We start from the raw sequence: 115,343 nt of genomic DNA on the forward strand, positions 1-115,343 counted from the left end.
GGCGGAGTCCAAGCCCAAAAGATGGAATCCCGGCCCCTTCCACAGTTCTCGTGACGGCCGCAGCGGATCCCCGCTCAGCGTGTCGCTCCGGTCGAAGACCCTCGTGCGCCGTCCGTCCGTGCCGTACGCCGGCCAGCCCGGATCCCCGGTCGCGGCGAAGCGCACCCAGGCCGACCGCATCCGGCGGGACAGCTCCGCCGCATCCGGGGCCGGACCGGGGCCCAGCATCTGCCGGGCGAGCGGGGCATCCAGGGTTCCGAAGACCAGCGGCACATCGAGGCCGTGGCAGGCACCGAGCCGGCCGCCGAACGCCGGTGCGGGCCAGCGCAGTTCGTAGGCGAAGGCCCGCCCGCCCGCAGCGGTGTGGGCCTCGAGCAGGGCGAGGGTGGGCATCCGGCACATCCAGTCGGAGCACACCTGCTCGTACAGTTCCTCCGCGCCGAGCCCGGGATAGGCGCCCCGGTAGCCGCGTTCGCCGCCCGCGGCCGCGCCGAACAGCTCCAGCGCCCACGCGGCCCGGCCCGCGTCCACCCTGCCCAGCTCGCCCCGCCTGGCCATGAACAGCCGGTACTCGTCACGATTCCAGCCCAGCATCATCTCGATGCCACGCGCGGCGCCGCTCCCGACGGCGTCCCACGGGGACCGGGCCGGCGCCGCACCGTCGACGACCGGTGCGAACACGGTCTCCGCGTGCGCCACGGCACCCCAGCGGTCCGCGTGCTCGTCCCGGGCGGCGAACACGGCCTCCCCCGCCCGCACCAGTTCGCCGGGATCCACCGCGCGCAGCGCGTCCGCCGTGGCGGCCAGGCCCAGCCTGCCGGCCACGGCGGCGGCCACATCGGCCGCGAGGCCGGGGGTGAAGTACAGGCCGGGCACGCTCTGCACCACGGCCCGGCGCAGCAGTCCGGACGCCGCGTCCGTGGCCAGCAGCGCCGCGATCGACCCGGCCCCGGCCGACTCACCGAACACCGTCACCCGGGCCGGGTCGCCCCCGAACGCCGCGATGTTCTGCTGCACCCAGCGCAGCGCGGCGAGCTGGTCGAGCAGCCCCCGGTTGGCGGGTGCTCCCGCGATGTACCCGAACCCCTCCATTCCGACGCGGTAGTTGAAGGTCACCGCCACCACGCCCGCCGCGGCCAGCCGAGCCGCGTCGTACACCGGGTCGCCCGCATGCCCGAAGACATAGGCGCCGCCCTGGAACCAGACCATCACCGGCAGTCCCGCCGCTCCCGGGTCCGGGGACCACACGTTGACGGTCAGGCAGTCGGGGGCGGGACCAGCGGTGTCCGCGGCCGGGCCCGCCGGGTTCATCCGGTCGTGCTGCGGCACCGGCGGACCGAACCGGGTGGCCGGCCGGGCGCCGTGCCACGCCTCGGGCGGCTCGGGCGCGGCGAACCTCAGGGCGCCGAACGGCGGCTTCGCGAAAGGGATGCCGCGGAAGACCGCGACCTGCGCGTCATGCCCCGCCCACGATCTGTCAATGGGCTCCATCCGGCCGATCACCCGGCCCCGCCCGGTGCTCACCTCGATGTGCGCGTCCCTCGCCACGTGCCTGGCCTCCTGTTCGGGTCGGGTGCCGCGGCGGCCCGGAATCAGCCGCCGCGGCGGGTATCTCCGACGTCCCTTTAGAGGCGGCCCGCGGCCCGCGCACTCCCTGACCGCCCGTACCAGTTCAGGCCAGTTGACGAGGGACGGGGAGTGCGAGAGCGGTGCGGCTCCTCCTTCCCACCGAGGCTCCCGTACCGACGCCGCCCCGGTGCGGCTGGAGCGTCGATGGCCGAAGGAGGAGAACAACAGATGAAAACGGCCCGAGCGGGCGCCGTGCAACGGCTCCCCGCCCCCCGGCAGGCCGTAGGGGAGGATCCGTGGACCGCGGCAGCTCCGCTCGTGCGGGCTGCGCAGTCCGGTGACGCGATGGCTCTCAACGACCTGCTGGGCCTGCTCACCCCCTATGTCACCAGGCTGTGCCGGCCGATCGCCCTCAGCAACAGCGCCGACGCCGTACAGGAGGCACTGATCGCGGTCTTCCAGGGCCTGCCCCGGCTCCGGGACCCGCGCGCCCTGTACGCATGGGTGCGCACGGTCACCGTACGCGAGGCGGTGCGGGTCGCCCGCCGGGCCGAACGCGAGACCCCGGTGTGCGAGTTCGACGACATCGCCTGGCCGCGCAGCCCCGAACTCGCCGTGGACGTGAGAGACGTCCTGCGGCGCATGTCCACCGAGCACCGGGCGGTCCTGGTACTGCGCGAACTCGAGGGTCTGGACGAGCGGTCGGCGAGCGACGTCCTCAACATCTCCTGTGGCACGCTGAAGTCCCGGCTGCACCGTGCCCGTCACAGTTTCCGAAAGGCTTGGCCGCGATGAACCCGAACTGGCCGACGGCCGAACTCGACCCTGTGCGGCGCCTGCGCGTACTGGCCTCGGGACTGCATGCCGTCATGTACGCGGAAGACCACCTGGACCTGCCGATCGCGGACGTCTGGGCGGTCGCCGGCGACCTGGAGGGCGAACTGCCCCATCTGGTGCCGACGTTGCGTGCCTTCCGCTGTTTCCCGGCCTCCGGCGACCGGCAGCTCGCCTGGGCGCACGGGCCCTTCGGGCACACCGCGCGCTTCGACGTCCTGCTGCAGACCGGGTGGTGCCTCATGCAGAGCCGGTACGTGGTCGGCGGCATGGCGGCCGTCCCGGAAGGCTCCGGAACCCGGTTCGCGGTGCTCGGGGGGCTCCGGCAGCCCTGGTCCGCCCCCTTCCAGCGGGCGCTGCGGCCACTCGGCCGCTCCCGGGGCCTGCTCATGGTCGACCGTGCCGCCCGGCGCGCCCTCGCCCGCCGCGAGGTGAGAGGAGTCTGAGACACGCGGCCGCGGCGCCGTGGGCCGGCCCGGGCACGGCCGGCCCCTGGCCTCCCCGGGCGCCGACCGCCGTTGCGCACGGACGATCAGCTCGGTGACCGGCCCGGTGATCCTGCTCCCGGACCTCAAGCAATGTCAACTGAACCTGCATTCCTGGGCAGGTTGGCTCAACACTGTCGACCGGTCGAGGTGATACGGATACCCTCGTCCTGGTCCCGATCCCTGATCAGCAACGCGCCCAGGAGAATGCCCGGTGGCAGCAGACGATGCCTACGCAAGACTGGCCGGCACCCTGGAGCGCATCCGGCATGCCGCGGGCGACGCGGAGTTGACCGAGGTGCTCGAGCCCGACGGCCTGTCCTTCGACACGGGCATTCCCGAGGCTGTCGTGCGGACGCTGCTCGCAGGCGGGCGGGCCGAGGACATCCCGGTGGCGCAACGCGTACGGCAGCGGCTCGACTTCGTCCGCGAGACCCGCCGGCGCGACGACGGCAAGCGGTACACGCTCGAAGAGATCGCCGCAGCCGCGGGCGTGACCCGCCAGACGATGAGCGAGTGGCGCAGGAAGGGACTGCCCGGCCTGGAGTCCGCCGACCGGCTGCGGCGGTTCTTCCGCCTGCCGCCCGGGTTCTTCTTCGCCGACGAACCCGAAGCACTCGACGAAGCGCTCCAACGGCACCTGCGGGACCTGGAGTCGAGGTCGGACCCGCTCGGCCAGCTCCGCACACCCGAGATCCTCCGGCTGGCCGCGCGCGGGCTGCTGTCACCCAGCGGGGTGCGGGCCATGGCCCAGTGGGCCGAAGCCGTCACCCACCCCGCCACGGCCGAGGCCGGCAGCGGCAGCGGCAGCGGCAGCCACAAGTCCCGTCGTCCGGACGGACGATGTCTGCGGTGACCCGGCTTCGCCAGTGGCAGAGGTTACGCAGACGCGACAGCGAAATGCGCCAGTTCGCCGAGACGCTCATCGCTCCCGTCCGCGAGCGGCTGAGCGGTGCCGGCGCGGACGGCGGCACGGCCAAGGCCCCGACCCCTGAAGTCCTGTTCGAGGCCCTGGTCGAGTCCGCCCGGCAGTGGCGCGGTGATCGCCGGCTCGAGGTGCACAAGGTGCACATCCCGCGCGAGTTCAAGGCCACGGGGATGTGGCTGGAGCGAGTGGACCGGGACGACGTCATCATCGAGCAGGACGCGGAGGTCTGGCACCAGGCGCAGATCCTCGGTCACGAGCTGTGGCACATGCGGCAGAAGGACGGCTTCACACCCGAGCAACTCGCGTACGGGGCCTGCGACGCCCTGCGCTCGGGGCACGCGCACGGCGCACAGCCTGCGGCCGCGCGGTCGCGTTTCGACGAAGATCCCGAGAAGGAAGCCGAGTTGTTCGGGATCCGGGTCGGACAGGAGATGCGGGCACTGATGGAGCGGGACGTGATCACCGGAGAGACGGCCCGCCGTATCGCAGACGCCCTCAACTACCGGGGGAGCCGCAGATGAGCGGGGCGATCTACTACATAAGCTGCGGCTTGCTGTGGATCGGACTCCTGGTGAAGCTGCCGGACCTGATCCGGCGCTGGGGCGATCCCTCGCTGCGGGCCATCAACGGGGTACTGGCCTTCGCGTCGCTGTGCTTCCTGTTCGGGGCGCCCAGCTCCGTGCGGGTGATCAACCACGTCAGTGGGGTGCCCAATCTGGCCGCCCCGCTGACCTATGCCTCGATCACCGCGTACAGCGCGGCACTGCTGATCCTGATCGCCTGCTGGCGTGGCGGCCCCTCCGCGCGCCGCACCACACGGAACTGGATCTACGGCTACACAGCCGTTCTCGCCGCGGTCGCGGCGCTGTTCGCTCTGGGGGACGCCGCGCAGGAACGGCGCACCGACTTCGACACGTACTACGCGACGACGCCGTGGATCGCCGAGATGGTCGTCCTGTATCTGGTGGCGCACCTGACGGCCGTGACGGTCAGTGCCGTGTGGTCGCTGCGCTGGGCCTTCGAGGCAGAGGTCAGAAAGCGCCCCTGGCTGCGGGCCAGCCTGCTGACCATCGGTGCGGGCACGGTGATCAGCGCCGGGTACAGCACCTCCAAACTGGTCGCTGTCGTCGCCCGGTGGTCAGGACGGGACTGGGCGGTACTGGGCACTTCCGTGTCGCCCCTGTGCGCCGGTATCGGTGCGCTGCTGACCGTGGTGGGGGTCCTCACCCCCATAGTGGGCCACCAGTTCTCGGCGTGGCGTGACTTCTTCCGGCTGGCGCCCCTGGACGCCGTGCTGGATCCCGTGCTGAAGGACCGCGCCCTGCGGGTCGAGCGGCCACGCTCCCCGCTCCTGTGGGGCACCTGGCGCTGGAGCACCATCCACAACGGTCTCCACGCGATCGAGTCGCTTCTGGACGACAGGCTCTACGCCGAGGTCCACGACGCGGAGTTCGCGAGGACCGGCGACCGGGAGCGGGCCACGTGCGCCGCGTGGGCCGCGACCATCGCCGCGGCCGTGCAGCGCAGCACGCAGCCCGTGCCCGAGCCGGCCGGGGCGGCGGCGGCCGGGGCGGCGGGGGCGGCCCGGGCGGCAAGAGGGCTTTCGCACCCGCGTGACGCGGAGTCCCTGGTCCTCATCGCCCATGCCGTGAAGAGGTACGAGCGTGAGGCGCGGGCCACCACGCCGGACCCCACCAGAGCCCGGTCGGTGTGACCGCGGATCCGGCGGCAGCCCTCCCCCCACAGCCAGAGGACCTGAACGGAGTCCCTGAAACATGAGCCTTGTCGTGTATATGGCGTCATTCCTGCTGGCTCTGGCCGCCATACTGCTCCGGCGGCCACGCAGGACTCCCCGCTCGCCGCTGTCCACCGCCACGCGGGCCACCGCGTTCATCGCCGCCGTCTGCTTCTTCTGGTCCGCTCCGGTGACGCTCGCCGCGGTCAACCACGCCACGGGCATTCCCAACGTGGGCGCCCCGCTGACCTACTGCTCGATCTCCGCCTTCAGCTGCTCCCTGATCATCTTGCTGATCCACTGGAAAGGCGGGCCGAAGGAGCAGATACGGCGGATGACCCGGATGACGGTCGCCGTCTACGGGATGCTCGTCATCGCCATCGTCGTCCTGTTCAGCCTCGCCGACGCGCACACGGAACGGCTCACCGACCTGGACACCTACTACGCGAACACTCCGTACATGAAGGAGATGATCGCGCTGTACCTGATGGGGCATCTGGCGAGCACCATCATCCTCAGTTCCGTCTGCCTGAAGTGGGCACGCGACGAGGTGACGGGCCTGTTGCGCCTCGGCCTCCGGCTGATCCTGGCCGGCCTGCTCCTCGACGCCCTCGGCTTCACCCTCGCCAAGGTCACCGCGGTCGTCGCGCGCTGGCTGGGCTACGACCTGGACGTCCTGTCCACCACCGTCGCCCCGCCGGCCGCCGCGCTCGGCGCCCTGATCTACTCCACCGGATTCGTCCTGCCGCGTCTCGCCTCGGCCGCCGCGGCCGAGCGGCAGAGCCTGGCCACCTACCGTGCGCTCAGGCCCCTGTGGTCGGCGGTGCAGGACGTGGCGACGGCACCGGTCGCGGCACCGACCTGGTGGCAGCTGTGGTGGCAACTGCCCAGCACCCGGCTCTACCTGCTCGAGGCGAACATCCGCGACGCCCTGCTGCAGCTGACCGCCCACTTCGACCAACAGGTCGGCCACGCGACGTACTCGGCCGCCGTGGAGCGCGGCGAGCAGACGGAAAGGGCACGCGTCGCCTCGGAGAAGGCGATGATCATCGACGGCATCCGCCGTGCGTCGGGCAGGGCCGACCGCCCCGCCGATCCACCGGAGAAGTTCCGCGTCACCATCGACCTGGTGGAGCTGGCGAACGCGGTGCGCCGCCTTCTCGAGGCAGCACCGGAGCAGCTGCGCACCCGGTGACGTCATCCCATGAGCCGTACAAGGAGAACCAGTTGTCGCAGAAAGCTGTTGTGGTCGGAGCCGGCACAGCCGGGCTGGTGGCCGCCGCGGCCCTGTCCCTCGCCCAGCCCCGGCTGCACGTCGTCCTTCTGGACCGGGACGAGCTTCCAGAAGGGCCCGAGAACCGTCGCGGTGTTCCCCAGGGCCGGCACGCCCACCTGCTCATGGCGGGCGGACTGTCCGCCATGGAGGCTCTCTTCCCGGTGAGCGTCAGGGACCGTCTCCTGGACGCGGGGGCGCACCAGATCGCCCTCGGCAACGGCATGCTGGCCCTGACCGCGGACAGCGGGTGGCTGCGCCGGTGGAGGCGGAACGGCCCCCACATGATCACCTGCACACGCGCCCTGCTGGACTGGGTCCTGCGGCAGGCCCTGCTCGACTCCTGCCCCAACGTCTGCGTCCGCCGGGCCACCGTGGAAGGACTCCTCGGCGACGCCCGGCGCGTCCGCGGTGTCCGGATCGGCGCAGCGGACCACGGTCCGGGCTCCGAGCTGGAAGCGGACCTCGTCGTCGACGCGAGCGGCCGGGGCTCCGGCAGCCTGCAGTGGCTGGGCGAGCTGGGCATCACGGGTGTCGAGGTGAGGGAGATCGACTCCGGTCTCACCAACGCCACCCGGATCTACCGCAGACCGGCGGGCGCGGAGTCGTTCCCGTTGACGATGGTGCAGGCGAACCCCTACAACGGCCGGCCCGGCCGCAGTGCCATGGTGCTCCCGATCGAGGGAAACCGGTGGATGGTCAGCGCGGGGGGCACCCGGGGCGGTGAACCTCCCCAGGACCCCCGGGGTTTCCTCGAGTACGCCCTCAGCCTGCCGCACCCGATCGTCGGCCACCTCATATCCGGGGCGCAGGCCCTCACCGACGTGGTGGTCAGCCGTGGCCGCAGCACCAGCAACGCCCGCCGGTACTTCGAGAGGTCGACGCGGTGGCCCGAGCGGTTCGTCGTGCTCGGCGACGCATTGGCGACCTTCAACCCGGCCTACGGGCAGGGCATGTCGGTGGCCGCGCTCGGCGCCCAGGTCCTGGCCCGGGAGCTGCAGCAGGGCGGCCTTGCCAGTCCCGGTCTTTCCCGGCGCGTCGTGCGCGGTGCGGCCCGCCACGTGGACTCGGCGTGGGCCGCCGCCGTCGGCATGGACGTCCTGTACCCGGGCGTACTCGGCGCGGAGCCGAGGTTCGCCGACCGGCTCACCGCCCGCTACACACGCCGGCTGACCAAAGCGGCCACCGGCTCCCCCGACGCAGCGGCCGCACTGTGGGACGTCACCAGTCTCACGGCGCGGCCTGCGCGGGTGCTGCGGCCCAAGGCCCTGCTGGCGGCCCTGAACGGCCCCCTCCTGCCCCAGACGTCCGAGCCCCCGCTGCGGCCGTCGGAGCGTGCCGCGCTCGACCGGCTCAGGAAGGCGGCCACCGGGGGCCCCGACACATCCCTGGCCCACAACGCCCGCTAGGAACCCGGCCCGCGGGAGGTGGCCCGTGCCGGGAAGCGCTCCGGCTTGTTCAAGGCTCGGCAATGGCTGGTGCGACCGTTGAACATTTCGCAGGCCCGGCACGTACGGCGGGTGGATCCGTCGTGCCGGGTGATCGGGTTGTCGTCCCGCTGCGAGGGTTCCGCGCCGTCATGACCATCGTGTGCCCCGTGCGACCGCCGGTTCCTGAGGACGGAGGGAAGCACAGTGAGGAGCAGCTCAGTGCCCCGCAAGGACTTGAGACAGCCGTCGCGCACTTCGCGGAGAGAACACGCCCGGCGTTGGAACAGGTCGAAGCTGTCCTTCGCCTTCGTCGGCGGACCGGTGCTCCTGGCCGTCGTCGCGGGTTCGGTGTTCGCGGCGCAAAACCGTGATCAGCACCAGCCGCAGGCGAGCCCGCACGTCTCCGCGCAGCCGGCGGCGGCCGCCAGGCCCGATCCGAACTGCACGCTGCTGGTGCCGGACAACCCGCTCACCGCCACCGGTCTGGCCACCCCGTACAGACTCGTCGCGACCGATCCGGCTCAGGGCCCCTGCCACGAGGCCAACCCCGATCAGTCGGCGTTCGTGGAAGCCGCGATCATCACTGCGAACGGCAGGCTGACCGTCTACAACCCCCTGGTGATCGACAAGGGAACGAGACCGGCCGCGCGCACCGTCCGGCCCTCGGTACCGCGCGGCTCGACCGTGGGCATCTGGTTCGGTTTCAACAACGCCGACCTGACCTTGCGGTCGAGCAGTCGCCGTCCGGACGCCCTCGCCCGGGGCAAGTGCGTGGGCGGCCTGCCGGGATCGGTCTTCGGCCAGTTCGCGTCCTGCAACGCGCCGGCCTTCTTCCGGGCCGCCGGCACCCAGATCGCCAAGGGGCACCTCAGGATTCCGGCGCTCGGCACCGCCAAGGACGGGTTGCCCTGCCCGACCACGCGGGACTTCTCCGTCGTGGACCAGGACCCGAGCGACAACGTGGTGACCCACTATCTCGCCGACGCGCACGGCCGTATCGCCCAGAACAACGCCGCGAGCAGGGCCGCGCTCAGGAAGGCCGCCCGGCTGGCCAACCGCGGCGACCGGCACCACCGGCACAACGGCAAGGCCAGGCCGGCGACCACCAGCGCCCCCAAGGATCTGGCCAACGGCAGCGACAACCTGTTGCTGACCCAGTTCATGGACCCTGCTCTTGGCTGCAAGCCGTTCACCGCGCCCGACCAGTCCGGCGACGGCCGGGCCACGTCCGCCCTCGCGCTGGACGAACTGTCCGCCGCGGCACGCCAGAAGGCGCCGATCGCGCTGGTCCCGCGAAACGACCCGATGACGCTCGTCGACGGCCGTAGCAGCGTCGCGAAGACCAACGCGTACCGCGCCGGAGTCGACATGCCGGCGGTCGGTGCAGGCGCCGACGGTGACGGAGCGGCCTTCTGCACCACCCTCTTCCGCGACCCGGCGGGCATCCAGCGCGTCTTCAAGGACAAGGCGCTCTTCGAGAAGGCGCCCTCGCCGGACCCGGCCATGGCGCCGGACCTCTTCGGTTTCCTCGCCGCACGGGCCAACCAGACGTTCACCAACCTGGGCTGCGATCGGCTCCTGGGCGCCGCCGACCCCGTCGTCCTCACCACGAACGCGGACGGCCTGGTCACCGGCGCGGCACTGACAACGCTCCGCCCCCTGCACCCGGCGCAGTAGTCGGGCCTGCTCCCCCCGCAGGATGACGGCGGGTGTGTCATGGGCGATGCTGTGGCCCGTGACAGCTGATCTTCACCGAGCCGGAGCCGGAGACGGAAACGAAGCCGGAGACGGCAGCGGCGGGGGCGAAGACGGGGGCGCCCGTCCGGCATCCGCTCCGGCGCCGCTCCCCGCCGAGCGCGCCCGCCGGCCACGCCACCCCCGGCTGCGGCGCTGGCTGCGGCGCACCGCGCTGGGCTGTGCCGTCGTGCTGGTGGCCGTCACGGCGGCCTCGTTCGTCTACAACGGCGTCACGGCCGGGCGCGCCGCGCCGCCGCGGGGGCTCAGGTACGTGCAGGCCGCCGACATCCGCACGCGTTACCAGACCTGGGGTACGGCGGGCCCGCCGGTCGTCCTGGTGCACGGCGCCTTCGAATCCGTGGACACCTGGTCGCGCCTTGCCCCGCTGCTCGCCCGCGACCACCGGGTGTACGCGCTCGACCTGACGGGCGACGGATACAGCGAGCGTCGCGGCCCGTACACCGTCGCCCATTTCACCCGGCAGCTCCTGGGCTTCCTGGACGCCGTGCACCTCGGCGGTCCGGGTGAGCGCCCGCTGCTGGTGGGGCACTCCAGCGGAGCCGCCGTGGTCACCGAGGCGGCGCTCAGGGCCCCCGGCCGGCTGGGGGGTGTGATGCTCCTCGACGGCGACGCCCTCGACACGGGTGCCGGGCCGCCGCCGGCCTTCAAGTACGTACTGATCGACCCGTACCGCACCAGCCTGCTGCGGCTCGGGCTCGGCATCGACGCGGTGATCCGCAGCGTGTACGACGCACAGTGCGGGCCTGCCTGTCCGCGCCTGGACGCCGCCGGTCTGGATCAGTGGCGGCGCCCGCTCAGGGTGCCGGGCGCGGAGGGCGCGCTGTGGAGCATGCTGGCCGCGGGGGTGCCGGGGCTGCCCGCGCACCAGGTGGCCCGGCTGGCCGGGGTGCGCCTGCCCAAGTCGGTGGTGTTCGGAGCCCAGGACGACGTGTTCACCCGGCAGACGCCGCAGGAGACCGCCCGGCGCATCGGCGCACCGCCCGCGACGCTCATCCCGGGCGCCCGGCACCTGACGATGATCTCCAGCCCCGAGGCGGTCGCGACGGCCGTGGACAGGCTCACCTCGGCATCGAGCGAGGCGTCCCGGTGACGTGGCCGCCGCCCGGGACGGGCCCCGTGGGCCAGGTGCCCGCACGCCCGGCGGATCAGTTCCCCGAGGTCTGCGGGCGGCTGCCGGCGGGCCGCCGGGCCGGATCTGGGTGTCCGGCCGGGCCGGCGTGCAGGCGGGCGTCCCTGCGGCGGCGCACCAGCGCTGTGGTCTCCCACGCCATGGCGGCCACGGTCATCAGGGACAGCAGCAGGTAGAAGACGAAGAGCTTGTGCAGGTCGTCGAGGACGTACCAGACCGACGCGGTGGCACAGAACCAGAAGGCGACCAGTGGGCCTGCGCCGCCCTCCTTGCTGCGTGCCGCGCCGGCGAGCAGGCAGACGGCCGCCAGCGCCAGCAGTGCGGCGATCCCGACGTACGAGTGGGCCCACCCGTCATTGGCGCGCCGCAGTTCGGAGTTGACCGCCACGGCTTCCGCCACAGGCCCCCAGCCCACCACGCACGACAGGCGTGGCGACCACGGCAGTGCCGCCATCCCCGACAGGCCGGCCGCGGCGGCGACCCAGCCGAAGTGGTCCGTGTCCACCACGTGACCACGTGCGCACAGCAGCGACAGCAGGCACCCCAGCAGGGCCAGGGCGCCGTCGAGCGTGGGGCGCGGCACGTACCTGCGGTGAAGCGCGCTGCGGCTGCCGGATCGCGTCGCCGGGGGGAGGGGCGTCGGGGCCTGGGCCGTCGGCATGGCGGACCGGGTGAGGGCCTCGGCGAGGGCCGAGCCCATCTGCCTCGCGTCCGCGAAGCGTTCCTCCGGGTCCTTGCGCAGGGCGCGCTCGATCACCGTCTCCACCGCCGGCGGCACCTGCGGGCGCAGCCGGGAGACCGGTTCGGGTTCGGCGAACAGGTGCTGATGCATGACGGCGAACGGCGATTCGCCCCGGAACGGCGGCTGCCCGGTCAGCAGTTCGTGCAGCAGGCACCCCATGGCGTACAGGTCGGCCCGGTGGTCGATCTCCGCCCCGCTGATCTGCTCGGGCGAGAGGTAGGCGGGGGTGCCTATGGCGGCCCCGCTGCCGGTGATGCGGGTGGCGGTCTCGGTGAAGGCCTTGGCGATGCCGAAGTCGAGGACCTTCACGGTGCCGGGGCCGGTGCGCATGATGTTCGAGGGCTTGATGTCCCTGTGCACGATTCCGTGTTCGTGGCTGTGCTGCAGCGCGTCGAGCACGGCACATGCCGTGCTGATCGCCTCGGCCACGGGCAGCGGGCCGTCGCGCAGGGCTTCGGCAAGGGTGGTGCCCGGTACGTATTCCATCACCAGATAGGGCCGCGGGCCGTCCGGATCGGGCTCCTCGCCGACATCGTGGATCGTGGCCACGGCGGGGTGGTTCAGCGCGGCCGCCGCATGTGCCTCGCGCCGGAAGCGGGCTCGTGACTGGGGGTCGTGGGCCAGCTCCGAGGAGAGCAGCTTGACCGCGACGGTGCGGCGCAGTTGCCGGTCCACCCCCCGGTGGACCGTTCCCATACCACCCTGCCCGAGCCTCTCTACCAGCTCGTACCGGTCGCTGAGGACCTTGTCCCGCCCCACTCACGCCTCCCCGTGCGTCAGAAACCCGACGAAGCTTACGACGCCGTCCTGCGGGAGCGGGGCACGGCAGGGGCGCGGGCCGTATCCGGGGCCGTTGTCACCGGCAGGGGTACGAGCTGACGATGTGCGCTGTCGTGCGGTGCCGCCGGCGCCACACTCCCCGGCTACTGCCCGGCCGGCCTGCCAGGGTGCCGCTCGGGTGGGGCGGTTCACCCACTGCGATGCGCTCGGCGGGCAACTGGTCGCGACCGTGTGCATGGTGAGTGCATGAACACTACACCTCACCTCAAGAAGACCGTTTCCCGGATTCCGCGAGCATGCGCGGTGAGTGCCGCCGTGGCCATCGCTTGTGCGGCGGGGTTGGCAACTGCCACGTCCGCCGTGGCCGCGACACCCGTCACGCACGTCGCCACCAAGGCGATCCCGGCCTACGGCCACGGCCACGGCGGCCACGGCGGCCACGGCGGGGACGACAACCAGTGCGGCAACGGCATCCTCCCCATCCTCAACCTCTGCAACTGACTTACGCCCGGCGGCAGTTCCTGCAGGCCGGACCCCAACCGCATGGAAGGAAGGACGAGTCGGCCGGGGCTCGGCCGAAAGGTGCGGCGCCGACGGGGGGCAGCGCCGCACCTGGCGTTCAGCTTACGTGGCCGGACGGCGAGTTCATGATTGGCGGGACGAGGGTGTGGCCGTTGCCACCACCCCCGTGGGCGGCAACGACCACACCTCGATCACCGGAAGGTGAAACTATCCCCTTTTAGTGATCTGATCAAGTGGCTAGAGTGGCCTGGACCGCCAATCTGATGGAGTACTTGCATGCCCGAGCGCACCTTCGACGGCCGTGAACTGCGCAACCGCCGCGTGCTCCTGCGCCAGTCCCAGTCCGAGCTGGGTGCGGTCCTGGGGGTGGGGACCAACGCCGTGTCCCGCTGGGAGACCGGTCAGGCCACTCCCCCGCCCGAGCGGCTGCCCGGCATCGCCGCGGCACTCGATGCGGACCTCGACGACCTGTTCCCGCGCCTGGAGCCGCCCAACCTCGCCGACCTGCGATGCGACGCCGGCATGACGCAGGCCGACACCGTGGCGGTCACGAGGACCCGGTCACCGATGTCGGTCCGCGCCGCCGAGCGCGGCAAGCGGCCGCTGCCGGAGTCGTTCCATGAGCCGCTCGCCGATGCGTACGGCGTCACCGTGCCGGAGCTGCTCGCCGCCCAGAAGCGCAGCTTCGGTCACGTCGTGCCGGTGCGGGCCCCCACGGGGGCGCCCGCGACCGCGGTGGCGGACAAGCTCGCGCACCTGCGGGACGACGTGTTCCGGGGCGCGCTGCCGCCGGACGCCGAGATCGCGGCCGAGGGGAACCGCAAAGCCGGCAAGCCCGTGCTCACGCAGGCTCTGGTCGAGGCGCTGCGGCTGGGGACGTGCGCCGGTCCCTCGGACGAGATCCTGAACGCCTTGGCCCTGGCCCTCGATGTGCCGTCAGTGTTCTTCCAGAGCCCGGATCCGCAGATCGAACAGCTGGTGGTGTCGACGCGCGCCGTCCGGAACAGTTTCACGGTGGAGGCGGCGCGCGGTGGCGAGCACGAGATTCCCGCCGCCGCGCGGGCCGAACTTCTGGACTTCATCAGCAGCACGATGGCCGAGATCCTCGGCCCCGAATCCGGCGTGCTCGAATAGGCTTCGCCGCCCGGCCTGCGGGCTGAACGCTAGCCCGCGAACTCGCGGTACGTGGTGCTTCCCGTCGCGAGACATGCCAGCGCCGCCTCCCAGACCGGCCGCACGGCAGGCGGGATCTCGTCCGGCCCGATCTCGTCCGGCGCGCTGAACCGGTAGTCGGTCAGCTCGCTCTCCTGCAGGACGATCGAGGCCCGCTGCTCCTCGCTGAGGACTCCGCCGTCGAAGACGAAGTAGAGGTGGCCGCCGGCCGGCGTCCGTACGAAGGCGCTCACCAGGAGCTGCCCGATCGCCTGGTCGATGCCGAGTTCCTCCAGCAGTTCGCGCCGCGCGGCCTGGGCCGGGCTCTCGCCCTCGTCGACGCCGCCGCCCGGAAGGTTCCAGCCGGGCTTGTAGCCGGGCTTGACGATCAGGAACCGGCCCTCGCTGTCTCGCAGGACCGCCGCGGCGGACATCGTGGGACGGGCGGGGATGGGGCGAGTCATGTGCAAACCTCTGAGTTCTCGGTGCCGGGTGCTCAACTGCGGCCGCTGGGCTGGCAGGTGAGAAGGCCCTGGGCATCGGCGGATGTGGTGAGCCGGTAGGCGGATGCCAGGTTACGCAGGTGGGCGACCTCCTCGCGCGGGGTGGCACCGGCGTCGAAGGGGTACGGCGCGCTCGTGCCCGTCGACTCGTGTCCGGGCTCGTCGGCCCTGGACAGCGCGGCGCGGATCCAGAGCGCTTCGGCCTGCACCTCGGTGGCGTGGTCCGGCCCGAGGCCGCTCTCCGCGCGTGTGAAGGCGCGCTCGGCAAGGTCGTAGGGCGCGTGGCGTCTGAGCAGGAAGACCACGTCGCGGATGTCCATGGCGAATCGGTCGAGGCGGGCCGGCAGCGAGGGGTCCGGGCTGAAGAGCAGGTCGCGGGCGGCATCGAGGCGTGCCGCCTTCGCCGTGAAGCGGGTGAAGAAACTGCTGGGGCGGTGCCGGACGGCGTCCGGGAAGCGCAGTGCGAGCTGCCGCCACAAAGGAGAGAGGTCGACGAGGCTGCGCAGGGCGTGGTACCGCTCGCGGGCGGCGTGCGTCGCAGGAGCGATGGCGCCGAGGCCCCAGAGCAGAAAGCACGTGTACAGCAGGGTGTCGGTCACCGTCTCCTGGGTCTGTTCCGTGCCGTGCGAAACCCGGGAGAAGGTGACCACCAGGAGGAAGGCTATGCGGAGCACCGAGTAGACCGTGGTGATCACCATGGCGGCCGACATCATCCGCAGGCCGGTGCGCAGGGAGCGGAACGGTGCGTCCTTGACGGCACCTCCCCACTGGACCGCGCACACCGCGGCCGCGACGCCGGAGTACAGGTAGAACAGTCCCATGTACACGGCGAGGGCCGCCTGGCCGCGGTAGCGCTCCATGAAGTAGGGGGTGGTGGTGTCGGGCCTGCCCAGCAGGAAGAAGAAGATGACCGCCATCACCAGCAGGGTGACCACCGAGGCCCGGGTGGCGACGCGGTGGACGAGGGCGGACAGCCTGACGGCGCGGGACCGCTCGCCGTCCGGGCCGGCGGTGCGGTAGACCGCTGTGACGTAGCGGAGGATGACGCAGATGCCGATGATGGACAGTACGTGCTTCACGAAGTAGGCCAGGTCGGGCGGACCGAGGCTGTCCAGCACGGCATATCCTGCGGTGGTGCGGCTCAGCCACGCGGCGGCGAAGGCCACGAAGGCCCCCCACAGCGACCGGTCTCGCCTGTGGCCCCTGACGGCCGACTTGGCTCTCAGGCCGGCTTGTACGAGGAGCAGGCCCGCGATGACGTAGGCCAGGAGGTCGGACATGTTCTGGTCTTTCAAGTCTTGGGCCTGCCGTAGGTGAAGTCCTGGGCGAGGCTCCGCGTGGTCGGGTCGTCGATGGCGTGCTGGGTCTGCGCCATGCGGTTGATCAGCGCGGCCGCGTCCTCCGCACGCTGTTCGACCCAGGTCTCGTACCGCCGGCGGGCCGACGCCCGTCCCTCGGCCACCAGTTGCTCGGCCCGCTCGGCCGAGAAGTCGGCCAGCAGCTCGTCGGTGCCGATGACCCCCGTGGAGTCCTCGGCCCACAGGTGGACCAGCTCGTGCAGCTTGACCTGTCTCTCGTGCCACGGGGAGCCGCTGTTGACGTGGAAGATCAGGTCGAGGGGCCGGGTGTCGTGCCGGACGTACAGGCCGCAGATGCCGGTGACGCCGGCAATGTGGTCCGGCAGAGGTTTCATGACGATCCGCCGGCCCCTGACCTGTTCCATGTTCCGGACCAACTGGTCCAGGTCGAAAGGCTCCGGCAGCGGCATCGAAGAGACGATCAGCTGCGTCTCACGACGCAGCGTACGCCGTGATCGCCGGACTCGAGCGGGAGCCTCGCCACGCCGTTCGGTCACAACGCTGCAGCTCCATCCCCAAGGTCCCATACCAATATATCGCCCCCGGCTCACCTGAGATACAGCAAGCAATACCTTCTCGCCCCCCATGGGGACGATTCGGGCATTCAACCCTGGGTGTGGCGAACGGCTGCGCAGAACCACAGGAACGGCCGCCTTCGCAGCCCGGATCTTGCAACGCGTCAGCCGTACATGTCAACGGCCGTACTCACTTCCCCAGCGGATCGCGGCGGCGCCGGCGTAGTCCCCGGCGTGGGCGAATCCGGCCAGCACCACCAGGTCGCCCGCACGGATCTGCCGGGAGCGGACCGCGTCGTCGAGCGTGACGGGCATGGCGGCGCCGAAGAGGTTGCCGCACCGGTCGAAGGTGTCGGGGTGGCGTTCGACGGGCAGGCCCAGCGCGTCACGCCAGTTGCGCAGGAAGGTGCGGTTGGGCTGGTTGGTGATGAGGCAGTCGATGTCGGTGGTCCGCCTTCCCAGGCTGCGAAGCAGGTCCCGCACGGCCTGCGGCACCAGGCGGTTGCCCCGCTCCAGCACGTCGGTGACCGCGGTCTCGGTGAACCCGATGCGGACCTGGGCCTCGCCGGCCTCCCAGTACTTGAGTCCGTCGTCGCGCACCATGGTCATGTCGCCGGCGTGGGCGGCGATGTGGCGGCTCTCGATGCCGAGGACAGGGGCCTCGGCCGAGGTTGTCACATAGCCGACTCCGCACCCGTCGCCCGGGACGGCGGCCTGGGACAGGCCGCGCACCTGGGACTGGGTGAACAGCTGGCCCGCGGCGCTTTGCGCGTTGCAGATCAGGGCCGTACGGGCGTCGCCGTCGAGCAGGATCCGCCGGGCCAGGTCCAGCATGTGCACGAAGGAGGCGCAGCCGGCGTTGGCCACGTCGATCAGCCACCGGGGCGTGAGGCCCAGCCGGCGCGCCACTTCCGTGCCGGCGCCCACGAAGGGCTGGTCCGGCAGCTGGCTGTGCACGAGCAGGACGTCGACGCGGCGGATCGCCGCGCGGCCGTGCCGTTCGATCAACGGCTGGACGGCACGCTCGATCATGTCCGCGTTGGTCTCGTCGGGGGCCACGTGGTGGCGTGCCGGGGGGACCTTGAACATCGGGCTGTCGCGCAGCCCGTCCGCCGCCGCGTGCTCGGTGAAGAAGGCGGCGGGGACGGGTTCGCCGGGGAGGTAGGCGGCGACGTCGGTCAGGCTCACCGGCCTCATCGGGCCGCCCGCCGGGCCGGGGAGCTGCTGACAGGAAGACCGCCTCGGTGCCGGTGCTCGAGGATCGCCTTGAGATTGTGCATCTCGAGGGTGTGCCCGGCAGGGAACAGGTCCCAGTACTCACCCACCCAGCGCCGGCCGGGGTGTGGTGCGAGGTCCGGGTGAGGATTGCGGCGGTAGTACGGGTGGCGGCAGTTGGTCCAGGTGATCACCGACCCTGGGCGGCCGAGGACGAGGGCGGCCGGAACCACCCTCATCAGGTAGACCATCCACAGCTCGTCGCCCTGGTCCCAGGCACAGTGGTAGTCGACGGTCAACGCGCCCGGATGGGCCTCGGTCCGGCAGTAGATGCGCGTGCCCGGCTCCAGCAGGTCGTGGCCCACCCACAGCCCCGGTGTGCCCGCGGGCTCGAACCCCCGCAGGCTGCACGTCCATTCCTCCAGGTGGTGGCCGCGGCTGAGATAGTCGTACGTCGTCTGCGGCGGGCACTCGACGTACTCCTGGATGGTGCAGTACTCGCCGTAGACCTGCTGGTGCGGGTAGGCGGGCGAGGTTATCTCCCCGCAGCGGGCGGCCAGTTCCTCTGGGCTGGTGTTCTCCACCCGCACGAGGCCCGGGATGTCAGCCAACGTGGATCGGTCGGTCATGCGTGTGCTTCTCCTCGTCGTGGTTCGGCCGGTGTCCGGGAGCGGCGGCGCCCGGACCGGTGGCAAGGGCGGTCAGGAAGGGCTGGAACGGCGGCGTCTCGCGGTGGTCGAGGTCCATGGCGACAAGGGCCGGCCCGGCAGCGTCGTTGCTGCGCAGCAACGCGGATCGCAGCTGTGCCGGGGTGCCGGCCGTCTCGACGCGCAGCCGGGGGAACATCGCCGACGCGCCGGCCGCTATGCGGGACGGGTGGAAGACGTTCTCGGGGCGGGCGCCGCCCTGGAAGAGTTCCTCGCGCGTGACGCACATGGCGTGCGCGTTGTTGTTCAGGACGACGAAGGTGACCGGTGCCCCGTACTCGAGGGCGGTGTGCATCTCCATGCCGTGCATGAAGAACGCCCCGTCGCCGGCCACCACGTACGTGCGCCGGCCCGTGGCCAGCGCGGCGCCTATGCCGGCGCCGAATGTGTAGCCCATGCCTCCCATGCCCACCGCCACGACGAAGCGGCCGAAGCGGGGGGCGGGCAGAGCGTGGATCACGGCGGCCCCGACGTTGCCGGCGTCCACGAAGACATGGGCGTCCTGGGGCAGCGCCCCGGCGATCGCACCGGCCACCGCGGTGTACCCGGGGGCCGCACGGGAGGGCGCGGGCGGGCGCTGGAGCGACGGCGGGTGGTGGGCCGGGCAGGCGGAAGGCCGCGGCGACAGCCGGCGCTCCAGCGTCCGCAGTGTGCCGGCCACCGGTCCGAGCAGGGGGATCGCCGCGACGAACGGCGGCTCGGGATCGACGCAGACCACCGGCATCCCGGTGAGCAGCGCCTCCAGCCTCCCCCGCGCCAGGACGGGCAGGCGCGTGCCCACCAGCAGGCAGGCGTCGGCCCGGCGCAGGCAGTCCTCGACCTCGGGGTGGCCCATCACCCCTGCCACGCCGGTGAACCGGGGGCTGCGGTTGTCGTAGACGTCCTTGGCGTCCGGCGACACGGCGACGCAGGCACCCAAGTGCCTTACCAGGCGGGCCAGTTGTTCGCGCGCCTGCATCCCGGCCGCTCCTTCTCCGGCGATCACCACGACGCGGGAGGCTTCCTCCAGCACGCCGACCGCCTCGGCCAGGCGGGCGGGGTCCGGCTGCGGAGCGGCGGGCGCGCGGGGCGCCCCGGCCGGCCGCGCCGCCTCGCCCGCTCCCCTCACCGCGGGGGGTGTGTGTGCCGCCGTGCGCGCGGCCCGCGCGGATGCTCCGGTGTGCGCGGGTGCCGCGGATCCCGGGTGCGCCGGCACCTCGAGGTGTCCCTGCTGGGCGTCCTTGGGCAGGAGCAGCACGGCGGGACCCCGGGGCTCGGTCTGTGCCACGGTGATCGCGCGGGCCAGCAGCCCCGGGATCGCGTCGGGTTCGCTCACCCGGGCGCAGAAGCGTGAGACGGGTGCGAAGACGTCCAGGGCGTCGAAGGAGCCCGCCTTGCCGCTGGAGTCCTGGAAGGCGCCCCGGCCCTCCTGGAAGGTCGGCGGCTGTCCCACCAGGGCCAGGACCGGGATGCGCGAGGCGTGGGCCTCCGCCAGTCCCGGAACCAGGTTCATCGCACCGCCCCCCGACGTGGCCGCGACGACGCCGATGCGCGCGGTGGCCCGGGCACACCCGTCCGCCATGGTGACCGCGGAGAACTCGTGCTTGGCCACGACACCGCGAAGGCGGCCGGGGGCACGGTGGACCGCCTCGTACAGGTCCTCGATGTTGGCTCCGCCCACGCCGAAGACGTACCGGACACCCATCCGCTCCAGTTCGGCGGCGACGTAGTCCACGAGTCGCATCCGGCAGGTCACGCCGGCCTCCGTTCCGCCCCTGCCGGCTCGACGGCCGGGCCGGAGTGCGTCTGCAGCTGGAAGTGGTGCCGGTACTGTGCGGGGGTGAGACCGACGACGGCGGCGAATGCGCGCAGGAACGTCTCGATGGCGGTGAAACCGCAGCGGCTCGCGATCTGACACACTGTCAGGTCGGTCGCCTCCAGGAGCTGACGGGCCCGGGCGATACGTAATCGCCGCACGTACTGGCCCGGCGTCGTGCCCACCGTCCGCCCGAAGACGCGGGCGAAGTGACGTGGACTCATGCTCGCGCGTGCGGCGAGTTCGGACACCGGCAGCGTGCGATGGAGGTTCTCCTGGATCCAGTCCTGAACGGCCCGGATCGGCCTCTGATCGGTCAGCTGCGTGTCGAGGACCATGCTGAACTGGGTCTGGCCACCGGGCCGTTTGAAGTACAGCACCAGGTACTTCGCCACCTCCAGGGCGCGTGCCGCCCCGAGGTCGTCCTCCACCAGGGCCAGGGCCATGTCGATGCCTGTCGACACCCCCGCCGAGGTGACGTACGGGCCGTCCCGGACGTAGATCGGCTCGGGGTCCACCGTCACCTCGGGGTAGCGACGCGCCAGCTGAACACCGAAGGCCCAGTGCGTGGTGGCCCGCCGTCCGTCGAGCAGACCGGCCTCCGCCAGCAGAAAGGCGCCGCCGCACACGGAGGTCACGCGTCGGGACCGGGCCGCGGCGCACCTGATCCACGCGACGAAGGACGTGTCCGCCAGGGCCTCTTTGAGTCCCGGCCCGCCGGGCACGAGGAGGGTGTCGATCGCCCCCTCCGCAGCGTCCAGGGGGTCGGCCTGCACGACGAGACCGGCGGAGGTGGCCACCGACGGGGCCCCGGGCGAGACGCACTGCAGACGGTAGGCGGCCGCGTCGTCCGCCATCAGGCGGTTCACGGTGTCGAAGACCTCGAGCGGTCCGCTGACGTCCAGGGTCTGGGCACCGGGGTAGACCACGATCACAACACGTCGTTGCCTCATGGTGACAGCCTGTTCCCGGCTGCGGGCCGTCCGCAATGACAGGCTGTTGACGATTCCTGCCACGCACCGGGCCACCGCGGCCCTGTCCGGCTTCCGGCGGGGTGAGCCGGAAGAGCCGGAACCGCTGGGCGCGTTGCCGGCTTCCTGGGAGCAGAACGGAAGCAGTCCCGCTTAGTTCACGGCTTATTTTTTGTTGTGTATTGACGGCCCGGCAGACGGCCCCTACCGTCCGATGCGCATCTCCCCCCCACCTCCGTGACCGAGGAGACACGCGTGACCGACGTTCTCACCGTGCTCGTGCGAACCCCCCGGCACCGCAGACGCACCGCCGCCCTGGCCGCCGCCCTCCTGGCACCGGCCGCCGCGGGCCTCGCGCTGGTCTGTGCCCCCGGCGCCCACGCCGCGACCGTCCCCACCACCGCCACCACCGTCGTCAACGCGGGCAGCGGCAAGTGCGTCGACGCCCGCACGGCGGCCACCGCCAACGGCACCGCCGTGCAGCAGTACGCCTGCAACGGCACCGCCGCCCAGTCCTGGCAGTTCACCGCGACCGACAACGGCTACTACCGGATCGGCGCGGCCTCCGCGCCGGATCAGGTCTGGGACGAGACCGGCGTCTCCACCGCCGACGGCGCCCTGGCCCAACTGTGGCTGTACGGCGGCGGATCCAACCAGCAGTGGCTGCCGGTCGCCGAGGCCTCCGGCGCGTACCACTTCGTCAACCGCAACAGCGGCAAGTGCCTCGACGTGCCGTCGGCGTCCACCGCCGACGGCGTCCAGCTGCAGCAGTACACCTGCAACGGCACCGCCGCCCAGTCCTTCACGCTCTCCGCCGGCCTCACCCCGCCGGCCGGCACCCCCGACTTCGGACCCAATGTGACGGTGTTCGACCCGTCGATGCCGAAGTCCGCCATCCAGTCGAAGATCGACTCGGTCTACGGCACCCAGCAGAACAACGAGTTCGGCACCCAGCGCAACGCGCTGCTCTTCGCCCCCGGCACGTACGACGTCGACATACCCGTCGGCTACTACACCCAGGTCGCCGGGCTCGGCCTGTCACCGGACCAGGTGTCGATCACCGGCGGCGGTGTGCACGTCGAGGGGCACACCAGCGACGGCAACGCCACCCAGAACTTCTGGCGCGACGCCGAGAACATGTCGGTCAGCCCCAGCTCCGGCAGCACCATGTGGGCCGTCTCGCAGGCCGACCCGTTCCGGCGCATGGACGTGCACGGCAGCATGAAGCTGTGGGACGACACCCACGGCACCAGCACCAACTGGTCCAGCGGCGGCTACATCGGCGACTCCCGGGTCTTCGGCCAGATCGACTCCGGGACCCAGCAGCAGTTCCTCACCCAGGACACCGCCATGAACGGCGGCTGGACCGGGCACAACTGGAACATGGTCTTCACCGGCGACACCGGCGCCCCGGCGACCAGCTTCCCCAGCCCGCAGTACACCACCGTCGACCAGAGCCCGGTGATGCGCGAGAAGCCGTTCCTCTACGTCGACGGCTCGGGCAGCTGGCAGGTGTTCGTCCCGTCGGCGCGCACCAATGTGCAGGGCCCCGACTGGACCGGCGGCACCGCTCCCGGCACCTCGCTGCCGATCGGCCGGTTCTACATCGTCAAGCCCGGCGACACCGCCACGACCGTCAACGACGCGCTCGCCGCGGGCAAGAACCTGATCGTCACCCCCGGCGTCTACCACCTCTCCGCCCCGCTGAACATCACCCGCCCCGACACGGTCGTCCTCGGCCTGGGCCTGGCCACCCTCGTCCCGGACAACGGCGTCAGCGCGATCACCACCGCGGACGTCGACGGCATCGACATCGCCGGGCTGCTGATCAGCGCGAACACCACCAACTCCGGCACGCTGATGCAGGTCGGCCCGGCCGGCTCGGGCGCGGCTCACGGCGCCGACCCGATCGTGCTGCACGACGTGTTCTTCCGCGTCGGCGGCGACCTCGCCGGCAAGGCCACCCAGACACTCGTGGTCAACAGCAACGACGTCATCGGGGACGACCTGTGGCTGTGGCGGGCGGACCACACCGACGGCGTCGGCTGGACGACCAACCCGGCCGCAGGCGGGCTGATCGTCAACGGGAACAACGTGACCATGTACGGCCTGGCGGTCGAGCACTACCAGAAGTACCAGACCACCTGGAACGGCAACGGCGGCCGCACGTACTTCTACCAGAGCGAGACCCCCTACGACGTGCCCGACCAGTCCGCCTGGACCACCAGCGGGGGCGACCTCGGCTACGCCTCCTACAAGGTCGCCAACTCGGTCACCTCGCACGAGGCGTGGGGCGTGGGCGTCTACGCCTACCTGCGCGACAACCCCTCCGTGGTGCTCGGCCACGCCATCGAGGTGCCCACCACGTCCACGGTGAAGTTCCACAGCATGGTCACCACGGTCCTGGGCGGTGACGGCACCATCAACCACATCGTCGACGGCGCCGGCAACCAGGTGACACCGAGCAGCAACGTGGCCTATCTGGCCGGCTATCCGTAGGCCCGCTCCGGCTGACGGCCCGTCAGGCCGCGGAGGGCGACGACTGCCCATCCGTCAGGCCTGTACGGGCCGTCCCGGGATCGTTCCAGGGATCATGCGGGTGCGCGGGTCAGTCCGTGCGTCCCGTCACGGCGACGGTCACGCCCACGCCGATCATCGCCAGTCCCCCGGCGCCGCCCACGAGTTCGTACCGGCGCGGGGAGCGGGCGAACCACGTCCGTACGCTGCTCGCGGCCACGCCCCACACGCCGTCGGAGGCCAGGCCGATCCCGACGGACACCGCGGCAAGGAGCAGCATCTGCCCGGGCACGTGACCGCTGCTCCGGTCGACGAACTGCGGCAGCACGGCGCCGAAGAGGATCAGCGCCTTCGGGTTGGTGACGCCGACGACGAACCCTTCCCGCAGCGCCCGCCGGGAACTCCCGGGAGCCGCCGCGGCGCCGAGCGCGTCGGTCAGCGCCCGGCGTCTCCTGATCGCCTGGACACCCAGCCAGACCAGGTAGGCGGCGCCGGCCGCCTTGAGGACCAGGAACACCGCCGCCGACCGCTCCAGCAGCGTGCCGAGCCCGAGGGCCACGCATGCCGCGACGACGTAGTTGCCCGCGGCGTGCCCGAGGACCGTCGCCAGCGCCGTGCGGCGGCCGTGGGCCAGGGCCCGCCCCACCACGAAGAGCACGCCCGGCCCCGGGACCACGATGAGCACGGCGGACGCCAGTGCGAAGGCGAGCAGCCGATCAATCGATATCACCAGCGAGACGGTACTGGGGAGCCGCTGCGGACACCAGGCCCCTGCCCGGGGAGCCGGTGCGCGGGCACCGCTCCCGGGCCGGGGCAGGCGACCGGACGTGCCGGGCCGTTCGGAGCAGCGAAGCACAATGCGCCTGTGCCACAAGGCGATTGTCCCTCCCCCGCAACCGGCGGTACACCCGGTTGTCACGCAAGGACATCAGAGTGTCATGTCCATGCGTGTTTTGAACCTGGAGGGTTCCTTGCCGACTCTGCGACGTCCCCAGCTGTCCTTGGCCAAGCGCTTCGCGGTGCTCATCGCCGCCATCGCGTCCGTGCTCAGCGTGTCCGCCGTCAACAGCCCTGCCGCGAACGCGGCGGTCTACAGCTCCTGCAGCATCGACGGATGCTCCGACGCGGCCTCGGCCAACTCGACCTGGTCCAGCCTCGGTTACCCGACCTCGCGGGGCTGGTACGACTGGCCGGACGGCGAGTGCAGCTACGCGGGCGGCGAGTTCTACAACAACGACGGGCAGTTGCCCTCCGGTGACACCTTCTACGAGTACGACGTCTACCCGCGCTCCTGCGGGGCCCACCGGGACGCCTACCGGATCGTCGTCGACTCCGACACCGGCGCGGTGTGGTACTCGCCGGACCACTACACCGACTTCTACCAGCTCTGACACCGCGGTGAGCTGACGTCCCATCAGGGGCGGTCCCTCCGGGGCCGCCCCTCACCCATGCGGTGGCGGCCCCACGGCACCCCTGCCCGGCGCCTCGCCGACAGCAGAGAGTGAGCCGACGCCACACACAGTAGACCTATTGCGCAAATCCACTAGGCCAGATTAAATCGCCTGAATTCGTTCATATTAGGATGGATGCAATCGGATGTAGGCCACTGCGGTCCACATCCGATTGCATCCAGCCAGCGAGTAGCCGAGCGGTGAGCGGAGGCGACAGTCGGCCGTGGTGAATACCAGAGGCAGCAATGCGAACGACATCGGCTCGTCCATGCCCCACGCTCCCCGTCCGCCGCACCAGCCGCAGGCCCTGCGGACCATGCGGACCGTGCGGCCCTCGGAGCGGCACCGCACACGGATGCGGCTGCTCGAAGCCGTGGACGAGGACCGGCGCGATGTCGAAGTGCTGCTGACGGCGCTCCAGCAGGCGGTGGCCGAGGTGCACGGCCTCGGCGGCATGGTGCACCTCCCGGGCGGCGGCATGAGCGGCATCCTCTACCTGGTCGCCGACAGCGGCCTGCCGGAGTCGATGACCCGGCCCTGGCTGATCATCCCGGCACGGGGCACGGCGCCGCCCAGCAGGGCCGCCCGCCACGACACCATCAACTGGCAGCCCGACCTGGCCCCGCCCGACCCGGTGCCCGGCCGGGACCCCGCCGCCCTGTGGCCTTCCAGGCTGCCCGCCGGGATCGGTCACCTGGCCGTCCCCGTTCCGGGCGGTGGCCGGCGACGCGGCGCGCTGTCCGTCCTCTTCGCCCCGGGCGACCAGCCCGGCGCGGCGGAGTGCGCGTTCCTGAACGAGGTGGCGGCCTGGATGTCCGCACGGCTCAGGGCGTCCGGGATCCTCAATCCGTCCGCGGCGCTGCTGCGCGCCCTGGAGAACGGGCCGGGACCGCGGCAGACCGCCCCCGCGTGGGACGTGGAAGGGGCGCCCTCCCTCACGTACACCTGGGACCTGCGCACCGGGGAGCTGACCTCCGACCGGCCCGTCGAGGACGTGCTGGCCGGCATCGATCCGGAGGTGATGGCCGGCGGCATCGAGGCGTGGGCGGCGCTGATCCACCCGGACGACCTGCCGAGGGCGGTGGCCGGCTTCGACACCGGCATCCAGCTGCGCGGCGGCTTCCAGACCGAGTACCGGGTCCGGCGCGACGACGGCACATATCTCTGGATCGAGGCCCGTGCCCGGACGGTCTCGGACGACGAGGGGACGCCGGTCAAGGTGCTCGGCACCCTCCGGGACAGCAGCGAGACGCACGCCGCCGCCGAGTCGGTGGGGCGGGCGCTGCGGCACCTGAGCGACGGCTTCGTCTCCCTGGACGCGGACTGGCGCATCGGATTCCTCAATCAGGCCGCCGAGCGGCTCCTGGGCGCCGCGGGGGACGTGGCCGGAGCCCTGCTCTGGAACATCCCCGCGATACGCGCCGTGCCGGGGCTGGAGCAACGGTGCCGGGCCACGGCGGCCGAGGGCCGGCCGGCCGGATTCGACGTACCGGGGCCGGACGGGACGTCCTGGTACCACCTGCGGCTGGTGCCGGTACCGGAAGGCCTCACGCTCTATATCACCGACACCACCGAACGGCACCTGCGCGAGGCCGAGCGGGCTTCCGCGGAGCGGGCGGCCGAGGAGCGGGCGGCCCTGGTGCAGCGGATCACACGGGAGCTGGCCGAGGCCGTCACGGCCCAGGACGTGATGGCGGCGGTGGCCGACGGCGTGATGACACCCCTGGGCGCCACCGGGCTCATCATGCTCGGCGCGGTCGGCGACCGGCTGACCGTGGTCGGCTCCCGGGGATATCCGGAACGCTTCACCCGGCTGCTGGACGGCAGGTGGACGGTGGGGGACGCCACGAACCCGGCCGGGGACGCCCTGCGCACCCGCACCCCCCTGTGGATCTCCTCCCCGGAGGAGTTCCTGGAGCGTTTCCCGGCGACCGGGATCCTGGTCCGGGAGGGCGGCAAGCAGGCGTGGGCCTTCCTGCCGCTGGCCGTGTCCGGGCGCGAGATCGGCGCCACGGTGATCTCCTTCAGCCGGCCGCGGGTGCTGGACGACGACGAACGAACGCTGCTGACCGCGCTCAGCGGACTGATCGCACAGGCCCTGGAACGGGCCGGGCTCTACGACGAGGCGACGACCCGGGCCCGCACCCTCCAGCAGAGCCTGCTGCCCCAGGCACTGCCCGAACTGCCCCAGGTGACGACCGCGGCGCGCTACCAGCCGGCCAAACAAGGAGCCGACGTCGGCGGCGACTGGTACGACGTGATCCCGCTCTCCGCGGCCCGGGTGGCGCTCGTGATCGGCGACGTCATGGGCCACGGCATGGCCGAGGCCGCCACCATGGGCGGACTCCGCACCGCCGTGCGCACCCTCTCGGAGCTGGAGCTGCCGCCCGACGAGATCCTCGGCCACCTCAACGACATCGTCGGCGAGCTGGGCACCGATGCCTTCGCGACCTGCCTGTACGGCGTCTACGACCCGGTGACCCGGCTCCTGTCGTACGCGAGCGCCGGCCAGCCGCCCCCGGCCATCGCCCACCCCGACGGCACCGTCACCTTCCTGTCCATGGCCCCGGACCCGCCACTTGGGGTAGCCGCTCCGCCCTTCGAGACCCTCGAGACCCTGCTGCCCGCCGACAGCCTGCTCGCCCTCTACAGCGACGGCCTGGTCGAGAGCAAGGACAGGGACGTCACCACCGGCATGAGCCACCTCGCCGAACTCCTCTCGCAGTCCGTGACCGCCGTGCCGGCCTCACCGCGGGACACGTCCGGCCTGGACGCCCTGTGCGCCGCCCTCACCTCCGCCCTCCTGCCCGCGCACGGCGCACTGAGCGACGACGCCGCCCTGCTGCTGGCCCGCGCCCACCCGCTGGACGCGGACGACGTCGCCGAGTGGCCGCTGCCCGAGGACCCGGTGGCCGCGGGCCAGGCCCGCGACCTGGCCCGCGCCCAGCTCAGCGACTGGGGCCTGACCGACGAGGACCTGATCATGACCACCGAACTCCTGGTCAGCGAGCTGGTCGGCAACGTCGTCCGGCACGCCTGCGGCCCCATCCGGCTGCGCATGCTCCGCAGCCGCGCACTGATCTGCGAGGTCTCCGACGCCAGCCTGACCACGCCGCACATCCGCCACACCTCCGCCACCGACGAGGGCGGGCGCGGCCTGCAGCTCATCTCCGCACTCTGCGAGCGCTGGGGCACCCGCCACACCCGCACCGGGAAGTCCATCTGGACCGAGCAGCCCCTCCCCGTGCCCGGCCGGTGACCGGTCCGGTACCGGCGGCCGGCTCCGATCCGTCAGAGCGCTGTGCCGTCCTTGCGTAGATATTCTGTAAATCGTGATCGAGTCCGGACGGCCGCGGCTCCGTCGTCGCCACGGCCGGGGGAGGTTTGTACGGCTGTCGCCGGTCATCCTGACCGTCGTCATCGCCAGTCTGGCCTACGCCACTCCCCCGAACATGGCCTTCAGCCGCCTCCTGCCCTCGGCGCCGGCCCTCGCCGCCGCCATGTGGCCGGTGCTCCCCACCGTCCTGCTGGGGACGGTCTGCCTCTTTCTGATGATCGGCCTCAGCATCGTGTTCCCCGGTCTGGGGACGTGGTGGACGGCTGCGGGGATCGTCGCGGTCACCGTGGCGGCCGCGTACGGCAGTCATGTCCGGCTCCAGCGGGAGCGGACCCTCTTTCAGGTGCGGCTCGTCGCCGACGCGGCGCAGCAGGTGGTGCTCAGTCCCATGCCGCGCCGCTGCGGGAGCGTGGAGATCGAGTCGCTGTACCTGGCGGCCGCGGCGGAGGCCCGTATCGGCGGGGACTTCTACGAGGTGGTCGACACGCGGTACGGGGTCAGGCTGCTCATCGGTGACGTGCGGGGCAAGGGCCTGCCGGCGGTGGGGGCGGCCGCGGCGATCGTCAACGCCTTCCGGGAGGCGGCCTACGGCGAGGCCGACATGGTCGGCGTCGCGCGCCGGCTGGACGCCAGCAGCACCCGTTACAACGCGGCCTTCCCGCCCGAGGGACCGATGGAGCGCTTCGCCACCGCCCTGCTCGTCGAGATCCCGCACGGGGGCGGGCGTATCGGGATCCTCAACTGCGGACACCCCCCGCCGCTGCTCCTGAACCGCGGGGAACTGTGTGCCCTCGAGCCCACCGCCCCCTCGCCGCTGCTCAACCTCGCGGAGCTGATAGGCGATCACTACAATGTCGACACCTTCGACTTCGCCCCGGGCGACGTGCTGCTCCTCTACACCGACGGGGTCGCGGAGGCCCGCGCCGGAGACGGCGAGTTCTTCCCGCTGGCGGCCTGGATGCGCCGGCAGCCCCCGGCACCGCCCCACGAGCTGCTCACGGCTCTGCACCGCGACCTCCTGCGCTACAGCAGAGGACGCCTCGACGACGACATCGCCGCCCTCGCCGTACGCCTGTGCGAACCCTCGGAGTGAGCCCGGACAGGGGACCGCCGGAAAATCAGCCCGGGCCCCGCAGTGTCTGGGCAGGCGAGTACGGCTACGCCGGGTGAAGCTGAAGGTGTGAGCATCAGTAGTGAGCGCCCCGTAAGTGCCGAGCAGATCTATGCGGCGCTGGCCGCTCTGGCGGCCGAGCCGGTGGCAGATCCGCACAAGCGACCCGAAGGGCCGCAGGAAGAGGACCGCCTGCACCTGCTGGGCAGTCTGCTGGCGAAGACGGAACTCGAGATCACCGCCGCGACCCGGCTGACCGAGGAGGAGGAGATCGAGGACGTCCTTGCGACCTTGCTCGGCTGGGACGAACAGACGGGACCGGATCCCGGCCTCGCCGTCAACGTCCTGACGAACCGGCTGCAGCGCACCGCGGTGCAGGTCTCCGAACCCGAGGCGGACGAACTCCCGCCCGGCCGGGAAGCGGCCTTCGCCGCCGTCATGACAGCGGTCTACACCCTCGGCGCTCAGCTGCACGCGGAGCGCGGCGACACAGAGGGAACCCGACACGCGCTGAGCGGGGCCGAGGAAGCCCTCATCGACATCCTGCAAGGCATCCACGACCTGCGCGTCGCCATCGGCGACGCACCCGCGCCGGAGCACGAGGCCGACAGCTGACCCGAGCGCCCCCGGGCCGTCGCCCCGCCGGGTGGACCAGCGCGGCCGAGCGGGATCGCGCACCCCTGCGGGGGGACCCATGGTCCTGCGGGCGAGGTCTGCGGCCCGCCGCAAGGGAGCCGACGGACCGGTGCCGTGATCCTCGCCGCGCACTGGCTGACCCCGGCCCCATCCCCCTCGCACACCCGCGACGGGAACACCCGAGCGAAACCGAAGGACAACAGTTCGATCTCTGTGTGCGCCAGGGGCTGACACCGGGGTCCTGGTGCGCGGTAACGTGCGCGCCCGACCCGATCTTCGCACTGCCCGGGGACTGTTATGCCTGATGCTTCCACGCCGCCGGGCGACCGGCCGGCGTCACCCGCGACCGCCCCTGTGCCGGCCGAGTCGCGGGCCGTGTCCTCGATGCGGCGTCAGGTGCTGTGGTCCGTGCTGCCGCCGGGCGTGGTCACCGTGGCCGGCGCGGTGGCCACCGTGCTGGCCGGCGGTGGCCACCTGGACCGGGCGGACCAGGGCGGGGTGATCGCCGCCATGGTCCTCATCGGCACCCTGGCGGCCGGAATCGCGGGTGTACGGGCTTCGGCGGAGGCACGAGCGGTCACCGGGCACTGGGCACAACTGTCCCGCGCGGCCGACCGCAACAGTGCCGAGCTGGCCGAGCTGACGAGGACCACTGCCAGGGGCAGGGCCGAACTGGAGTCGCTGCGCCGCCGGTTGCGGGCCGGGGAGCCCCCTGTGCGGCGCCGGCCGGAACTGCCGCCGCAGACCGGCCCGGACGAACTCTCCCGCCTCGGATCCGAGATCGCCGCGGCCCGGCACGAGGCGGAGGCAGCCCTGCTGGAGACCGCCGCCGGCGCGCTCGGTGCGGAACACAGTGCCCGGCTCGAGCAGTTCGAGGTGTTCGCCAACCTGGCGCGCCGGCTCGAGTCCCTGGTGCACCGCGAGATCGGACTGCTGGACAGCCTGGAGAACGAGGTCGAGGACCCGGACCTGCTCAAGGGGCTGTTCCGGGTGGACCATCTGTCCACCCGGATCCGCCGCTACGCCGAGAACCTGGCCGTGCTCGGCGGCGCGAACACCCACCGCCAGTGGACCCGGCCCGTCGGCCTGACCGACGTGCTGCGTTCCGCCGTCGCCGAGATCGACCAGTACGCCCGGGTCAAACTGGTTCCGCCCATCGACGCGGCGGTCGGCGGCCACGCCGTGGTCGACGTCGTCCACCTGCTGGCCGAACTGCTGGAGAACGCGACGGTCTTCTCACCGCCCCAGACCACCGTGCACGTACGGGTCGAGCCCGTCGCCGCGGGGGTGGCGATCGAGGTCGAGGACCGGGGCCTTGGCATGTCTCCTGCCGAGCGCAACCAGATGAACACCCTGCTGGGCGCTCCCGACAAGGTCGCCCTCGGCGAGCTGCTGCAGGACGGCCGGATCGGCCTGTACGTGGTCTCCGTCCTCGCCCAACGGCACGACATCGCCGTGCAGTTGCAGAGCAACGTCTACGGCGGCACCCAGGCCGTCATGGTGCTGCCCACGGCACTGCTCGGCCCGCAGCCGGCAGCTCCCGCGCCCGAGCACCGCACCGTCCCGGCCCCCGACGCGGGGCCGCAGGACGACCCGGTGGAACCCGAGGGGGCCGACCCCCGGGCGGCAGAGCCGGCCGTCGCCGCGGATCCGCGCGTGTCCGGTTCCGGACCCGAGCCCGACCCGGTGTCCTGCGACGGCGCGGACGACCGTCCGCAGCTGCCCCGGCGCCGCCGCCAGGACCGCGCCGCCGAACGGCCGCACCCGGTCCCCGGCCCCGGTGCCAGTGGCCCCGAGGACATCGCACACGACCCGGGCCTGATGGCCGCGTTCCAGAGCGGACTGCGCAGGGCCGAGGAAGCGGAGACGCCCTGACAGCCGAGCCGCCCCGAAGGCCCGGGGCCCCGTCCAGCAAGCTGATTCCTTCCGTCGAAGAGGAGAACACGATCGTGGCGAGCGAAGACCTTTCCTGGCTGTTGACGGGTCTGGTGAACCGGGTGCCGCACACCCGGAGCGCCCTGTTGCTGTCCTCGGACGGGCTGGTGAAGGCGGCGGAGGGGCTCGACGAGGACGCCGCCGACCAGTTGGCCGCCCTCGCCAGTGGGCTGTACTCGTTGGCGCGCAGCGCGGGCCGGCACTTCGACGACGGCGGGGACGTACGGCAGATCGTGACGGAACTCAGCAGCTCGCTGCTGTTCGTCTCGTCCGCCGGCCGCGGCGCGGTACTGGCGGTGCTGGCCGGACGCGAGGCGGACGCGGCGGTGCTGGGCTACGAGATGGGCATGCTGGTCAAGAGCGTGCGCCCGCACCTGGCCACGCCGCCCCGGCACCCGGTGGGGTAACCGATGACGCCGGTCCTCCCCGACGGACCGCTGATCGACGAAGCGGTCGGGCGGCTGGTCCGTCCCTACACCGTGAGCGACGGCCGGACCAGGGCCACGTCGCACTTCACGCTCGTGACCACGGTGCGGGCCACGGGCGTCCAGACGCAGGGCACCTTCGGCCTGGAGCATGCGCAGGTGCTGGCGCTGTGCGAGCAGCCCGTGAGCGTCGCCGAGGTCGCGGCCCGGATGCAGGTGCCCGCCGCCGTGGTCAAGGTGCTGCTGTCCGATCTGGCCGAAGGAGGCGCGGTGGTCGCAGGTGATGCGCCCCCGCCGTCCCTGGACCACCCCGCACGACCTGACCGAGACCTCCTGGAAGCGGTACGCGATGGCCTCCTCAAACGACTGTGAGCCGCTGCCCGCCGGTGTCCTGCCGGTGGGGATCAAGGTGCTCATCGCCGGCGGGTTCGGCGTGGGAAAGACGACCCTCGTCAACGCGCTCAGCGAGATCGAGCCGTTGAGCACGGAGGAGATGCTGACCGCCGTCAGCGCGGCCACGGACCGGCTGGACGGCGTGGAGAACAAGGCCGGCACCACGGTGGCCCTGGACTTCGGCCGGATCACGCTCAGTGCGTCCCACGTCCTGTACCTGTTCGGGACGCCCGGGCAGGAGCGCTTCTGGTTCATGTGGGACGAACTGTGTGAGGGAGCCCTCGGGGCGGTGGTCCTCGCCGACACCCGCAGGCTGCAGCACTCCTTCGCGGCGGTGGACTTCTTCGAGCGGCGCGATGTCCCGTTCGTCGTTGCCGTCAACGAGTTCGACGGCGCCCACCGCTACCGCGCCGAGGAGGTGCGGACCGCGCTCGACCTCAGGCAGGAGGTGCCGGTGGTGCTGTGCGACGCCCGCGTCCAGAGTTCGGGCATCCGCGTGCTGCTCGAACTGATCCAGCACCTGATCACGACAAGGAGTGCCCATGGCAGCGACACCGACCAACTCCTCCGGGCCTGAGTCCGGGATCGCCCTGCGCCATCTGCTCCTCCCGCCGGAGGACCCGCAGGTGCGCGCCCGGTCCGAGCGGCTGCGCGAGCTGGGCATCGAGGCCCGTCCGGATGCGGAACTCGACGCCTTCGCACGGGAGCTGGCACACCGCACCGGCGGCTGCTACGCCGGGGTCAACTTCTTCCTCGACGCCGACCGCCAGTACTTCGCGGGCTTGTACAGCGCCGCACAGGACACCGTCGCGCACGTGGGTCCGCCGTTGCTGGAGGACCCCGTGCCAGGCCGCGTCATGCCCCGCGACATCGACATGGGCATCTGCCCGCACGTGGTCAAGCGCCGCCGGGCGCTGGTGCTGGAGGACATCCGGGACTTCCCGCGGTTCGCCGGGAACCCGGTGGTCGACGCGATCGGCGTCCACTCCTACCTGGGCGCACCGCTGATAGACAGCACCGGGGTGGTGCTCGGCACGGTCTGCGTGGTCGACCAGGACCCGCAACCCTGGGGGCGCAAGGGGCTGGAGACCATCAAGGCCATGGCTGCGGAACTGGTCGAACGACTCGAGGAGCCGGCGCGCCGGCGGAGCTGACGGGTGCCGGCGCGCCGGCGGAGCCGACCGGTGCCGGCGCACCGGCACGAACCCGGTGTCAGATCACCGGCCGGCCACGGTCGTCCGGCGTGCTGCCGGGCTCGCCTCGCGGCGTCCGTCGGTGCTCAGCGCGTGCAGGATCTCCTCGACACTCTGCTTCGCGTCGCCGAAGAGCATGCTGGTGTTCTCGCGGAAGAACAGCGGGTTCTGCACGCCGGCGTAGCCCGAGGCCATGGAGCGCTTGAAGACGATGGCGTGCTCCGCTTCCCAGACCCGCAGCACCGGCATGCCGGCGATCGGGCTGCCCGGGTCCTCGGCCGCGGGGTTGACGGTGTCGTTCGCGCCGATGACCAGGACGACCGAGGTGCCGGCGAAGTCGTCGTTGATCTCGTCCATCTCCAGGACGATGTCGTAGGGCACCTTCGCCTCGGCCAGCAGCACGTTCATGTGCCCGGGCAGGCGGCCTGCGACGGGGTGGACGCCGAAGCGGACCTCTACGCCCCGCTCGCGCAGCTGCCGCGTCAGCTCCGCGACCGGGTGCTGGGCCTGGGCGACGGCCATGCCGTAACCGGGGGTGATGATCACCGAGCGGGCCCGGGCGAGCATCTCGGCCGCCTGAGCGGCGCGCACCTCTCGGTGCTCGCCCTGCTCCCCCTCGCCCGCGGACGGTGCCTCGATGCCGAAGCCGCCCGCGATCACGGAGAGGAAGGAACGGTTCATCGCCTTGCACATGATGTAGGACAGGTAGGCGCCGGAGGAGCCGACCAGCGCGCCCGTCACGATCAGCAGGTTGTTGTCGAGGAGGAATCCGGCCGCGGCCGCGGCCCAGCCCGAGTAGCTGTTCAGCATGGAGACGACGACGGGCATGTCGCCGCCGCCGATCGAGGCGACCAGGTGCCAGCCGAGGGCCAGCGCCAGCGCGGTGACCGCGATCAGCAGCGGCAGGCCCGGGCTGAGGGTGAACCAGACGGTCAGCGCGGCGAAGGCGCCGAGCGCGCCCAGGTTCAGCGCGTTCTTGCCCGGCAGCATCAGCGGACGGGACGCGATGCGCGCGGAGAGCTTCAGGAACGCGACGATCGAGCCGGTGAAGGTGACGGCGCCGATGAAGATGCCGATGAACACCTCGGCGTGGTGGATGCCCAGCAGGTCGGCGCCGATCCGGGTCTGCGCCGTACCGTGCGCCTCCACCTCCAGGTAGCTGTTCCAGCCCACGAGGACCGCGGCGAGGCCGACGAAGCTGTGCAGCACCGCGATCAGTTCGGGCATCTGCGTCATCTCCACGCGGCGGGCCCGCCACAGGCCGGCCGCCGCGCCCAGCGCCATGGCCAGCATGATCAGGACCACCGTCTGCGCGTCGATGCTCCGCGCCGCCGTCACGACCGTGGCGACCAGTGCGAGGACCATGCCGGCGATGCCGTAGACGACGCCGGCGCGGGAGGTGCGGTGCTGGGACAGGCCGGCCAGGCTGAGGATGAACAACAGGGCGGCGACCAGGTCGGCAGCGTGCGAGGCTGTCAGGGAGGTCATCTGGGGTCAGCCTTTCGAGAACATGGACAGCATGCGGCGGGTGACGGCGAAACCGCCGAAGATGTTGACGCTCGTCAGCAGGATCGCCACGAAGGACAGCGCGGTGACGATCCGGCTCTCGTGGCCGATCTGCAGCAGGGCGCCGATCACGACAATGCCGGAGATGGCGTTGGTCACCGACATCAGCGGTGTGTGCAGCGCGTGGTGCACCTTGCCGATGACGTAGTAGCCGATCACCACCGCAAGCGCGAACACGGTGAAGTTCTGGGCGAGTTGCGCGGGCGCGAAGGCCACCAGCAGGAACATGGCGAGCATGCCGAGCCCGGTCAGGGCGAAGCGTCTTGCGGGCGCCGGCCTCGGTTGCCTCGCCCCGGGCCCGGCGGGCGCGGCCTTGGACCTCGCCGCGGGCGCGGCCGAGACCGCGACGGGGGGCGGCGGCCAGGTGACCTCGCCGTCCCGCACGACGGTCACGGCCCGCTGCACGACGTCGTCGAAGTCGATCACCAGCTGCCCGTCCTTGCCGGGCGAGAGCAGCCTGATCAGGTTCACCAGGTTGGTGCCGAACAGCTGCGAGGCCTGGGCGGGCAGCCGGGAGGCGAGATCGGTGTAGCCGAGGATGGTGACGCCGTTGTCGGTGACCACCGCCCGGCCCGGCACGGTGCCCTCGACGTTGCCGCCCTGGGCGGCGGCCATGTCGACGACGACACTGCCGGGCTTCATGACGGCCACGTCCTCGGCCGTCAGCAGGCGCGGGGCCGGCCGGCCCGGGATCAGTGCGGTGGTGATCACGATGTCCACGTCCGCGGCCTGCCGGTGGTAGAGGTCGGCCGCGGCACGGTCGTAGTCGGCCGAGGTCGCCCTGGCGTAGCCGTCGGTGCTCGTCTCCTGCGCGACGTTCACCGGGAGGTACTCGCCGCCCAGCGACTTCACCTGGTCCGCGACCTCGGGCCGCGGGTCGGTGGCCCGCACGATCGCGCCGAGGCTGGAGGCGGCGCCGATCGCCGCGAGACCGGCCACACCGGCGCCGGCCACCAGCACCTTCGCGGGCGGCACCTTGCCCGCCGCGGTGACCTGGCCGGTGAAGAACCGGCCGAAGACGTGCGCGGCCTCGATGACCGCCCGGTACCCGGCGATGTTCGCCATCGACGACAGCACGTCCATCGACTGCGCGCGCGAGATGCGCGGCACCGCGTCCAGCGCCACGGCCCTCACCCCGGCATCGGCGAGTGTCTGGAGCAACCCGGGATTCTGGGCCGGCGCCAGCAGGGACACGAGGGTCGCGCCCTGCCCCAGACGGGTGATCTCCGCCTCGGAAGGGGGGTTCACCTTCAGGACCACATCCGCGTTCCAGGCCTGGCCGATCTCGGCGCCGGCCTCGAGGTAGGCCTGGTCGCTGAAGCCGGAGGCCGCGCCGGCCTCGGACTCCACCACGACCTCGTAACCGAGGCCCAGCAGCTGACGCACCGTCGCGGGGGTCGCCGCGACCCGCGTCTCCCCGGAGACGGACTCGGCCACGACTCCGATGCGCTGCGGTGGGCGGTGCTCGGGTTCACGTGAAGACATGTCTCGTGTTCTCTCCTCACAGCGGGCTATGACGGGGTGTCCGCGATCAAGGGGTGTCCATCGGCCTCTTCCCCGTGGTCGCAGGCCGTAGATACCTACCCGTCACACCCGCCCCGACCGATGGGCGTGGCCGGGGTGTCTTTCACTCGGCGGCCGGCCGCCACGCCGCCGTCCGCGGTCCGGCTGATCACGGACGACGCCGTGCACGGACAGTGGCGGCCAGGACACGTCACCGTGGGACGCGCACACCCGGATCACCCGGGCGCACACTGGAAGCAGAAGGCCATGCGCCATGAGCGGCACAAGGCCATGCGCCATGAGCGGCACGTGGAGGTGAGCCATGAGCACGCTTGAGCTGCACGTCGACGTCGACGTTCCGGTCGACGCGGCCTGGGAGACCCTTCATCGGGTGGAGAACTATCCGCGCTTCGTGGAAGGGGTGCAGGACGCGCGTACGGAGGCGGGAGGCCGGGCACATCTGGAGGTGGAGGCCGGTGGCCGGGCCCAGCAGGTCGAGGCCGAGGTCACCGATCGCGGCGAGCGCGTGATGGAGTGGCTCACCACGGCCGGCCCCGACCTGACCGGTTCCTTCTCGGTGCAGGCGATCGACCGGAACCACACCCGGATCCAGGCACGGCTGGAGTACGACCCCGACACCGTCCGCGCCGCCTTCGGCGGGCCGAAGGGCTTCGCCCAGACGAACGCGATCCAACGGCTCGTCCGCAGCGATCTCGAGCATTTCAAGGAGTACGTGGAAGGCGGGTGAGCGGCGGGAGCGCTCCGCGCCGGCGGCGATGCCGGGCAGTGGCGGTCGCGGCACCCCACGCCCGGGCCCGGCCGCGTCCTGCGGCGTATGCGCGGGGTCACTGAAGCCGGCGGTCAGTCGCGGGGGCGGAGGCTGGCGTCTTCGAGGTCGAGTTCGTGCTGGATCCGGCGCCGGGTGGCGTTGCTGATCTTGTTCGCTTCGTACAGGCGCTGGAGTTCGGCCGCCTCGATGGCGATGAGTGTCCGGCGTATCTCGCGGTAGGCGTCGGCGGGGCGTGCGTCCGGGTCGCTGTAGTGGGCGTCCTCGACCTGCTGGATGCGCGCTTCCAGCTGGTGACGGGCCTGTTTCAGGGCGGCCTCGGCGGCGGTACCCAGATCGGCGAGCTGGTCCAGATCGCCCAGCAGCTTGAGTTCGTCGAGAGCGGCGTGGGCGATGTGCCGGCGGGTCCGGGCCTCCTCGCGGGCGGTGTGCTCCGGTTCCAGCGCGATGCCGGAGCGGCGGACGACGGGGGCCAGGGTGAAGCCCTGGAAGACGAGCGTGAGCGCGACGGTCCCGGTGGTGAGCATGAGGATGAGCGCCCGGTGCGGCAGCGGCGCCCCTGTGTGGGTGACCAGGGGGATGGAGAGCGCGGCTGCCAGTGGCATGACGCCTCGGGTGCCCGCCCAGGACAGGACGGCCGGAACGCGCCAGGACAGGCGGTTGTCGCCCTCCTGGTGCCGGTGGTGGATCAGGGCGGACAGCGGGAAGATCCACAGCAGGCGGATCGCCAGCAGGGTGAAGGCGATCACCGGCACCCACAGCGGCCAGCCGTGCTCGTCGCGCGCGAGATGACGGACGGCCGAGGGGAGTTCGAGCCCGATCAGGGCGAAGACGACGCTCTCCAGCAGGAAGGTCACGGTGTCGTAGACGGCGTGGACCTGGAGGCGGACGGGGGCGTTCCCGAGCTTGTGGCCGGTGCTGCCGAGGACGACCCCGGACACGATGACGGCGGTCACGCCGGAGGTGTGCGACTGCTCCGCGATGACGTAGGAGGCGTAGGGAGTGACCAACGCGATGACCGTCTCCAGCATGGGGTCGTCGGTCCGCCTGCGGATCAGGGTCACCACTGCGGCGAGCGCCGCCCCGATGAGGGCTCCTCCGCCCGCGAGGATCAGGAACTGCAGGGCGGTCCCGGACACGCTGATGGCGCTGCCGGACACCGCGGTGGCCACGGCGACCTTGTACAGGACCAGTGAGGTGGCGTCGTTGAACAGGCTTTCCGCCTGCACCATGGCCTGTACGCGCGGTGGGAGTGACAGGCGCCGGCCGAGCGCGGTCACGGCCACGGGGTCGGTGCTGGCCAGGACGGAGCCGAGGATGAACGCGGTCGCGGCGGTGAGCGGGGTGATCGCATGGGCCACGTACCCGACGGCGACGGCCGAGGCGAGGACCAGGCCGAAGACCAGGCCGGTCACGGGCCGCCACACGGTGCGCAGGTCGCGGACGGAGATCTCCCCGGCCGAGGCGTAGAGCAGCGGTGGCAGCACCAGCACGTTGATCACGTGCGGCGGCAGGCGGACCTCGGGAACCCAGGGCATCAGCCCCACGGCCAGACCCGCGACCACGAGGAGTGAGGGGGCGGGCAGGCTCCAGCGCCGGGCACCGGTCGCCACGGCGGTGGCCAGGACCACCAGCAGCAGGACGACGATCAGGCCGGTCATGGAGCGTCCCCGGTGAGTTACAGCTTGTGACCCCCCTGTGACCATCTGCTTTACCAACGTAACCGACCTGTGGCGGCGACGCAGCCGACGGTGGGCAACGGCCGTTCCCCGTCCGGCGCGTCGTCCGGGCCCGGGGTGTCACCGGCAGGCCCGGCCGGCGATCCGGCGCGGGGCCGGTGCGGGGCCGAGGAGGTGGACGCCGCGGGCGGTGTGCGGCCGTGACGCACCCCAGCCATTGATCACTTTTCCGTACGGTCGGGCTATCTTTCCAACGAGACCACATACGGCACGGAACCTACGGGGAGATCAGCGCGGTGAGGCAGCACAACAAAAGGGGCAGGTTCTACGCGGCGGTGACGGGTGCGGTGGCGGCCGCCCTGGCACTGGGCGGCTGCGACGCGGGCGGCGGCGGCACCGGAATCCACTCGTCCGCGGTCCCGGCGCACCATGCCGCCACCGGCGCTGCGACCGCCGCGCCGGGCACGGCCGGCCCCGCGGCCTGGCGCAAGTGGGGGCTGACGCCGCTGCCCGCCGCCCCGCAGCCCCCCGCCGACAAACCCGTGAAGCTCTCCGCCTCCGGCACGGTTCCGGTCTTCACGCACATAGCGACCTCGCAGAAGGTCGTCTTCATCACCATCGACGACGGCCAGGAGAAGGACCCCAGGTTCGTCGAGATGATGCGGGACCTGAAGATCCCGATCACGATGTTCCTGATGAACGACGTCATCAAGTCCGACTACGGGTACTTCAGGCAGCTGCAGGCGCTGGGCAACCACATCCAGAACCACACCCTGCACCACCCGCCGATGAACACGATCCCGCTGGCCCGGCAGAAGGAAGAGGTGTGCGGCGACCAGAGGATCCTCACCAAGGAGTACGGCACCGCGCCGCTGCTGTTCCGCCCGCCCTACGGCCTGTACAACGCCAACACCAAGACCGCGGTGGGCGAGTGCGGGCCCAGGGCGATCGTCTGGTGGCGGGAGTCCATGCAGATCAGCCACCTGCAGTACCAGACGCCGGGCAAGAAGCTGCGCCCCGGCGACATCATCCTGGCTCACTTCCGCGGGCCCGCGGAACTCAAGGGCACCACGATGACGCAGATGTTCGCCAATATGCTCAAGATCATCCAGGAGCAGGGGTTCGCCGTGGCACGTCTGGAGGACTACATCCAGCCCCCGGCCGGGCACTGACCCGCGCCCTGGAACGCCGGGACGCGGCCCGCCCGGGGTCCGCACGGGTGAATCCCGGGGCGGGCTTTCGGACGGCCTCGCGGGACATGGGCGTGCAGGCGCCCGGCGAGGCCGGCCCGGTGGCGCGGACCGGCCGGTTCCGGCCGGCGGGCGGGTTCTCCCGCGGATTCGGGCCTGTGCGGGCCCTGCGTGCCCTACGCTCGGCCTACGACGTGCGTGTCGGAAGCGGTGGAGGATCTCGTGGACCAGATTGCACCTGAACTGCTCATGGCCCTTGCCTCAGGAACCGCGGGTGCGGCCGGGGAGCAGATCTGGACGTCGCTGCGGGACCTGGTCACACGACGGCGGCCGGGCGGGGAGCCGGGCGCCCAGAGCGAGTTGACCGCCCTGGCCGAGGCGCCCGGCGACGCGCAGCGTGCTGCCGAGCTGGCCGGCGTACTGGCTCACCGCGCCCGGCAGGACCCCGCGTTCGCCGAGGCCCTCGCGGCCTGGCGGCAGGCGGCCGAAGCCCTGGAGGGCGCCCGGACCGGCTCGGGCGAGGTGCGCAACGTCGTCTCCGGGGGCACGCAGAACACCGTCATCCAGGCGCGGGACGTTCACGGTTCCATCAACCTCGGTGGCTGACGAGGCCGTGCGTCGTCGGGTGGCGCACGGCAGGACGGGGCGCCGGCCCGGCGACGCGGCTGTTTTGGCCCGGCACAGGGTCGTGGCAGGCTCCGCTGACGCGTCCGGCCCCTGTGGTCTACTGTGAGCCACGTGTCGGAAAGAGTCGAACCGTGCCTGCTCGCAAGCGAGTTCACCGCGGCGCTCGCTCGTCAGCAACAGCTCGCCGAGCGCCGCGAGGAGGTCGTGACCAGGCTGCACGACGAGGTCGAGCGGCTGCGCCGGGGTGAGATGGAAACGGCACTCGATCTCGTGCGCCACTCCCTGATCCGGCTCCACGACCAGATCCTGCGCCAGGCCGAACACGTCACCGTACCGCTGGGCGTCGACGAGCTGCGCGCCCTGCTGACCGCGCTGGCCGACGAAGCGGCGGACACCGTGGCCAGGACCGGCGCGGAGCGGTACGTACCCCGGCCCGGTGAGGCGTTCGACATGGTGCTGCAGCGTCCGGTGGGCCGGGTCGCGGCCGAAGGTCCCGAGGCGGACCGGACGGTGGCGCGCGTCGTGGCGGCGGGATTCGTCCAGGGGGAACGGGTCGTGCGCAAGGCCGACGTCGTGGTTTCCCGGTGGGAACCGGACGTCCCGTGAACGTCCGCTTCTCCGGCGGGCTCCCCGGGCACGACTTACCAGGACATGTGACGGACAACGGACGGGACGGGCGCGGGCGCGGGCGTCCCGGTGGCGGGAGACGGTATGGCCGTGTACGGCATCGACCTTGGGACCACCTACTCGTGCATCGCACGGATCGATGACGTCGGCAGACCGGCCGTGCTGCGCAACATCGAAGGGGCGGACACCACACCGTCCGTCGTCTACTTCGAGAGCGCCGGCAGTGTCGTCGTGGGACAGAGCGCCAAGGACGCCACCGTCCTCGACCCCGACCATGTCGTACAGCTCATCAAGCGGGACATGGGCGACGTGGTGCCGCGCGAGTTCCACGGCCGCACCTACACACCCGAGGAGATCTCCGCCCGCATCCTGCGCAAACTCGTGGAGGACGCGAAGGCCACCGGTGTCGAAGAGGTGCGCGACGTCGTGATCAGCGTGCCCGCCTACTTCGGGCTCGCGGAGCGGGACGCCACCCGCAAGGCCGGCGAGATCGCCGGCCTGCGCGTCCTGGACGTGGTCGCCGAGCCCATCGCGGCCGCACTCGACTACGGGGCCCTGGAAGGGGCCGAGGAGCGCGGGGACCGGGCCGTCCTCGTGTACGACCTGGGCGGCGGCACCTTCGACACCACCGTGCTCACCCTGCGCGGACGCGAGCTGACCGTGCTGTGCACGGACGGTGCGAAGGAGCTGGGCGGCAGCGACTTCGACGACCGTATCGTGGCGTACCTGGTGGAGCGGTTCCGCGAGCGCTTCCCCGATGCCGACGACCCGCTGTCCGACCCCCAGTCCGAGACACAGCTGCGCAAGGACGCCGAGGAGGCGAAGAAGGCGCTGTCCTTCCGCGAGCGCTACACCGTCCGCGTCATGCACCAGGGCAGGGTCGAAGCGGTGGAGCTGACCCGGGGGCTGATCGAGGAGCTGACCGGCGACCTGCTCGACCGCACCGTCGACATCACCCGGCGCACCGTCGAACTGGCGGCGGAGCGCGGGGTGTCGTCCTTCGACGATGTGCTGCTCGTCGGCGGCGCCACCAAGATGCCCGCCGTCGCCGCCGCCCTGCGCACCCAGTTCGGCTTCGAGCCCAGGCTGCACAACCCCGACCTCGCGGTGGCCCGCGGCGCCGCGTTCTACGCCCTCGACCGGGCCGCGTACCTGGTCTCCAGCGGTGAACTCTCGGGCGAACAAGCGCCGGACGTACCGGAGACCGGCCTCGCCCACCGCCCCTACGAGATCGCCACCGTCGCCTCGCGCGGTTACGGCATCAGGGTCACGGACATCGACACCGGCCGGGAGTACGTGACCCACCTCGTGCACGCCAACGACGGCCTGCCGGCGTCGGTGACCGACGACTTCTACACCCTTCGCGACGGGCAACGGCAGGTCCGGATCCAGGTGATGGAACAGGCGGGCGCGGTGGAGTCGCAGGAGCTGGCACACAACACCGCCGTCGCGCAGGGGACGTTGAAGATCCCACCGGGCAAGCCCGCGCGCTGGCCCTTCCAGTGCGTGTTCACACTCGACACCTCCGGGCTCCTCACCGTCGTCGCCACGGAGCGGGAGTCCGGCGAGCAGATCGAGATCTCCATCCAGATCGGAGGCCTGTCCCAGGAGGCGGTCGACGAGGCGCGGGTCGCGATGAGCCGCCAGCGGATCGGCTGACCGCGGGCAGGACGGGGGAACACGCTCGTGGCTTTCGACGAGTCGCGCTACCGGCGCGAGGTGCTCGACGCCGGATTGCCCGTGACCGGGGATCTGCGCACGCGTTACCAGTTGCCGCAGACCCTCGACGCGGCCGCGGTCGCCGAGGCGGTCACCGCGGTCCGCGCCTGCTGGCGCCGGAGCCGGGCCCGGCTCAAGTACCGTGCGGTGATCGAGCAGTTGGAGGCCGGATACCTGTCCCACCGGCCGCTGCTGGACGCGGCCGCCGCCGGGGACCCGGGGCCGCTGCGGGCCGCCCTCGCGGCGCACGGCCGGCACGCGGAGTCCGAGCGGGCCCGGCTGCGCGCGGCCCTGGAGGAGGCCGCGGGCGGGCTCGGCATGCTCGCCGGGAGCACCGTCGCGCGGATCGCCGCCGCCCACCGGGTCCACGAGGACGAGGTACGGGAGCTGCTGACCGCCCTCGGGCTGCGGATCGCCGAACCCGAACCACTGCCCCGGGCCGTGCCGCACCCCGCGTATGCGCGCTGCGCAGGCCACCTGGAGGTCCTGGGGCTGCGGCATCTCGGTGACTTCCTGACGACGGGCACACCCGGCGGACGGACCGAACAGCCCGTGCACGTCTTCGGCGCGCTCCCCGTCGACCGGCCGGTCGTCGAGGCCGCGGCGCGCCGCTGGGGCCGGCTGCCGCACGGCGCCGCGCACACCGCGGCCCAGGCCGTGATCGCCGCCGTCCGCGGTGTGCTGACCGAGCAGGGCCCGCAGGGACTCGCCCGGATCCTCCTGCACGAACTGGCGACACCGCTGCGCACGCGGCGCGCCGCCCGCGCGAGTGCGGCCACGCTCCTCGCGTACGCGGTGGGAGAGCTGTCCGTCGCCGAGGACGACGCGCGGCGGCTGGTGTTCGCGGTGCTGCACGAGGAGGCCGGGGATCCGGTGTCGGAGCGGCTGCGCCGCCTGGTCGCGGACGGCCGGCTCGCCGAGGCGGCCGCCGTGGCGGACCGGCTGCCGCCGACCTCGCTCGCCGAGGACGTACGCGCGCTGGCCGAGCACGTGCGCGAGAAACTCGCCGAGGCGCGCGCCGTGGTGGAGCACGCGCGCCGGCTGCCGCCGGCGGAGGCGGACCGGGCCTGGGACCTGCTGGAACAGGCGGAGGCGGCCGTGCGCGATCTGCCGGGGACCGACGCCGTGCGCCGCGGCCTCGCGGTTCACCCGGTGTCCGCGCTCACCGCGGCCCCGGACGGCGCGGGCGTCACCGTCCGGTGGCGGCCCTCGCCGTCCACGGCCGGCGAGCCCGAGTACGTGCTGCTGCGCACCGAGCGGCGCCCGCCACGCGACGCGGCCGACGGCACGGTGCTGCCGCTGGCCTCGCCCCGCGCCACGTCGTACGGGGACGACGCACCCCCGGCCTGCGTCCCGCTGTACTACGCGGTCGCCGTGCACCGGGCCGCCGAACCCCGCAGCGCGCCCTCGCCGCTCACGGTGAGCGGGCCCGTCGTGCACTGGCCCGAGGTCACCGACATCCGCCTGCGGCCCGCGGACCGCCGGATCACCGCCGAGTGGACGTGCCCGGACCGTGCCCGCAGCGTCGAGGTCGTCCGCACCGCGCCCGACGGCGAGGAGGTGCACGTCGCCGCCCGCCGCGACGGCTTCACGGACGGCGCTGTCGCCAACGGCACGACGTACGGCTACCGCATCCGCGTCGTCTACCGCACCGACCACGGAAGGACCGTGCGTTCGGCCGGCATCCGGCGCACCGCGAGGCCGCTCGCACCGCCCGAACCGGTCACCGGCCTGGACATCAGCCTCGTCGACGGCCACCTCTCGGCGCGACTGGACCCGCTGCCGGACGGCGAGGTGCGCCTGTACGGCCTGGACGACGTACCCCCGTGGCCGGCCGGCACCTGGCTGCGCACGGCCGAGCTTCCCGGGCGTCCGATCGCGGCGCAACCCGCGCCGGAGGGCCTGAGGTTCGCGCCGCCGGACCGGCCCACCCTGGTGGTGGCGGTCACGGTCGTCGGGGAACGGGCCGTCATAGGGGCGCACGCCGCGACCGTCCCGCCGGCGCTCGGCACCCCCACGCTCACCCGGCACGGCGGCACGGGCGTGGCCGTCGTCTTCGACTGGCCGCCGCAGGGCGGCGACGAGGTCGAGGTCAGCTGGCGGACCCCCGGCGAGACGGGCGGCGGGCGGCGCACCGTCACCCGCGCCGCCTACCGGCACGAGGCGGGCGTACACCTGCCGGTCGCGGACGGCGCCGGGGTGGTGGTCGAGGTGCGGCCGGTCGGCGTGGTCGGCGGGCTGCCCGTGTACGGCCCGCCGAGCACGGCGGTACTGCCGCCGCGCGCCGACGCCGGCTATCGCCTGGAGCGGCACGGTCTGCCCGGACGCCGCACGGTCACCGCCGTGTTCACGGCGCACGCCGCCGTACGGGCCGAGCGACTGCTGCTGGTGCGCTCGCGCGGCCCGCTCTGGCCGCTGGAGCCCGCCGACGGGGAGGTCCTCGCACAGGCCGCCGGCGTGACGCTCGGCCCGGGGCAGGACGTGCGGCTGTCGGCGCGCCTTGCCCGGGGCCCGGGCGGCTGGCTGCGCTGCTTCGCCGTCGGCGAGGCACTCGTGCTGCGCGACCCGCCGCAGCACACGCTCAAGGTCGCCTGAAGGGAGTGGACGTGAGAATGCCGTGGCGCCGCACCTGGGTGTGCCCGCACTGCTTCCGGAGCATCTCCCGGGCGCAGATCGCGTACGTCTGCGCGAGCGGCGGCGCCTGCGCCGAGGACCGGGCTCTCGCGTCCGCCGACCCCCGGGCAGGTTCGGCGCTGTGCGGCACCTGTGGCCGCACCACCGCCCGGCTGCGCTGCACCGCCTGCGCGGGGCGGCTGCCGGAGGGCTATCTGCGCAGTCCCGGCAAGCTGGTCGCGCTCGCCGGACCGGTGAGTTCCGGCAAGAGCACCTACATCGGCGTCCTCGTGCACGAACTGCTGAACCGCCTCGGTGGCGAACTCGACGCCGCGCTCCTGCCCTGCGACGACGACACGATGACCGACTATCACGAAGGTTACGAACGGCACCTGTACGAGGACCGGCACACCGTCCCCAAGACCGCCGAGCACGACGCCGGCCGGCCCCTCGTGCACCGCCTCAGCCGCACCCGCCGGGGCCGCTTCGGACGCACCCGCGAGCGGGTGCTGACCCTGGTCTTCCTCGACACCGCCGGAGAGCACTTCGCCTCGCGGGACCGCATGGAGACCCAGCTGCGCTACTTCGGCGCGGCCGACGCCGTCGTCGTCCTCGTCGACCCTCAGGACCTGCCCGGGGCACCGGTGAAGGACGGCGAGGGGGTGCCGGGCCGGTCGGGTGACGTACTGGCCCGGGTGCTGGGCCACCTGGGCGGTGGCGGGAAGGTGGCCGTGCCGGTCGCGGTCGCCCTCACCAAGGCCGACCTGCTGTGGCCGCACCTGCCGGACAACTCCGCGCTGCACCGCACCCGCCGCCCCGGCCCGGTCTTCGACGCCGACGACCGGGCCGCCGTCCACGCCGAGCTGCAGGCTCTGCTGCGGCGCTGGCAGGAACACCAGCTCGACGCGCGGCTCACCCAGTTCTGCACCGACTACCAGTTGTTCGCGCTGTCCATGCTCGGTACCGCGCCCCGGCAGGGCGGCGGCCTCGGGCTCGGCGGCGTCGTGCGCCCGCACCGGGTCGAGGACCCCCTGATGTGGCTGCTGCACCGCTTCGGTGCCCTCGACCGGCGACGGGGATGACACATATGGCAGGACAGGCGCACTACACCTCCGCCCCGCCCTCGGCCGGCGCACCCCACGGGGGCTTCCGCTTCACCGCCGTCTCCCCGGCGGCGCGCCCCGCACTCGACGTCCTGCGCCCGCTGACGGGATACGCGCGGCCTCCTGGCACGGACCGGCACCGCCCCTTCCCCGTGGCCTTCGCCTACGACCGGCCGGGCGCCGCCGCGGCCGTGCTGACCCGCACCGTCTTCACCGGACACGACTACAGCGGCCGCTGGGGCAACCACTTCTGCCACGCCTGGTACGCCGCCCCCGGTGAACTGGCCGGTCTGCGCCCCGTGGAGCTGTGGGACAGCCCTGACTGGGCCCCGGCGCCCGCGTGCGACGAGGACGGCGGCCTGCCCGATCTGACCCGGCTCGTTCCCGGCAGCGCCCTCGGACCCGACCGTGCGGCCCGCTTGCTGGCCGGCCACGGCGTTCCCGGCATCCGCCTCCTGGAGGCCCTGCTCACCGCGGCCCTGCGGGCGCTGGCCGGCGAGGGCCCCGCCGCCACCCTGGTCTGCGCGGACGCGGACCGCGTCGTCGACTGGATAGCCGCCGTCTCCTACACCCTGCCGGCCGGCCTGGCCGCCCGGCTGACGTTCACGACGTACACCGCGCGGCCCGAGGACGACCGTCACCATCTGACCGGGACGGGGCCGGAGGCCGGGGACCGGGTGACGGGTCCGGTGTTCCGCCTCGACCGGTTGACCGCGCAGGGGTGTCCGGAGCCGGGCGCGGCGGCACGGTTCCTCGCGGGGGCGCTGGCGAACGGGCGCCTCGAGGTCCTGGACGCCGTCGCCGAACTGTGGGAAGCGGGCCCCGCGGACGACGCCGGGGCGGGCGTACGGCGGCTGCGGGCCGCGTGTGCCCTGCTCGCGGGGGCCGGCGATGCGGGGGCCCTCGGCGGGGAGGGCTCCGGGCTCGCGGGCTTCGTACGAGGCGTGGCGGAGCTGCGGCCGCAGGAGGCGGGCGTGGCACCCGAGCGCCTCAGGGACGCCGTCGCGCGTCATCTCGCCGGGGGGACGGCACCGCTCGGCGACGTACGGGCCGCGATCGCCGCGCTGCCCGAGCCGTACCGGCACGCCGTCCTCGCCGGGCTGCTCGGCGCCCTCGAAGCCTCCGTCGAACTGCGCGCCGCCGTCCTGGACGCGCAGGCGTGCGCCGCCCTGGCCACGCTCGTGGAGGAAGCCCCGGACCTGCTCGCCGCCGGCCCGGCCACCGCGCTGTACGCACTGCGCCGGGCCCCCGGGGAGCCGCGGCCGGCCGCGCTGCGGATCCTGCGGCTGTTCCGGCAGGGGCTGTGGGAGGAGACGGAGACCTACGAGGCCCTGCGCGACCGGATGGCGGCCGGCGAGCCACAGCCGCAGCGGGCGCCCTGGCTGCCGCGGCGACGCGGGCCGGCCCGCGAGAAGGAGTGAGCCGTGGCCAACCCCGTGGTCCTGTTCCTGGCGATCGCTCTGCTGGTCGTCCTCGTCGTCGGCTACGGCGTCCTCGTCACCCTGCCCAAGCTGGTGTGGACTCAACTGCGCACCGTCTGGCGGACGTTCGGCCGGGCGGCACACACCCCGCCCGATCCGCACGGCGAGCCGGCCGTCCCCGCCTACGTGCGCACCACCGGCCCGCGCGACCTGCGTGCGACCTGGTGGGACGGCCTCGAGCAGCACGAACGGCTGATGGGCGACGCCGAGCGGTTCATGGCCGCCCGGGTGGACGAGGTGTTCCGCAGGCCGCGGCGGGGCGGGAGCGGGGGGCAGGGCTGCCTGATGCTCTTCCTGCGCCCGGCGTTCCTGCTCACGGCCGTCGCCGTCGTGCTGACCGCGACGGCGCTCAGCATCCTTCCTGCGCTGTTCGCGCTGCTGGTGTGGGCGCTGTGCGGTGCGCTGTGGAGCCTGTGGTGGGCTGTGGGGGCGGCTCTCGCGCGGACGGGGCGCGTGCTGGGCCGCGGGCCGGCGCCGTGCCCGTACACGGACTGCGGGCGCACCATCGGCCGCCCGGTCAGGCTGTGCCCGGCCTGCCGGGCCCGGCACCGGCAGCTGGTACCGGGCCGGTACGGCGTCTTCCACCACCGCTGCCGGTGCGGCACCCGCCTGCCCGCCGTCCTCGGCGGGCGCCGCCTCGACGCGTGCTGCCCGCACTGCGCAAGGGCGCTGCCCGCCGGATCCGACCGGGCGCGGGTCGTGGTGCTCGTGGGGGGCCCGGGCACGCAGCGCGCGGGGGTGCACCGGCAGGGCCTGGCCGAGCTGGGCGTCGCGCCCGGGATCGAGCCGCCGCTCGTGCGCACGGCCGAGGCGCCCGTCCTGTGGTACGACCCGTCCGGTGACGTGTACGGCAGTCAGGAGTCGGTGGCCGCGCTGGACGTGCTGCGCCAGGCCCACGGACTGCTGCTGGTGGTGGACGACCCCGCCGCGCACAGCGATGCCGTGCACGCCGTCACCCGGGTCCTGCACGTCCTCGCCGCCCTGCCCCCGCGCCGTCGTCCGCGCCGTCTCGCGCTGCTGTACACCAAAGCCGTGCGGGGCGACGCCACCGATGTGCGCGGGCAGCTGGCCGAGGCCGGCGGCGGCCATCTGCTGCGCGCGCTCGATGCCACGGGCATCGCGCTGCGCTGCGTTCCGGCCGGGGCCCTCGCGGGGACGGTGCGGTGGCTCGCCGGTACGGCCGGCAGCGCGGGCTCCGGTGAGAGGATGGCGCCCGCGCCGGTGGACCCACCGCAGGACACCGCGTTCCGCCTTCCCCGGCACCGCGTCGCCCGCCGCACCCTCCTGCTCGCCCACCTCGCCGGGTACCTGGTCGTACCGCTCGCCCTGGTTCTCCTGCAGGCGGGGGCGCTGCCGCCGTCCGCGTTCTTCGGCCTGCCGGCGGCCTACGACAAGTGGCAGCATCCGCTGACCGGTTCGGTCCGCCAGGTCGACCTCACCGCGGCTGCCACCGAGAACTGGCCGCGGCTCAGCGCCAGTTACTCGGCGCCGGGACATCCGCCGTCCGCCGCCCTGCCGGGTCACGGCGGCTACTGGTCGGTCAAGGGATCCCCGCACAAGGGCAACTGGCTGAGGATGGACTTCGGGATGCCGCTGCCGCTGAGCGAGGTGTCGGTGGACTTCGACCCGGACAGCGTCGCGTCGTGGTCCCCGGATGTCGACGCGGCGGGCCAGCGGGGCGCCCACACGGTCTGGCTGCGCCAGACGCACTCTCACGAGCAGAGGCAGAGTGCCTACCTCACGAAGACGTACGGCTACGACTATCCCGTCCCGGAGACCGTCGACTCCGTCCTGATCGGCCTGCGGCCCGGGCTCGGCGCGGAGACCCGCGACGAACAGCGGCTTCGCCTGCGCACGTTCAGCATCCGCTGGTCCAGTTCCGACGCCCTGCGCCTGCACCCGGCCGACGGCGGGGGGCTCGGCGTGGAGAACGCCACCGCGCGGGAACTCGCCGTCTCCGTACGTCCGCCCCTGCTGCCCGCGGGCTGGCACGCCACCCCTGCCGGACGACCGCCCCGGACCCTGGGGGCGCACGGCACGTACGTGGCGCGCTGGCGGATCACGGCTCCGAAGGGCACCACGGGCCGCGTCCCGGTCGTCTTCGCCGTCGACGTCACCGAGGACGGTCACACCGTGACGGCACGCTGCCTGGCCCTCCTGACGGCCTCCGGGGCGGCCGAGCCGCTGTGCTGACGCCTCAGCGGCCGCCGGTCGGCCATGTCCACCGGGATCCGGCGAAGTCGGCCAGGGCGGCGGCGAGTTGGGGGTCCACGCGCGACGAGAGGCCGAGCGGCAGGACGAAGAACCAGCCCTCGCCCATGCGGGAGCGGCGCGGCGGGCGCGGGGCGCCGGCGAGGAGCCGGACCTGGAGCGCGTAGAAGCGCGCGTCCCGGCCCCGGACGATGGCACGGCGCACGGTGATCTCCTCGACGTGCCGCCACGCGTAGGAGCATCGCCTGCGCCCGATCACGGAGGTGACGCCGTGCCGGGTCAGCTCCAGCTCCATCCGCCGCCGCGGCAGGAGGTACCCGGCCACGGTGATCAGGGCGCCGATGAAGGGCCAGACAAGCAGACCCAGCCATGTGACAGGGTCCTGCCACTGTCCGGACACGCTGAACCGGACGACGAAGACGCCCATGAGCGTGCCCAGCACGGTCCAGTGGGCCAGCGGAAGCCGCCGCGACCGGCCGCGCAGGCGGTAGTGGTCCGCCGTGCGTTCCACCGTGAACCGAGGGGAGTCGGCGAGCGCGGGCAGGGGAGCCGGCTCGGGGCCGGCCGCAGCCGTCGCCCGGTCCTGCGCCCGCTGCCCCGCCAGATGCTCCTGGAGCCTGCGGTTGCGGAACCGGTAGGTGCCGCCCGACACCTGCAGCAGCCCCGCGGTGCGGGCGTCCCTGAGGAACGTCATCAACGGCCAGGGCGCCCGGCCCGTCGCCGCGAGGGAGCACCTGGCCAGCGTCCAGCGGCTCCAGGGGCTGAGCAGCACCAGCGTGGCCGAGGCGCCCGCCCAGGAGCCGACCGCCGTCTCCCAGCCGCCGCTGCCGCCGTTCAGCCAGAAGAACGCCCCCGCGCCCGCCCCGATCAGCGGGGCCACCAGCGTCAGCGTGGTGATGAGCGCGCTCTGTTCGCCGCGCAGGAGTTCGTCGGGGGTGGCGGCGTCCACGGTGTCGGCGGGAGCCGCGTACACGATCATCAGCAGGACGGGCAGGACACCGCCGACGGAGAACCACACCAGGGCGGGGTCCCGCCCCGCGAAGACGTACAGGGCGAGGAGGAGGACGACGAGGACGGGACCGCCCGTGAGCGCCGCGAGACGGACCTGCGGCCCCACTCGCGCGTGCCGGTCCAAAGAGCGCAGGGCCTGGATGAAGAGCAGCGGATTGGCGCTGCGCCGGGGCTCGGACAGCCGCTGGCCGAACCAGGAGGCGGTCACGGACCGCGCGACGGCCGCGAAGACGACCCCGCCCGTCACCGCGTACGTGACGCTGACGTCGCCCAGCGGTGAGGCCTTTGCATAGCCGGACATGCCCGCCTTGATGACGAAGGAGAGCACGATGCCGGTCGCGAGCAGCGCGGGCAGGGCGAGCAGCCGGGGCAACGGTGCCATGTGCAGCCGCCACCAGGCCAGTTCGGACTCCTCGCGACGGCTCAGCAGCTGCGCCAGGTACGAGAGCCAGGCGCCGGCCCGTTCGGCGTCCCAGGTGCGGGGCGGGTGCAGCCGGCCGGGGTTCGCGGGCAGCGGCGGAAACGAGGCGGGCACGATCCGGTCGAGCAGGTGCGCCTCGACGGCATCGCGGGTCGGGAACCGCTCGCGGTCCGCCAGCTCCCCCGGACCGGCCGGATGCCGCTCGTACGACCGGCGTACCAGCCACACCATCAGCGGACTGCTCAGGGCCCGGGCAGCCGGCGCGGCGGGTTCCTTCCGGAGGGTCTCCAGCAGGGGTGCCCAGGCGGCGGCGCGGGCCGGGGGCCGGGCTCTGCGGAGGTAGTGCGCCACCTCGTCGGGGCGCAGCGGCAGCGACTCGATCACCGTGGCGTGCCGCAGGCCCTTGCCGTCCTGGTCGAGGCGGGCGTACTCGTCCGTGCGGGAGACCAGCACCGCGTCCCCGTCGCCGCCGAGGCCCGCGTTGAGCGCGTCGAGGACCTCGGCGCGGCGGTGTTCGGGCAGTTCGTCGAGGCCGTCGAGGACGGGCAGCACCCGCCGCTCGAGGACGAGCCTGCGGGCCGGGTGGACGCCGTCCACGGGCGGCAGACCGGGGTGGTCCTGGCGCAGCCGGTCCACCAGCCACTCGGTGAGCGACTGCCGCCGGGCGTCCCAGGACTCCAGCGACAGCACGAGCGGGACCGGCACGCCGTCCTCGCCCTGGGTGAGCCGGCGGGCGAGGAGTTCGAGGGTGAGCAGGACGGAGAGCACGGTCTTGCCGGACCCGGCGGTGCCCAGCACGACCAGCCGTCGTCGGGGCGGGAGCCCGAGGAAGGTCCCGGCGATGGTGTCGGCCCCGGAGCCCGCGGGCACGTGTTCCCCGGGGGAGCGCACTTGCCGGCTGGGTGTCCAGCGCACCGGCAGCGGCTCGGGGTCGGTCATGTCCCAGGCGTCGGCCTCGGCCCGCCACCGGTACAGGAGACTGCGTGCCAGTCTCCGCTCGGCCGCGGCCAGCGGGGCGTCGTCATCGGGCGACGGGGGCTCCACACACACAGTCAGATTGAGGTCGCCTTGCAGGATCCCGATCTGGATCAGGTACTCGGCTGTGCAGTCGACCGCGATGTTGGTGCCGTGCGGCCGGCCGTCGGAGTCCGTCTGCCTCACCATGTACGTCCGCCCCCGTCGTCGCCCCTGCCACTGTACTTACCGGTGCCCGGCTCAGGTTGTCTTCGGCTTCCCGTGGAGGCGTACCGTGCTGAGGATCTTCATGATCGTCGAGTCGGGCAGCTCGTCCCGCACGCCCGTGGCGCCGAAGAGGGTCCACGCGACCAGGTCCCCCGCGGAGTTCCTGAACCCGAACGTGACGGCCTTGCCGTCGAACGCGCAGGTGCCCTTCTCGGGTGTGTGCCTGGACCGGGCCCGGGCGATGCTGCCCCTGACGCCGGACCTGGTCGTGTACGGCGTCGCCGCCGGGTCGGAGACGATACTCTTCCTGTCGGGCTGGGTGTAACCGGCGTAGACCCACTGCTCGGCCTGGCTCAGGGCGGCATCGCCGGTGCTCCTGGCGCCCTTGGCGCCCTTGGTGCCCGCCGCTGCCAGCCAAGTGCCGGTCCTGAGGCCGTTGTTGTCGTCGACGGACAGGCACCAGTTCTCCTGGAGGATCGCCGGCCCGCTCATGGCGATGACGGCCTTGCCCCAGTTGCGGGGGTCGCTGTAGTCGACCTTGCTGTCGTCGAAGCCGATCAGCATGCTCGGCTCCTTGACGTCCCAGTCCGGCGGCACGTCGAAGGCCGTGCCCCACTCGGGGTTGACGACGACCTTCCAGCCCGGGACGGCCGGCCTGCCGTTGTTCCCCGTCTGCGGGCGTCCGGACGCCGGGGCCGTGCTCGGCGAGGCACTCGCCGGCGCCTTCGTGTTCCCGCCGAGGCCGGCGGCGCCGTCGTCCTTGCCGCCGCCCAGGAGCAGGGAGCCGGTGACGCCGACGGCCACGACCACGGTCGTGGCGGCAGCGACCGCGACGGCCTTCGCCCGGTTCCCGCCGGCCCCGCCGCTCGACGGCTGCGGCCGGCTCGACTGCTGGCGGGGGTCTTGACCATGCGGATTCTGCGCGCCCCCGGGCGGCTGTCCTGACGGCATGGTCAATAACCATAGCTCCTGGCCTACTTGGGGCACCGCCCCGTTCGGCGGCCTGCGGCGATCGGGTCGTGCGGCACGCCGTTTTTTCAGGCCGGGGGGATGTCCTCGATCCGTTCGCGGTTGAGCAGATACGTGGGCAGGTACGGCTGCTGCGTGGCGATCGGGAACCCGTGGTCGTACGCGATGCTCGCCATCGCCAGTGGCCCGAGGGCGACTTGGGCGCGCGGTGCCGTGGACGCGTCCCAGTAACCCGCGTGGTCCGCGAGGGATTCGGAGAGCGTCTTGGCGAAGGCGTCGTGGTCGCGTGCGATCAGGCGGTGGAAGAGGGCGACGGGCTGGTAGTCGATGCGGTTCACGAAGTCCTTCGGCGCGTGGGTCAGGGCTTCGGGCATGGACGTTTCCATCGTGGCGAGCAGCTTGTCCACGACGTCGTCCATCGCGCGCCCGGAGAAGTAGGCCTGCAGGGTCTCGATCCAGTGCAGGACGTACGCGTCGACGGAGTCGTCCTGCCGCAGTGTCGTCAGTGGCACCTGGCACAGCCGGCCGATCCGGTCCTTCTGGCGGCACACGATCGCGAGGTAGAGGGCGTCGAGCCAGGCGCGGGTGTCCGCGGGTGGTTCGGGGGACGTGGCGGGCAGTTGCCCGACGGCGTCCTCGCCCAACCAGCATTCCTGCGGCTGCCCGCCGGTGAACAGGGCGGAGCCGAGTTGTACGGCGGTGGCCCACGCGTTCCACGTGTCGCCGTGCGCGGCGCCGGGATCGGTGGCGCAGTGGGCGTGGGCGAGTGTGACGGCGCGGGCGAAGGCCTCGCCCATTCCCTCGGGGGAATCGGCGAGGCGCGCTATCGACTCGGCCGTGGTGTGCGTGAGTTCGGTGGCCTCCGTGCACATGGCCGCGCCGGCGGTGGCGAGACGGCCGGCGCCGTCGAGGCGGACCAGGCCCTTCATCATGCCGAGCAGGTGTGGCGGCGGCCGCAGGGAGAAGGTTCGTGTGCCGTGGTCGATGACCGTGAGCGACGTCAGGCCGCCGCGGTGCCACCAGTAGACCCGCGGGGACAGCGCGCCCGGACCGTCCTCGTGAGCGCCCAACGCGTACGAGGCAAGGTCGTTGACGGCATCGACCACGGAGCCGTCGGTGATCGGGTGGTACGCCAGCAGGTGCCGGTTCGGTACGACGACGAGGGCACCCGCGTCCGGGAGCGGCTCACCGGTGACCTGCCGGGCCACTTCGGACAGGAACAGCGCCTTGCTCGCGACGAACGGGGAATCCCCGTACAGGGAGTGCATCCTCGCCCGTTGCTCGGCCGGCACTTCGTCGTGCTTGACCGGTACGCGCATGAGGTTCGCGTACGCCGCCCGGCCCAGGTTCTCGAGCCCCGCGCGTTCCACGTCGTCGTCGGTGAGGATCCGCACACTGGTGGGCCCGTCGAGGGCGTAGGCGAAGACGAGCCCGTCGGCCACCACACGCGCATAGCGCATGGCTTCGGCGAGTTGCGGGGTGAGCGAACCGGCGGGCAGCAGCCGGGCATGTACACCCTGCAGCAACTCCTCGGCGCTCTCGCCGCCCCTGCTGGCTTCCCGCAGGCGGGCGAAGTGAGCGGCAACCAGGTCGGGCCAGCGCTCCTGCGGCACGTCGCGGCACGCGTACGCCAGGTTGGCCAGGGGGTGGTCGTGGCCGTCGCGCGCGTAGGCAGCGGCGAGTGCCCGCAGATGTGACGCCTGCGCGGTCGTCAGCATCGGCAGACCGGAATCGGGAGTGTCCTCTGGTTTCACCCCTGCGACTCTACGAGGCGCACACGACGCCGTGACGCCGCGGTCCGTTCTCACCGGCCTGCGTCCGCAGCGTCGGCCGGCGACCCGGCTCAGTCGTGCTCCGGGCATAGGGCCGGTCCGGTTCCCCGCGACGGACCTGCCCTCCGATCCCGTAGAGCAGACGACGGATTCGACCAGGGAGGGGACCGCACAGTGACAGCACGCGCACTCAAGAGGGCAGTGAGGGGTGCCAGGGGCACGGCGATCGCGGCGGCGGCGATGGCCGTGCTGACGGCGTCGCAGGCACCGGGGGCGGTCTCGGCCGCGGAGCCCGCGCGGAAGGCGGCGCCCACCGGGCACGGCGCGAGCGCGTCCGGCGACACCCCGTACCGCACCGGCCTTCCCCCGCTGCGGACACGGAAAGACGGCCCGGCACCGGGAGCGACGGCCGGCGGCGCCCTGCCCGCGACCGTGTTCGCCGCGTACCGGCGTGCCGAGGAGGAGCTGGCGCGCAGCGCGCCCGGCTGCCGGCTGCGCTGGCAACTGCTGGCCGCCATCGGCCAGGTGGAGTCGGAGCAGGCATGGGGCGGCCGGGTGTCCCCGGACGGCACGACCATGACGCCCATCCTCGGCCCGCGGCTGACCGGCGGCGCCTTCGCGCTCGTGTGGGACACCGACGGCGGCGCGTACGACGGGGACGCGGTGTACGACCGCGCGGTCGGTCCGATGCAGTTCATCCCGTCCACCTGGGCCCGCTGGGGCGCGGACGGCAATGGCGACGGGCGAGCGGACCCGGACAACGTCTACGACGCGGCGCTCGCCGCCGGCCGTTACCTGTGCGCGGGCGGCCGGGACCTGTCGAACCCCGCCGGCCTGGACCGGGCGATCCTGGGCTACAACCACTCGGACGCCTATCTGCGCACCGTCAGGGCCTGGTACGCGTACTACCTGACCGGGCACCGCGTGGTGCCGGACGCGTCCGCCGGGTCCCGGTCGGACCGGCCGGGGCCGTCCCGCCCGAAGAGGCCGAAGCCCTCGCCGCCGCAGCCGTCGCACGACCGCAAGCCGGCCCCTGGTCCTTCGCGCACGCCGTCGAGACCTCCCGTCTCCCCCTCCCCCGGCCCGTCCCCTACGGCGGGTGCACCGACGGCGTCCGGGACGCCGCTGGTCCCCGTCCCCGGGCCGGCCCTCCCGCCGCCCGGCGGTGTGCTGCCGGGCGCAGGGCGGCTGACCACGGGCAACAGCTGGAACACGATGAGCGTCTCCCCCTCCACAACCGCGACTACTCGGCGGTAATGTCGCCACCCGCCGGAAGCACCGGACCGGCGGGTGAGTGCGAAGGGGCCCTCATGGCGACGGACATGCCTGCGAACACAGCGGCCGCCGACGAGCGTTGGCAGCGCATGTGGAGCCATCGCGAGCAGCTGCTCAAGGTGGCCCGGCGGCGCTCCATGAGCCAGGAGGACGCCGAGGACGCCGTGCACGAGGCGATGCTGCGGGCCGCGGAGCGCCCGGACCTCGATGACGAGCGGCTCGGCGCCTGGCTGACGACGGTGACGATGCGGCTGTGCGTCGACCGGTACCGGCAGGTCAACCGCGAGGCCGAGGTGGGCAGCCGCCCCACGCTCGTCGCGCCGGGCCCGGTACCCGTCGAGGAGGCGGTGTGCGACCGGGCCGAGGCCAAGTGGCTCGCCCTGCGCAGCGGTGAGCTGCCCGCCCGGCAGGCGGAGGCGCTCCGGCTGAAGTCCGAGGACCTGGACGTGAGCCAGGTCGCGGTGCGGATGGGGCTCAGCTACCGGACCGTCGAGTCGCTGCTCGCCCGGGCCCGGCGGACGCTGCGCGCCTCGCTGGCCGGGACGCTCGCCCTGGTCCTGTTCCTGCTCGGGCGCGGGCGGCTGCGCGGGGGCGGCAAGGCCCAGGCGGTCGCGGTGACCTCGACGGCGGCGACCCTGGCGGTGGCGGGGTTCGTGCTGCCGTACGCGCTCGGCACGGGCGGAGACCGGAACGGTGCGGCGCCACGGCCGGCCGTCTCCAGCGACGTAGGGGTCCGGCGCGGCGAGGCCACGGGCCCGGGGCGCGCCCTCATGACGCGCACCCCCTCGCCTCCGGCGCCCGGGGCCCGGGGCCGGACGCCCTCGCCCACCGGGGGCACGTCCCTGCGATTGCCGGTGCCCGTGCCGTCCCTGCCGGACGTGTCCGCCTCCCCGCTCCCTGAGCTGTCGGCGCCTCAGGTCCCGCGGGTGCCCGGCGTGCCGCGGGTGCCGGGCCTGCCGACGGGGCCGGCCGCCTCGTCGGTCCCGTCGCTCCCTGGGGCCTCGGCCGTACCGGCCGCCCCGCTCTCCGCCCCCGTCCCCGGCCCCGTCCGCGGCCCGAGGACGCCTTCGGGCACGCCGTCGCCGAAGCTGCCGTAACACGCGGTGCACCCGTCCGAAAAAAAATTCCGGGTCGCCGCGACGGACGCCCCGCTCCTCCCCGTAGAGCAGATGTCGCAGCTGCTGAACGGACGAAGGGCGGGACGGGATGGGTGCCGAGATCTGTGTGGAAGGGCTGACCAAGTCCTTCGGCTCCCAGGTCATCTGGCGGGACGTCTCGCTGACGCTGCCCGCCGGGGAGGTCTCGGTGCTGCTCGGCCCCTCGGGGACGGGCAAGTCGGTGTTCCTCAAGACGCTCGTGGGGCTGCTGAAGCCGGAGCGCGGCTCCATCACGATCCAGGGCCGGGACATCACCAGGCTGCGTGAGCACGACCTGTACGAGGTGCGGAAGCTGTTCGGGGTGCTGTTCCAGGACGGCGCGCTGTTCGGCTCGATGGACCTGTACGACAACATCGCCTTCCCGCTGCGCGAGCACACCCGCAGGTCCGAGAGCGAGATCCGGCGCATCGTGCTGGAGAAGATGGAGATGGTCGGGCTGATCGGCGCCGAGGGCAAGCTGCCCGGCGAGATCTCCGGCGGGATGCGCAAGCGGGCCGGGCTGGCCCGCGCCCTGGTCCTCGACCCGGAGATCATCCTGTTCGACGAGCCGGACTCCGGCCTGGACCCGGTGCGCGTGGCCTACCTCAACCAGCTCATCGTCGACCTCAACGCACAGATCGACGCGACCTTCCTGATCGTCACCCACGACATCGCCTCGGCCCGCCAGGTACCGGACAACATCGGGCTGTTGTTCCGGCGCGAGCTGGTGATGTTCGGGCAACGCGAGCAGCTGCTGACCAGCGACGAGCCCGTCGTACGGCAGTTCCTGAACGGCCGGATGCAGGGTCCGATCGGCATGGCGGAGGAGAAGGACGCGGCCCAGGTCGAGCAGGAACTGGCCGGGATCGACGAGGGCGGCGCGGTGCAGGAGATGACTCCCCGTCTGCTGCCGAGCCCGGGTATCCCCCGCCCGCCCCGCTGGGAGGCGATCGCGAGACGGGAGGCCGAACTGCACGGGAAGGCGGTGAACCGCGCATGAGACTCTCCCCGGTGGGTGCGCTCAGGCATTCGGGCGACCTGTTCGCGATGGCGCTAGACGTCGTCCGGACCCTGCCCCGACGGCCTTTCCAGGCACGGGAGTTCATCCAGCAGGCCTGGTTCGTCGCGAGCGTCACGATCCTGCCGACGGCGCTGGTCTCGATCCCCTTCGGGGCGGTCATCGCGCTGCAGATCGGCAGCCTGACCCGTCAGCTGGGCGCGCAGTCCTTCTCCGGTGCCGCGTCCGTGCTCGCCGTGCTGCGCGAGGCCTCGCCGATCGTCACCGCGCTGCTGATCGCGGGCGCGGGCGGCACGGCGATCTGCGCGGACCTCGGGGCCCGCAAGATCCGGGACGAGATCGACGCGATGCAGGTGCTCGGCATCGACCCGGTCCACCGGCTCGTCGTCCCGCGGGTGCTGGCGTCGATGGTCGTGGCCGTCCTCCTCAACGGCCTGGTCTCGGTGGTCGGCGTGGCGGGCGGCTACTTCTTCAACGTCGTCCTCCAGCACGGCACGCCCGGCGCCTACCTGGCGTCCTTCACCACCCTCGCCCAGCTGTCCGACCTGTGGGCGGCGGAGATCAAGGCGCTGGTGTTCGGGGCGATCGCGGCGATCGTCGCCTCGTACAAGGGGCTGACGGCGCGGGGCGGTCCGAAGGGCGTGGGCGATGCCGTCAACCAGTCCGTGGTGATCACCTTCATGTTGCTGTTCGTGACCAACTTCGTGATGACCGCGGTGTACTTCCAGGTCGTCCCGCAGAGGGGTTAGCCGATGAGACCGCACAAAGCCCTCGACCGCCCCTTGCGCTCGCTCGAGGAGCTGGGCACCCAACTGTCCTTCTACGGACGCTCGTTGATGTGGACGGGCCGCACCCTGCGCCGCTACAAGAAGGAGATCCTGCGGCTGCTCGCCGAGGTGAGCTTCGGCCGCGGCGCGCTCGCCGTGGTCGGCGGCACGGTAGGCGTGATCGCGTTCCTGTCCTTCTTCACCGGCACCGAGGTCGGCCTCCAGGGCTACGCGGCCCTCAACCAGCTCGGCACCTCCAACTTCGTGGCGTTCCTGTCGGCGTACTTCAACACCCGGGAGATCGCCCCGCTGGTGGCCGGGCTCGCCCTGTCCGCGACGGTCGGCGCCGGGTTCACCGCGCAGCTCGGCGCGATGCGGATCAGCGAGGAGACCGACGCGCTGGAGGTGATGGGCGTCCCGTCGCTGCCGTTCCTGGTGACGACGCGGATGATCGCCGGCTTCGTCGCGGTGGTCCCGCTGTACGTGATCGGGCTGCTGTCCTCGTACCTGGCCGCCCGCACCATCACCACCGGCTACTACGGGCAGTCGACGGGCACGTACGACCACTACTTCCACCAGTACCTGCCGCCCGTCGACGTGTTCTGGTCCTTCGGCAAGGTGATCGTCTTCGCCGTGCTGATCATCCTGGTGCACTGCTACTACGGCTACCACGCGAGCGGCGGCCCGGCCGGCGTCGGCGTCGCGGTGGGCCGTGCGGTGCGGACCTCGATCGTCGCCGTCAACGTCCTGGACTTCTTCCTGAGCCTCGCGATCTGGGGCGCCACCACGACCGTACGGATAGCGGGGTGACAGCGATGCGCATGCACCGAATGAGGCTCAGGCTGTACGGCGTCGCGTTCCTCGCCGTGCTCGCGCTGCTGCTGTGGCTCGCGGTGGCCGTCTACCAGCAGGCGTTCACGTCCGTCGTGCCCGTCACCCTTGAGGCCGGCACCCTCGGCAACCAGCTCGATCCACGCGCCGACGTCAAGCTGCGCGGGCTGCTGGTCGGCGAGGTGCGCGAGGTGCACGCGGACGGCACGAAGGCCACGCTCGACATCGCGCTCGATCCCCGGTACGTCCCGTACATCCCCTCGGACGTGCACGCCCGCCTGCTGCCCAAGACGCTGTTCGGCGAGAAGTACGTCGACCTGGTCCCGGCCCCGGACTCTGCGCGGTCGTCGGATCGGCCCATCCGCGCCGGAGACGTCATCACCCAGGACCGCACGAAGGCCGGCATCGAGGTGCAGCAGCTGATGAACGACCTGCTGCCCCTGCTGCGAACGGTCCAGCCGGGTGAACTCGACGCCACGCTCTCGGCGTTCGCCACCGCGCTGGAGGGCCGCGGCGACCGGATCGGCGACAACCTCACCCGGGTCGAGGGGTATCTGCGCCGGCTGAACCCGCACCTGCCCTCCCTCGAGGAGGACATCTCGCGGTTCGCGGACGTCGCCGAGGTGTACGGCGACGCCGCGCCCGACCTGATGCGGATCCTGCGCAACACGGTCACCACCAGCCGCACGATCGTCGAGAAGAAGGACCAGCTGGCCGCCGCACTCCGCTCGACCGCCTCCGTGGCGGGCACGGCGAACGGCTTCCTGTCCGAGAACGGCGACCGGCTGATCACCCTGGGCCGGGTCTCCCGCCCCACGCTGGAGCTGTTCGCCCGCTACTCCCCCGAGTACCCGTGCCTGCTGAAGGGCCTCGCCCGGCAGGAGAGGGCGTCGGAGGACGCGTTCCGGGGCGGCGAGATGCGGATCACCCTCGAAGCCGTCCGGCCGCAGGGAGCGTACCGGCCCGGTGAGGAACCGGTGTACGGCGAGCGGTCCGGCCCGAACTGCCGTGGCCTGCCGGATCCGCCGGTGCCCGGCCCGAAACCCCATCTCGACGACGGTACGTCGGCCGGAGGTCCGGGCGGCGCACTCCCCTCAGGTGCCGGCGTGTCCGCCACCAGGGCCGAGCAGCGGGCCGTCGGCTCGCTCGTGGCCCCCGTCATGGGCGTCCCCGCCGACCAGGTGCCGCCCGTCGCGACCCTGCTGTTCGGGCCGCTCGCGCGCGGGACGGCGGTGAGTGCCGCATGAGCGGGTCAGGAGCGCGGCAGATTGCCGCCCCGCTGGTCAAGTTCAGCCTCTTCGCGCTGGTCACGATCGCGGCGACGGCCCTGCTCGCCGCCACCATCGTCAACGTCTCCTTCACCCCGCAGGACAGCTACCACGCGGTGTTCACCGACGTGACCGGGCTGGAGGCCGGCGACGACATCCGAGTGGCCGGCGTGCGGGTCGGGGAGGTCGAGGACATCCGGATCAAGGACCGCACCCTGGCCGAGGTCACCTTCACCGTGACCGCGGACCGGCCGCTGCTCGCGAGCACCCACGCGGTCGTCCGCTACCGCAACCTGGTCGGACAGCGGTACATCGCGCTGACCGAGGGCACCGGCGACGGCACCACCCGGCTGCGGCCGAACGGCACCATCCCGCTGTCCCGGACCCAGCCGGCCCTGGACCTCAACGCACTGCTGAACGGCTTCAAGCCGCTGTTCGCCGCGCTCAGTCCGGGCGACGTCAACCAGCTCGCCACCGAGATCATCCAGACCCTCCAGGGCGAGGGCGGCACGGTGAACAGCCTGCTCGCGCACACGGCCTCGCTCACCAGCACCCTCGCCGACCGCGACAAGCTGATCGGCTCGGTGATCGACAACCTGAACACCGTCCTGGACACGCTCGACAAGCGCGGCTCCCGCTTCTCGGACCTGCTGACGCAGTTGCGGCGGGTGGTCTCGGGCCTGGCCGCCGACCGGGGGCCCATCGGGGAGTCGCTGGTGAGCATCGGCGACCTCACGGACGTCACATCGGGGCTGCTGAGGGACGCGCGTCCACCGCTGAAGGACGACATCGCCGGACTCGGCGATCTCACCGCAACGCTGAACAAGAACGAGAACACCGTGGAGGGCGTCCTGAAGCGGCTGCCGAACAAGCTCGACAAGCTGACCGGGACGGCGTCCTACGGCTCCTGGTTCAACTTCTACCTCTGCGACTTCGACGGCCGGATCGTGCTGCCGAAGACCAAGCAGGTGATCACCCCGGAGCTGCACGTGGCGCGGGCGAGGTGTGGCGGATGAGACTGCGTGTCCTGCGCAAGCGCCGTCCTGAGCCGCTGGTGAAGGTACGGGTCCTGCCGCCGAAGCTGCCGAGACTCCCCCGGCCGCTCCCGAAACGCAAGCCCCGGCCCCAGCCGTTGGTCAAGGTGCGCGTCCTGCCGCCGAAGCTGCCCCGGATCCGGCTCAAGCGCCCGCGCCTGAAGCCCTTCCGCATGGGGGCGCCTCCCAGCGGTAGCTGGGGGAGCAACCCCGTCGTCGTCGGCGCCGTCGGCCTCACCGTCCTCGCGCTGCTCACGTTCGCCGCCTTCAACGCCGACAGCCTGCCGCTGATCGGCGGCGGCACCGCCTACAGCGCGGCCTTCTCCGAGGCCGGCGGACTCAAGCCGGGTGACGAGGTGCGGATCGCCGGGGTCAAGGTCGGCAAGGTCGAGGGCGTCGGCCTGGACGGCGACCACGTCAAGGTCACCTTCAAGGTGAAGGGCCACCCGGGGTTCGGCACCGGCACGGGCGCGGCGATCCGCGTCAAGACGATCCTCGGCGCGAAGTACCTGGCCCTGTACCCGAAGGGGCCCGGCCAGTTGAAGCCGGGCAGCGAGATCCCGCTCGGCCGGACCGTGTCGGCGTACGACGTCGTCCAGGCCTTCAGCGACCTGACGACCACCACCGAGGCGATCGACACGGACCGGCTCGCGAAGGCGCTGGACACCATCTCCCTCACCTTCCAGGACTCCCCCGAGGAGGTGCGGGCGTCGGTCGAGGGACTGTCGCGGATCTCCCGGACCGTCGCCTCCCGCGACCAGGCCCTGCGCGGTCTCCTCGGCCACGCGAACGGGGTCACCAAGGTGCTGGCCGGACATACGAAGGACTTCTCCGCGCTGGTGAAGGACGGTGACGCGCTGTTCAAGGAGATCGACGAGCGGCGCGCGGCGATCCACACGCTGCTCAAGAGTTCCGCGCTGCTGGGCATCGAGCTGTCCGGCCTGGTCGACGACAACGGCAAGGAGATCGGGCCCGCGCTGAAGAACCTCGACACCTTCGTGAAGATGCTCGGACGCAACCAGGCGAGCCTCGACCGCAGCGTCCAGCTGCTCGCCCCCTACGTGCGGCTGTTCACCAACACCCTCGGCAACGGCCGCTGGTTCGACTCCTACGTCCAGAACCTGGTCGCCGCCCCGGTCACCCCACGGACGGGAGGCACCCGATGACCCGCAGACTCCTGGCCCTGTTCACCGCGCTGGCGGTTCTCGCCGGCCTCGCCGTCGTCCTGTGGCCCGGGCCCGGCCCCGTCCGCGTCACGGCGTACTTCCCGCGCACCGTCGGCATCTACCCCGGATCCGACGTCCGCGTCCTCGGCGTCCGCATCGGCGAGGTCACGAAGATCACGCCGGAGGGCGAGCGGGTGCGGGTGGAGCTGGAGTACGACCGGGGCCGCAAGGTCCCCGCGGACGCGCAGGCCGCCATCGTCAACTCCTCGGTGGTCAGCGACCGTTACGTCCAGATGCTGCCGGTGTACCGCAGGGGCGCGGTCATGCGGGACGGCGACGTCATCCCCGAGTCCCGTACGGCCGTCCCCGTCGAGCTGGACCGGATCTTCGACAGCCTGCACACCACCGCCGAGGCGCTCGGCCCGAACGGCGCCAACAAGCAGGGCTCGCTGTCCCGGCTGCTCGGGGTGAGCGCGGACAACCTCCGGGGGCAGGGCCAGAACCTCCACCAGACGGTGGACGGCCTGTCCCAGGCGGTCACCACACTGTCCGACGGTCGCGGTGACCTGTTCGGGACCGTGCGCAACCTTCAGGTGTTCACGGCCGCGCTGGCGGCGGACGACAACAGTGTGCGGTCGTTCGACACCGACCTCGCCGACGTGTCCGGGCAGCTCGCCGGGGAGCGCAAGGATCTCGCGGCCGCGCTGAAGTACCTGGCCGCCGCGCTCGGTGACGTGGCCGGCTTCGTCAGGGGCAACAAGAAGGCGCTGACCTCGAACGTGCGGGGCCTGGCCAAGGTCACCAAGATCCTCGTCACCCAACGGGCCGCGCTGGAGGAGCTGTTGACCGTCGCCCCCACGGGCCTGTCGAACCTGCAGAACGCCTACAACCCCACCGCCGGCACCCTCGACACCCGCGACAACGCGCAGACCCCGCAGGATCCGGCGTCCCTGCTGTGCTCGGTCCTGAAGACGACCGGCGACGACCACGACGGCTGTGCCGGGCTGAAGAAGCTCTTCGGCTCCCTGCCCGAGGTCCCGTCGGCCCCGGCGCCGACGGGCACGGTCGACAAGACCCTCGGCGGAATCCTGGGGGCACCGGCATGAACGTGAAGCGCTCGGGACGGGTGGCCGCCTGGACGGCGGTCGGCTCGCTGCTGCTGACCGGCTGCGAGTTCAACGGCTGGTACGACGTCCCGCTTCCCGGCGGCGCCGCCTCGGACGGCCACGCCTACCACGTCACCGTCGAGTTCCGGGACGTCCTGGACCTGGTGCCACAGTCGGCGGTCAAGGTCGACGACGTCACCGTGGGCACGGTCGAGAAGGTGCAACTGGACGGCTGGCACGCGCGGGTACGGCTGCGCATCGCCGACTCGGTGAAGCTGCCCGGCAACGCGGTCGCCGACCTCAGGCAGACCAGCATGCTCGGCGAGAAGTACGTGGCCCTGTCCGCGCCGGCCGGCACCGCGCCCGTCGGACGGCTCCACGACGGAGACCGCATCCCGCTGTCCCGCAGCGGCCGCAACCCGGAGGTCGAGGAGGTGCTGTCGGCCCTGTCCGCGTTGCTCAACGGCGGCGGGGTGGCCCAGCTGAAGACGATCACCGTCGAGCTGAACAAGGCCCTGAGCGGCCGCGAGGACCGGGTCAGGTCCCTGCTGAAGCAGCTCGACACGTTCCTCGGCGGCCTCGACGGCCAGCGGGCGCAGATCGTGCGCGCGCTCAAGGGCGTCGACCGGCTGGCGCAGCGGCTGAAGAACGAGAAGAAGACGATCGCCCTGGCCGTCGACACCATGCCACCCGCGCTGAAGTCCCTCGCCGACCAGCGCAAGGAGTTGACGAAGATGCTCACCGCCCTGGCCGGCCTCGGCAAGACCGGCACCAGGGTGGTGAACGCCTCCCGCGACGACACCGTCGCCGACCTGAAGCAGCTCCGGCCCATCCTGCAGGAGCTGAACAAGGCGGGCGACGACCTGCCCAACTCCCTCGAGATCCTCACCACTTACCCGTTCCCGCGCAACGCGACCGACGCCGTCAAGGGCGACTACGTCAACCTGAAGATCACCGCCGACCTCGACCTGGCGGACCTGTACGGCAACGTCACCGGCAAGCCGGGCAAGGGCGGGAAGTCCCCGGCCCCCAAGGCACCGCACCTTCCCGGCCTGCCCACTCCCGCCCCTCTCCCGTCCGTCCCGTCCCTGCCGGGCACCCCGTCCGTGCCCCCCGCGCCCACCGCACCCTCCGCACCCCCCGTGCCCTCGACGCCCTCCGACGGCGGCACCCTGCTGTGCCCGCCGGTGTGCACCGCTGCCTACGGCACCGGGGGCGGCGTGCACCGCCTCCCGCCCGGGATCGATCTCGGCCTCGCCGAGCTGATGCTGAAGGGGATACTGCCGTGATCACACGTACGGTCAGGGCCCAGCTGCTCGCCTTCGCGACCGTCACCGCCCTCGGGGTGTCGTACGTCGGCGCCCGGTACACGGGCCTGGTGGACGACGTCCTGCACCGCGGGTACACCGTGCGCGCCGACTTCGCCGAGTCCGGGGGCGTCTTCCCCGGCGCCGAGGTCACCTACCGGGGCGTGCCGGTGGGCCGTGTGGGCGATCTGCGGCTGACCGGGTCCGGGGTCTCGGTGGCGCTGAAGATCGGGGACGGCGCCCCGCGGATCCCGGCCGACACGCTCGCGGTGGTCGCCGACCGATCTGCGGTGGGCGAGCAGTACGTCGACCTCCAGCCGCGCCGTTCGGGCGGGCCGTACCTCATGGACGGCAGCCCGATCCCGCGCAGCCGCACCCGGACCCCGCTGCCGGTCACCGACCTGGTCCTCAGCCTCGACCGGCTGGTCAACTCGGTCGGCAAGGACGATCTGCGGGTCACCGTCGACGAGTTGGGCAAGGCGTTCGCCGGCACCGGACCGGACCTGAGCCGGCTGGTGGACTCCGGCAACGCGCTGGTGGAATCGGCGTCCGAGTCGCTTCCCCGGACGGTCTCGCTGATCGAGGACTCCCGGAAGGTGCTCAAGACACAGGCCGACGAGGGCTCGGCCATCAAGTCGTTCTCCCGTGACCTGGCCGCGCTCACCGGGCAGCTGAAGTCGAGCGACGGCGATCTGCGCAGGCTGATCGGCAACACCACGCCCGCCGCCTGGCAGTTGGACTCCCTGCTGAGGTCCACCCGGCCGCAGGTGCCGGTCCTGCTGGCCAACCTCATCAGCGGCGGCCAGATCACCGTGGCCCGGCTGCCCGGCGTCGAACAGGCCCTGGTCACGCTCCCGCTGACGGTCGCGGGCAGCTACACGGTCGTTCCCGGCGACGGCACCACCCACTTCGGGCTGACCGTGAACGCCGGTGACCCGCCCGCGTGCACCCAGGGCTACGGCACCCGGCGGCGCGACCCCGCCGACACCGGCACGCGCCCGGCGAACACCGGCGCGCGCTGCACGGCTCCGCGCGGCAGCAAGTCGTCGGTGCGCGGCGCGCAGAACGCGCCCGGCGCGACGAACAGCGGGTACAGCGCCGGTCAGGCGGCGTTCGTGGCCCCGTACGACCCGGAGACCGGCACCGTGACCGGCCCGGACGCAGCGCCCGTCGAGCTCGGCTCGACGGGTGGCGAACAGAGCGTGTTCGGAAAGGAGTCGTGGCAATGGCTGCTCGTGGGACCGATGGCGTGACAGGGGGCCGGGCGAGGAGGCTGCTGCCGGCGGGGCTCGTCGCCGCGACCGTGCTGACGGCGGTGCTGTGTGTCTGGCTGGGCCTGAAGCTGTCCGACCAGCACGCGGCGCAGCAGCGCCGTCAGGACATCCTGGCGGCGGCCCGCCAGTCGGCGCTGAACTTCACCTCGCTCGACTACCGGCACTACGACCGGGACAGCCGCACCGTGCTGGAGGGCGCCACCGGCGACTTCAAGAAGCAGTTCGCCGCGCAGACCGCGCAGTTGACCAAGCTCGTCGCCGAGAACAAGTCGGTGTCCGAGGGGCAGGTCCTTGAAGCGGGCATCGTGCGCTGCGACGCGCGCTCGGCCCGGGTCCTGGTCGTGGCCGACAGCAAGGTGACCAACACCGCGGCGCCCGAGGGCCAGGCGCGCACCTACCGGCTCCAGCTCGACCTCGTGCGCGTGACCGGCCGCTGGCTGACCTCCGACGTCGCGTTCGTCGGCTGATCCACCCGTGAGGCCATCAATGAGGAGAGACACCGTGGCCAATCCGACCTCCCGCACCCGCGGAGCCGGCTCCCCGGCCCGCCGCACCATGACCGCGGCCGCCCGCGCGGCGGCCAAGCGCGCCGGGCGGCCGGCGCGCCCCGAGCGGGCTGCCCGCCAGGAAGAGGAGGCCGCCCCTGGACGCACCCTGCTCGCCGAGCCCCTCGCGGACGGCCGGCAGGACCCGCCGGAGCCCGGGCCGTTCGAGGACGAGCCGGAGGAGAGCGCGCCCTCGCGGGGGGCCGGCCGGAACGTGCTCGTCGCGGTGCCGGTTCTCGTCCTCGTGGCGGCCCTGGCCGTGGCCGCCGTCCTCGGGTGGCAGTACCGGCAGGGGCGGCAGGCGGAGCAGGCCCGCGGTGCGGCCCTCGCGGCCGCGCGGCAGGCGGCGCCCATCGTGCTGTCGTACGACTACCGGCACCTGGACCGGGACTTCACCCGGGCCCGCGCCCTGCTGACCGGGCACTTCCGCGACCAGTACGACAGGACCACGAAGACGGTGGTCGCGCCGACCGCGACGACGTACCACGGCGTGGTGAAGGCGACCGTGGCCGCACCCGCCGACGGCGGCGCCCCTGCCGTCTGCGTCGTGTCGGCCACACCGGACAAGGCCGTCGTGCTGCTCTTCGTCAACCAGGTCACCGAGAGCACCCAGGTCGCGGAGCCCCGGCTGGACCTGAACCGGGTGCGCATGACGCTCACCCGCACCTCGGCCGGCTGGAGGGTGAGCGGCGTCGACGCCCTCTGACCGGGCCTTTGTAAGTGCCCTACTTCCGCACCTTGCAGTAATTGCCCTCGTCCGGGTCCCCGACGTGCCTCCAGAGCACGAGCGTTCCCCCTTCCTTGCTCACACCCATGCCGATATAGACCTTGTCGAACACGAACTGCACCCCCATTCCATGGCCCCAGTCACCCGACGACGCCATTGTCCAGGTTCCGTTTGCGGAGCCTGGATCCTCCTCCTGTCCAAATGGGCAGGAATGCTGCGCGGAGAAGGTTCCGTCGCTGTGCAAAACGATTTTCCCGCCCCCTGCGGCTTTCCACAGGCCGGTCAGCTGCGAGGAGTTCACGTTCACGGACGCGGGTTGATCGTCGGGATGGTACAGAAAAGTGGCAACAAGGCCGATCAGGAGGATTGCGGGAACGAGGAATACGAGCCGGACAACCTTCCGCGCCCCTCTTCCGGACCGGGAACCAACCGCGGGGTTTTCCACCGACTCACCCATTCCTTGACTGTCGCTTGCCCGGCGGTGTTCCGCACTCGCCGGCGCATCCTCCGCCCGGCGGAACCCTACCTGCCTCACCTGCCGGACGTCACGTGAACCAGAAGCCCGCTCGCACCGCGTACCGGTGCGAGCGGGCTTCCTTCGTCAGTTGGCGAGTTCGACCATTCCCGGTGGTGCTTCGCCTACTTGAACCGTCTTGGTCCAGAAGAACTTCTCCTCGATGGTCGCTCCCGGTCCACTGGATGTGTTGTGACCGTGCTGGGTCCACGCATGCTCGAATGATTCGAAGCCGCTCTTGTTGTCGACATAGAAGTCGACCACCGCCGTGGATGTGCGCGGGTTGTAGGAACGGACCGTGACCATCTCGGTGTACGAGCCCAGGAATCCGTCGACCGGGGGACGGCCGAACAGGCCGCGGCCGAGGCCGGCCAGCGCGTCGAGGGGAAGGTTCTGGAGGCCGGCATCCGAATAGTCCTCGTGATGTATGGCCCCCGGGGTGGTGCAATAGTTCGCACTCACCATGCAGTTGTCGAGGATGTCCTTGTTGTGCGGGTCGTTCTCGAGTTCCCGGGTCAGCAGGTCGCTCTCGTCGAACCTGATCGTCGGGTACGTGGTGCCCAGCCCCCCGGCCCACAGCAGCGTCATCTGGTACGGGCCCACATCCCGTATGTTCAGTTCCGACAGGTCGTAGTGCTTCTCCATGGCCGCGTAGGCCGCCTTGTCCTCCGCCGCGGTCCGCTTGATGTACTCGCAGTACGAATCGCAGCCGTGGTACGCCGGCCGGCCTCGGCTGTAGTCGTAATTGCCCATGTCGGCGAGGTTGAGGCCGCCGTAGCGCGGATTGCCGTTCTCGTCGACCATGTTGCCCTGGCTGTCGAAGCCGCCCTGGTAGACCCAGTTGTTCTCGGCTGTGAGCCACGAACTGCCGTCATCGCCTTCGGCGCCGGTGGGGTCGCTCAGGGTGATGGGGTCGTTGCCCGCGTAGTCGTACCCGCCGAGCTGGTTGGGGTCGGTGTTCTCCAGGAGCGGGTCCGGGGAGAGGAACCGGCCGCTGGCGGGGTCGTACTCGCGGGCGCCGAGGTTCTCCAGGCTGGTGGTGGTGTCGGGAGTGCCGCCGATGTAGCCCTTGTCGCCCGGCCAGCTGGGGGCGGTGCCGCGGGTGTTGCCGAAGGGGGCGAACTGGCGGCGGGTGACGGTGAGGGTCTGGTAGTCGATGGCGAGCGTGTCGGTGCCCTGGCGTTCGGGGACGAGGTACTGGATGTCGCCGCTGCTGGAGCGTTCGGCGGTGATGGCTCCGCCGATGCTGTAGTAGCGGGTGCCGGACAGGGCCTGGGTTCCGGTGTTCTCGGTGATCTGCTCGCCGGCGGCGCCGAGGAACAGTGTGGCCTGGCCGGGGTCGGTGCGCAGGACGAGGTTGCCGTCCGCGTCGTACAGGTAGCCGGTGGTGCCCGAGCTGGTGGTGTCGGTGGCGAGCTTGCCCTGGTCGTTCCAGGTCAGGGTCTGGTCGCCGGTGGCCCCGCCGGTGATGGTCTTGGTGTTGCCGGAGGCGTCGTAGGTGTAGCTGGCCGTGTTGCCGGACGCGCCGGGTCCGGTGGCGGTGGTGTTGCTGAGGGTGTGCGGCTGGTCCGAGCCGGAGCCGGCCGTGGGGTAGTGGTAGCTGGTGGTGGTGTCGTTGGCGGTGTTGCCGCCGGTGTCGTGATCGGTCTGGGTGTCACGGCTGCCGGCGGCGTCGTACGTCCAGGTCTGCCAGTAGGAGTTGGGGCCGCCGACGGTGCCGCTGTTGCCCGGGGCCGGGGTCGCCGAGCAGTTGTCGGTCGCGGTCCAGGCCGCCGACAGGCGGGTGGCGTAGTCGTAGGTGTAGCACTGGGTGTCGGTGGTCGCGCCGCCGTTCTGCTTGTCGGTGGTCGAGACGACCAGTCCGGCGCCGGCCGAGACGGCCGCGTTGCTGCGGCCGTAGGTCGTGTCGTCGACGACCTGGCTCGATCCGGAGTCGGTGGTCTGGGCCTCGGTCACGGCGTGGGTCTGCGCGTCATAGGTGAGCGCCAGGTCGACCCAGGTTCCGGACGGCCCCATGGTGTACTGCAGCGGCTGTCCGTATTCCGAGTAGCCGACGGCCTGCACGTAGTCCCACGCGGTGGTGCCGCTGCTGGACATGCCGGTGAGCTCGCTGTAGTTGTCGTAGCCGTAGTTGACGGTCTCGGCGGGCAGTCCACCGGAGGCCGGTTCGCCCAGCGAGCTGATGTTGCCGATGAGGCTGTAGCTGTACGACACGGTGTAGCCACCGGACGGAGCGAGCGTGCTCTCGTTGGCCGGCAGGTTGGCCAGTGTCTCCCGCACGGCCTGCGGTTTGGCCATGCTCGTGTAGGCGAGGACGGCGTTGGTGACGGCGGGGCTGCTGGTGCCCATCTGGTAGGACGTGGACGCCGTGGGATAGCTCTTCTTGAGCGTGTCGTAGGTCCAGGCACCCGTCTGGTCACTGGACGACGCGGTGGCGTTGCCGGTGGTGTCGTAGGCGGCTGTCTTACGGCCGTCGTTGTCGTAGGTGTAGGTGGTCTGCTTGCCGCGGGCGTCGGTGACGGTGGTGAGCTGTCCGGCGTTGTCGAAGGTGCTGTGCAGGGTGCCGGTGTCCGGGTCGGTGGCGGAGGTCGCGTTGCCGAGCAGGTCGTACGTCCAGGACCAGCTGTTGCCGCCCGGGTCGGTCTCGGTGGCCCGCTTGCCGCTCGGGAAGTAGGTGTAGCGGGTGTCCGAGTAGTCGGAGGCCGGGTCGCCCACCGGGTCGGCGGGGACGCCGGAGTGGTACTGGTACAGGTCGGTGGTGCGGCCGCGGGCGTCGGTCAGGACACTCTTCGCGGTGCCGCCCTTGGGGGGAACCGTGGTGGTGAAGTTGCCGCCGTAGGTGTACGTGGTCTGCCACGTCTGGCTGCCCAGCGCGTACGCGGTGGCGGCCGTCTTGCGGCCGGCGCCGTCGTAGGTGAAGCCGGTCTCGGAGGGTATCTGGCCGTCCTGGGCCTGGACCAGTGTGGCGTTGGGCGCCGAGCTGTTGTAGTACGCGTCGGTGGTCTTGACGGTCCAGCCGTTGGTGTCGTAGACGGTGTCGGCCACGAGCCGGCCGCCGTCCGGGGTGGCGGTCTGGTTCTCCCTGGGGCGCAGCAGCGCGTCGTAGAGGATCTCGCTGGTGCGGTAGGTCGATCCGTCGTTGTTCAGGCTCTGCGTGGTGACCACGGACGGCGCGCTGTTCGAGAGCGTGTAGCTGTACTTCAGGCTCGCGTTGGAGATGCCGGGCTTGAAGACGGCGGTCCGCCGGCCGAGGGCGTCGTACTGCTCCTTGGTCACGTAGCTCGCGGGGTCGGTCTTCTGCAGGGGCAGCTCGCGCAGTGCGTCATAGGTCGTGGTGGTGGCGTAGGTCATCGGGTCGGTGACCGTGATGGACGTCGGCTCCGCGCCGGTGGCCGGGGTGTACGCGGTGGTGGTCTTGCGGGTGTCGCCGTCCGTCGAGGTCAGTGTCCGGCCGTACTGGTCCACGGTGGTGGACTCGGTGACGTAGGTGGGAGTGGAGCCGCTGTAGGAGACGGCCTTCTGCACCATCGTCGGGTTGCCGGCGCTGGGCGCGGCGCCGAAGGTGGTGGAGTTGTCGTAGTAGGTGAGGGTGTCCGAGACGGCATCGCCCGGCAGCGACGGTGTGGTGGCGCACTTCACCGACACGGTGCTGGCCTCGTCGGGCTTGTCGAGGATCCAGGCGCTGGTGTTGTCGGCGTAGCTGGTCGTGGTGCACAGGTCGTCGGCCGCGGTGGACACGTCCCCTTGGTCGTCGGTCTTGGTGACCCGTCCGTAGGAGTCGTGGGTGTAGTCGGTCTCGGTCTCCTGGGTGCTGCCGGAGGCCAGCGGGGTGTACACCAGCTTCTGGCTGTCGCCGGTGAGGAACGCCTGCTGGCTCGGCAGGCCGGTCACGGCGTGGGTGGCGGTCGCCGCGGAGGTCCAGGGGGTGGTGATGGTGTCGGTGACTTCCTTGCCGCTGCCCCAGCCGTTGTAGGCGATCGTCTCCAGCGTCATGCCGGCGTACTGGCCGAGGTCCTTGACGGCGGCGCCGCCGCGGGAGGCGGTGAGGGACACCGACCGGGTGCCGTTGCCGGGCAGCGTGTCGCCGTCCATGCCACGGAAGTAGGTGTAGTCGGTCTCGGTGACCGGGTCGGGCGCGGTACCGGTGCTGACCTTCATGCCCTGGTAGCCGCGCCACTGGTTCCAGGTGCGCTTGTTCGACGGGGTCAGCGGGTTGTCGTCGTAGTGCCAGGCGGGCGAGCCGACCGGCGTGTAGTGGGTGGCGACGGTGTCGTTGACACCGCCCCCGGTCGGGTCCTGCTGGGTGACGCCGGTGACGACGTACTTGTTGAACCAGTCCTGGACCGGTGCCGTCTGGCCGGTGGGTGTCCAGTACGACGGGTAGCACAGCTGGGTGTTCTGGCTGGCGTCCGCCGGTGTGCCGGATCCGCAGGCGGCCGACGAGTAGGCGACGCTGATGGTCGCGCCCGTCTCGGTGGTGATGGTGTTCAGCCGCTGCCGGGTGATGGGCGGGTAGCCGTCGGTGGTGTTGACCCGGTTGGACAGCGGCGTGCCGCCGAGCGTGACCGGCGGGACGGAGAGGGAGGACGTCGATCCGCCGGCGCTCGTGTCCTGGCCCGTGCGGGTGATCGAGGACAACCACAGCGACGGCGTGGTCGCGTCACCTGTTGCGGGGAAGGAGTGGGCGAAGGTCCAGGAGTCGACGTTGGTCTCGGTGGTGCCGACCAGAGCCTGGGTCTGGATGCCGGTCAGCTCGTACTCCGACCAGAACGTAGGCGAGTTGACCGAGCAGGACGCTCCGCTGGCGCAGTTCAGGTCGTACGGCACGTCCGGCCACTGGGCGGCCGTCGAGGTGGACAGCGTGGAGGTGGCACAGCCGCTGGAGGATGTGTTGCAGCGGCCGTTGACGGTGAACAGCACCTGGGCGGACGGCGAGGTGGAGTACACCTGGCCCGCGCGCTGACCGTACATGATCTTGTTGAGGTAACCGCCGCGGATGTAGCTCGTGTTCGCGGTGGTACCCAGGTCGCGGGCGTAGTAGTTGGTCTCGGTGGTGTAGAAGTACGAGACCGTGTCCTGGTGCGGGTCGACGACGTAGTCGAGGTTCCAGCGGTAGGCCTGCTGGCACCAGGAGCTGGCGAAGGACGAGTTGTAGCAGGGCTGCCCGGAGGCGGTGGCGTAGACCGGTTCGGTCCATACCGAGTTGGTGGCGGTGTTGCCGCCGGCGTATCCGGGCAACTGGTTCTGTCCGAAGTAGTACTGGGTGCCGTCCGGGGTCGTCACGACCCAGTACTCGCCGCTCTGGGCGCCGTTGGAGGCACCGGTCTTGTACTGCACCCGCTCGTTGGCGTCGTTCTGCGCATGCCAGGCGCCGGTGGAGTCGTCCTTGACCAGCGTCGTCGTCCGGCCGCCCAGCGACAGCGTGACGGTGTTCTCCGACGACCAGCAGTTGTCCCACGTCTGGGTCGCGCCGGAGGGATTTTGATGGCACGACTGGTAGGACCGCTCGACGAATCCCGGGCTGTAGTCGAACCCGTCACCGATCCACGACGCCTGGTTGTTGGTGGACGAGGTCAGACCGTCCTGCGACTGCGAGTCGTAGCCGAGCGAGACGCTGGGGTGGAGATCCCCGGGCACCGGGGGCAGGGAAATGGGGTACGACCAGGTGAAGGCGTCCGTGCTGCCGCCTGCCTGCCAGGAGCTGGAGGGCTGCAGGGAGGTGGCCGTGAAGTCGCCTCCGCCACCGCCGGGTGACGAGGTCGCGGCCAGCACCATCACGCTGTTCTGCGTCATCGAGGTCATCGGCGCCGTCGACGCCTGCCGCCGCTTCGCACCCGACGGGGAGCCGGGCGTGAGGCTCGCGGCGTCGTGCCCGGCCCGGGACGGGCCGGCAGGAAGGTCGAGGTCCGCACGCAGCCGCCCGAGCTTTCCGTCGTTCACGAAGGACAGCGGCTTCTGCGTACGGCAGCGCGCCAGGTGCGGTGTGGTCAGTGCGCAGGCGGGCAGTGCGACGAGGTGCAGCCTGGACGCCCAGTCCGCGCCGAAGGCGGCGACGAAACTCCGGTATTCCAGGGACAGTTGGACGCTGCCCTCGGTCGCGGCGGCATCGGTCTGGCCGGCCGTCACGAGCACGCCGGTCACTCCGGCCGCGGTGGCCTTCGCGCGGGGCAGGACCTGCACCCGCACTTGCGAAGGAGTGCGCGGCACGGCGGTGTTGGCGTGGGAGCGGCCCTTCGTGCCGTGCGCGGTCGCAGGACCGATCCACACCGGCAGGGAGCCGGCCCGCACCGGGGCCTTCGGCCGCGCGGTGGCCGTCGCCCGGCGCAGGCCACCGGGCACCAGTGTGACCTGGGCGCTCCCGCTGGGCCAGGAGACCGTCGACGGCCGGTAACGCGGCATCGCCCCGAGCTTGTGGTAGTGGGAGGCGACCGGTGTGACCGGGACCGACTTGTCGTGCCGCACGGACGGTGGATGGCGGTGCGCGGCGGCCGCGACCGGGGTTGCCTGGAGTACTCCGACGCACAGGAACGTGGCCGTGGACAGGGCGGTCAGCGCGCGTGAAGCCGTACGGCCCCGCCACCATCTGCCCGCCCCGCCCGCCCAGCCGCGTCTGCCTGTTCTGTCGCCTCGGTCGTTACCGGAAGCCACATGTCCCCCTCACATTGACGGTGGCTCAACTCAGCCCAGCGGACGCTAACAACAGGGCGTTTGCGCTGAGTAGCCCCGCCAGAGGGCCTTAGTTGATCTATTACTTACGTCAAATCGGCACACAGTGATCACAAGTCGGTCTAACTCTCTCCCTGTGAACAACACATGCTCTGGCTTTGCCCCTGACGGACTCCTAGCGTCTGTCCGAAGCCGGATCATTCGGCTCACTGGAACAGGGAGACGCCACCTGATGCACCCACAACGCGCCGCCGGCAGACGCAGACCCGGCAGACGCCACCGAACAGCGCTGACCGCGGCACTGGCAGTGACCGCGGTCCTGGCGGCGGGCACCTCGGCCTACGGCACGGTCCCTAAACCGCCGGCGGGGACCCAGGCCCACTACTCCACCGGCCGCTCGGCTCCGCTCGCCCACAGCAGCCGCCCCTCCGGCCTGACCCCCATGAGCAACGGCTACGGGGCGTCGGGGCCGGCCGAGCGGGCGATGCAGTCCGCCTCGAAACAGGCGGCCCGGACGGGACGACCGACGGCGGTCGGCTCACTGACCACTCCCGACCAGCAGATCACCGCCCGCCCCAAGGGCGGGTTCCTGCTGACGTCGAACCCGGAGCCGGTGCGCGCCCGCAAGCACGGCACCTGGGTGCCCGTCGACCTGCGTCTGCACCGGTCGGCGGACGGCACCTGGTCCCCGGCCGCCACCGCGTACGGCACCGAGTCGTTCTCCGGCGGCGGCCGCACACCGCTCGTCACCACCGCATCCGGCGGCCAGGACATGGCCGTCACCTGGCCCGGCACGCTGCCGGCCCCGGTCGTCCACGGATCCACGGCCACCTACCGGTCGGTTCTGCCCTCGGTCGACCTGGTGGTCTCCGCCACCGCCTCGGGCGGCTTCACCGACACGCTGGTGGTGAAGTCGGCGGCCGCCGCGAAGAACCCGGCCCTGGCCACCGTCCGCCTGGGCGTCAAGGTGACCGGCGGCCGGCTCGCCCAGCGCGGCAACGGCGCACTGGCGATCCTCGACTCCCGCCGGCGTGAGGTGATGGACGCCGCCACGCCGTTCATGTGGGACTCCAACACCACTGTGCACACCCCCGCCGGGAAGAAGGCGGCCGTGCCGGCGAGCGGCGCCAGGATCGGTCCCGACGCCTCCGACGCGTCCCACGCCGGTCTGGCCGCGCGGGTCGTCCCGGTGCGGACCCGCCTGTCGGCGTCCACGCTCTCCCTGATACCGGACAGGCGGACGCTGACCTCCGCGTCCACCGTCTTCCCGCTCTACATCGACCCCACGTTCAACTGGCACCCCTACGACCCGGCCGCACCGGCCTTCGACGAGGTCAAACAGGGCTGTCCGGGCTCCTCCTTCTACAACCAGACCGGTTCGAACGCGGACGGCGGCAACATGGGCGTCGGCTACAACGGCTGGCCCGACGGCTGCAGCACCGGAAACGAGCACGCGATCTACCAGTGGCGGCTGTCCTCCACCATCTGGGGCGCTCACATCAACAGCGCCACCGTGGAGGCACAGGAGATCTACTCCGCGTCCTGCGGGGCGGGCACCTACACGGTCAACCTGCACTGGTCGGGCGGCATCGGCTCGGGAACGGACTGGAGCAACCGCCCGGGATACCTCAACTACTCGACCTCGACGGGCTTTCCCCGGGCCTACAACCCCACCTACTGCCCGAACAACGGCTCGGTGAGCGAGGGTCTGGACGTCCTGACCCCGATCCGGAACATGGCCTCCGGCCACGGCACCTCGTTCGCCGGCACGCTCAGCGAGGACGGGGCGGAGTCCCGCGGCGACGACCTGGGCTTCTCCCGGTTCACCCACAACCCGGCGCTCCAGATCGAGTACAACGTCATCCCCTCCGCACCCAGCGCCGCCTCCATGTCCGCGGTCTCCGGAGCCGACGACGCGGCCTGCGACACCACCGCGCCGTACCCGTACATGGGCAAGACCATCGCGAGCACCCCGCCGGTGCTCAAGGCGAAGGTGTCGGACGGTGACGGCGACAAGCTGCAGGCCACCTTCCAGTACTGGGTCAACGGATCCTCGACCAAGTACACCGGGCTCAGCGGCGACAACCTCGCCAGCGGCTCCACCGCCAGCTACAGCGTGCCGTCCAGTTTCATCAGCTCGCTGACCAGCGGGCAGGTGGTCGACTGGCAGGCCAAGGTCAGCGACGGTGAGGACTCCACGTCCTACAGCCAGTCCCCGACCTGCCACTTCACCGCCGAGCCGACCGCGCCGGACACGCCGACGGTCACCTCCGAGAACAACCTCTTCCCCAACACCCACAACGGTGGCGGTGCAGGCGCTGCCGCGGGGACCGCGGGGAAGTTCGACCTCGCCACCAGCGGCGGCGCGAGCGCGACGAAGTTCGTCTACAACCTCGACGAGTCGCCCCCCACCAGCAACCCGCCCGCGAACGAGACCGTCACCGCGAGCAACAACACGGCGACCGTGACCGTCACCCCGCCCTCCCCCGGCCCCCACACCCTGTGGGTCTACGCGGTGGACGCGGCCGGGGACTTCTCCGGCGGCTTCGGCTACGCCTTCCTGGCCACCGGGCACGCGGGCAGCAACTGCACCAGCCTGTCCGCGTGCATGAACAACACCGCGATCAGCCCGGACAGCAACATGTCCGAGGGCGGCGCCGACGGAACCGCCAGCTTCTCGGCCACCGACCTGACCAACGCCGGCTGGACCAGCGGCGGGAAGGTCACGGTCGACGGCGCCACCTTCACGCTTCCGGCCTTCGGCTCCGGCCAGAAGGACAACGTACTGGCCGCGAACCAGACCGTCGCCTACAGCGGCTCCGGCAACGCCCTCGTGTTCCTGACGACCTCCACCAACGCCAACCTCGCCGACCCCGGTGCCATCCAGGGAGACACCACCGCGCCGTACGTGCCCGCGGGCACCGGCGTCTCCGGCTCCTACTGCTTCTCCGGCACCGACCCGGACGACGTGTGCCCCGCCAGCGGCACCATCACCTACACCGACGGCACCAGCACGACGTACTACCTGACCACGCCCGACTGGATCAGTGGTCCGGCCACGCTGTCGGCCGTGGCGCTGCCGCACTGGAACAAGCCGTCCGGCCAGGTCTCGAGCAGCGCCTACCAGCCGAAGATCTACCCGTTCGCCGTACCCGTCGACCCGAGCAGGACGATCGCCTCGGTCACCCTGCCCGACGTCAGCGACCACGTCGGCAACAACACGCAGGCGTTGCACGTCTTCGGCATGGCCACCCGCAACACCACCGCCGGAACCCCCGAGGCGAACGGCAGCACCGCGGCGGCGGCATCCGGCCAGTCGTGGACCGGCGCGTGGGCCAACGCGGACGAGGGCCAGTACGCCTACCAGGGCGGCAACTACTCCAACCAGACCATCCGCATCGCCCTCAAGCCCTCGGTGTCCGGCGGCACGGTCCGGGTCAAGCTGGACAACGCCCTGGGCACCAGCAAGCTGTCCATCGGGCACGCCACCATCGCGCTCGACTCCGGATCCGGCTCCCCCTCGGCCGCCCCGAGCGGCACCCCGACGACACTGACCTTCGGCGGCAGCCAGTCGGCCACGATCCCCGAGGGCGCGATGGCGTACAGCGACCCGCTGAACTTCACCGTCACCGCGGGCCAGTACCTGCTGGTCTCCTACCAGCTCTCCAACACCGTTCCCTACCTCGTGCAGCACTCCTACGCCAACAACGCCTACGAGTACCTGACCGCGACCGGCGCCGGGGACAAGACCACCGACACCACCGGCACGCCGTTCTCCGGCACCGGTACCTTCCAGGGCTGGTTCAGCGACCTCGCCACCGACGTGGACGTCTCCACCGCCCACGTTCCCACCCAGGCGGTCCTCGGTGACGGCTTGATCGACCCCTTCCAGCCGAACACCACCCCGACCAACACCAGCGGCTACCGCGTCTCGGACACCCTGGCAGGGGCCGAGCCCAGCACTCCCAGCCCGTACGGCACCATCGCCGAGGGCATCGAGTCCAACCAGCTCATGGGCGACAACCCGGAGACCTACAACGGCAGCACGGTCGGAGGCCCCTCGGCCCTGTCCCGCATCGACCGGGACATCCTCGACCAGCCGGGCATCAGCAACGTCGTCCTCTACGAGGGGCTGGAAGACCTGCTGTTCGGCCGGACCGACGCGGATCTGGAGGCCAACGGCTACACCGCCCTGCTCCAGCAGCTCCAGGGCTGGGGCATCGCCACCACCCTGACCTCGCTGACCCCGTGCGACGGCTACGCGGGCGACGGTGCCACGCCCAACGACCCCTGCAGCAGCACGGTCGACGGGTACCGCACCAACGTCAACGGCTGGCTGAGCGGCGGAAACCTGGGCAGCCCCTGGTCGACCCCCGCCGTCTACTACGCCGACTTCGACGCCGCCGTCTCGGTCCCCGACACCGGCAACGGTGAGGAGAAACTCCACGCCCAGGCCGATCCCGGCGACCACGCGAACATCACCAACGCCGGCTACGCGGCGGAGACGACAGCGATCCTCTCCCCGCACGACACCTGGGCGCTCAACGACGGCACCGCCTACACCACCGCCAACGACACCGCGCGCACCGACACCCCGTACACGGTCAACGACACCACCGGTGTCGGCAGCAACACCCTGACCCTGAACGGCACGACCACCTGGACCAGCGACGGAACCCGCGGAGAGGTGCTCTCCTTCGACGGCAGCACCGGTTACGCCGCCAGCAACGGGCAGGTCCTCAACACCGCGGGAAGTTACTCGGTCTCCGCCTGGGTCGATCCCTCCTCACTGCCCACGCACAACGCCACCGTCGCCGGACAGGACGGCACCCAGGCCAGCCCCTTCTACCTCCAGTACAACTACGCCATCAAGGGCAGCCCCGGCTGGGCCCTCACCTTCACGGGCGCCGACCAGACCAGCCCGGCCTTCACCGACGCCTTCAGCTCCGGAGCGACCGCGAACACCTGGACCCACCTGGTCGGCGTCTACAACGCCGCCACCAGGACGGCCCAGCTGTACGTCAACGGCACACTCGCCGCATCCGCGGCCAACGTGACGTCGTGGAGCGCCACCAACGCGTTCTCCGTCGGCCGCTCGAAGTACAACGGGATCAACACCGACTTCTTCCCCGGCGCCATCAGTGACGTCCAGGCGTGGAACTACGCGCTGACCCCGAACCAGGTCACCGCCCTCTACCAGCAGATCCAGTAGCGGCAAAGGAAACAGCGAACCCATGTCCTTCATCACCGGCTCCGGCCGGCACGCGAGGCCACGCCCGGCGCGCATGCGTGCCGCGATGGCCACCTCGGCGCTCGCCGCCGCCACCGCCGCGGGCAGCGCCCTCGCCGCCGCCCCCGCGCAGGCCGCCACGCCGGCCGCGGTCACCGCGGCGGCCACGACGACGTACACCGTCAAGGCGGGCGACACCCTTTCCGGCATCGCGCAGGCCCAGCACGTGCCCGGCGGCTGGCAGGCGATCGCCCAGGCCAATCACCTCGCCAGCCCGTACACCATCTACCCGGGCGAGCACCTGGTCCTGCCCACCGCGTCCAGCGGTTCGACGACGGCGCTGCCCTTCCCCGTCCCGGTCACGGTCGGCAAGGCGACGCAGGTCATCACCGTCCAGGCCCACGGCTCGTACGCCACCGTCATCGCGTGGCAGAAGAGCGGGAGCACCTGGAAGCAGGTCTACTCCACGACCCACGCCCGGGTCGGGGCGAACGGGGTGACCGACGGCACCACGCGCAAGCAGGGCACGGACACCACGCCGACCGGCACCTACACCATCACGCAGGGCTTCGGCGTCGGCGCCAACCCCGGGACCAGGATGCCGTACCACCACGTGGCCTCGGACGACTGGTGGGTCGAGGACCCCTCATCGCCCTACTACAACCAGATGCGCACCTCGGAGCAGGGCGGCTTCCCCCTCACCGAGGCGGGCGAGCACGGCAGCGAACACCTCATCAACTACCCCACGCAGTACAACAACGCCCTCGTCATCAACTTCAACACCAACCCCGCCGTCCCCGGACGCGGCGCCGGGATCTTCCTCCACGACCTCGGTCCGCAGGCCGGTCCCACAGCGGGGTGCGTCGCCCTGCCCGCCACGGTGATGACCGAGATGATCCGCTGGATCGACCCGGCCCAGCACCCGGTGATCGCCATCCACTAGTGCGTGCCGGTGATGTGTGAAGGCCAGGGGCCGCGGTCGGTACGCCGAACCGCGGCCCCTGTCTCTCGGCCGGTCAGGGGCAAGGCGTGCAGACGGGAGCCGAACGCCGCTGAGGCCGGAGCCACTTGGAGCGGCTCCGGCCTCCGTCATGCGGAGGGTGTGGGCCAGGGGGCCGTCGGCGCACGGCCCCCGATGTCGACCACCGACCCGGTGCGCAACCGGTCGTACAGCCACCTCGCGTCGGCCGGCCGCAGGCCGATCCAGCCGGACGTGTCGTCGACGGCACCCGGCGCCGTGTCGTCGGTGGTCAAGCCGAAGACGGCCGTCGTCGTGCCGTCGTTTGCGCGGAGCCGGATCACCCAGCGCACGGTGTACCGGAGGTCGCGCGGCCGGCCGACCACCGCTCCGGACACCCTGGTGACGTCGGCCTTGGCGATGACGGTCATCCGCCCGGTCGGGGTCGGGGTGCGTGCGAGGCCGGACGAGAGGGGCATGCTCCGGCCGCCGGCCCTGAGGAGCCGCGACGAGAGATCCACCTCGGCGTCGGGCGCCGGCTGCCGCGTGAGCGTCCTCGTGGGGCGTGTGGCCGGCATGTCCTGTCGTCCGGTGCCCGACCCGCCCGGGCTCAGCACCGACACCAGGGCCGCGGCCGCCACCGCGGCGGTGACGCCGAGGGCCGCGACCGTACGACGCCGGCGCCTGCGCCGCTGGGCGAGGCGGCGGATCCCGGCGCCGGAGACCGACGGCGCCTGCTCGGCGGACTCGGCGAGTTCACGCAGGACGGTGGTGAGGTCATCGGACACGGTCGTCGTCCCTCTCTCCGAACTGCGCGTACTCGGTGCCCAGTTCCCTGTGCAGCGCGGCCCGGCCACGGGACAGCCGGGCCTTGACCGTCCCCACGGGCGCACCGGTCTCGGAGGCTACCTGCTCGACACTCAGGTCGCACAGATGGTGCAGCACCACCGCCATCCGCTGGGCCTCCGGCAGCCGCCGCAACGCCGTGACCAGATCGGCGAGATGGGCGTGCTGCGACTCGGGGCCGGGAGTGCTCTCGGGCGGCGGCGTCCGGCGCACCAGCTCCAGCCACCGTCGCGCCCGCCGCCACCGGCTCACCGCGAGCCGCATCGCCACGGTCCTGACCCACGCCTCGGGCGCCCCGTCGGCGACCAACTCCCGCCGCCGGTCCCAGGCCCGTACGAACGCCTCCTGGACGACGTCCTGCGCCTCCCCGTGGTCCCCGGTGAAGGTGTAGAGCTGGCCGGTCAGCCGGGGTAACGCGGCGGCGTAGAACGCGTCGAACTCATCCTCCGTCATTTTTCCTGGCGTCCCTTGCAACCCGGTGGTCCCTGCCGTGCGTACAGGTCCCGTACGTCGCACATCGAAGCACACCTCAGGGGAATCACGATGACCAGCACCAGAGCCAAGTCCTCCCCAACCCCCTCTCCCCGTGGGGACTTCACGGCCTACGCCACCGAAGCCTGGCCCCGCCTCCTGCGCACCGCCCGCCTCCTCACCGGCGACGCGGACGAGGCCGCCGACCTGGCGCGGGCGGCACTGGCGCAGACGTACGCGCGCAGACGCCGGGTGCCGTCCGGCGACGCCGACTTCTATGTGCGGCGGACACTGGTACGGCTGCACCGGCGCCACCGTTCGGCCCGGGGGCACCGCCGGCTCACCGCGCTCGGGCAGGCGTTGGCGGACCTGCCCGTCCGGCAGCGGGTCGTGCTCGTGCTGCGCCACGGTGACGGACTCGCCGAGGCGGAGATCGCCGAACTGCTGGGCTGCTCGCAGGGCGCGGTGGCGGCGTACGCGCGGCGGGGGCTGGCCGCCCTGAGCGCCCGGGCCCTCGCGGAGGTGCGCCCATGACCCGCGCCGGAATACGCCAAGTAGGCCTGCGATCCGCCGAATTGAGTGAGTCGTTCGCGGCGGAGGTGGGTGATCTGGTGCCGCCGCCGGCGCCGCTGGCGCAGATCGAGCGCGAGGGGCGGGCGTGGCGGAGACGGCGGCGGGTTCGGTGGCTGGCGACACTCGCTCTGCTGCTCGGGACGATCGCCTGCGTCGTCGTACCGCGCCTGACCGCGAAGACGGCCTCCGGGGCACCCACGCCGCCCTCCTCCGGTACGGCCTCGGCCGTACGGGTCGTTGCGACGGGCGAACATGTACGCCCCTTGCCCGACGTGGAGTTGTGGCTGACGAAGGAGGGGGAGCACTGGTCGGCGGCGCCGGGGCTGGTCCTGCCGCCCGCCGAGCAAGCCGGGCGCAAGGGCGCGGTGACGATGACGCTGCTGGGTACCGGCAACCGATATCTCATGACGGGCACCTACCGGGGGCCGACGCCCGCGGCCCGCGTGACCTTGCGGACGCCGTCCGGCACGGCCTCCGGCACGCTGCTGACACTCGCGGGCAGCCCCGGCTGGAGCGCATGGTACGCGACGGTCGAACTCCCCGAAGACAGACAGCAGTTGCTTGCCGCGCAGGTGACCGTCCGCGACGCACGGGGAGCGGTCGTGGCACAGGGCGGGGTGGGCAGGTGAGCAGCACGCCGGACGTACCCGACCAGAGCGGTGAGAAGCCCGTACGTCATCGTCGCCGGATCCCCTTCCGCGTCCGCACCCGGCGCCGCCGTGCCCGCTGGATCCGCCGCGCACTCATCGCCGTACTGGTCTTCTTCCTGGCCCTGTGCACCGCGGCTGTCGTCGCCTATCGGCTGACGGTCATCCCCGCCCCGCACCCGGAGACGGTCATGCAGAGCACGGTGTTCCTGGACGCGAGCGGACAGTACCTGGGCCGGCGCGGCCCGGTGGACCGGCAGAACGTGCCCCTGTCCCAGGTGCCGCACGAGGTGCAGGACGCGGTGATCGCGGCGGAGAACCGCTCCTTCCGCACGGACTCGGGCGTCTCACCGACCGCGATCCTGCGGGCCGCCTGGTCCACGCTGAGCGGCGGGGAACGGCAGGGCGGTTCGACGATCACGCAGCAGTACGTGAAGAACGCCCTGCTCACCCCCCAGCAGTCGCTGTCGCGCAAGGCGAGCGAGGCGCTGATCGCCCTCAAGCTGGACCGTACCCGCACCAAGGACGCGATCCTCCAGGGGTACCTGAACACCGTGTACTTCGGCCGGGGCGCGGCCGGGATCGAGTCGGCGGCCCGCAACTACTTCGGCGTCGGCGCGAAGGACCTCAGTCTCTCCCAGGGTGCGGCCCTGGCGGCGATCATCAACCTGCCGTCGTACTACGAACGGGTCGGCGCGGACGCACAGGTGACGGCGACGCTGGAGAAGCGGTGGGCGTGGGTCCTCGACGGTATGCGCGGCGCGGGCACGATCACGGCTGGGGAGCGGGCGTCGGCGGCCTTCCCGGCGTTCCGTTTCTATCCGCCGGGTGACACGGACGGGCAGCGCCAGTACCTCATCGACGCGGCGGGGGCCGAGGCGGCCGACCGGCTGGGCATCACCCAGGATCAGCTGGCGCGGGGCGGGTACACGGTCCGTACGACGTTCGACATCGAGGCGCAGGACGACACCGCCCAGCAGATGGGCCAGGCTCCGCCGGCCGCCAAGGGGACACGCCTGCACACGGCCGTCGTCGCGATGATCCCCGGCGACGGCGCGATCCGCGTCCTGTACGGCGGCGCCGACTACGCCAGACAGCCCTTCAACGACGCCGTCGCCGGGGCGGTGGAGGCGGGCAGCGCCCTCGCTCCCCTACGGGCCTCCGAGCCCGGCGCGGCCGCGGCCGCCTCCCTCGTCAGGACGCCGACCCCGACCCCGCTGCAGCTGGCCTCGGCGTACGCGACGGCGTCTGCGCAAGGGACGTACGCGAAGCCGTACACGGTCGCGGAGATCACCCGGGGCGGCCGCACCGTCTACACGGCCCACCCCAGGACCCGCGAGCTGCTGCCCGTGGCCAGTGCCCACCCGGCCGCCACGGGTGTGACCGGCTGCACGGGCACCGCGGGCTCCGGCGCCGCCACCACCCGCACCCTCTGGCACACCGAGTCGGACCGCCGGCTCTCCGTCACCGTGGCCCTGTTCGCAGACCACCCGGCGAGAGGGAAGAGAGCGGCGACTCCAGCCCACCTGTCCGACGCGCGGGCGGCGAAGGGGTTCGCGGCGGGGCTGGCGCAGCGGGTGCGGGAGAAGGTGACGGGCGGGTGAGGGGGAGTTGAGGGGCGTGCGGTGAGCGGGACTTCGCCCCCTCATCGCGTCAGGAGGTCGTCGAGGATCAGGATCCGGTCGGGGCCGCCGGCCCTGTCCGAGTCCCAGCGGGCTCCGCCGAGCGGGGGCCGGGGGCGGTCGGGTGCGGGGGCTCCGGCGTCTTCGGCGGGTGGCAGTAGCTGAGTTCGACCGGGAAGCCCTGGCGCCAGAAGTCGCACAGCCCGGCCGCGGCCTGCCTCTCCTCGGCCCGGTTGGCGGGCAGCGGCAGGTGCATCGCGGTGAAGAGTTCGAAGCGGTGCAGGTCGAAGGCCGCGTGAACCGCCTCACCGTAGGCGACCGCACCGGCAACCGCGCCGAGGTACGCCAGCCGGGCCACCGACAACGGTGCCAGGACGAGCATGAGGGCCCAGCCCGACCGGCACAGGAGGACCGCGGCGCCGACGGCAGTGATCGTCGAGAGCGCGGCGGTCAGCGCCGCGGTGTCCACAGTGTTGCGCCGGTCATCCAGTACCTGCCGGGTCTGCTCGGGAATGAGGGGATACAGCCGTGGCCATGCCACCACCGCGTCCCAGCCGTAGCCGGCTCCGGCGTGTTCCTCGGTCGCGCCCATGACGTTGCCCAGAGCCGTGGGGTACAACGCGGGTGCCAAGGGGTAGAGCCGGCGCCGCCGGGTGCCCGCCCTGCCTGCCCTCGCCACGTCTTCGTCAGTGGGTGCCTCGGGAAGTGCCTCGGCATCGCACAGACGCTGACGACGTGCGGCCTGCCGTCGACGCAGCAGCCCGGCGACCGGTGAGAGCGCGGCAGGCCAGTGCCCCTCCAGAATGCGCACCACGCGCAGTTGCAGGGGATGCGCGAGGAAGGCCCCGAACAGCACGGTCACGGCGATGACCGCCACCTGAGCGGTGGACAGATGGCTCATCGTCCGCCACGCCCGCCTGAAGTCGAGCGTCGATGCCGGTGCGCCGGCCCATGCCAGGGTGAGCAGCGCCAGGGTCGCCCCGCCGATCGGCAGATAGCTGACGAGGAAGAACCGCCGAGTCAGGGTGCTCAGCGTGGAGCCGGTGAGATCACCGAGGTTCATCGCGTCACCCATCCGCTGGTGTGCCCGTTCACGCACGCGGGCAGACGGCTCTCGTCCACATGGATCCGGCGGATCACCGCATCGCAGTTTTCCGCCGCACAGGTGAGCACGATGATCCGGTATCTGGCCGGCGGCCCGGGCAGGGTGGCACCGTCACCGGCACCGATATAACGGCGGGGGCCGCCAAGAAAGTCGCGGGTGGTGCGCCCGACCGCGACCCCATCGATCCACAACTCGACGACGTCGACGTCCGGCTCGCCGGCCAGCAGGAGTTCCAGCGCCTCAGCGGCGTGGTCGAGTTCGAGTCCTGAGGGCAGCACCAGGATGGCGGCGGGTCCGGGTGGGGGCGCCGGGTCCGTCAGCATGGAGATCAGGTCGTCGTCGCTCATACCGCTTCCCCCTCGGTCCTTCACGGCGTCAGGTGGCAAGTCTGACGGACGAAAGGCGAGCCGTGTCCGTTGGAGCTATCGTGCCAAGGGTTCGTATCGCCGGGGGGCATAGTGCGAAGTTTCACGAACCGACGCCTTCGTCGCAGGCTGACCGCACGGGTCCGGGCCCGGCTGGAGGCGTACGCCGACCGGCACGATCCAGCCCTGCTCTTCGATGAGGAGATCGAGGCCGATGCGGCAGCGCTCGCCGGCTCGGTGTCGAAGCTGCACGCCAGCGGATTGCTGCAGGCCCGGTTCGTCCGCATCATCGGATCCGGACCGACGAAGTGGCGTGCGGTGCACGCCCTGGCCCAGCTCTACTGGGAAAGGCACCGCACGAGTCCGGAGCCGAAAGGTCCGGACTACTACGCTGCGGCACGGCTGTACTCGGTCATGTTCTATCTCGCGCGCGACATGGTCCCCGCGGAACTGCATGATCTGATGTACGCGGCCCAAGCACACAAAGGGCTCGGCCCGGCCGACTGGGTGGAGCAGGCCCAGAAACTGGTGGTCGTGGGCTGGCGCGAGGGGGACCTGGTCACCCTGCGAAGCACCGTCGAACTCTGTCGCATGGCGTTGGCACTGGAGGCTGACGGCGAGCGACGCCGCGACTTCCTGACGATGTTCGCCGGCACCCTGGCGCTGCGGACGGAGTCGGTGCTGGGCACGCGTTCCGAGGTCGACGAGGCGGTCGTCGCCGCCCGGGAAGCCGCCGCACGCCAGCCGGCCGGAAGTCAAGGGGAGGTGCTGGGAGGCCTGCTGCTCGCGCAGTTGCTGCACCTGCGGTTCGAGCAGTTCGGCGACTTCGCGGGCCTGGAGGAGTGCCTCCTCATCACCCGCCGTCTGGCCCAGTTGGGAGCGGAGCCGGACGTGTCCGCGGCGGTCCACAGCCTCCTGGGGCTGTCCCTGCGCCGCCGTTTCGAGGCCCGCAAGGAGCGCGAGGACATCGACGCATCCATAGCGGCCGCGCGATGCGCCGTAGGGCTGTCCGCCGCCGACGACACCGACCTGGCCGGCTACCTCAGCATGCTGAGCGGGGCACTGCTGATGCGGTTCATCGCCTACAACGACGTCGACGACCTGGATGAGGCAGTCACCGTCGGGCGTGAATCCGTCAACCGCGAAGCCGACGTCACAGGGCAGGCCCAGTTCCCTTCGAACCTCGCCTGGGCCCTCATGCAGCTCTACACCGTCAGGGGGCGACGAGCCGACCTCGACGAGGCCATCGAGGCTGCGAAGAGCGCGGTGGCCCGGTGCGGTCCCGAAGCCGCCAACCGGCCGTTGTTTCTCGTCAACGCAGCCGGGCCGCTGCGCATCCGCTACATGCACACAGGGGCGATCAAGGATCTCGACAGCGCGGTGGAGATGGCTCGCGAGGCTCTCGCGGCGACCCCCGAGGGAAACGTGTACCACGTGCTGGCGTTGAACACGTTGTGCGGGGCTCTGCAGACCCGGTACGACGCGGTCGGCATGGCCGACGACCTCGAAGAATGCATCGAGGCGGGCATCGCGGCCGTGGACCGGGGCGCTGCCACGAACGTGGACAGGGCGGTGGTGCTCAACACCGTGGGCGCCGCGCTGGTCACCCGAGGCCGTCTCAAGGACGACACCGACGACCTGGACAAGGCGGTGGGGTACTTCCACGATGCGGCCGACGCCTCGCCCTCGATGAGTCCGAACCGGGCGATGTCGCTGTCCCACATCTGTTTCGCACTCACGACGCGGTTCGCCCTCACCGGTGCGTCAGGGGACATCGACGGCGCGATAGCCGCCGGTGAAGGTTCGCTGGCCGAGGCGCTGAGAACCAACCCCAACTGGGCCCAGTACGCCCATAACCTGGCGTCGGCCTACTGGCTGCGCCAGGGTTCGCTCGACGACGCCGATGCCCTGGATCGCGCCATCGGCCTCAGCCGTGAAGCGTTGCAGGGCACGCCGGAGGGCCATCCGGAGGCGGTGCGAAGCGCCCTGGTCCTGGCAAACGCACTGATCGCCCGCGACGGCGCGACCGGTGGGACAGCCGACACCGAAGAGGGGATCGCTCTCCTGCGCGGCGCCGCCGAGATGGGGTCAGGCACCCTGGGGCCACGCCTCGCGGCCGCGGAGACCCTTGGTACGACACTGGCCGGCCTCGGCCGCTGGGAGGCGGCGGCCGACGCCTACCACAGCGCCGTGGAACTGCTGCCGCTGCTCGCGCTGCGCGGCCTGGACCGCGCGGACGGGGAGAACCTGCTTGCCGAGTGGCCCGGACTGGCCAGCGACGCTGCCGCGTGCGCCGTCGAAGCCGGTGATCTCGACACCGCGGTCGAGGTGCTCGAACACGGCCGGGCTGTGCTGTGGTCACAGCTCCTGGACACACGCTCCGACCTCGAGATGCTCGAGCAGAGTCATCCGGCGTTCGCACACGAGTTGACGGAGATACGCGGGGCGCTGGAGGCGACGCCGTCGCGGGACGAGCCGGGCTGGCCGGGCATCGTCGACCGCCGGGTTCGTCTGGCACATCGCTGGGACGAACTCGTGTCCCAGATCCGGGAGTTGCCGGGATTCAGTTCCTTCCTCAGGCCGATGGCCGTACATGACATAAAGGCGGCCACCGCCAACGGGCCGGTGGCGATCCTCAACGTGAGCAGGTGGCGATGCGTTGCCATCATCGTCACCACCAGTGCCCTGAGAGCGGTCGGCCTGGGCTGCACGTACGAAGACGTCATCGACCGGGCCAATGCGTACGTCAACGCGTTCGTCCGGTACGAACAGGCGGGTTCGCTGGCAGAACGGCTGAACGTGGAAAGGGCGGTGGAGAGCACTCTGGCCTGGCTGTGGGAGGCCATCACCGAGCCCGTGCTCAGCGCGTTGGGCCACCACGGCCCGCCCGCGGACGAGGAGCCCTGGCCTCGATTGTGGTGGTGCCCGACCGGGCCGCTGACCGTACTGCCGCTGCACGCGGCCGGCGTGCACGGCGCGGGGGCCGGCTCCTCGGTTCTCGATCGGGTCGTGTCGTCCTATACGCCCACGCTGCGCGCGCTGCGAGGGGAAAGGCCCTCGCCCGGCCCGTCCGGCCCGTCCTCCCAGAACGTACTTGTCGTCACGGTCGACGACATCGCAGGACTGGACCCGCTGGAGAGTACAGCCGTAGAGACCGCCCAGCTCAGGGAGTCGATCCCCGCTGCGAACCTGACCATCCTCCACAACGGCGCAGCGACGCGCTCCCGTGTCCGGCACGCGCTGGGACAGCACGCGTACGTACACCTCAGCTGCCACGGCAGCCAGAACCTTGCCCAGCCGTCGGAGGCCAGTCTCCTGGTCCACGACGGCGAGCTGTCCCTGCCTGAACTCGTGTCCGGCCACCGCGGCGGGGAACTGGTGACGCTGTCGGCCTGCATGACAGCGACCGGGGGCGCCGCAGTCGCCGATGAAGCCGTCAGCATCGCCACGGCACTGCACTACACCGGATGGCGCAACGTCGTCGCGACCTTGTGGTGGGTGTGGGATGTCTCGGCCGCCGCGATCTTCTCGCAGGTGTACCGCGACATCGTGGTCACCGGCGTCATACGACCTGATCTGAGCGCGGTGGCTCTGCACCACGCGACCCGCCGCATTCGTGACAGCTATCCGCGCCACCCGACCCGCTGGGCACCGTTCATCCACATCGGCATCGGCAACCCCGGCATTTCTCAGGGCATTCGATCGAAGTCGTGTGCATGACGTGGCGTGTGGCGGGGCCGGCCGTCGTCGTCGACGGCTGCGAGGAACGTGTGGGCGTGGTGGAGGAGCTGGTGCACAAACACGTGGTGTTGTGGGTCTCCGGGAGGGTCGCGCTCGCCGCCTGGTTCACCGCCATCGTCGTACCGAAGAAGACACTGCGCGGCCGCAGCCGCCAACTGTTCGCGCGCGCCGCGCCGTTGGCCGCCGCCACCGGCGTCGGTCTGCTGGTCACCGACCGGCTGTGGGCGACCGTCCTCGCCTCGATCGTGCTGTCCCTGATCGTGCCGCTGCCGGGCGTGGCCGTGACCCCGCTGATCGCGATGATCACGGCTACGACCCCGCAGCCCGGCATCGGAACGGCCGAACACCTGTCTCTCTCCTCGCCGGGTCGCTGTGGGCCGCCGCCCTCCTGCTGATCCCGTACTTCGGCGGCCCCTACGCACCGCCCGCCCCACGCGAGCCGCGCGCCCCGTTGTCCGACCGGATCCGCCGGGCCCGGGACGGCCTGCGCACCGCGACCACCGGGGGGCATCCGAAGGTCCGGTACGCGGTCCGTGTCGCCGGGGCGGCCATGCGCGCCGGGCTGATCGACGAGTACGTGATCGCCGCCCATCCGGTCCTGGTGGGCGGCGGCACGCCGTTCTTCACCGCGCTGGACAGCTGGGTGAACCTGAACCTGGTGGAGACTCGGACGTTTCCCGGCGGCGTGGTCCTGAACAGGTACGAGACGAGGCGCTGAGCAGGAGCGCCCAACACGCTTTATCCTCGCGGTGATGTCGTATACGACAGCGACCGTCGCGCGCGTCGTCCCGTCCACTGTCACGTTGCCGGAGGCGCATAGGTGACGCCGAAGCTGAACTCGCGGCGTCGGCCGGGTTCCAGGGCGAGGGCGGTGGTGTGGTCGGGGCGGTTGAAGGCGTTGGTCATCGCCTCGACGGGTTCGAGCGCGATGGAGGCGCGCCGGTCGCGTGCCAGGGTGTCTCCGGTGAAGACGTGCACGTATCCCCCGTACTGCCAGACCCGCAGTTCCTCGCCGGTCGCCGGATCGGTCAGCACCGTCTCGATCCGGCCGCTGGGGCCGGGGGTGAGGTCCGCGTAACAGGCGTCGACGACCGCGCCGCCGAGTCGCTTCGGTGCCCGGAAGTCCGCCTCGGGGCAGTGGTCCAAGGGGAGCGTGGCGTCGGCGCCGGGCAGTGGGATGAGGGATGGGTCGGTGCGGATGAGGATGTGGGCGGGGATGTGCAGTACCAGGTCGTCGATGGGGCGCGACAGGGTGAAGTAGGGGTGCCAGCCCACTGCGCAGGGGGCAGTGGCGTCGCCCACGTTCGTTGCCCGGATCTCGATGCTCAGCTCTCGTGCCGTGACGGTGAATTCGGCTTCGAGGTCGAGGGCGAACGGGTAGCCGGGGTACCGGCCCGGTCGGATGCTCGTGGTGCGCAGGAGCAGACGGGCCGAGTCGGCCGTCGTGGTGGCGTGGGCGAGTTCGAACGGTGTTTCGCGGGCGAAGCCGTGGTAGATCGTGCGGTCGCCGAGGCGGCCGGGCAGCAGGTCGTGGTCGTGCCCGTCGTAGCGGTAGCGGCCGTCGGCTATGCGGTTGGTGAAGGGGGCCATCAGGCCGGCGCGTACGCCGTCCTGGGAGAGGAGTTCCTTTTCGTCGCGGTAGCCGTCCGTCAGCTCCTTCAGCCGACCTGCCGAGCCGTGCCGGACCTGCCAGCTCAGCAGGGTCGCTCCGCGCAGGGCGAGGACGGCACGCGCCGAATCGTCCGGCGCGGAGACGACGAGGGTGGGTTCACCGCCGAGGCGGTCCTCGACGATCCGGTACTCGGCGGTCATGTCCCCTGGTGTTCCCTTCAGCTCGCTTCGGGGGCGAGCTTCTTCGCGCCCGTCATGATGGCCACCGCGTCCTCCATCGAGTGGGACTGCGGGGTGATGACGCCGGCGCAACCGCCGAGTCGCTGGATGTGGATGCGGTCGGCGACCTCGAAGACGTTGGGCATGTTGTGGCTGATGAGGATGACGCCGAGGCCCTGGTCGCGCAGGTCGCGGACGAGTTTGAGGACCTGGCCGGTCTCGCGGACGCCGAGGGCGGCGGTGGGTTCGTCGAGGATCACCACCCGGCCGCCGAAGGCCGCGGTCCGGGCGACGGCCACGGACTGGCGCTGGCCCCCGGAGAGCGTCTCCACCGCCTGGTTGATGTTCTGCAGCGTGCCGATGCCGAGCCGCTTGATGTGGTCGGCGGCCTGCTTCTTCATCTCGCCGGTGTCGAGCATCCGGAACACCAAGCCGAGGATGCCCTTGCGGCGGATCTCGCGGGCGAGGAAGAGGTTGCTGGCGATGTCCAGGGCGGGGGCCACGGCGAGGGTCTGGTAGACCGTCTCGATGCCGGCGTCGCGGGCGTCCTGGGGTCGCTTGAAGTGGACCTCCTTGCCATCGACGAGGATGCTTCCCTGGTCGGGTACGAGGGCCCCGGACAGGCACTTGATCAGAGTGGACTTGCCGGCGCCGTTGTCGCCGATGACGGCGAGGACCTCGCCGGGGTGGAGGGTGAGGTCGACGTCGTTCAGGCCGACAACCCTGCCGAACACCTTGACCAGGCCCTTGGCCTCGAGAACGGGGGCGGTGGCGGTCGTCACGACTTCACACTCCGGATCCACTGGTCGACGGAGACAGCCGCGATCACGAGGACGCCGACTGCGAGGACTTGGTAGTTCGGGTCGATGCCGGCCAGCGCAAGGCCGTTGACGAAGACCTGGACGATCAGCGCGCCGATCAGCGAGCCGAAGACCACGCCGCGTCCGCCGAACAGGCTGGTGCCGCCGATCACGACGGCGGTGATGGACTGCAGGTTGGCGTTCAGACCGCTGTTGGGGTCGCCGCCCCCGACCCGGCCGACGAGGACCCAGGCCGCGACAGCGATGGTGAGACCGGCGAGCATGTAGGCGCTGAGCAGGACACGGTTGACGGAGATGCCGGCGAGGCGGGCGGCCTCGATGTCGTCGCCGACCGCGTAGAGGTGGCGTCCCCAGGCGGTGTAGCGCAGGGCGTAGCCGACCACCGCGTACAGGGCGATCATGAGGAGGACGCCGTAGGTCAGGTTCAGCTGGCCGAGGGAGACCGTCTGGCCGCTCCACATGAGGATGTTGCCCGGCTGCAGCGAGATGGTCTGGCCCTTGGCGTAGATGAGGGTGATCGCGGTGAAGACGCTGAGGGTGCCGAGGGTGACGATGAAGGGCGGCAGCTTGATCTTGGTCACCAGCAGCCCGTTGACGGCCTGGGCGGCTATCGCGACGACCGCGCCGGCCAGCAGGGCGAGCCAGCCGGGCCAGTGGCTGTCCGCGACGAGCTTCGACATCAGCAGCGAGGCGAGCACCATGACTGCGCCGATCGACAGGTCGATGCCTGCGGTGAGGATGATGACGGTCTGGCCGACGGCGAGGGAACCGATGACGGCCACCTGCTGGGCGACGAGCGAGAGGTTCTGCAACGCGTAGAAGCGTTCGTTCACCAGGGAGAACACCACGGCGGCGAGCACCAGGACGATGGCCGGGCTGAGCGCCGGCTGACGGTGCAGCACCGAGTGGATGCGCTGGCTGAGGGTGGCGGGCCGGTTGAGGAACTCCTCCGCCGGTGCCGGTGCGGCTTGAGGGTCCACGTGAGTGGTCACAGGGGGTCCTTCCGGTGTCTTCCCTGGTACGGGCTCATGGGCTCGTGTGGTGCGGGTGCGACGCCGGTGCCATCACGGTGGCCTCCAGCGCCGCACCCGGCTCGGGGCAGTCGCCTGACTCGGCGGCAGTCGCCCGGTCGGGGGCGGTGGCACCCGCTCGGGGCGTCAGCTGCCCCAGCAGGCGGAGGCGGCCTGCGACGGGGACTGGACGGTCAGGCCGCCGAGGGGCTTTGCGGCGGCGAGTGCGGTGCCGGTGTCGTAGAAGGACTTGCCGTTGGTCGCGCTGGGCTTGCTGCCGCCGCGGGCCAGCTTGGCGACGGAGCTGACGCCGAGGGCCGCCATCTTGCCCGGGTACTGCACCGCGTCGGCGGCGAACTCGCCGCTGGTGAGGTTCTTCAGGCCGGCACAGCTTCCGTCGATCGCGTAGATCGCGACGTTCTTGTCCTTGCCGGCCGCCTTCAGGGCGTTGTACGCGCCCTCGCCCGCGGGCTCGTTGATGGCGTAGACGACGTTGATGTCCGGGTTGGCCGACAGGCAGTTCTCCATCGCGGTGCGGCCGCCGTCGATGGCGCCCTGGGTGGGCTGGTGGCAGGCGATGGTGTAGCTGCCGCCCTTGCCGCCAGTGTACTTGCCGGACTTGGCTTCCTTGCCGTTCTCGGTCTTGCTGCCGGGGTCGATGCCCATGCCTTCCAGGAAGCCGTGGTCGCGGTTGATGTCGACGGAGACGACCTGGTTGTTGAAGAGGTCGAGCATCGCGACGACCGCCGGCTTGCCGTTCAGGGCGGCCGCCGCGTACTGCCCGTCGAGCTTGCCCGCCTGCTCGTTGTCGGTGGCGTAGGTGATGTCCGCGGTGCTGGGCGGGTTGGGCGCGGTGTCCAGGGCGATCACGAACAGGCCTGCCTGCTTGGCCCGGTTCAGGGCGGCGTTCACGGCATCGCCGTTGGTGGTGATCAGGATTCCCTTGTCGCCTCGCGATATGGCGTTGTCGATGGCGGTGATCTGGGTCTGGGTGTCGCCGTCGCTGTTACCCGCAGCCACCGTGAGACTCACGTTGTCCTTGGCCGCCTGGGTCTTGGCGTCCTTCTCCATGCTCACGAAGTACGGGTTGGTGAGCGTCTTCAGGATCAGCGAGACACCCACCTTGCCGCCGCCGCCCGAAGAGGAGCTTCCGTTGGAGGAACCGCAGGCCGCGAGCGTGGCGCCGAGGCAGACGGTGACACCGATCGCTGCCGCCCGGGTACGCCGACTGCGGCGGCTCGGCACCTGGCTGGTGGAGATGTTCATGGCTTGATCCCTTTCAGGCCCGTCCCTCGGCCGACGCTGAGACAACGTTGACTTGGCGAGATACTGGGCCCGTATGGACGAGCCCGTCAAGGCGCTGATAGACATGCGTGCGCAACGAGTAGGTAACGCACAACCGGTTGGAGACAACGATGACTCAGGGCGAGGCCGCGCCCAGGTCCACCCGTAGCCGCCCCACCATGCGTGAGGTCGCGGCGCTGGCCGGAGTGGCCATCAAGACCGTCTCGCGCGTGTTCAACGGGGTCCCCACCGTCGATCCGGCGATCGTCGCCAGGGTCCGTGAGGCCGCCGACAAACTGGGTTACCGGCCCAACCTCACGGCCAGCAGCCTGCGCCGCGGCGACGGCCGCACCGCCACCATCGGCATGCTCGTCGAGGACGCGGCGAACCCCTTCTCCGCCGTCCTGACCCGCACCGTGGAGAACGTCGCCCGGGAACGCGGAGTGCTGGTGCTGGTCGGCAGCCTCGACGAGGACCCAGCCCGTGAAAGGGAACTGGCCCAGGCGCTCATCGACCGCCGGGTCGACGGCCTGGTGATCGTCCCTGCGGGACGCGACCAGAGCTACCTGATCAGCGAGCAGCACACCGGCACCCGCATGGTCTTCGTCGACCGCGAGGCCGGCCTGCTCGACGCGGACGCTGTCGTCTCCGAGAACCGGCAGGGCGCCGTCACCGCCGTCAACCACCTGCTGAAGGCCGGCCATCGCCGCATCGCCTACCTCGGCGACCAGGCCTCCATCCCCACCGCCGCCCAGCGCTTCGACGGCTACCGGCACGCCCTGGAAGTCGCGCACATCGACTACGACGACGAGATCGTCCGCCACGTCGGGTCCAGCGAGGAGGCCGCCATCGCCGCGACCGAGCAGGTCCTGTTGCTGCCCGATCCGCCGACGGCGCTGTTCACCAGCCAGAACTTCGTGACCATAGGCGCCGTCCGCGCGCTGCGCGCCATGGGCCTGCAGGACACCGTCGCCCAGGTGGGCTTCGACGACTTCCCCCTGGCCGACATCCTCAACCCGGGCATCTCCGTCATCGCCCAGGACGTCGAGCAGGTGGGCAGGACAGCCGCCGAGATACTCTTCCGCAGGCTGGACGGCGGCGAGTCGCCCACCCGCACCGTCACCGTGCCGACCCGGCTGATCCAGCGGGGCTCCGGCGAGATCCCAGCCGGAGGGCCGCGTGGTTGAGGCCCGGTGTCCGCTGCGGGCGGTCGTTTCCGGTGGGAGGGCGAGCAGTTCGTCGCGGACCGAGCAGATGATGGTGGGGAAGTCATACGCCGCGTGACCTGCGCCGACGACTTTTCGAGCGGCACAACCTCCCGGCCGTTGGCCGGGAGCGAGATACGGCGCTGCCGCGCGACACCCGTCCCGAAGCTCGCAGTTGCAGAACCGAGACGAAAACGCACTCGGGACGGTCGTGAGCAGGGGATCATATGTTCGCCGTACGGGACGGACCCGGGCCGGCAGGGGCCCGCCAGAGAGGCGAGGCTCATTGTTTCAGGGCCGGTGGCGGACCGGCAAAGGTGAAGGAGAGAACGCTTTGGGCAGGCATGCGCTTCCGCGTGGCAGGAACAGGACAAACGGGAGGACCGGCCGGCGGGTGGCCGTGATCGCGGCTCCGGTGGTGGCCGCGATGGCCGTGACCGCCGCCTCCGCATCGGCGGCGAGCGGGCTGACGGCGGCCGACAAGGCCATGGCCGGGAAGCTGAACCAGCGGGTGGGCGACGCCCACCTGGGCAGCAATGTGGTGGGCGAGGTCCGGGACGTCGCCTCGGGGCAGACGGTGTGGTCCGAGAACCACGCAAAGGGGTTGATGCCCGCGTCCACCAACAAGCTGGCGACCGCGGTCGCCGCGCTCACCGTGCTGGGTCCCCACCACACCGTGCAGACCAAGGCCGTCTACCGTTCCGGCACGGTGTATCTGGTCGGCGGCGGCGATCAGCAGCTCAGCTCCGCCGACCTGAAGAGTCTCGCCACCACCGCCGCCGAGGCACTGAAGGCCAAGGGCCACCACTCGGTGCGGCTGATGATCGACGACCACCTTTTCGCCGCCCCCAGTCTCGCCACCGGCTGGAGCAGCGGCTACTACCCGGACACCGTAGCTCCGGTCCGAGCCCTGCGGATCGAGGGGAACAACACCCAGGACACCGCGCTCACCGCCACCGAGTACTTCGCCCAGCAGCTCACCGCCCACGGCATCACGGTAGGCAAGCCCGCGCGCGCCAAGTCACCGTCGGGCAGCACGGTTCTGGCCACCCATCAGTCCAAGCCGCTGTCGACGACCGTGGAATACATGCTCAAGCACAGCGACAACGACATCGCCGAGGGCCTGCTGCGTCTCACCGCGCTCGGCCAGGGCCGGGCTGCCACTTTCGCGGGCGGCACCGCCACGGTCCACGCCGTGCTCGTCCAGTACGGCATACCGCTCACCGGCGTGCAGGAGTACGACGGCAGCGGCCTGTCCCGCGGCGACCGGATGACCGCCGACGCTCTCTCCGCCATCGCCGGGCTCGCCGTCGACACCCAGCACCAGGACAAGCTGTGGCCGATCCTGAAGGGTCTGCCGGTCGCGGGCGTTGACGGCACCCTCAGCACCTCCTACGGCCGTTTCACCACCGCGCCCGCCTCCTGCGCCGTAGGAAAGGTCGATGCCAAGACGGGCTCCCTGAACGATGTGTCCGCCCTGGCCGGGGTCGCCAAGGGGGAGGACGGCCGCTGGAAGAGCTTCGCATTCGTCGAGAACGGCTCAGCGCCCACCGACACCGTCACCCAGGGCCTGGACGGCCTCGCCGCCACGGTCGAGGGCTGCTGGTAGCGCCGACCGCTGTACCGGCGATACGGCTCGCCGTCGCGCTGATCGTCGGCACTGCCGAGCTGCTGGGCCTGCTCGCCGACAAGGCCGGCCTGCACGGCGCGTTCTGGGACTGGGTCGGTGGCCTGGACCTCAACATCACCCGCTTCGTATCGTGGGACTCTGTCTTCGCGACGTGGGGTACTGCGCTGGCCGTGTGGAAGCTCGGGCGGATCGAGGAGAAGTGGACCGCTGGGCTGCGGCCGGCCGAGCAGCAGGCCGACTGACAGCGGTAGTGCCCCTCCCCCATCGCCCGCCCATGCCGCTCCTGGCGAGGGTGGCATCGGAGCGGCCATGGACGATGAGCGAGCCGTGGGAGGTGTGGGTGATCCAGTCCCCGTGCCGCCACACGCCCGGGTAGGCGCCGAAGTAGGCGTCGCGGTAGCGGCTGCCGTCAGGATCGTTCCAGAAGTACAGCGGCATCGACGGCATGGGCCGGGTGACGACGAGTTCGCCGACCTGGTCGCGAACTGGCGTGCCCTCGGAGTCGTAAGCGGCCAGTGCCACGCCCAAGTTGGGGGCGGACAACTCCCCTGCCCAGACGGGGGTCGTGGGTGCGCTTCCGGCGAAGCCGGAGACGACGTCCGTGCCGCCGCTGGTGGAGGCCAGTTGGATGCCTTCGCCCACGTGGTCACGGACCCACGGGTAGGCGGAGGCGGGCAGGGCGGAGCCGGTGCATCCGATGACACGGACGGCGGACAGATCGTGCGCGGAGGGTTCGATGCCCAGTTTGGCCATGGCCAGTGTGTGGTGGTCGACCGGCACGCTGCCCTGGTCGCAGCGGATGAACGCCATCGTCGGCCCGCGCTGACGCTGCCCGTCCAGGAACAGGAAGTCGGACACGATCATCCCGAGGGTGTCCAGGTACCAGTCCAGGGTGCGCATGAACGACCTTGTCTCCAGCACCACATGACCGAGGCGCTGAATGCGCGACGGCTCGCGCGGGGGCCGCTGGGTGGCGTTCGTCCGACGGTGGTCCGTGCCGAAGTTCAGGATCAGCGGCTTCTGCTCGGGCAGCGCGGGCAGCTGTTCGCCGCAGTGCACGACGCGGACCGGGAGGCCGGAGGGGTCGAGCAGCGAGACCGACTTCCCTCCGCCGGGCACGTTGATGTCCCGGACGGTATTGCCGGTGGCTGCGGCCAGCCGGTCGAGGTCGGTGCGCTCGTCCGCGCGGAACGCCGGCCCGACGAAGCGGGACGCATGCCCACGCCGGACGACCATGCAGGGTGGGCCCGCGAAGGTGCCGCGCAGCCAGAGTGCCTCCTCGGTGCGGGCGGCGATCGCGAAGCCGAAGTCGCGCGCGAAGACCTCGGCCCGGTCCAGGTCCGGCTTCTCGAACTCCAGCCAGGCCAGGTCCGCCACCTTGATCACGGGGTTCTGGGACCGGCCGGGATGTTCGCCGCGAAGGGCCCCCTGCTCACTGTGGAGGTCTTCGTGAGGTGTCGGCGGAGCGGGGGTCGCCTCCGATCCCGCCAAGCTGGCTCTCCTCGTCACGGGCGCGCTGGGCCTGCCCCTCATCCAGGTCGTCGGACTCGCGTTGAGCGTGCGCGCGTTCGGCGGTGATCTTCCCTTCGTCCAGGCCGGCGCCGTATACATGGCGGCACGCCTCGTCGCCAACGCGGCTCCTGTAGCCGGCGGACTGGGTGCCCTCGAAACCGGCCTCATCGCCGGCCTCACCGCGCTCGGCGTCACGGCCGGCGCAGCCACCTCGGCCGTGCTCGTCTACCGGCTGCTCACCTTCTGGCTGAACGTCCCACTGGGCGCCCTGGCCCTGCGCGCCGTAGAGCGCAAGGGCTACGCCTGACGCTGCTGCCGTCGCCGGCCTCAGGTCCCAGTCGGGCGGCTATCCGGTGGATCGCCGTCTGCGGCACGAGTTCCTGAACCCGCCGGATCTGCACCTCGCTGATGTCGACACCAGTGACGCGGGGTCCTGCCTCCGCAAGATCGCGCACGACCGGCACTCCGCTGCCGCAGCCGAGATCCAGCACTCTGCTGCCTTCCCCAAGCCTGGCGTTCAGGCTGGCAAGCCAAGGCTGGCACTTCGTGTCGGAGTTGTATGCCTCGTCATACAGGAGTGAAAGTGTGTCATACCCGCGCCGGACCATGTCCTTTGGGATCTTCAACAGTCACGACCAGGACGCGAACGCCCTTGATCCACCGATGCCCTCCCTCCTTGGACGCCGTGCCTGGAATCTGCCAGTAACCGATCTCGATGCCGACCGCGGCGCGGGCGAGGGCGCGTGATTGCAAGCAGCCGACACAGACCGCGCGCTCGCCAACCACCTTGTTTTCAGCTGGAGTTGGAAACTGAGTTCATGGGAATGCGGTTCAGGAACTCCAGGAGCAGTGCGCAGAAGGCTGCGGGCTGTTCCAGGGGTGCCAGGTGTCCTGCTCCTGGAATGACCACGAGGTCGCCCGAGGCCAGGTCACGGGCCAGGTCCTCCCCACCGCGGAAGAAGTCGGGCATGTCGTGCTCACCGACGGCCACCAGCGCCGGGAGGGAGAGAGTGCGCAGTGTGTCCGGGTCTTGGCTGAGCGGGTCCTCGGCCTGGTTGGGCTCGCTGTGCGCGATCCGCGTCTCCAGTTGGTTGCGCAGCATGCGGGCCGCGTGCGCTTTCACTTCGTCGTTTGCGTGCTCGAAGGTCCATGCCTCGAGCCCTGCCTGTACGGCAGCGTCGATGTCATTGGCTTCGAGTGAGGTTCGTTCGCGGTCCCAGGCCGTCTGGAGGCGCTCGGAGGGCTCCTGATCGTGCGGTCGGTAGCCCACCAGGACCAGACCGTCGACCCGGTCGTACGCCGTCACCGCCACCTGGAGTGACACCAGCGCGCCGAGCGAGTTTCCGGCCAGCACGAAGCGGTCGGCCCCGAGGTGGTTGAGTGTGTCGAGGACGTCCGTCCATGGCGCGACCTTGGGCTGGTGGTGCACGATCGCTTCACCATGGCCGGGCAGGTCCAGGGCGATCGCGCGGACGCCGGCCTCGGCGAGCAGGGGCAGGTGCGCGCTCCACATGGTCCGGTCCGTGGGGCGGGCGTGGAGCAGCACCACTGTCCGCCCTTGACCTGCCTGATCAGCGGGCAGCAGCATCGATGGGGGCCTTTCGGGAGAAGGAGAACGCGGGCAGGCGGCCTCGGCTGCGGACGGGCATGCGGCGTCGGTGAGTTCGTCGATCTCCTGGGCGCTCAGGCTCAGCTTCGCCGCCGCGATGTTCTCCTCCAGGTGAGCGACCTTCGACGTACCGGGAATGGGCAGCATGACTTCGGATCCTGCGCGCAGCCAGGCCAGTGCGACCTGGGACGAGGTCGCCCCGTGCGCGGAGGCGATGCGGTCGACCGGTCCGCCCGGCCTGGTGAGTTCACCGGCGCCCACCGGTGCCCAGGGGATGAAGCCGATGCCCTCGCGGGTGCAGTAGTCGAGGACGTCGGTGGAACTGCGGTCGGTGAGGTTGTAGCGGTTTTGGACGGTGACGATGGTGGCGATCCGCAGCGCCCACCTGATCTGGCCGACGGCCACCTGGGACAGGCCGATCGCGACGATCTTGCCTTCGTCCTGGAGGTTCTTCAGCTCACCGATCTGCTCCTCCAGCGGGACCTTCGGGTCGACTCGGTGAAGCTGGAACAGGTCGATGTGGTCCAGGCCGAGGCGCCGCAGGCTCATCTCGGCCTGTTGGCGCAGGTACTCCGGACGCCCGACGGGCGGCCAGGCCTTGGGACCGAGGCGGACCAGTCCCTGGTCGGTCTTGATCACATCGGGCCCGTTGCGGGTGAGACCGGCCTTGGTGGCGATCAACACGTCGTTCGGGTAAGGGTGGATGGCTTCCCGGATGATCTCCTCGCTGACGTGTGGTCCGTAGGAATCCGCGGTGTCGATCAACTGGACGCCGAGTTCGCCGGCACGGCGGATTACGCGGATGCATTCGTCGCGGTCGCCGGGTTCACCCCAGACGCCCAAGCCGGTGAGCCGCATGGCGCCGAAGCCGAGACGGGCGACCTTCTTGCCGGCGATTTGAAGCTTCCGGCTGCCTGGGCAATGGAATCGGTCATGAAGGTGCGTTTTCTTCCTCTGACGTGGTTTCGTGTTCGGCTGAAGCGGCGCGCTGCTCGGCCAGTCGCCGGAGCAGGACCAGCGCATCGCTGCCGGCGCTTGCGGGGTCGGCGCTGTAGACGGACAGGTGTTGACCGGGGGCACTGGTGACGGCCAGCGCTTCGAAGTGCAGGTGCAGGTCACCTACTTGCGGATGGTGGAAGTGCTTGTCCTCGTGCGTGCGCGGGCGGATCTCGTAGCGCGTCCACAACGTCGCGAACGCGGGGCTGCGCACGCTCAGTTCGCCCACGACGCAACCGATGCGCTCGTCATCCGCAAACCGCGCCGATGACGCGCGCAGGTTGTTCACGGCAATGCCTGCCGCCTCGTCCCAGTCTCCGTAGAACTCCCGGGCGAAGGGGTCCAGGAAGATCATCCGAAGCAGGTTGTCGAAACGGACGAAACCGCGGTAGAGCTCGCGGGCCATCGTGTTGGCGGCAAGGACGTCCTGGGCGGAGCCGACGACGAAGGCGGGCACGTCACGCATACCGTCCATCAGCCGACGCAGGTCCGGGCTGACCGTCGTGGTCGGCTGCACCGACGGCCAGGGGGTGGGCAGGCTCAGCCGGAACAGGTGGGCAGCCGCCTCATCATCGAGGCGCAGGGCACGAGCGATCGCCTGGAGCACCTGCTCGGACGGATGCCGCTCGCGGCCCTGCTCGAGCCGGATGTAGTAGTCCGTGCTCACCCCGGCGAGCAGCGCCACCTCGTCCCGCCGCAAACCAGGCACCCGCCGCGAACTGTCATCGGGGTATCCGACGTCCCGCGGCATGGTCATGGCACGGCGGGCACGCAGATAGTCACCGAGTCTGTTGTCTGCGTCCATGCGGACCAGGCTAGGCATGCTTTCGGACATGTGGGTGGGTGGACCGCACCCACCCAGGCCGGCCGGCGCTCCTCGCCTTCGCGTGCTTGTCGTCAGCCGAGCGCACGGCCGGCGAGCACTCGCAGGCGAAGTCTGCTTCGACCAGCCAGAACTTCCGGGTGGGTGCGGCGCGCCCTCCCAGGCCCACGGCGGCGCTCCTAGCGTCGACGGCATGACCGGAAGTGACACTGAGCGCACAGGGAGCACAGGGCCTTGTGCCTGCGCTCGCGGAACCGGCGCTCAGGCCAATGGCCAAGGTACCCGTGACGTGGGCGGCACCGCGGAAGCCCCAGTCTCTGAGCTGACGGGGGGCGCCCGCCTCGCGGCGCGAGCGCCCCTGCGGAGCGCGCTCGGCGGCCTCGGCCGCGGGACTGCTCACGCCGGAAGACGACGATCTGCGGTACCGAGCCGCATGCCGGACTTTCATCGAGGGCAGCCGGCGGCTCGACTTCGTCAACGACCTCGCCGAGCACGCGCGCGTAGGACGCGTGGGCATCCCGGTCGACACGATGGAACGGTTCGGTGTCACCATGGACCGCGCTCGCGCTCATCGACCCGCTTCGCCGCCGCTTGCAGGCCCAGCCCGCAACCACTCACCGCCGTCCCGCTCTTGGCCGAGCTGGTAGCCGAGCCGCCGGTGCCGGTCGGCCAGGGTCACTCCTGCAGGTGGCGGGCCCGGCGGAACCTGTCCAGGCCCTCGGAGAGGTCCACGATCGGGGCGGGGTAGTCGAGCGTTGCCCGGTCCGCTCCGGGGAGCTTCCACGGCTCGTGCACTGCAGGCGCGTCGATGTTCCTCAGTTCGGGCACCCAGCGGTGGACGTAGGTGCCGTCGGGGTCGTACCGCTTGGCCTGGATGACGGGGTTGAGGACCCGGCCCGGCCGGGTGTCGGTTCCGGTACCGGCCACCCACTGCCAGTTGAGCTGGTTGTTGGCGATGTCGCCGTCGACCAGCCAGTGCAGGAAGTGGGCGGCACCGATGCGCCAGTCGACGTAGAGCGTCTTGGTCAGGAAGCTCGCGGTCAGCAGGCGGGCCCGGTTGTGCATCCAGCCCTCGTGGCGCAGTTGCCGCATTGCGGCGTCGATCACCGGGTAGCCGGTACGACCTTCCCGCCACGCATCGATGTCGGCCTTCGCCGTGCGCTCGGTGCGCCAATGGTCGCCTTTGGTGCGGTAGTCGGCCCGGGCGGCGCCTGGTCGGGCGGCGAGCACCTGACGGTGGAAGTCACGCCAGGCGAGCTGCCGTACCAGCGCCTCGGCGCCCGGTCCGCCGCGACGGCGGGCCCGGTGCACCAGTTCCACCGGGGAGAGGGTACCGAAATGCAGGTGCACGGAGAGCCGGGAGGTGGCGTCGGCAGCCAGGTCGTCCCGGGTGGCCTCGTAGGTGTCCAGGCCGTGCCGCCAGTAGGCGGTCACCCGCTTGCGCCCCTCGGTCTCTCCGCCGGGCGGCAGGGCGGGCGAGACCCCGGTGACCTCGCTGCGGGCGGGCACCGGCTCGCCGTTCACGTGGTGGGGCACGCACACGCGACGCGGGGCGGCCACCGCCGTGCGCAGACGGGCCTGGGCCCACTGCCGGTAGTACGGCGTGAAGACGGCGAAGTGGTCCGACGAGGAGGGGGTCACCTCGCCGGGCGGCACGGCCACGGTGACCGCGTCGTGGACGAACAGGCGGCGGCCGCCGGACTCCAGGGCCCGCCGGAGCCGGTCCTCCCGGCGGGTGGCGAAGGCGCTGTGCGCCGCCGCCGTGTGCACCTCGTCGGCGTCCGCCTCCCGCACCGTACGACCCACCGCGTCCACCAGGTCGCCGGAGCGCACCACGAGGCGTCCGCCGCGCTCGCGCAGGGAGGCGTCCAGGTCGGCCAGGCAGTCAGCGAGGAAGGCGCTGCGGTTCGGCGTGGCGAACCCGACAGCTTCGACGGCCAGGTCGCGCACGAAGAGCGGGACGACCGCGTCGGCGGACTTCAGCGCCGCGTGCAGCGGCGGGTGGTCGTGCAGGCGCAGGTCGGAGGTGAACAGGACGACCGAGACGCGCATGAGCTTCAACTTCTCTCCACTGATGTGCGGCGGCGCGGCGCTCCCGGACGCGGTGCGGCCGGTCGCCAGGGGCTCAGCTGTGCGGGGCATGGTCGTACTGGGCGCGAGCGGCGGCGCCCACGATGTTACGCGCCATGCCTCCGAAGACGACCGCGTGGAAGGGAGAGACACTCCACCAGTACAGGTGACCCAGCAGTCCGCGCGGGTGGAACAGCGCTCGCTGCCGGTATCGGACAGGTCCGCGGCCGTGGCCGTCCACGCGCATCTCCAGCCAGGCCAGGCCTGGCAGCCGCATCTCGGCCCGCAGCCGCAGCAGCCGGCCGCGCTCGATCTCCTCCACCCGCCAGAAGTCCAGGCAGTCGCCCACCCGCAGCCGGCGGGCGTCCCGCCGGCCCCGGCGCAGGCCGACGCCGCCGGCGAGGCGGTCGAGCCAGCCCCGCACGCCCCAGGCCTGGGGAAAGGAGTACCAGCCGTTCTCACCGCCGATGCCCTCGATGACCTGCCACAGCGCCTCCGGCGCCACATCGGTCTCGCGTTCACGGACGTCGGCGTACAGGCTGCCGCCTGCCCAGTCCGGATCGGTCGGCAGCGGGTCGCTGGGGGCGCCCGGCACGGAAGCCGAGGACCAGCGCGTGGCCACCTGGGCTTCCCGGACGCGCTGCAACGCGAGGGCGACTGCCTGGTCGAAGCCGAGCGGATGGCCGGGCGGACTGGGCAGGTACCGCTCGATGTCCCGCTCCCGGCAGACCACTTCGTTGCGCAGGGACTCCGTGAGCGGGCGGGCGATCGAGGCCGGTACCGGGGTCACCAGGCCGACCCACTGACTGGACAGTCCAGGTGTCAGCACGGGCACGGGCATGATGAGCCGCCGGGGCAGCCCGGCGACGGCGGCGTACCGCTGCATCATCTCCCGGTAGGTGAGCACCTCCGGGCCACCGATGTCGAAGGCGCGGCTGACGTCGGCGGGCAGACGGGAGCAGCCCACGAGGACGCGCAGGACGTCCCGCACAGCGATGGGCTGGATACGGGTGTGCACCCAGCGCGGGGTGACCATCACCGGCAGCCGCTCGGTGAGATAGCGCAGCATCTCGAAACTGGCCGAGCCGGAACCGATGATGACGGCGGCGCGCAGGACGGCGGTCGGCACACCCGAGCCGAGCAGGATGCGGCCCACCTCGGCGCGGGAACGCAGGTGGGGGGAGAGATGCGACTCGGCAACCCCTTCCGGGGTCAGCGCGCCGAGGTAGACGAGGCGGAGGACGCCGGCCCGGCGGGCCTGCTCGCCGAAGACGCGGGCCGCTTCGCGGTCGGTCTGTTCGAAGTCTCGGCCGGTGCCGAGCGCGTGCACCAGGTAGTAGGCGATGTCCACGCCGTCCATCGCCCGTGCCACCGACGCGGCGTCGAGGACGTCGCCCTGGAGGACCTCCGCCCGGCCGGCCCACGGATGGTCTCGCAGCTTGGCCGGCGTGCGCGCCAGGCAGCGTACCCGGTACCCGGCGTCCAGCAGCTCGGGCACGAGCCGACCACCGATATAGCCGCTCGCACCGGTAACCAGGCAGGTCGGTGCGTCGTGAGCCGTCTCCCTGCCCCCGGTCGTCGTCTTGGTCGCTTCGTCCGCCACGGGTACCGTCCCTGTACTCGTCGTGCGCCGGTGCACCGCACCGCGCGGAGTCGGCGCTCGGTGATGTCAGCGCGGCCGAGCTTCCGGCGAATGCCCGCTGGACGAGTCCGGTTCCCGGTGGTGTGCCGAGGCTTCGGCGACCTGCTTCAGCGCCGATGCCGTGGCAGAGTCACCGACCTTGGCGGGTTGCTCGTGCGGGTGGCTCTCGTGGTGAAAGTGGGAGGGCGCGAGCCTGTCGCCGGGGCCGTGGTGCTGCGACAAGGTGTCGGTGGAGTCCGTGAGGGCAGGGACGGCGCCGGCTGCACCGGGCCGGCTACCGCCCTGGCCGTTCTCGGCGTTTCCGGCCCTGTTGGCCTGGGCCGCCTCCTCCGGCGCGCCTCGTCGGGCGCCCGGCTGGGTCAGCCACGCCACGGCCGCGCCGGTGAGAGCCACGGGCCATTCCACCACCCCGGCGACGCCGAGCACCCCGGCTCCGGTATAGACCGCCACCCGCCGACCGCGTGGAGAGATCGCTCCGATCCACTGCAGCACGCTGTCGCCGGCCTTGCTCACCTGCTGGGCTCCAGGCAGCCGGCGCAGCCCGGAGCCGACCGCCCGGAACGGCTGCGGAAGATCCGACGAACCTGTCTTGACCTGGCTCATCTCCTGCTCCCTCCACGCGTCCTCAAGGGGTGTGAGCCCCGAGTTTCCCGATGTCACACCGCATATGCCCCCGTGCAGGCGTTATTGCAAGCGTTATCCGGTTCCGGGGCCCTGGTGCGTCCGGTCTCCGATGGCGTGTTCGAGGGCAGGCTGGGGGAACTCGGGGCGCACGGGTCTGGGCCTGGACGAGGTGCTGCGGGCAGCGGAGGATGCGGCGCCGGTGGAGTCAGTGGATGTGGTCGCCCGAAACCTGGAGAAACGGTTCTCGGCGACAGAGGTGTCGTTCCTGTTCGTCGACCTGATCGGGCAGGAAGCCGTGCGCCTGCCCAGAGCCGGTACGGCGGGGCAGACGCGCGGCGAGGCGGAGAGATGCGAGCCGGCGGGCAGCGTCCATGACCGGGTCCTGCGCAGCCAGCGCCTGCACCAGGAGGACGGGGAGGGCGGGTGCCGGATTCTGGCGGCCGGTGACGAACCGCGGCGACTGCATCGGCGTACTGGACCTGGTCGTGCCGCACGCGGACGACACGGTCCGCGACGCGGTCGTGCACGCAGCGCACGCGCTCGCATACATCGTGGTCACCGACCGCCGCTTCACGGATCTCTACCACTGGGGTCGGCGCACCACTGAGGTGAGTCTTGCCGCGGAGATCCAGCACCAGCTACTGCCCTCGGCCTCCTGCTACTGCCCTCGGCCTCCTGCTGCGAGGCGGCCCAGTTCACCCTGGCCTGCGGTCTGGTCCCGGCCGACGCCATCGGCGGTGACACCTACGACTACGCCCTCAACCAGCACAGGCTGTATCTCTCGATCACTGACGCGATGGGGCATGACACCGCTTCCGCCTTGCTGGCCACGCTCACGGTCAATGCCCTGCGCGGAGCCCGCCGCGCCGCTGCAGGTGTCCGACACAGATACGGAACGCATGGTGCGACAACCCCCGTGGGCGAACGGAGGAGGCACGGTGAAAGTTCCCGGCAGGCGTGTTCAGCGATCGGTCGGTGTCACGGGGTGGCCGGCCGGGGCGTTGGGCTCCTGAGCCAGGCGAGGTGGCCCAGACGGGGCCGTACGACGGTGTCCATGCTCCAGGTGGCGCCCGCGTAGCAGTGGAGCAGGGCGAGTGAGGCGACGATGAAGGCGACCAACGGCCTCGGCAGTGGACCAGATACCCAGCGAGTGCAGGGCGCTGCCGATGAAGGCCACGGTACTGAACAGTCCGAGGATCAGACATAAGGCGATGAAGGACTCGATCACCGCGGCGTCGATGGCAGAGGTTTGGGGCGAGGCGGTGGCGACGGCGTGCCAGGCCTGGATCCACTGGTGGAGGACCGGTGCGTGGACGGTACTTCCCTGGCCGAGTTCGTCACTCAGGGTCTTGCCGCGGATGAAGCCCGGTAGCCGTTTGAAGGACGCGTCGACGGCCCACACGAGTCCGAAGGCGATGCGGACGGCGGCGGCGCGGTGAGGCCTTCGTAGATTCGCGTCCGGTCCGGCATCGAGGCCGAGGGGGGACGTTCCCCCGGGGCAGCGGCGGACGTGGTCATGGCTCTGCTTCCCTCCGATCGTCGCAACGGGTCGGAGCGACCGCGGCTCAACGCGGCGGTGTCCGTGTCACGAAGCGGGTAACTGGGCCACCCCGTGCTGGGGTGCCGCTTTGCCGAGCGGAGCACCCCGTTACGGCATAAGCATGTCAATCACTGCACCCCTCACCAGGGGCGTGAAACACCTCACACTTCATCGACTCAATGGCATGCCTGGTGTCTCCTGTGATCGCTGCGCCCCAAAGGTCCGATTGACCCTGAAGATGCCGGGTGCGGCAGGGTCCCCGTTCGAAGTGGTGTTCATCCTCCTGTCGCTCGCCGGGCTGCTGCCGCCCGTTCGCGTCTTCTTCCCCCGCCTGACGACCACCGGCTGACCTGGGCACCCGTCAGCGCTCGCGCCTGCCCGCGCCGGTGAACCGGACGTGGGCGTAGTCCCAGCGTCCGGTCTGCTTATTCGGCGACGGGATGGCGAGGAGGCGAGTGGTTGGTCAGCCTCTTCGTCACCCCGGCGATGCTGCCGCGCTGGCGCCGAGAACTGGTCCTGTGTCTCGCGCGGGAGAATCCGCTGCGGGGAAACCCGCAAAGTGCTGACATACAGTCACATCCGAGGCGTGTCCGCAGATACATGAAGTTAACTTCCCCGACTCGGGTGTGAGACCGGTCCGGCCGACGATCGCAATACCTATCAAGCGACAGGTATCTGTCGACCGATCGGAGGTGCGGCGATGGGCCGGCCCGAACTCCCCCTTGCGCAGGACCCTGGCGGCGGTGGCACGACCGGCCACGCCCACTTCGGCTACCCGCAGGAACTCCGCCGCGGCGTAGGCAGCTTCGCGTCGTTCGCCGCGGGCTTCTCCTTCGTGTCGATCCTCACCACCGTCTTCCAGCTGTTCGGCTTGGGCTTCGGTCTCGGCGGCGCGGCGTTCTTCTGGACCTGGCCGCTGGTCTTTGCGGGCCAACTCCTCGTCGCGCTGTGTTTCGCCGAACTGGCCGCACGCTGGCCCGTATCCGGGGCGATCTACCAGTGGTCGAGCCGACTGACCGGCACCACGACGGGCTGGTTCGTCGGCTGGATCATGATCATCGGGCAGGTACTCACAGTCGCGGCGGCCGCGATCGCGGCGCAGGCGGTGCTGCCCGGTATCTGGTCCGGTTTCCAGATCGTCGGCGGCCCGGGTGCCGATCCGTCGGTCGCCTCCCCGACCGGCGCGCAGAACGCGGTCCTGCTGGGATGCGTTCTGCTGGTGATCACGACGGTGGTGAACATCCTGGGAATCCGCCAGATGGCCGCCGCCACCAGCTTCGGCGTCACGGTCGAGATCATCGGCGTGCTCGCGCTGGTGCTGATCCTCTTCTTCCTGCCCGAGCGGGGTCCGCAGGTGGTGGCCCACCCCACCGGCTGGGCCGGCCACGGCGGCTACTTCGGGGCCTTCCTCGCGTCCTCACTGATGGCGGCGTACGTGATGGTCGGTTTCGACTCGGCCGGCGAGCTGGCGGAGGAGACCCACAGCCCGCGCAGAACCACTCCCCGGACCATCCTGCGGGCCCTGATCACCTCGGGTGTCGGCGGCGCGTTGCTGATCCTGTCGGGGCTGATGGCGGCGCGCGGCCTGACCGACGGAAAACTGGCAGCCGGTGGTCTGTCCTGGGTGCTCACCGACCGGCTCGGCGGGGTTCTGGGCCGCCTGCTGCTGTGCTGCGTGGCGGTCGCGGTGTTCGCGTGCACCCTGGCCGTGCAGACCTCCGGGGCGCGGATGATGTACTCCATGGCGCGCGAAGGCGCCCTGCCCTTCCACCGGCACCTCGGCAAGGTCTCGGCCCGCACCGGTACGCCGATCATCACGTCGATCGTGGTGGGCGTCGGCGCCGCGATCGCACTCGTGGTCAACATCCGCCAGTCGGCGATCTTCACCGCCCTGTCCAGCCTCTGCATCGCCCTGCTGTACCTGGCCTATCTGGGCGTGACGGTGCCCCTGCTGGTCACCCGGATCCGGCGAAGGGGCAGCGGGGGGCTGCCGGCGGGCGTCGACGAGACCGGCCGGCCCCTGTTCTCGCTGGGCCGGTGGGGAGTGGCGGTCAACACGCTCGCCGTGCTCTACCAGACCGGCATGACGGTCAACCTGATCTGGCCCCGTGCGGAGATCTACGACCTCACCGGCGGCACCTGGTGGCTGCGGTGGAGCGCCCCGCTGTTCATCGGGCTCAGCCTCGCCGCCGGTGCCGGTTACTTCCTCGCCCGCCGGCTGCACCGCCGTATCGAGCTGAGGCACGTACCGCACACGCACATCGAGCCGCCCCTGGACACGCCGGCCGTCGCGGAGCCCGCCTGAGGGCCCGTGTGACGTGAGGGGACGCATCGATGACGTACCGACGAAGCGACGACGGGACATCCATGACCACCACCGAGAGCTCGACGGCCGTACCGCAGCACGGCCGCTACGCGACCGGGCAGGCTCCCGCCCGCGCCCGTGATCTGCACCTGACCGACAGCGTCCGAAGCGCCCGCGACGACGCCCGCGCCCAGGGCGGGCAGGCCGGCGCGTGGATGCCGTACCTTCCGGCGTCGGACAGCCCGTACTGCCCGCCGGGGGTGGACCCGGCTGCCCTGGTGTGGGCGGAGACAGTGGCGCCCGGCGGCTACACGCACAAGATCCTTGCTCGCGGTACGCGGCTGCGCTTCGACGACCCGAGCGGTGACGCCTGCGCCCACCTGCTGCTCTTCAACGCCCTGGAGCCGGTGGAGCGGCTGAACGTCGCCGACACCCAGAAGGTGCCGTGGCAGGCGTATCCGGGCCAGGACCATCCGCTGCTCTCCGGCGACGGCCGGGTCCTGGCCGTGGTCAGCGGTGACTCCTCCGGGCGGCACGACGCCTTCTGCGGCACCACCACCGACGCCTGGAACGAGCGCAAGTACGGTGACGCCCGCCCCGAGGGGCCGTCGCCGTCCGGCCGCGGGCTCTTCCTCAAGGCCGCCGCCAAGCACGGTCTGACCCGGCGCGACCTGCCACCCAGCCTGTCCTTCTTCCAGGGCGTGCGCGTCGAACCGGACGGCACCCTGACCTGGCAGGGCAGCGCGGGGGCGGGCACGCATGTCGAACTCGTCGCGGAGATGCCCCTGCTGGTGCTGGTCGCGAATGTCGCCCACCCACTGGATCCTCGTCCCGGCTATGTAGTCGGCCCACTGCGGGTGCACGCCTGGCGTGGTGCCCCGACCGGCCCCGGCGAGCCGCGGTTCACGGCGACTCCGGAACTGCACCGGGCGTACCTCAACACCGTCGACTACTGCGAAGCCCGGGGGTTGTGACATGGCGACCACACGGACCGGGACCACGCCCGTCAGCTGCCCGACCGCCGCCGGCGGCACGGTCGCCTCCACCGTCCCGGTCGGCGCCGTTCACGCGGAGGGCTCCACCCTGGACTGGGGTGCGAGCCTGGTCGAGGGCGAAGTCGTCCTGGACGAGACGGTGGCCCCCAACGCGCCCTGGTCGGCGGTGGTGCGGACGGGGCACGTCCTGACGATCGTCGACGTCGGCGGCAACCAGTCGGCCGACTGTCTGCTCTACAGCGCCGACGATCCCGAGGAGCGCTACAGCGTCCCCGACACCCTGGCCTGGCAGGGCAACGCCTATGTGCGCACCGGCACCGTGCTGCGCAGCAGCGAGGGCCGCCCGTTGATGACCGTCGTGGCCAACGAGGTCGACCGCCAGGACACCATCGGCG

91 protein-coding genes and 3 pseudogenes (2 of these 94 only partly in view) are annotated in these 115,343 nt (G+C 71.5%); 59 read left to right on the forward strand and 35 right to left on the reverse strand.

What is annotated here, in order from left to right:
• Positions 1-1,548, reverse strand: the 5' portion of a protein-coding gene (locus A6P39_RS09475) for a carboxylesterase/lipase family protein (RefSeq protein WP_199840704.1). The gene continues 15 nt to the left of window position 1, outside the view; the window shows 1,548 of its 1,563 coding nt (coding positions 1-1,548); the start codon lies at positions 1,546-1,548; its stop codon lies off the left edge, out of view.
• Positions 1,549-1,797: 249 nt separating this feature from the next.
• Here A6P39_RS09475 and A6P39_RS09480 point away from each other — a divergent pair, with 249 nt between their 5' ends.
• From A6P39_RS09480 to A6P39_RS09520, 9 genes are all read left to right on the forward strand, one after another.
• Complete coding sequence (locus A6P39_RS09480) at positions 1,798-2,364, forward strand: RNA polymerase sigma factor (RefSeq protein WP_079133184.1); 567 nt, start codon at positions 1,798-1,800, stop codon at positions 2,362-2,364.
• On the forward strand, positions 2,361-2,849 hold the full coding sequence (locus A6P39_RS09485) for a hypothetical protein (protein WP_067040889.1): 489 nt from the start codon (positions 2,361-2,363) through the stop codon (positions 2,847-2,849). Before A6P39_RS09480 ends, A6P39_RS09485 begins: the two co-directional genes overlap by 4 nt.
• A 253-nt stretch (positions 2,850-3,102) precedes the next feature.
• Positions 3,103-3,744 (forward strand): helix-turn-helix transcriptional regulator, encoded by a 642-nt coding sequence (locus tag A6P39_RS09490; protein WP_067040892.1) that lies wholly within the window; start codon positions 3,103-3,105, stop codon positions 3,742-3,744.
• A gap of 44 nt (positions 3,745-3,788) precedes the next feature.
• Positions 3,789-4,337 (forward strand): hypothetical protein, encoded by a 549-nt coding sequence (locus A6P39_RS09495; RefSeq protein WP_079133185.1) that lies wholly within the window; start codon positions 3,789-3,791, stop codon positions 4,335-4,337.
• The gene (locus tag A6P39_RS09500; RefSeq protein ID WP_067040894.1) at positions 4,334-5,530 is read left to right on the forward strand and encodes an MAB_1171c family putative transporter; all 1,197 of its coding nucleotides are present in this window, start codon (positions 4,334-4,336) and stop codon (positions 5,528-5,530) included. Before A6P39_RS09495 ends, A6P39_RS09500 begins: the two co-directional genes overlap by 4 nt.
• A 61-nt stretch (positions 5,531-5,591) precedes the next feature.
• Complete coding sequence (locus A6P39_RS09505) at positions 5,592-6,746, forward strand: MAB_1171c family putative transporter (protein WP_067040895.1); 1,155 nt, start codon at positions 5,592-5,594, stop codon at positions 6,744-6,746.
• Positions 6,747-6,778: 32 nt separating this feature from the next.
• A complete protein-coding gene (locus tag A6P39_RS09510) occupies positions 6,779-8,233 on the forward strand; it encodes an NAD(P)/FAD-dependent oxidoreductase (protein ID WP_107304262.1) in 1,455 nt (484 codons plus the stop codon).
• A 240-nt stretch (positions 8,234-8,473) separates the two neighbouring features.
• Positions 8,474-9,931, forward strand: coding sequence for a hypothetical protein (locus A6P39_RS09515; RefSeq protein WP_107304259.1), 1,458 nt, complete (start codon positions 8,474-8,476; stop codon positions 9,929-9,931).
• A 58-nt stretch (positions 9,932-9,989) separates the two neighbouring features.
• Positions 9,990-11,102, forward strand: coding sequence for an alpha/beta fold hydrolase (locus A6P39_RS09520; protein WP_199840705.1), 1,113 nt, complete (start codon positions 9,990-9,992; stop codon positions 11,100-11,102).
• Between the two features lie 55 nt (positions 11,103-11,157).
• Here the strand turns inward: A6P39_RS09520 and A6P39_RS09525 are convergent, their stop codons facing one another.
• Positions 11,158-12,642 (reverse strand): protein kinase domain-containing protein, encoded by a 1,485-nt coding sequence (locus A6P39_RS09525; RefSeq protein ID WP_067040899.1) that lies wholly within the window; start codon positions 12,640-12,642, stop codon positions 11,158-11,160.
• Between the two features lie 267 nt (positions 12,643-12,909).
• On the opposite strand from A6P39_RS09525, the gene A6P39_RS09530 reads away from it, so the two are divergent.
• Positions 12,910-13,164 carry a hypothetical protein gene (locus tag A6P39_RS09530; RefSeq protein ID WP_331454107.1) on the forward strand — a complete coding sequence of 85 codons (255 nt, stop codon included), beginning with the start codon at positions 12,910-12,912 and terminating at the stop codon, positions 13,162-13,164.
• 297 nt (positions 13,165-13,461) lie between these two features.
• Positions 13,462-14,319: a helix-turn-helix domain-containing protein gene (locus tag A6P39_RS09535; protein ID WP_067040902.1), complete on the forward strand. Its 858-nt coding sequence runs from the start codon at positions 13,462-13,464 to the stop codon at positions 14,317-14,319.
• Positions 14,320-14,348: 29 nt separating this feature from the next.
• Here the strand turns inward: A6P39_RS09535 and A6P39_RS09540 are convergent, their stop codons facing one another.
• From A6P39_RS09540 to A6P39_RS09570, 7 genes are all read right to left on the reverse strand, one after another.
• Positions 14,349-14,801 (reverse strand): NUDIX domain-containing protein, encoded by a 453-nt coding sequence (locus A6P39_RS09540; protein ID WP_067040920.1) that lies wholly within the window; start codon positions 14,799-14,801, stop codon positions 14,349-14,351.
• Between the two features lie 32 nt (positions 14,802-14,833).
• On the reverse strand, positions 14,834-16,120 hold the full coding sequence (locus tag A6P39_RS09545) for an MAB_1171c family putative transporter (protein WP_107304260.1): 1,287 nt from the start codon (positions 16,118-16,120) through the stop codon (positions 14,834-14,836).
• An 11-nt stretch (positions 16,121-16,131) separates the two neighbouring features.
• Positions 16,132-16,608: a hypothetical protein gene (locus tag A6P39_RS09550; RefSeq protein ID WP_067040925.1), complete on the reverse strand. Its 477-nt coding sequence runs from the start codon at positions 16,606-16,608 to the stop codon at positions 16,132-16,134.
• A gap of 282 nt (positions 16,609-16,890) precedes the next feature.
• Complete coding sequence (locus A6P39_RS09555; RefSeq protein WP_067040927.1) at positions 16,891-17,910, reverse strand: 3-oxoacyl-ACP synthase III family protein; 1,020 nt, start codon at positions 17,908-17,910, stop codon at positions 16,891-16,893.
• Positions 17,907-18,557 carry a hypothetical protein gene (locus A6P39_RS09560; RefSeq protein ID WP_067040929.1) on the reverse strand — a complete coding sequence of 217 codons (651 nt, stop codon included), beginning with the start codon at positions 18,555-18,557 and terminating at the stop codon, positions 17,907-17,909. Before A6P39_RS09560 ends, A6P39_RS09555 begins: the two co-directional genes overlap by 4 nt.
• Positions 18,532-20,370, reverse strand: coding sequence for a thiamine pyrophosphate-binding protein (locus A6P39_RS09565; protein ID WP_067040932.1), 1,839 nt, complete (start codon positions 20,368-20,370; stop codon positions 18,532-18,534). The genes A6P39_RS09560 and A6P39_RS09565 overlap by 26 nt, the downstream gene beginning before the upstream one ends.
• Positions 20,367-21,383, reverse strand: coding sequence for a GlxA family transcriptional regulator (locus A6P39_RS09570; RefSeq protein ID WP_199840706.1), 1,017 nt, complete (start codon positions 21,381-21,383; stop codon positions 20,367-20,369). Before A6P39_RS09570 ends, A6P39_RS09565 begins: the two co-directional genes overlap by 4 nt.
• 273 nt (positions 21,384-21,656) lie before the next feature.
• Between A6P39_RS09570 and A6P39_RS09575 the strand changes: the two genes are divergently transcribed.
• Complete coding sequence (locus tag A6P39_RS09575) at positions 21,657-23,900, forward strand: RICIN domain-containing protein (RefSeq protein WP_443052844.1); 2,244 nt, start codon at positions 21,657-21,659, stop codon at positions 23,898-23,900.
• A gap of 109 nt (positions 23,901-24,009) precedes the next feature.
• Here the strand turns inward: A6P39_RS09575 and A6P39_RS09580 are convergent, their stop codons facing one another.
• Positions 24,010-24,648, reverse strand: a complete 639-nt coding sequence (locus A6P39_RS09580) for a LysE family translocator (RefSeq protein ID WP_067040934.1) — start codon at positions 24,646-24,648, stop codon at positions 24,010-24,012.
• Between the two features lie 241 nt (positions 24,649-24,889).
• On the opposite strand from A6P39_RS09580, the gene A6P39_RS09585 reads away from it, so the two are divergent.
• From A6P39_RS09585 to A6P39_RS09625, 9 genes are all read left to right on the forward strand, one after another.
• Positions 24,890-25,309: a ribonuclease domain-containing protein gene (locus A6P39_RS09585; protein ID WP_199840707.1), complete on the forward strand. Its 420-nt coding sequence runs from the start codon at positions 24,890-24,892 to the stop codon at positions 25,307-25,309.
• A 283-nt stretch (positions 25,310-25,592) separates the two neighbouring features.
• Positions 25,593-28,628, forward strand: coding sequence for a SpoIIE family protein phosphatase (locus A6P39_RS09590; RefSeq protein ID WP_331454108.1), 3,036 nt, complete (start codon positions 25,593-25,595; stop codon positions 28,626-28,628).
• A gap of 73 nt (positions 28,629-28,701) precedes the next feature.
• A complete protein-coding gene (locus A6P39_RS09595; protein ID WP_067040937.1) occupies positions 28,702-29,799 on the forward strand; it encodes a PP2C family protein-serine/threonine phosphatase in 1,098 nt (365 codons plus the stop codon).
• A gap of 87 nt (positions 29,800-29,886) precedes the next feature.
• Entirely contained in the window at positions 29,887-30,432 is a 546-nt protein-coding gene (locus tag A6P39_RS09600) for a hypothetical protein (RefSeq protein WP_067040940.1), read from the forward strand.
• Between the two features lie 318 nt (positions 30,433-30,750).
• On the forward strand, positions 30,751-32,328 hold the full coding sequence (locus tag A6P39_RS09605) for a sensor histidine kinase (RefSeq protein ID WP_275883836.1): 1,578 nt from the start codon (positions 30,751-30,753) through the stop codon (positions 32,326-32,328).
• Positions 32,329-32,402: 74 nt separating this feature from the next.
• The gene (locus A6P39_RS09610) at positions 32,403-32,795 is read left to right on the forward strand and encodes a roadblock/LC7 domain-containing protein (RefSeq protein ID WP_067040942.1); all 393 of its coding nucleotides are present in this window, start codon (positions 32,403-32,405) and stop codon (positions 32,793-32,795) included.
• A gap of 3 nt (positions 32,796-32,798) precedes the next feature.
• Positions 32,799-33,185: a DUF742 domain-containing protein gene (locus A6P39_RS09615; RefSeq protein ID WP_067040944.1), complete on the forward strand. Its 387-nt coding sequence runs from the start codon at positions 32,799-32,801 to the stop codon at positions 33,183-33,185.
• On the forward strand, positions 33,163-33,783 hold the full coding sequence (locus tag A6P39_RS09620) for a GTP-binding protein (protein ID WP_067040946.1): 621 nt from the start codon (positions 33,163-33,165) through the stop codon (positions 33,781-33,783). The genes A6P39_RS09615 and A6P39_RS09620 overlap by 23 nt, the downstream gene beginning before the upstream one ends.
• Complete coding sequence (locus tag A6P39_RS09625) at positions 33,749-34,360, forward strand: GAF domain-containing protein (protein WP_067040948.1); 612 nt, start codon at positions 33,749-33,751, stop codon at positions 34,358-34,360. Before A6P39_RS09620 ends, A6P39_RS09625 begins: the two co-directional genes overlap by 35 nt.
• Before the next feature lie 63 nt (positions 34,361-34,423).
• On the opposite strand, the gene pntB is transcribed toward A6P39_RS09625, so the two are convergent.
• Positions 34,424-35,887, reverse strand: coding sequence for a Re/Si-specific NAD(P)(+) transhydrogenase subunit beta (gene pntB / locus A6P39_RS09630; RefSeq protein ID WP_067040949.1), 1,464 nt, complete (start codon positions 35,885-35,887; stop codon positions 34,424-34,426).
• 6 nt (positions 35,888-35,893) lie between these two features.
• Positions 35,894-37,450: a Re/Si-specific NAD(P)(+) transhydrogenase subunit alpha gene (locus tag A6P39_RS09635; protein ID WP_067040951.1), complete on the reverse strand. Its 1,557-nt coding sequence runs from the start codon at positions 37,448-37,450 to the stop codon at positions 35,894-35,896.
• 340 nt (positions 37,451-37,790) lie between these two features.
• Here A6P39_RS09635 and A6P39_RS09640 point away from each other — a divergent pair, with 340 nt between their 5' ends.
• The gene (locus A6P39_RS09640) at positions 37,791-38,216 is read left to right on the forward strand and encodes an SRPBCC family protein (RefSeq protein WP_067040953.1); all 426 of its coding nucleotides are present in this window, start codon (positions 37,791-37,793) and stop codon (positions 38,214-38,216) included.
• A 113-nt stretch (positions 38,217-38,329) separates the two neighbouring features.
• On the opposite strand, the gene A6P39_RS09645 is transcribed toward A6P39_RS09640, so the two are convergent.
• Complete coding sequence (locus A6P39_RS09645; protein ID WP_067040955.1) at positions 38,330-39,916, reverse strand: Na+/H+ antiporter; 1,587 nt, start codon at positions 39,914-39,916, stop codon at positions 38,330-38,332.
• Between the two features lie 314 nt (positions 39,917-40,230).
• On the opposite strand from A6P39_RS09645, the gene A6P39_RS09650 reads away from it, so the two are divergent.
• The 8 genes from A6P39_RS09650 to A6P39_RS09685 all read left to right on the forward strand — a co-directional run bounded on the left by A6P39_RS09650 (position 40,231) and on the right by A6P39_RS09685 (position 51,487).
• A complete protein-coding gene (locus A6P39_RS09650) occupies positions 40,231-41,106 on the forward strand; it encodes a polysaccharide deacetylase family protein (protein ID WP_067040957.1) in 876 nt (291 codons plus the stop codon).
• 240 nt (positions 41,107-41,346) lie between these two features.
• Complete coding sequence (locus A6P39_RS09655; protein ID WP_067041139.1) at positions 41,347-41,730, forward strand: hypothetical protein; 384 nt, start codon at positions 41,347-41,349, stop codon at positions 41,728-41,730.
• 132 nt (positions 41,731-41,862) lie between these two features.
• Entirely contained in the window at positions 41,863-42,357 is a 495-nt protein-coding gene (gene grpE / locus A6P39_RS09660) for a nucleotide exchange factor GrpE (RefSeq protein WP_234378767.1), read from the forward strand.
• A 105-nt stretch (positions 42,358-42,462) separates the two neighbouring features.
• Positions 42,463-44,037, forward strand: coding sequence for an Hsp70 family protein (locus A6P39_RS09665; protein WP_067040962.1), 1,575 nt, complete (start codon positions 42,463-42,465; stop codon positions 44,035-44,037).
• Positions 44,038-44,064: 27 nt separating this feature from the next.
• Positions 44,065-46,692: a hypothetical protein gene (locus A6P39_RS09670; RefSeq protein WP_067040964.1), complete on the forward strand. Its 2,628-nt coding sequence runs from the start codon at positions 44,065-44,067 to the stop codon at positions 46,690-46,692.
• A 17-nt stretch (positions 46,693-46,709) separates the two neighbouring features.
• A complete protein-coding gene (locus A6P39_RS09675; RefSeq protein WP_067040967.1) occupies positions 46,710-47,792 on the forward strand; it encodes a TRAFAC clade GTPase domain-containing protein in 1,083 nt (360 codons plus the stop codon).
• Between the two features lie 5 nt (positions 47,793-47,797).
• Entirely contained in the window at positions 47,798-49,234 is a 1,437-nt protein-coding gene (locus A6P39_RS09680; protein ID WP_067040969.1) for a GAP1-N2 domain-containing protein, read from the forward strand.
• 3 nt (positions 49,235-49,237) lie between these two features.
• On the forward strand, positions 49,238-51,487 hold the full coding sequence (locus tag A6P39_RS09685; protein WP_067040971.1) for a hypothetical protein: 2,250 nt from the start codon (positions 49,238-49,240) through the stop codon (positions 51,485-51,487).
• 4 nt (positions 51,488-51,491) lie between these two features.
• Here A6P39_RS09685 and A6P39_RS09690 read toward each other — a convergent pair whose 3' ends face one another.
• From A6P39_RS09690 to A6P39_RS09700, 3 genes are all read right to left on the reverse strand, one after another.
• On the reverse strand, positions 51,492-54,101 hold the full coding sequence (locus A6P39_RS09690) for an NACHT domain-containing protein (protein ID WP_067040974.1): 2,610 nt from the start codon (positions 54,099-54,101) through the stop codon (positions 51,492-51,494).
• Between the two features lie 51 nt (positions 54,102-54,152).
• Positions 54,153-55,070: a hypothetical protein gene (locus A6P39_RS09695; RefSeq protein WP_067040977.1), complete on the reverse strand. Its 918-nt coding sequence runs from the start codon at positions 55,068-55,070 to the stop codon at positions 54,153-54,155.
• Positions 55,071-55,156: 86 nt separating this feature from the next.
• A complete protein-coding gene (locus A6P39_RS09700; protein ID WP_067040980.1) occupies positions 55,157-56,806 on the reverse strand; it encodes an immunity 49 family protein in 1,650 nt (549 codons plus the stop codon).
• A gap of 228 nt (positions 56,807-57,034) precedes the next feature.
• Here A6P39_RS09700 and A6P39_RS09705 point away from each other — a divergent pair, with 228 nt between their 5' ends.
• The 13 genes from A6P39_RS09705 to A6P39_RS09765 all read left to right on the forward strand — a co-directional run bounded on the left by A6P39_RS09705 (position 57,035) and on the right by A6P39_RS09765 (position 70,293).
• A complete protein-coding gene (locus A6P39_RS09705) occupies positions 57,035-58,117 on the forward strand; it encodes a lytic transglycosylase domain-containing protein (protein WP_331454109.1) in 1,083 nt (360 codons plus the stop codon).
• A gap of 65 nt (positions 58,118-58,182) precedes the next feature.
• Positions 58,183-59,232, forward strand: a complete 1,050-nt coding sequence (locus A6P39_RS09710; RefSeq protein WP_331454110.1) for an RNA polymerase sigma factor — start codon at positions 58,183-58,185, stop codon at positions 59,230-59,232.
• 109 nt (positions 59,233-59,341) lie between these two features.
• Entirely contained in the window at positions 59,342-60,271 is a 930-nt protein-coding gene (locus tag A6P39_RS09715; protein ID WP_067040988.1) for an ABC transporter ATP-binding protein, read from the forward strand.
• The gene (locus tag A6P39_RS09720) at positions 60,268-61,038 is read left to right on the forward strand and encodes an MlaE family ABC transporter permease (protein ID WP_067040993.1); all 771 of its coding nucleotides are present in this window, start codon (positions 60,268-60,270) and stop codon (positions 61,036-61,038) included. Before A6P39_RS09715 ends, A6P39_RS09720 begins: the two co-directional genes overlap by 4 nt.
• A 3-nt stretch (positions 61,039-61,041) precedes the next feature.
• Positions 61,042-61,866, forward strand: a complete 825-nt coding sequence (locus tag A6P39_RS09725) for an MlaE family ABC transporter permease (protein WP_067040995.1) — start codon at positions 61,042-61,044, stop codon at positions 61,864-61,866.
• 11 nt (positions 61,867-61,877) lie between these two features.
• Positions 61,878-63,134, forward strand: coding sequence for an MCE family protein (locus tag A6P39_RS09730; RefSeq protein ID WP_107304264.1), 1,257 nt, complete (start codon positions 61,878-61,880; stop codon positions 63,132-63,134).
• Entirely contained in the window at positions 63,131-64,171 is a 1,041-nt protein-coding gene (locus A6P39_RS09735; RefSeq protein ID WP_067041001.1) for an MCE family protein, read from the forward strand. Before A6P39_RS09730 ends, A6P39_RS09735 begins: the two co-directional genes overlap by 4 nt.
• A 191-nt stretch (positions 64,172-64,362) precedes the next feature.
• A complete protein-coding gene (locus A6P39_RS09740) occupies positions 64,363-65,355 on the forward strand; it encodes an MCE family protein (RefSeq protein ID WP_067041142.1) in 993 nt (330 codons plus the stop codon).
• Positions 65,352-66,461, forward strand: coding sequence for an MCE family protein (locus A6P39_RS09745; RefSeq protein ID WP_199840708.1), 1,110 nt, complete (start codon positions 65,352-65,354; stop codon positions 66,459-66,461). Before A6P39_RS09740 ends, A6P39_RS09745 begins: the two co-directional genes overlap by 4 nt.
• Positions 66,458-67,750, forward strand: a complete 1,293-nt coding sequence (locus tag A6P39_RS09750) for an MCE family protein (protein WP_067041005.1) — start codon at positions 66,458-66,460, stop codon at positions 67,748-67,750. Before A6P39_RS09745 ends, A6P39_RS09750 begins: the two co-directional genes overlap by 4 nt.
• A complete protein-coding gene (locus A6P39_RS09755) occupies positions 67,747-69,021 on the forward strand; it encodes an MCE family protein (RefSeq protein ID WP_067041009.1) in 1,275 nt (424 codons plus the stop codon). Before A6P39_RS09750 ends, A6P39_RS09755 begins: the two co-directional genes overlap by 4 nt.
• Positions 68,994-69,509 (forward strand): hypothetical protein, encoded by a 516-nt coding sequence (locus A6P39_RS09760; protein ID WP_067041013.1) that lies wholly within the window; start codon positions 68,994-68,996, stop codon positions 69,507-69,509. Before A6P39_RS09755 ends, A6P39_RS09760 begins: the two co-directional genes overlap by 28 nt.
• 34 nt (positions 69,510-69,543) lie before the next feature.
• On the forward strand, positions 69,544-70,293 hold the full coding sequence (locus tag A6P39_RS09765; RefSeq protein ID WP_234378769.1) for a hypothetical protein: 750 nt from the start codon (positions 69,544-69,546) through the stop codon (positions 70,291-70,293).
• A gap of 19 nt (positions 70,294-70,312) precedes the next feature.
• Here A6P39_RS09765 and A6P39_RS09770 read toward each other — a convergent pair whose 3' ends face one another.
• Entirely contained in the window at positions 70,313-70,771 is a 459-nt protein-coding gene (locus tag A6P39_RS09770) for a hypothetical protein (protein WP_159395975.1), read from the reverse strand.
• Positions 70,772-70,915: 144 nt separating this feature from the next.
• Positions 70,916-77,476, reverse strand: coding sequence for an RHS repeat domain-containing protein (locus A6P39_RS09775; RefSeq protein WP_159395976.1), 6,561 nt, complete (start codon positions 77,474-77,476; stop codon positions 70,916-70,918).
• A gap of 250 nt (positions 77,477-77,726) precedes the next feature.
• Between A6P39_RS09775 and A6P39_RS09780 the strand changes: the two genes are divergently transcribed.
• Together A6P39_RS09780 and A6P39_RS09785 are read left to right on the forward strand one after the other, a co-directional pair.
• A complete protein-coding gene (locus A6P39_RS09780; protein ID WP_234378770.1) occupies positions 77,727-82,706 on the forward strand; it encodes a LamG-like jellyroll fold domain-containing protein in 4,980 nt (1,659 codons plus the stop codon).
• A gap of 22 nt (positions 82,707-82,728) precedes the next feature.
• Positions 82,729-83,667 (forward strand): LysM peptidoglycan-binding domain-containing protein, encoded by a 939-nt coding sequence (locus tag A6P39_RS09785; protein WP_234378771.1) that lies wholly within the window; start codon positions 82,729-82,731, stop codon positions 83,665-83,667.
• Positions 83,668-83,813: 146 nt separating this feature from the next.
• Here the strand turns inward: A6P39_RS09785 and A6P39_RS09790 are convergent, their stop codons facing one another.
• Complete coding sequence (locus tag A6P39_RS09790) at positions 83,814-84,470, reverse strand: L,D-transpeptidase (RefSeq protein ID WP_067041022.1); 657 nt, start codon at positions 84,468-84,470, stop codon at positions 83,814-83,816.
• On the reverse strand, positions 84,460-84,981 hold the full coding sequence (locus A6P39_RS09795) for a SigE family RNA polymerase sigma factor (RefSeq protein WP_067041025.1): 522 nt from the start codon (positions 84,979-84,981) through the stop codon (positions 84,460-84,462). Before A6P39_RS09795 ends, A6P39_RS09790 begins: the two co-directional genes overlap by 11 nt.
• 90 nt (positions 84,982-85,071) lie before the next feature.
• On the opposite strand from A6P39_RS09795, the gene A6P39_RS09800 reads away from it, so the two are divergent.
• The 3 genes from A6P39_RS09800 to A6P39_RS09810 are packed head-to-tail and all read left to right on the forward strand — an operon-like array spanning position 85,072 to position 87,823.
• Positions 85,072-85,533 (forward strand): sigma-70 family RNA polymerase sigma factor, encoded by a 462-nt coding sequence (locus tag A6P39_RS09800; protein ID WP_067041034.1) that lies wholly within the window; start codon positions 85,072-85,074, stop codon positions 85,531-85,533.
• Complete coding sequence (locus tag A6P39_RS09805) at positions 85,530-86,201, forward strand: hypothetical protein (RefSeq protein ID WP_275883837.1); 672 nt, start codon at positions 85,530-85,532, stop codon at positions 86,199-86,201. The genes A6P39_RS09800 and A6P39_RS09805 overlap by 4 nt, the downstream gene beginning before the upstream one ends.
• Positions 86,198-87,823 carry a transglycosylase domain-containing protein gene (locus tag A6P39_RS09810; RefSeq protein WP_067041051.1) on the forward strand — a complete coding sequence of 542 codons (1,626 nt, stop codon included), beginning with the start codon at positions 86,198-86,200 and terminating at the stop codon, positions 87,821-87,823. The genes A6P39_RS09805 and A6P39_RS09810 overlap by 4 nt, the downstream gene beginning before the upstream one ends.
• A gap of 67 nt (positions 87,824-87,890) precedes the next feature.
• On the opposite strand, the gene A6P39_RS09815 is transcribed toward A6P39_RS09810, so the two are convergent.
• Both A6P39_RS09815 and A6P39_RS09820 read right to left on the reverse strand, forming a co-directional pair.
• Positions 87,891-88,904 carry a hypothetical protein gene (locus A6P39_RS09815; RefSeq protein ID WP_159395977.1) on the reverse strand — a complete coding sequence of 338 codons (1,014 nt, stop codon included), beginning with the start codon at positions 88,902-88,904 and terminating at the stop codon, positions 87,891-87,893.
• Positions 88,901-89,293, reverse strand: coding sequence for a hypothetical protein (locus A6P39_RS09820; RefSeq protein ID WP_067041058.1), 393 nt, complete (start codon positions 89,291-89,293; stop codon positions 88,901-88,903). The genes A6P39_RS09815 and A6P39_RS09820 overlap by 4 nt, the downstream gene beginning before the upstream one ends.
• 111 nt (positions 89,294-89,404) lie before the next feature.
• Here A6P39_RS09820 and A6P39_RS09825 point away from each other — a divergent pair, with 111 nt between their 5' ends.
• The 3 genes and pseudogenes from A6P39_RS09825 to A6P39_RS09835 all read left to right on the forward strand — a co-directional run.
• Positions 89,405-93,031, forward strand: coding sequence for a CHAT domain-containing protein (locus tag A6P39_RS09825; protein ID WP_067041060.1), 3,627 nt, complete (start codon positions 89,405-89,407; stop codon positions 93,029-93,031).
• Positions 93,028-93,447: a hypothetical protein gene (locus A6P39_RS09830; protein ID WP_159395978.1), complete on the forward strand. Its 420-nt coding sequence runs from the start codon at positions 93,028-93,030 to the stop codon at positions 93,445-93,447. Before A6P39_RS09825 ends, A6P39_RS09830 begins: the two co-directional genes overlap by 4 nt.
• A gap of 140 nt (positions 93,448-93,587) precedes the next feature.
• A pseudogene (locus tag A6P39_RS09835) lies at positions 93,588-93,770 on the forward strand (dihydrofolate reductase family protein); the annotation flags it as partial.
• Between the two features lie 80 nt (positions 93,771-93,850).
• On the opposite strand, the gene A6P39_RS09840 reads toward A6P39_RS09835, so the two are convergent.
• From A6P39_RS09840 to A6P39_RS09855, 4 genes are all read right to left on the reverse strand, one after another.
• Positions 93,851-94,864 carry an aldose 1-epimerase gene (locus A6P39_RS09840; protein WP_067041064.1) on the reverse strand — a complete coding sequence of 338 codons (1,014 nt, stop codon included), beginning with the start codon at positions 94,862-94,864 and terminating at the stop codon, positions 93,851-93,853.
• Positions 94,865-94,881: 17 nt separating this feature from the next.
• Positions 94,882-95,664, reverse strand: a complete 783-nt coding sequence (locus A6P39_RS09845) for an ATP-binding cassette domain-containing protein (protein ID WP_079133188.1) — start codon at positions 95,662-95,664, stop codon at positions 94,882-94,884.
• On the reverse strand, positions 95,661-96,695 hold the full coding sequence (locus A6P39_RS09850) for an ABC transporter permease (RefSeq protein ID WP_067041074.1): 1,035 nt from the start codon (positions 96,693-96,695) through the stop codon (positions 95,661-95,663). The genes A6P39_RS09845 and A6P39_RS09850 overlap by 4 nt, the downstream gene beginning before the upstream one ends.
• A 165-nt stretch (positions 96,696-96,860) precedes the next feature.
• A complete protein-coding gene (locus tag A6P39_RS09855; protein ID WP_079133189.1) occupies positions 96,861-97,979 on the reverse strand; it encodes a substrate-binding domain-containing protein in 1,119 nt (372 codons plus the stop codon).
• A gap of 149 nt (positions 97,980-98,128) precedes the next feature.
• Between A6P39_RS09855 and A6P39_RS09860 the strand changes: the two genes are divergently transcribed.
• Positions 98,129-99,184 (forward strand): LacI family DNA-binding transcriptional regulator, encoded by a 1,056-nt coding sequence (locus A6P39_RS09860; protein ID WP_067041076.1) that lies wholly within the window; start codon positions 98,129-98,131, stop codon positions 99,182-99,184.
• Between the two features lie 412 nt (positions 99,185-99,596).
• Entirely contained in the window at positions 99,597-100,811 is a 1,215-nt protein-coding gene (gene dacB / locus A6P39_RS09870) for a D-alanyl-D-alanine carboxypeptidase/D-alanyl-D-alanine endopeptidase (protein ID WP_234378772.1), read from the forward strand.
• Between the two features lie 135 nt (positions 100,812-100,946).
• On the opposite strand, the gene A6P39_RS09875 is transcribed toward dacB, so the two are convergent.
• Positions 100,947-102,218 (reverse strand): hypothetical protein, encoded by a 1,272-nt coding sequence (locus A6P39_RS09875; RefSeq protein ID WP_443052846.1) that lies wholly within the window; start codon positions 102,216-102,218, stop codon positions 100,947-100,949.
• 106 nt (positions 102,219-102,324) lie between these two features.
• Here A6P39_RS09875 and A6P39_RS09880 point away from each other — a divergent pair, with 106 nt between their 5' ends.
• Positions 102,325-102,651: a lysylphosphatidylglycerol synthase domain-containing protein gene (locus tag A6P39_RS09880; protein ID WP_079133307.1), complete on the forward strand. Its 327-nt coding sequence runs from the start codon at positions 102,325-102,327 to the stop codon at positions 102,649-102,651.
• Here the strand turns inward: A6P39_RS09880 and A6P39_RS09885 are convergent.
• The 7 genes and pseudogenes from A6P39_RS09885 to A6P39_RS09910 form a co-directional block, all read right to left on the reverse strand.
• Positions 102,581-102,952: a class I SAM-dependent methyltransferase gene (locus tag A6P39_RS09885; RefSeq protein ID WP_079133308.1), complete on the reverse strand. Its 372-nt coding sequence runs from the start codon at positions 102,950-102,952 to the stop codon at positions 102,581-102,583. The genes A6P39_RS09880 and A6P39_RS09885 overlap by 71 nt on opposite strands.
• A 185-nt stretch (positions 102,953-103,137) precedes the next feature.
• Positions 103,138-103,932 (reverse strand): alpha/beta fold hydrolase, encoded by a 795-nt coding sequence (locus tag A6P39_RS45460; RefSeq protein ID WP_067044671.1) that lies wholly within the window; start codon positions 103,930-103,932, stop codon positions 103,138-103,140.
• Positions 103,933-103,992: 60 nt separating this feature from the next.
• Positions 103,993-104,888: pseudogene (locus A6P39_RS45465) on the reverse strand (aldo/keto reductase); the annotation flags it as partial.
• The gene (locus A6P39_RS09895; protein WP_067044540.1) at positions 104,885-105,754 is read right to left on the reverse strand and encodes a helix-turn-helix transcriptional regulator; all 870 of its coding nucleotides are present in this window, start codon (positions 105,752-105,754) and stop codon (positions 104,885-104,887) included. The gene A6P39_RS09895 and the pseudogene A6P39_RS45465, both read right to left, overlap by 4 nt.
• Before the next feature lie 693 nt (positions 105,755-106,447).
• The gene (locus A6P39_RS09900) at positions 106,448-107,824 is read right to left on the reverse strand and encodes a cryptochrome/photolyase family protein (RefSeq protein WP_067044674.1); all 1,377 of its coding nucleotides are present in this window, start codon (positions 107,822-107,824) and stop codon (positions 106,448-106,450) included.
• Between the two features lie 73 nt (positions 107,825-107,897).
• Positions 107,898-109,445 (reverse strand): SDR family oxidoreductase, encoded by a 1,548-nt coding sequence (locus A6P39_RS09905; protein ID WP_079133309.1) that lies wholly within the window; start codon positions 109,443-109,445, stop codon positions 107,898-107,900.
• A gap of 66 nt (positions 109,446-109,511) precedes the next feature.
• Positions 109,512-110,087, reverse strand: coding sequence for a hypothetical protein (locus A6P39_RS09910; protein WP_067044543.1), 576 nt, complete (start codon positions 110,085-110,087; stop codon positions 109,512-109,514).
• Positions 110,088-110,217: 130 nt separating this feature from the next.
• Here A6P39_RS09910 and A6P39_RS09915 point away from each other — a divergent pair.
• A pseudogene (locus A6P39_RS09915) lies at positions 110,218-110,976 on the forward strand (PP2C family protein-serine/threonine phosphatase); the annotation flags it as partial.
• Between the two features lie 110 nt (positions 110,977-111,086).
• Here the strand turns inward: A6P39_RS09915 and A6P39_RS09920 are convergent.
• The gene (locus A6P39_RS09920; RefSeq protein ID WP_159396006.1) at positions 111,087-111,227 is read right to left on the reverse strand and encodes a hypothetical protein; all 141 of its coding nucleotides are present in this window, start codon (positions 111,225-111,227) and stop codon (positions 111,087-111,089) included.
• Positions 111,228-111,874: 647 nt separating this feature from the next.
• On the opposite strand from A6P39_RS09920, the gene A6P39_RS09925 reads away from it, so the two are divergent.
• The 4 genes from A6P39_RS09925 to A6P39_RS09940 form a co-directional block, all read left to right on the forward strand.
• The gene (locus A6P39_RS09925; RefSeq protein WP_267893303.1) at positions 111,875-111,997 is read left to right on the forward strand and encodes a hypothetical protein; all 123 of its coding nucleotides are present in this window, start codon (positions 111,875-111,877) and stop codon (positions 111,995-111,997) included.
• A gap of 351 nt (positions 111,998-112,348) precedes the next feature.
• Positions 112,349-113,953 (forward strand): amino acid permease, encoded by a 1,605-nt coding sequence (locus A6P39_RS09930; protein ID WP_067044557.1) that lies wholly within the window; start codon positions 112,349-112,351, stop codon positions 113,951-113,953.
• 62 nt (positions 113,954-114,015) lie between these two features.
• Positions 114,016-114,927 carry an urea amidolyase associated protein UAAP1 gene (locus A6P39_RS09935; protein ID WP_067044560.1) on the forward strand — a complete coding sequence of 304 codons (912 nt, stop codon included), beginning with the start codon at positions 114,016-114,018 and terminating at the stop codon, positions 114,925-114,927.
• A 1-nt stretch (position 114,928) separates the two neighbouring features.
• On the forward strand, positions 114,929-115,343 hold the 5' portion of the coding sequence (locus A6P39_RS09940) for an urea amidolyase associated protein UAAP2 (protein WP_067044563.1). 386 nt of this gene lie beyond the right edge of the window; only the first 415 of its 801 coding nucleotides appear in the window; it begins with the start codon at positions 114,929-114,931; its stop codon lies beyond the right edge, outside the window.

It is taken from the genome of Streptomyces sp. FXJ1.172 (assembly GCF_001636945.3).
Classification (GTDB): Bacteria; Actinomycetota; Actinomycetes; order Streptomycetales; family Streptomycetaceae; genus Streptomyces.

Bases quoted from the DNA above. Each gene is read 5' to 3' on its own strand.
- A6P39_RS09615 (WP_067040944.1), top strand. From the start codon at position 32,799: ATGACGCCGGTCCTCCCCGACGGACCGCTGATCGACGAAGCGGTCGGG.
- A6P39_RS09805 (WP_275883837.1), top strand. From the start codon at position 85,530: ATGACCCGCGCCGGAATACGCCAAGTAGGCCTGCGATCCGCCGAATTG.
- A6P39_RS09715 (WP_067040988.1), top strand. From the start codon at position 59,342: ATGGGTGCCGAGATCTGTGTGGAAGGGCTGACCAAGTCCTTCGGCTCC.
- A6P39_RS09895 (WP_067044540.1), bottom strand. From the start codon at position 105,754: ATGGACGCAGACAACAGACTCGGTGACTATCTGCGTGCCCGCCGTGCC.
- A6P39_RS45460 (WP_067044671.1), bottom strand. From the start codon at position 103,932: ATGCTGCTGCCCGCTGATCAGGCAGGTCAAGGGCGGACAGTGGTGCTG.
- A6P39_RS09785 (WP_234378771.1), top strand. From the start codon at position 82,729: ATGTCCTTCATCACCGGCTCCGGCCGGCACGCGAGGCCACGCCCGGCG.
- A6P39_RS09665 (WP_067040962.1), top strand. From the start codon at position 42,463: ATGGCCGTGTACGGCATCGACCTTGGGACCACCTACTCGTGCATCGCA.
- A6P39_RS09620 (WP_067040946.1), top strand. From the start codon at position 33,163: ATGGCCTCCTCAAACGACTGTGAGCCGCTGCCCGCCGGTGTCCTGCCG.
- A6P39_RS09530 (WP_331454107.1), top strand. From the start codon at position 12,910: ATGAACACTACACCTCACCTCAAGAAGACCGTTTCCCGGATTCCGCGA.
- A6P39_RS09730 (WP_107304264.1), top strand. From the start codon at position 61,878: ATGCACCGAATGAGGCTCAGGCTGTACGGCGTCGCGTTCCTCGCCGTG.
- A6P39_RS09770 (WP_159395975.1), bottom strand. From the start codon at position 70,771: ATGGGTGAGTCGGTGGAAAACCCCGCGGTTGGTTCCCGGTCCGGAAGA.
- A6P39_RS09745 (WP_199840708.1), top strand. From the start codon at position 65,352: ATGACCCGCAGACTCCTGGCCCTGTTCACCGCGCTGGCGGTTCTCGCC.
- A6P39_RS09710 (WP_331454110.1), top strand. From the start codon at position 58,183: ATGCCTGCGAACACAGCGGCCGCCGACGAGCGTTGGCAGCGCATGTGG.
- A6P39_RS09795 (WP_067041025.1), bottom strand. From the start codon at position 84,981: ATGACGGAGGATGAGTTCGACGCGTTCTACGCCGCCGCGTTACCCCGG.
- A6P39_RS09675 (WP_067040967.1), top strand. From the start codon at position 46,710: ATGCCGTGGCGCCGCACCTGGGTGTGCCCGCACTGCTTCCGGAGCATC.
- A6P39_RS09735 (WP_067041001.1), top strand. From the start codon at position 63,131: ATGAGCGGGTCAGGAGCGCGGCAGATTGCCGCCCCGCTGGTCAAGTTC.
- A6P39_RS09605 (WP_275883836.1), top strand. From the start codon at position 30,751: ATGCCTGATGCTTCCACGCCGCCGGGCGACCGGCCGGCGTCACCCGCG.
- A6P39_RS09720 (WP_067040993.1), top strand. From the start codon at position 60,268: ATGAGACTCTCCCCGGTGGGTGCGCTCAGGCATTCGGGCGACCTGTTC.
- A6P39_RS09645 (WP_067040955.1), bottom strand. From the start codon at position 39,916: ATGACCGGCCTGATCGTCGTCCTGCTGCTGGTGGTCCTGGCCACCGCC.
- A6P39_RS09640 (WP_067040953.1), top strand. From the start codon at position 37,791: ATGAGCACGCTTGAGCTGCACGTCGACGTCGACGTTCCGGTCGACGCG.
- A6P39_RS09820 (WP_067041058.1), bottom strand. From the start codon at position 89,293: ATGAGCGACGACGACCTGATCTCCATGCTGACGGACCCGGCGCCCCCA.
- A6P39_RS09560 (WP_067040929.1), bottom strand. From the start codon at position 18,557: ATGACCGACCGATCCACGTTGGCTGACATCCCGGGCCTCGTGCGGGTG.
- A6P39_RS09855 (WP_079133189.1), bottom strand. From the start codon at position 97,979: ATGAACATCTCCACCAGCCAGGTGCCGAGCCGCCGCAGTCGGCGTACC.
- A6P39_RS09535 (WP_067040902.1), top strand. From the start codon at position 13,462: ATGCCCGAGCGCACCTTCGACGGCCGTGAACTGCGCAACCGCCGCGTG.
- A6P39_RS09635 (WP_067040951.1), bottom strand. From the start codon at position 37,450: ATGTCTTCACGTGAACCCGAGCACCGCCCACCGCAGCGCATCGGAGTC.
- A6P39_RS09935 (WP_067044560.1), top strand. From the start codon at position 114,016: ATGACCACCACCGAGAGCTCGACGGCCGTACCGCAGCACGGCCGCTAC.
- A6P39_RS09695 (WP_067040977.1), bottom strand. From the start codon at position 55,070: ATGCCGTCAGGACAGCCGCCCGGGGGCGCGCAGAATCCGCATGGTCAA.
- A6P39_RS09930 (WP_067044557.1), top strand. From the start codon at position 112,349: ATGGGCCGGCCCGAACTCCCCCTTGCGCAGGACCCTGGCGGCGGTGGC.
- A6P39_RS09540 (WP_067040920.1), bottom strand. From the start codon at position 14,801: ATGACTCGCCCCATCCCCGCCCGTCCCACGATGTCCGCCGCGGCGGTC.
- A6P39_RS09725 (WP_067040995.1), top strand. From the start codon at position 61,042: ATGAGACCGCACAAAGCCCTCGACCGCCCCTTGCGCTCGCTCGAGGAG.
- A6P39_RS09860 (WP_067041076.1), top strand. From the start codon at position 98,129: ATGACTCAGGGCGAGGCCGCGCCCAGGTCCACCCGTAGCCGCCCCACC.
- A6P39_RS09700 (WP_067040980.1), bottom strand. From the start codon at position 56,806: ATGCTGACGACCGCGCAGGCGTCACATCTGCGGGCACTCGCCGCTGCC.
- A6P39_RS09780 (WP_234378770.1), top strand. From the start codon at position 77,727: ATGCACCCACAACGCGCCGCCGGCAGACGCAGACCCGGCAGACGCCAC.
- A6P39_RS09885 (WP_079133308.1), bottom strand. From the start codon at position 102,952: ATGGTCCGGCGCGGGTATGACACACTTTCACTCCTGTATGACGAGGCA.
- A6P39_RS09800 (WP_067041034.1), top strand. From the start codon at position 85,072: ATGACCAGCACCAGAGCCAAGTCCTCCCCAACCCCCTCTCCCCGTGGG.
- A6P39_RS09500 (WP_067040894.1), top strand. From the start codon at position 4,334: ATGAGCGGGGCGATCTACTACATAAGCTGCGGCTTGCTGTGGATCGGA.
- A6P39_RS09760 (WP_067041013.1), top strand. From the start codon at position 68,994: ATGGCTGCTCGTGGGACCGATGGCGTGACAGGGGGCCGGGCGAGGAGG.
- A6P39_RS09555 (WP_067040927.1), bottom strand. From the start codon at position 17,910: ATGAGGCCGGTGAGCCTGACCGACGTCGCCGCCTACCTCCCCGGCGAA.
- A6P39_RS09485 (WP_067040889.1), top strand. From the start codon at position 2,361: ATGAACCCGAACTGGCCGACGGCCGAACTCGACCCTGTGCGGCGCCTG.
- A6P39_RS09495 (WP_079133185.1), top strand. From the start codon at position 3,789: ATGCGCCAGTTCGCCGAGACGCTCATCGCTCCCGTCCGCGAGCGGCTG.
- pntB (WP_067040949.1), bottom strand. From the start codon at position 35,887: ATGACCTCCCTGACAGCCTCGCACGCTGCCGACCTGGTCGCCGCCCTG.
- A6P39_RS09690 (WP_067040974.1), bottom strand. From the start codon at position 54,101: ATGGTGAGGCAGACGGACTCCGACGGCCGGCCGCACGGCACCAACATC.
- A6P39_RS09840 (WP_067041064.1), bottom strand. From the start codon at position 94,864: ATGACCGCCGAGTACCGGATCGTCGAGGACCGCCTCGGCGGTGAACCC.
- A6P39_RS09750 (WP_067041005.1), top strand. From the start codon at position 66,458: ATGAACGTGAAGCGCTCGGGACGGGTGGCCGCCTGGACGGCGGTCGGC.
- A6P39_RS09900 (WP_067044674.1), bottom strand. From the start codon at position 107,824: ATGCGCGTCTCGGTCGTCCTGTTCACCTCCGACCTGCGCCTGCACGAC.
- A6P39_RS09545 (WP_107304260.1), bottom strand. From the start codon at position 16,120: ATGTCCGACCTCCTGGCCTACGTCATCGCGGGCCTGCTCCTCGTACAA.
- A6P39_RS09570 (WP_199840706.1), bottom strand. From the start codon at position 21,383: ATGAGGCAACGACGTGTTGTGATCGTGGTCTACCCCGGTGCCCAGACC.
- A6P39_RS09625 (WP_067040948.1), top strand. From the start codon at position 33,749: ATGGCAGCGACACCGACCAACTCCTCCGGGCCTGAGTCCGGGATCGCC.
- A6P39_RS09680 (WP_067040969.1), top strand. From the start codon at position 47,798: ATGGCAGGACAGGCGCACTACACCTCCGCCCCGCCCTCGGCCGGCGCA.
- A6P39_RS09830 (WP_159395978.1), top strand. From the start codon at position 93,028: ATGACGTGGCGTGTGGCGGGGCCGGCCGTCGTCGTCGACGGCTGCGAG.
- A6P39_RS09480 (WP_079133184.1), top strand. From the start codon at position 1,798: ATGAAAACGGCCCGAGCGGGCGCCGTGCAACGGCTCCCCGCCCCCCGG.
- A6P39_RS09910 (WP_067044543.1), bottom strand. From the start codon at position 110,087: ATGAGCCAGGTCAAGACAGGTTCGTCGGATCTTCCGCAGCCGTTCCGG.
- A6P39_RS09550 (WP_067040925.1), bottom strand. From the start codon at position 16,608: ATGCCGCTGCCGGAGCCTTTCGACCTGGACCAGTTGGTCCGGAACATG.
- A6P39_RS09740 (WP_067041142.1), top strand. From the start codon at position 64,363: ATGGGGGCGCCTCCCAGCGGTAGCTGGGGGAGCAACCCCGTCGTCGTC.
- A6P39_RS09815 (WP_159395977.1), bottom strand. From the start codon at position 88,904: ATGAACCTCGGTGATCTCACCGGCTCCACGCTGAGCACCCTGACTCGG.
- A6P39_RS09505 (WP_067040895.1), top strand. From the start codon at position 5,592: ATGAGCCTTGTCGTGTATATGGCGTCATTCCTGCTGGCTCTGGCCGCC.